The organism is Erwinia wuhanensis, from assembly GCF_030484085.1.
Classification (GTDB): domain Bacteria; phylum Pseudomonadota; class Gammaproteobacteria; order Enterobacterales; family Enterobacteriaceae; genus Erwinia; species Erwinia aeris.
The window spans coordinates 173,015-288,357 of the sequence record NZ_JAUJUH010000006.1 but is presented as its reverse complement, the minus strand read 5'-3'; the positions used below and the strand labels follow the sequence as shown (position 1 = coordinate 288,357).

Here is a 115,343-nt window from a genome sequence, read left to right as displayed (position 1 = left end):
GGCCGTGGCCCTTCTTTGTGCTGGGGGTTATCGGCATCGGGGCCTTCTTCGTCTGGCTTTGGTATATGCAGGAGCCGCGCGCGCACCGCAGCGTGTCGCCGCAGGAGCTGGACCATATTGTCGCGGGCGGCGGCCTGATCGATATCGACTCGGTACAGGAGCGTAAGGAGAAAACCCCCGTTTCCCGCGAGACCTTCCGCAGGCTGCTGACTAACCGGATGCTGTGGTGCGCCTATATCGGTCAGTACTGCATCATCGCGCTGAGCTATTTCTTTATTACCTGGTTCCCTGTCTATCTGGTGCAGGCGCGCGGCATGGATATTCTGCACGCCGGTTTCGCCACCGTGGCGCCAGCGCTGTTCGGCTTTGCGGGCGGGATTTCCGGCGGCATTATTTCCGATTACCTGATCCGCATCGGCTGGTCGGTCTCCTGGGCGCGCAAAACGCCTTACATTGTCGGGATGCTGATGGCCGCGACGCTGATGGCCGCCGCCGTCGCCAACAGCAACTTTTGGGTCATCGCCATTATGTCCTTTGCTTTTTACGGCAAGGGCGTGGCGGCCGGAGCGGGTACCTGGGCGGTGATCAGCGACACCGCGCCGAAGGAAGCGGTTGGCCTGGCGGGCGCTATTTTTAACTGCGTCGGTAATATCGCCGGCATTATCACGCCGATCATGTTCGGTTACCTGGTTGCGCTGACCGGCAGCTACAGCCTGGGCCTGGTGTTTGTCGGCGCGCACTGTATCGTTGCCGCCTGCTGCTTCCTGTTTGTGATGGGGCCGATTGAACGCGTCGGTGGCGAAACGCCGGAAGACAACACTTATCCGACCGGCGCTGCTCCCGTGGTGCGCAGGCTTTAGCGGCCCGTGCGGGAAGACGTTGATCTTCGCACGCAAAACCTTCACTTTAGCGTCATGGTTAATCGGGCAGCGCACCTGCCCGCATCAAGACGGAGTGCCCCTATGTCGCTAACCCTTCTGACGCAGTTGGCCGATCTTCCCGCCAGTCAGTGGGATGCCTTACTGCCGGACGATCAGCCTTTTCTCCGTCACGCCTTTCTCAGCACGCTGGAAGAGAGCGGCAGCCTGGGAAAAGGCACCGGCTGGCAGCCGGAGCACCTGGTGTGGGAAGAACAGGGCGTAATCCGCGCCGCGCTGCCGGGCTACCGCAAAAGCCATTCAATGGGCGAATACGTTTTCGATCACGCCTGGGCGGACGCCTGCCAGCGCGCCGGTCTGCCCTACTACCCTAAGTGGCTGGCCGCCGTGCCGTTCAGCCCCGTGACCGGCGCAAGACTGTTAGGCGACAGCGCCTTTGCCGCAAAGCTGCTGCATCACGTGCCCGATTTCCTGCATCAGCGCCAGTTGCACAGCGCCCATATCAACTTTGGCGATGCGCAAACCCGCGAGCTGGTGGCGGCGGAAGCACGCTGGCTGCCGCGTCTTGGCTGCCAGTATCACTGGCGCAACCCCGGCTACCGCGATTTCCAGGACTTTCTGGATACGCTGATGTCGCGCAAGCGCAAGCAGATACGCAAAGAGCGCGAGCTGGTCGCCAGCCAGGGGTTTACGTTCGAGTGGCTGGCCGGTCATCAGCTCAGCGAAGCGCACTGGGACTTTGTCTACGCCTGCTACGCCAACACCTACGCGGTGCGCGGCCAGCGACCCTATCTCACCCGCCTTTTCTTCAGCATGCTGGCGGAGAAAATGCCGCAGGCCATTCGCGTGGTGCTGGCAACGCAAAACGGCCTGGCCGTCGCGATGGCTTTCAGCCTGATGGACGGCGAAACGCTTTACGGTCGCTACTGGGGCTGCCTGGAAGAGTTTAACCGGCTGCATTTTGAAACCTGTTTTTATCAGGGGATGGATTACGCCATCGCGCACGGGCTGAAGCGCTTTGACGCGGGCGCGCAGGGCGAACACAAGCTGGTGCGGGGTTTTGAGCCGGTGATCACCGAATCCTGGCACTATCTACGGCATGAAGGCTTATTCGAGGCGGTAGCGGACTACCTGAATCAGGAAAGGCCCGGCGTGCAGGCGTGGGCGTTGGAAGCCCGCGCATCGCTGCCTTATCGCCGCGACGGAGAATAACGGGCAGCCTGGACGCTGCCCGCTGATTGATTAATCCTCGCCGACGAAGCCGCCCGTCTGATGTCGCCACAGGCGGGCATACAGCCCATCCAGCGCCAGCAGCTCGCTGTGGCTGCCCATCTCGGCGATGCGCCCTTCCTGCAATACCACCAGCCTGTCCATTTTGGCGATAGTGGAAAGACGGTGCGCGATTGCAATCACCGTTTTGCCGCCCATCAGCGTCTCCAGACTCTCCTGGATCGCCGCTTCCACTTCGGAATCCAGCGCGGAGGTCGCCTCATCCATAATCAGGATCGGCGCGTCCTTCAGCAAGACCCTGGCGATAGCGATACGCTGGCGCTGGCCACCGGAAAGCTTCACGCCGCGCTCGCCGACCTGCGCATCCAGTCCGACGCGGCCCTGCGGATCGGAGAGCAGCGGGATAAACTCGTCGGCCTTCGCACGATGGATCGCCTGCTGCAACTGTTCTTCTGTCGCATCGGGTCGGCCGTACAGCAAGTTATCGCGAATTGAACGGTGCAGCAGCGAGGTATCCTGCGTAATCATGCCGATCTGCGCCCGCAGGCTTTCCTGGCTGACGTGCGCGATATCCTGGCCGTCAATCACAATGCGGCCGCCGTCCAGGTCATACAGACGCAGCAGCAGGTTCACCAGCGTCGATTTCCCCGCGCCCGACGGGCCGATCAGGCCAATCTTTTCGCCCGGACGAATAGTCAGCTGTAGCTTGTCGATCACCCGGCGCGCGCTGCCATAGTTGAAATCGACGTTCTCATAGCGGATTTCACCCCGATCGACCTTCAGCCTCGGCGCCTGCGGCTTGTCGGCCACGCTGACCGGCTGCGCAATAGTTTGCAGGCCATCCTGCACCATACCGATGTTTTCAAAAATGCCGTTGACTACCCACATGATCCAGCCGGACATATTGACGATACGGATCACCAGCCCGGTAGCCAGCGCGATAGCACCCACGCTAATCAGCGACTGGGTCCACAGCCACAGCGCCAGGCCCGTGGTACTGACTATCAGCAGGCCATTGAGCGTGGTCACCACCACATCCATATTAGTGACCATCCGGCCCTGCTGACGCGTTTTAGCCGTTTGATCGCCGATAGCCTCACGCGCGTAGGCTCTTTCCAAATCGCTGTGCGCAAAGAGCTTTAGCGTGGTGATATTGGTGTAGCCGTCCACAATGGTGCCCATCAGCTTCGAACGCGCGTCGGATGAGGCAACGGAGCGGGATTTCACGCGCGGCACGAAATACCTCATGCTGACGACATAGCCCACAATCCACACCAGCAGCGGGATCATCAGCCGCCAGTCCGCCTCGGCGAACAGCACCAGCGAGGTAATGGCGTAAATCAGCACGTGCCAGAGCGCATCCACGGCCTGGACTGCCGAATCGCGCAGCGCGTTGCCGGTTTGCATAATGCGCTGGGCGATGCGCCCGGAAAAGTCGCTCTGGAAAAAATTCAGGCTCTGGCGCAGCACGTAGTTGTGGTTTTGCCAGCGGATCATGCTGGTCATGCCGGGGTTGATCGTCTGGTGCACCAGCAGATCGTGCAGGCCGATAAAGATAGGTCTGAAAACCAGCGCCACCGCCGCCATCCAGATCAGCTCGCTGGCGTGTTCGCTAAAGAAGCTGGCGGCGGGCGTCGTGTTCACCATATCAATAATGGTGCTCAAAAAGCGGAACAGCGCGACCTCAATCAGCGAAGCGATCAGCCCGATCGCCAGCAGTAAGGCAAAGCTCTGCCACACCTGGCGCAGATAGTAGACGTAAAAAGCCCAGACGCGGTTGGGCGGCGTGTCGCTGGGGGCGTCCTGAAAAATATCGATCAGTTTCTCAAAGCGGCGATACAGCATAGCTAGCTCACTTTTACAGCCAAAAAACTGATAGTAGTGCATTTTCTTCTGTTATGACGAACGCGGCGCAGGTTGCGGCTTGATTAGGAAACGATCGTTCTCTATTATGAAGTGATGAAAACCTCTTCTTTACGTCAGCCGGGACGCCCGCGCGAATTCGATGCCGATCTTGCTCTGGACGGCGCTATAGCGCTGTTCAGCGAGCAGGGCTACGCCGGGACTTCCATCAGCGAGCTGGCCCGTGCGATGCAGGTCACGCCCGGCAGCCTGTATAAAGCTTTCGCCGACAAGCAGGCGATTTTCCTGGCCGCGCTGACCCGCTACCAGCAGCTGCGCGGCGAGGCGCTGAACCGTCGCCTTGCGGACGCGCCCAACGGGCGGGCCAGAGTGGAGGCGCTGTTGCGCCACTACAGCGAAAGCAGCGTGGGCGAAACCGGGCGGCGCGGCTGTCTGGTGGTGAGCTGCGCCGTCGAGCTGGCGACGCGCAACGACGAGCTGGCGCGCCGTATCACGCAATCGCTGGGGGCCAACGAGGCGCGCTTTGAGGTGTTTCTGCGCCAGGGTCAGCAGGATGGCTCTGTTTCTCCCGATCTTAACGTACCGGCTACGGCAGCCATGCTGCTGTGCCTGACGCAGGGAATGCGCGTGCTGGGAAAAACCGGCCGTACCACAGAAGAGATGGCGCAGCTGGTCGATAACGCCCTGACGCTGCTCGGCTGATATTTCGCTTTTGCGCGCGGCCTGGCGCCGCGCGCCCAACAGACCAAATTACATTCAATTTGGAAACGATCATACCCAAACCGCAGAGGCAACCATGCTTATCTCTACCAACACTGAGGCCGACCGTCAGGCCATTGCCGCCTTTCAAACCGCAACTTTCTGGCAGCAGTTCCGCCAGGAGTACGTTGAGGTCAACGGTATTCGTCTTCATTACGTCACGGGCGGCTGCGGCGAACCCGTGCTGCTGCTGCCCGGCTGGCCGCAAAGCTGGTACGCCTGGCGCTACGTGATGCCGCTGCTGGTCGCTGCGGGCCGCCGCGTGATTGCGGTCGATCCGCGTGGTCTGGGCGACTCGGCCCATCCCGCCGACGGCTATGATATGACCACCACCGCTAACGATATTCATCAGCTGATCGCCACGCTGAAGCTGAACGAGTCTGGCCCGATAGATGTAGTCTGCCACGATATCGGCAGCTGGATAGGCTATGCGCTGGCGGCCGACTGGCCGGAAGATGTGAAACGGCTGGCGCTGTTCGACGCCGCGCTGCCGGGCATCTCGCCGCCGCCGCCGTCCGGCATTCCCACTGACGAAGCCAATGTGAAGAGCTGGCACTTTGCTTTCAATCGACTGAACGATTTGCCGGAAATCCTGTTTACGGGCCGCGAACGCGAGCTGATTAGCTGGCTGTTTGCGGCCAAATCCCTGAAGAGCTGGAGTATCACGCCAGCCGATCTGGAAGAGTATGTCCGCGTTAACCAGCTTCCCGGCGCGCTGCGTTCGGCGCTGAGCTACTACCGCACCGGCTTTTCACCGGCCTCGCTGGCGGCCGCACGGCAGCGGGCGGAGAAAAAATTATTGATGCCGGTTTTGGCCGTTGGGGCGGAAGGCAGCGTGGGCGATACCCTGCTGACGACGCTGCAACAGCTGGCGGTTGAGGTAAAAGGCGGCGTTATCGCCGGCGTGGGTCATTACATTCCGGAAGAGGCGCCCGCAACGCTGGCTGGCCTGCTGGCCGATTTTTTTATACCCTCTGGTAGCCCGACAGACGGTCGGTAGCAGGCCCGCACAGGAAGCGGCAGGCGACGCGCGCATAAGGACAATAACGACCGAGGCAGAGGGGCGGAGATGGAACGGCTTGATTGTGATCGTATGCTGGTGGCGGTAATGGAGCTGGGAAGCTTCGCCGCTGCCGCGGAACGCATGGGCACCAGCAGCGGGCAGGCGTCGAAACTGGTTTCCCGCCTGGAGAGCGAGCTGGGCGTCCAGCTGCTGAAACGCAGCACCCGTGCGCTTTTTCCGACAGAGATAGGCCAGGCCTATTTTGACCGCATCAAAAGCATTCTGGACGACTTCGACGCGCTGGACGCCTCGGTACGTCACGCTTCCGGCAAACCTTCAGGCCGCCTGAAGCTGACCGCGCCGCTGACTTTCGGCACCAGCAGCCTGGCGCCGGTGCTGATAGCCTTTGCCAAAGAGTACCCGGAAATTGAGCTGGACGTCAGCTTCGCCGACCGCATGGTCAATATCGTGGATGAGGGTTTCGACCTTGCGCTGCGTATTGGCAGGCTCAGCGACAGCAGCCTGATTGCACGAAGGCTGAGCGATATCCGTATTATCGTGGCGGCAAGCGAAAGCTACCTGCGCGCGCACGGCACGCCAGAGGATTTGCGTCAGCTGGCGCAGCATGACTGCATCATCGATACCAATTTTCGCGAGCCGCTGAACTGGCAGTTTCGCGACGGCAGCGAACGTATTCTGTCGGTGGCGGTAAAAGGCAGGCTGCGCTTTTCCAATGCTGAAGCCTGCCTGAGCGCCGCCGCCGCGGGGCTGGGCATTGCGCGGATGCCGACGTTTATCGCCGGAAACCAGCTGCGCAGCGGCGCGATCGTGCCGCTGTTTCGCCAGTATGAGATGCCGCCGCTCGGCCTTTACGCTGTCTATCCACCAGCGCGCCATCTGGCGCACAAGGTGCGTGCATTAACGGAATTCCTTGAAGCGCATTACGCAGGCGAGGCCGAGTGGGATCGCGGCTGGTAATTCTTTCCATTTCGGAAGGAATATCCGCGCTGAGCAAGGGATTATCATCCTCATGGGATCCGTGTAGCCTTGAGTGAAACCGTTTCCACAGTGGAGAGCGGCTCAACAGGAGAAGTCCCGTGACGAAAGGATTGATTATTTTACTGCACGGCGTCGGCAGCAACGGTAAGGATCTGGCCGGACTGGGCGCGCATTGGGCAGAAGGTTTGCCTCGGGTGGCTTTCACCAGTCCCAATGCGCCCTTTCCTTTTGAACACGGCGCCGGCTATCAGTGGTTTAGCCTGAGCGGCGTCACGTCTGCTAATCGGGCGGAGCGGGTTTATCACGCGCGGGAGGCTTTCGATCGCCAACTTAGCGCTATTCTGGCAATCCACCAGATGCAGGATCGTCTGGAGAACGTGATGCTGGTCGGCTTTTCCCAGGGCAGCATTATGGCGCTGGACGCCGTAGTTTCCGGGCGCTGGCCGGTAGCGGGCGTGGTGGCGTTTTCAGGCAGGCTGGCGTCGCCGCTGCCTTATGACATGCCGGCGAAAACGCCGGTCATGCTGATCCACGGCATGGCAGACAGCGTTATTCCCTGTGCGGAAAGCGAAGCGGCAGCCAGGCAGCTACGCGAGCTGGGCGCGGTCGTCAGCACCCAATTTGACGCGTCGGTTGGCCATACTATTTCCGCCCAGGGCGCACGCAGCGCCAGCGAATTTATCGCGACGTGCCTGGCGTAGCCGCGCCGTCGTTCAGCCGTTTCTGATAAAACGCCAGGTTCAGCCAGCGGTCGAACTTCCAGGCGACCTCGTTCAGCGTTCCGGCCAGCGTAAAGCCTTTTTTCTCATGCAGAACAATGCTGGCGCGGTTATCCGCGTCAATACTGCCGATCATCAGATGCATCCCTTTTTCCCGCCCCTGCTCAACGATCGCGTCCAGCAGCGTTTTACCCAGTCCCTGCCCGCGAAAATCGGGGTGGATATAAATTGAATGCTCAACGGTAAACTGGCAGGCGGCGTGCACGCGAAAAGTGCCGTAGCTGGCAAAGCCCATTAGCCTGCCCGCCTCATCCTCAACGCCGATAACCGGGAAATCATGCTGCCTTTTAACGGCGAACCAGCTCTGCATACTTTCCGGCTGGCGCGGCTCGTAGTCATAGAGCGCGGTAGAATTAACAATAGCGTCGTTGAAAATGGCCAGAATAGCGGCGCTGTGGCGGTCTTCGGTGCAGGTAACGATCTTCATTGCTGGCTGACGTCCTTAATGAGTGGCGATGCGCATAAACAACGGCGGCAGATGGGCCGCTTCGGGCAAAACAGATCGGCGCGGCGGCTCAGGTGGTCAGCAGCGTATGCAGCCTCTGTAAATCTTGCTGGACCGTCGCGATCTCTTCGGCAAATTTTTCCTCGGAGGTAAAGGGCTGCCGGAAGATCGTCATCAGCACTTCCGATCCCTCTTCGTTGCCAACCACCCGCATCGGCACCACTGTCTCCTTGCCAAAACCGGTATCCACGTAGCGATCCATTACGCCATAAGGGTTGTGATCGGTGAAACGGATTTTTTTCGCGCTTTCCGCCCCGACGATTTTCCACCAGGTGCCGTCCTGCTCCAGCGTCGTTTCGCTAAGGGCGCCGATCCATTTCGGAAAATAGTCGGGTTTCCAGATGGTCTCGTAAAGATCAACCCAGTTACGGGGGATGGTCAGACTGATGGTTTGCGATGGCAGCATAGGGCCTCCTGAATTTTTATCGTCAGGGGATTTAACCATCGGCAGGTAAGGATGAAAAGGGGCGGCGGCCCGCCCTTAAAAAGATTTTAACGCTACCTTCGCCGTTTCCGCATCATAAGCGCCTTTCAGGCTGAGATCGACAGGCTGCGGCTGCCAGTTAATCAAGCCGCCTATCTCAAACAGCACCTGACCGTTTTGTCCCGGCGCCCTCTCTGTCACCGGCCGTACCAGCAGCGTTTCCGGAATAATTCTTGGCTCGAAGCGCAGCAGCGCGTTGCGGATGTTTTTCTCAATAATGTGCCAGCTATGGTGGCTGGCATATTTGCCCGTCAGCGGCGCTACGCCATAGTTAAACACGGAGACCATTAACGCGCCGTGCCGGGCTTCATCCAGCTGTTCTTCAAGGTTCGTGCTGTTAAGCAGGCAGGAGATATCTTTTTGCACGATGGCGCGCAACTCTTTAGCGCTCACATAGCAGGCATCGTAGCTTTCACGCTGTTTTTTCGGCTCGTCGTCCAGCAGCCTTTCCAGCAGCGTAGGCGAAAAACTCTGTTTTCTTTCCATTGCCTACACCTGGCCAAAGCGGATTTCGGCCACTTCCAGCAGGGAAAATTCCCCACTGTCGGTAATCAGCACCTTTCTGCCTGCTCCCGTCGCCAGCATAGCGGAAACCTGCTGCCATTCGCTAAGCAGCCCCAGCTTCTCGCTCTGTTCCGCTTCAGCGGTAAGCGGATAGCGGGCAGGCACGTAGCCATAGTGAAACTCGCCGTCTGTTTTGATATGGGCGGGCGTCCAAATCAGATCGAGCAGATCTTCAGGTCGACGAACGTGCAGCAGCTGCAGCGAGGAAAAAGGCACCTGACGATAGCCGCCAGCGCTGATAAATTCGCAGGCTGGCCCGATACGCCCGTCGCTGTCCGCTATCCAGGCGAACCTTCCCGTTATCTCCCCGCTGCCGGCGCTTTCCGGGGCCAGAGAAAAGGCCTGCTGACGAAGCGTCTCGGCCCGTTCCGGCTCGTTTTCCGCCTGGGCTTTGTTCGCCTGATGCAGCAGCGTCATCCATTCCGGTGCGGCGGCGGTAAACAGGCCAGGGCTGCGTTTACCCGCCAGCACGTCTTCCCGCATCAGCTCGCTGAGGATCAGGTTCTTGCCCAGCTCGCACTGCTTTGGCTCGACGTCATCCAGCAGGGCCAGCGTTTGCAGCTGCATCAGCGCTTTTTCCCATCGTCCATCAAGGCAGTACAGGCCGAACAGCGCGTTGCGGCACGCGCTATCGTCAGGACGCGCTTTGACGTTCGCGGCCGCCTCCGCAATCAGATCGCTTAACGAGGTGGTTTTCAGCAGTGCGGTTAAAGATTTTGCATCATGCATAATGGGTCCATCCTGGGTTAATAAGGGCTGTCCAGCCCGGGCTTATAAAGATCGTGAAAAACCAGTTCCGGTATGGTCTGCTTCTCTTTTGAAGCGATATTCTCCGGAGCCAGCAGTTTTAAAATATCCGTTTTTTCATCATCGAAAATCAGCGGGCCGGTTGTCCCTTCAACGTTCAGCTCCGTCCAGACCTTATCAATCAGCGAAGGCGTCTGGATCAGGCATTCCGTCAACGTTTTCGCCTTCATCTCCTCCCGGACGGCCTCAAAGTAATCATCGCAGTCGGGAAGCCGGGTCAGCGTAGGGCGTTCCTGGGCTACGTGGCGGTGCTGCTCGCCCCAGATAAGAAACTTTTTGTATTCTTCCTCCAGCGCTTCAAGAATGTCCGCGGCGGCTTCTGTCTCCGCCGCCGCGGCCTCGTTAAGGTAGCGATAATCGCCCATATAGTGCCCGCCGCTGGGCAAAATATCGTCCACTTCGGGTAGCGGCCTTTTCTGCAGGGGATCGCCGTCAAGCAGCATATGGCACAGCGCCTCTCCCGGCACGTCTTCATCATCCACTACGGTAAAGCCATAGTGACCCAGCTGGATCGCCGCATTAAGGCGGAGCACGCGGCGCTCGCCCTCTGCCACTCTGCCGTTATCAACCAGACAAAGCAGATCCTTACAGGTATTGAAGATGACTGGCCCGCCAGGCGAGCGGTAAAACCACAGGGCATCCGACGAACCGGCCTCGCTAAATTGCCCGTTTTGCGGATTGAAGCAGACCGGGCGTTCGACGGTATAACTTTCGCCAAGCGGAAAAGCGGGCTGATTATCGGGCCAGGTCATTAGCAGCTGCACGAGTTAACCGCCGATAGTCACGTTGCCGGAACCGGAGACAACGGCTGCGCCGCAGCCGGTGACGTCACCCAGCCGTGCTGCATTGCAGTTGTTGATAAATACGCTGCCCGATCCTGACGCGACGGGCGCGCCGCCATGAAAAGCGCACACTGCGGCGCTGATGCCTGCTGCTGCAGCACAACAGCCGTTAGTGTGTACATTTCCCGATCCGCTTACTATTGCTCCGCCATGTGCGATTGCATCGCCAAGTCTGGCTGCGCAGCTTCCCATTTTTCACCTCATCTTGCTGTTGGGCTGATGCCAGCCCGGTTACTGATAAAACGCCTGGAACAACGACGGGCTGGCTATAACGCCGCCGGCTGCTATCCCATGCGCGGTTAAACCACTGGCTCAGGGCACGGTCGGCACAGGCGTGGTCCTGCCGCCCGGGGGAACGGTAGGCACCGGCGTGGGTATAGTCGGGGCTGGCGTGGGTATAGTCGGCGACGGTGCCGGGGAAGTCGGCGTTGGTACAGGCAGTGGGGGCAGCGGGAAGGGAAGAGCGGCAAACCCAAAAACGCTCAGGCTGGGCACGCCCGCGACAAAGCCGCCGCCGCCGCCGCCGCCGCCACAGCTACAGCAGCTACAGCAATCGCCAGGATTTAAATCGACCTGTCCTCCCTGAAGCACGATATGGTTAGCGCACAGGATAATTTTACCCGCGCAAAGTGAAAGCACGCCGCCTGCCGTTAATGACATAGCGCCACCTGCAACCATGCCGATGTAGCCACCGACGGCAAGCGAGTAATACCCGCCCACGTTATTCATAAAAGCGCCGCCGACGTTAATCCCTTTCGCACCGCCTATCGACTCGGACTGCGCGCCGCCAACCGTAAAGCCCAGCGCGCCGCCGACCATTAACGAGCTGCTGCCATTTACCGTGGTGGATTCATTAACGCCAACCACTCTGTTGCTGTTAACACCGATGCTGACAGAGCGCGTCGCGCCGACGGCAAGATCGGAGTTCAGCCCGATGGTTTGCGTTTCATTACGCTTGGTCAGGCGGGACATATCGCGCTCGGCCTGTTCCCAGTACTGCTCCAGCCCTGGTTTATCCTCAAACTGGATGCCGTTAAAGTTGGTGCGTCCGCCACCTACCGTGCGGCTCACTAATCCGCTTTGCGTGGCGTTGGCAGGCAGATCCCACGGCGGCATGGTGACGTTGTTATAAAGGCTGCCGATCACCAGCGGACGATCCGGATCGCCGTTAATGAAGTCCACGATCACTTCATGGCCGACGCGTGGGATATAGATCCCGCCAAAATTGTTGCCGGCCCACGCCTGGCTGACGCGGATCCAGCAGGAATCCGTTTCGCGGTTGTGCCCGTAGCGATCCCATAAAAAGCGCACTTTTATGCGGCCCCAGGTATCGGTCCAGATATCTTCGCCCGGTGGCCCTACCACTACAGCCGTCTGCGGCCCGCTGGTTTTTGGGCGCAGCGCCAGCTGAGGATGGCGATAAATCTTGGTGGTAGGCTGAACGGTGAAATGGCTTTGATAACTGAAATCCCCCATCCCCGTCACCTGGCTGACATCGCTAACGATCAGCTCGCTGGAGATGACCATATATTCCCGGTTCGCTTTCTCCAGCGGGTAATTTTGCAGCTCGAAGTTGGTGCCGCATACCACGCCCCGCAGTTCGCCGGAGCCGGATGCTCTTGATCCGATCGCGCCCCGCTCTTCCATACGGACTTTCGCCAGCTGTTCGCCGATATCTGGCCGATCGTAATCGCCGGGCCAGTGGTAAAGCTCCATGTCGTTAAAGGTGGTTTGACGAGGCTTGCTGTCGGCAGCCGATATATCCGCTCGGGATTTTGTAAAGTCGTAATCGTTGGTATACCACCGGCCGGAGGTAATGGTTTCCTGAAATTTAAAACGGGTAATATATTCCTGCCCGGCTTTGGGTTCGCTCGGCATATATTGCAGCACATGCCAGGCCTCGCTGGAAAAACGCTTGTGCGCGCCAACGTGATCCACCAGCACCAGCTTATGCTTCTGGTCTTCATGCTCAAAAAACCAATAAATCCCCCACTCCTCCATCAGGCGCTCGATAAAATTAAAATCCGTTTCACCGTATTGCACCTGAAAATCCAGCTGGGGATAAGAACCGGTTAGCCGTTTTTCCAGCGGAAAATTATATTCCTCCAGCACCTCGTCAATAATCTCCACCACCGTTTTTTGCTGGAAGATCTTGAAGTCAGAGGTCAGTTCCGTCAGGTAAAGCCAGGGGCGAAGGATAATTTCAAAGATGGCCTGATTCGCATCCCGCCCCAGAAACCTGGCACGCTGCACCAGGCCGGAGATTTCCCGGCTGCCCGCGCCGATGCCCGTCAATTCATCCAGCCCGTTGCCGTCCAGCTCTATCGACACGGTCATCTCTTTACCAATCAGCGCTTTAATATCCACGTTCGCCGCTGACTGCCAGGGAATAAGATCGCTGGCTGGCGTTTTGGCAGTTAGCTTGTAGGTATATAAAGAAGAGAACGACTCCTTGCCTTCCAGCTTCGTTAATACCAGCGCGGTTTCACCCAGCAAAAGCGGCATTGCTGAGCTGCTTAACGTTATGGTTCTTGCCATATCAACACCTAATCCTTGGTTTATATTGCACCCTAAGGGAGCGCCTCTCCCTCTCCTTTTCAGCAGATAATGTGCTGCGAATCGATAATTTTGCCGTAGCGGCTTTGCCGCCAGAGCCACGCTTTGCGATCCGTCTGGATAATTTCCGGCCAGTCCGGCCAGGGCATGCTGCCAACGCCTTTTTCCTCCGTGATGCTTCTGTCGTACTCGCTCAGCTCCGCCAACAGCAAATCCGCATGGTAACTGAAGCGATAGCGCTCATTAAGCAGCCGTTCGCGAAACGGGGAGTAGCGAGACCGTAATAAATTAACCCAGTTTTTCAAATAGATATCTTGATTAACCACGCCATCCTGATTTTGCTGCGCCATCATAATTCTCGCCAGCCAGAAGGCGATATGAAAGTCAGACGCCAGTTCCTTTTGCAGCCATTGCACGCTGACGGCGGCGTAAATGGCCGAAAGCCCCGCCGCGCGGCTGTTGACCAATGCCCCCACGTAACAGCGGCCTTTTTTCCGCAACGGCGGCAGAATAAAGCACCACGGGTAATGCGCCGGTAAAAGCTGTCCTGGCAGCGTCATCTGCATCGCCGGCACCACTTTTTCGGCCAGTACGGCGGCGACTTTTTTCCGCTCTCTGCCTGGCAATAACGTTCGCGCCTCTTTGCCAATAATACCGGTACGAATGGCCATATGCCGCTCCGTGCCCCACGGCTTAAAATGCGCCGGGACAGTTAAAATTTTTCAGTAAATCGACGATAAGCTCATCGTTCCAGGTCAGGCCGGTGACCTCGATTTTGACGGGCCGCTGATGCAGATTAAACAGCAGCACTGGCTGGCCGCCAGGCGAAGTCGCAATATCGTTGACGGTATCCAGCCAGCGCATCAGCGCCCAGGGACCGGTGAAGGTCAGGCCGTTTTCCTGCCCCAGAATGCGCGGCTTGGTGCTCATATTGACGACGGATTCCGCACGCGCACCCGGCCAGTGAAAAAGTTTTGGCGTAACCGGGCCGTGCGAATACCCCATTACGCTGCCGTCAAAGTTGAGGTTAAGCTGGGTAACCGAAGGATCCAGGTAGGGAATGGAAACGGAGAAATCGATACCCGGCGTGCGGCCGCCGTTCTGGAAGAAAGCGCTGCGGATCGCAGCGGCCTGCTCAAAAACATCCAGCGCGTCTGAATCCTGGCTATTAATATCGCCGCGATAGCGCCAGGGCCTTGCTGCCGTATCAACTTTGTCGGCCAGTTTTTTTTGAAAATAGTCATCCAGCACGCCGCCCGTGGCGAAAAAGCGCTCAAAGTCACGCAGGCTGACTTCCTCACTGTTATCCGCAAAAGGATAGCGGCCCTGCAAAGTGTTGCGGCACACTTCGCCCGGCCCTGAGGCGATGGTTTTATTGCTGCTGTAGACGATCTGATGATTGACCCGTCGGTAAGCGCCGTTCAGCAGCGGCGCGATAATATATTTAAAAGGGTCGGGCCAGACGGCGGACTCCGCGCTCAGCCGCTGTCCTGCGTCGGACACCGACGGCAGATTGCCGTTTTTGATCGCGCTGTCGGAGATGACCAGCAGCGTGTACTGATCGTTCAGCACGCCCATAATCTGGTGCAGCTTAGTGCCGGAAGCCGCGCCCATGCCTTTTTCGCCGCCGCCCACGAATTCACGCAGCGGCACAAAATAGTTATCCACTCCCTGACGCAGCGCTTTTTTCTCCTGAGCGGCCAGCGCCAGATTAAGCTTTGAGGCGGCATCCACCAGTCGACTGTTGGATAATCCTGAGCTGCTGACACGCTGGTTTTTTAGCAGGTTATCCTGCTGATCCACGGCAAGCGTGGTTTCCCTGACGGCGCGCCTCGCCAGATTTACCAGCGGCGAGTGGGTAGAAACCAGCGTGCGCAGCATGTAGATATCAAAAGAAAGCCCGGTATTGTTCTGGTCTGCATCCTCGCTTTTCAGCCGGATGCTTTGCAAAAAAGCCTGCCATCGCCGCGTATACTCCTTCAGATAAAGCGTCATCAGGGCTTCGCGCGTCGGATCGACAATGCCCGATCCTCTGTCCACCTTCAGCGCTTTCAGGGCGCTTTGCGCCTCGCTATTGCCCATTACCCAGCTATCTTCAGCCTGTAACGCCCGCACGCTGTCGCCCAGCTTTTTTTTAAATACGTGGTGATAGCCTTCCCAGGTAAACAGTCCAGGCATCCCTTTTTCCGCCAGCGCCTCATCGGTAAGGGTAAAAATCTGACCGGCGTCCTCATCGGTCATTTTGCTTAAGGTCAGATTCTCCGGCGCTTCCGCCTGCATCTGCGCTATCACGCGTGCATAAAGTCGATTAACCGGCGTGTTGCGATTAAGTATTTCGCGCGCTTCCGCCACCAGGTTTTTATCCGGTTGCTGGCCATACTGCCGCCAGTCCGGGCGGCTGAATAACGCCTCAAGATGGGCGATAAACAGGCTCCTTTCTTCATAAGGCTGGAGCTTTCCGGCATTGTCCCACTGCCGGGCAATCTCGCTGACCAGCCATGCCCGATCGAACTGGCCCTGTCCTGCCAGCATCAGATAACGTTTAAGCGCGTTGTAAAGTGTCGCAGGATCGCGTTCATAAACGGCGCTCTGCAAAGCCTCATGCGCCTGTTGTTCGATTTGCGGAAACAGCAGCCGCTGCAGAAAATAGTGGTAAAGGCCGTCGGCATCGTGGGTTAAACGCTTGCCGACATAAAGGCCATAGCGGAAAGGAAGATCGGGATGCAACACGTCAAGGCCGTTAAATTCAGGCAGATAGTGCGCCAGATTCAGCAGCAGCGGCAGCTTGCCGGGATCCGCCGCCTGTTGATAGCTTTTGACCTCTGCTTCCAGCCTGGTCGCTTTTTCCCCGGCCGCGACAAGGTAGCCGCCGTTATGATGATAGCTGTGGTAGATCCCGCTAAGTAACCAGCAGCAGGCCGCGATGCAAAGCATATGACCAAAGAAGTTCTGGAAGCGATATTTTGACTCTACCCGTAAATTGCGCCGCACCAGATCGCCATCTTTCAGGATGATGTCGGAAAACAGGGATTTCAGAAAATAGTGCCTGCCCCAGGCAACATCCCTGACCAGAGCCTCGCTCTCACCAGTCAGCGAAGCTGGATAAGCCAACGGCACCGTCTGTCGGTTAGCAATATAGTTGCGCCACTTCTGCATCAGCGTCCCGTTATTGACCATAACGGTATCCTCAGGCTGGTGGCTGCTGACAAAGTAGATACCGCGCAGCGAGGTATAGCCCTGATTTTCATCATAGCGTGAGGCGAAGAAAATCGTCTGCGCCACTTCCGTTACGCTGTCCAGCAGCATGCGGAAATCCTGCGGCAGCACGTACATGCGCTTTCTGTCCGTATTGCTGTATTCCTCCTGTTGGCGCACCGTCATTGCCTTTTCCAGACGATTTTCCAGCAGCGCAAATTCCGCTCCGACCCGTTCGCGCAGATCGCCAATGCCGGTTTTCACCTCTTCCCCCCAGGGGAAAGTCACGCCCCATACCTGCTCGCGCTCCTGCTCGGTCAGGCTGCGGAAATATTCGGCGAACCCCATCAGCCGATCCAGTTTGGTAATCAGCATATAAACCGGAAAGCGTACCCCCAGTCTGCTGCGCATCGCCTCCAGCCTGGCGCGAACTTTCGCGGCCAGATCGTAGAGCTCCGTTTTATTTTTACCCATTACGTCGGTCACGCCGATCGCCACAATCACGCCGTTAATCGCCTCTATCGGACGATATTTTTTAATGGCCTTGATAATACCGTCCCACTCCGGCTGCTCGTCCGACGAATCAAGATATTTTCCGGCCGTGTCGATAAACAGCGCGTCATTCGCAAACCAGCACTCACAGTTACGGGTAGGCGCGCTCTCTTTGCAGACCCTGCTCAGCTGTTCCGGCAGCGGGAAATGCTGGCCCGACGATAAGATCGCCGTGGTTTTTCCCGCGCCCTGCGTCCCGATAGTCATGTACCAGGGAAGCTCGCCGTGCATTTTTCCAAATGAAAAAAACCGCTTAAGCCAGGTACCGTTTTTACGCAGCTGTCTTATATATGCCGCTGCATCACGGATAGCCGCATTAACCTCGCTGACGTCGCCATCGCTTTTAACCTCTTTGCTGCCGAAAAAAGCGTCAAGCAGCTTAGGATTGTTTTTCAGCGCCAGCAGCAGCTTCCAGCCGCCATACAGCAGCGTGACCAGCAGGATAGCGCCAATCAGGCTGGCCCTGGTGGCGATACCGCTTAGCGGATAGCTTTCACCGATCAGCAGGTAAGGCCCAATCGTCCAGACGACAACGCAGGCCGTTGCGGCCAGCAGAAGAAACGACGGTACGTTAAACCACAGCCCAATCAGACAAAGCAGCGCCAGAACAACATAAATCACGCGCGCCTCAACGCCTGCCAGCGGACGCGTGTCGCCAAAGCCCAGTAAAGGGCCGAGAAACCAAACCGCAGCGATAATCAGCATAAAAAAGGCTATGACCATCACTACTTTAAAAACGCGAAGCGAGAACATCCTGTTCAGATTAAACATGGCTAACTCATTAATAGGTCACAAAAAATTCCACGCGCCGGTTCTGCGCACGTCCTTGTGCATGGTTATTACTGCTGACGGGCTGACTCTCTCCGGCGCCCTGAATGCGGATTTTGTCAGGCGCTATCCCTTCGGTAAGAAAATAGCGCGCCACGTCCGTCGCTCGTTTTTCCGACAGCACCTGATTATTGGGAAAAGCTTTTGTCCTGATGGGCGTGGCGTCCGTATGCCCTACGATCACTACCCTGCCATTCACGCGATGAACTTCCTTCGCGACGCGTTTGATAATAGGCTCCATATCGGCGATGACTTTGTCCGATCCTGAAAGGAACACGGAATCGCCACGAAAAACGACCTTGCTCTGACTTTGCGTTTCGTCAACGCTGACCAGCCCCTGCCTGATCTCTTCTTTCAGCAAAATAGCCAGCCGTAGCTTCATTGCCGCTACGGGGCGGCTTATCTTCAGCTGCTGCATTGCGTGGATCCGCTGCTGAAGCGCTATCTGATGCGTACCCAGCCAGTATTTGCACCAAATCCACAGGCTACCGACCAGCAGACAGCTCAGCAGCAGCGTGACGCGCACGGGCACAATGCGCCTTTTAGATTTTTTCTGGCCGCGTATGGCCGCGCCATGCGGCGACAGCGCTGGCGAGAGCGAGTCGCGCGTGCTTTGAATAAGGGTCAGAAGCCGCTGACGGATTTTCATCAGCTGTCGGTCGCCATCTTCCAGAATGCTGTAGCGGCCCTCAAAACCCAGCCCGAGGATACGCAGCAGCACTTCAAGCACGTCTCCGTACTCGTGGGGATCTATAGAAAGACGGCCAACCAGCAGGAAAAATTTGTTGCCGCCGTCGTTGTCGCCTTCGAAATGGTTAAGGATGTTGCTTTGCGACCAGCCGGTCTGCATTCCCCACGTTGTGGTATGTGCCGCTTCATCCAGCGCGGTACAAAGGCAATAGCGAACGATAGCCATCTTTTTCCAGGCGATATTGACCTCGTCACATACCACGCTAAACAGATTGATGTCGTGTTTCAGGCTTTGTTTCAGCAGCTCGACATGTTCGGGATACGGGATGGTTTCCGGCATCTCGCTAAGCGCGCGCAGCAGTGGCTGGGCGGCTTCGAGCAGCGGATTTTCAGCCGCCCTTACCTTTTGCACCCGCAGCTGTACGCCTTCGCTTTGCAGCAAAACCTCACTTTTCTGGCTGGACCAGCCCTGGATAAACGCATCAGGATCGCCTCGTTCCGGCGTTCCTGGGTTTCCCGGATCGTCATCCAGCAGAAACTTGCCCAGCGCCTGCGGCGTCAACGTTTCTTCGGGCGCGGCATCCGGCGCGGCAGATTGGCTCTCGTCGCGCATCAGCTTCTGACTCCCCAAAGCTCCATATTCAGGTCAGGGAAATCACCTGCAATATGTAACGCCAGCGCGCCGGTTGCGGCAATTTTGTCCCAGAACGGCCCGCTTTGCAGCAGGTCGAAATAGACATAGCCGGCGTGATAAGGGATCTGACGCGGCGGCACCGGCAGCGCCTGTAACACCAGCCCCGGCAGGTGTGAACGAACCAGCTCATGCAGCTGCTGCGGCGCGCTGATTTTCGCCTGCGCCGAAAACTGCTGTTGCAGTACGTCCATCGGCAGCTGAGCGTGTACGGCCAGCACCAGATTAGAAAACTCGCGCAGCTCGCCCGGCAGCATGGCGGCCGTCCAGACGCCATTGCCTTTCGCATGGAGGTCGATCATTTGACCGGCACGGATCAAAATCTGATTCAGCAAATAATGCAGCTCTTCAACCAGCGGACGAACAGAAGGATAAAGCCTGGCGTGATCGTAGCCCGGCGCGCTCACCGGCCGTCGCGTCTGCGTACGGATAAAGGTCGACAGCTCGCCCGAGAATTTCGCCAGCTCCTGATAAAGCACAATTGGCGGCAGCTCGGGCACGTGCCGCAGATGATCCAACACCGGCTCATATTTATTGAAAATTTGCAGCAGCAGATAGTCGACCACTTCGGCGCTGGCGCTGGCTTTGCCGTCGCTATTAGCCAGTCGGCCCGCCAACATATCGGCGCGCATCCTGACCAGACCGTTAAGATGCGTCAGCCATTCGGCTAACAGTGTGCTGGCCGCATAGCCGGTGACCGGCGGAATATAGTCTTCGGTATGCAGCAGCACGCTGCCATCGGGCTGAATGGCCCTGATGCGGGTCAGCGGCAGACCAATCCAGGATTCCGTCATTTCTTTTTCAGAAACCAGATTCAGGCGCAGCCTTGCCAGCTGGACAGGTTTTGGCCCCTGACGGATCGCATTGGTATCGCTCAGCTCCGTTTCAAAAGCGGCGAAGCGCGCCAGCGAACCGCTGTCGCTGAGATCGAAGATGGTTTCGTCGCTGTTATCCAGCCGCAGCGGCACGGCCAGGAAAATCAGCTGCCCCAGATGATCCGGCGTAATGGTCAGCGGTTCAGGCAGTTCGGCATGGCCTGGTATATCAAAAGGCGTGCCGTCCGGCAGCACGCCGCGCCCGGCGCGCAGCACCAGTTTGCCGTAAGAGAGCGCCTCCAGATCGATATCGTATTGCGCAAACCCCCAAAAAAAAGGCGATATCGTTGCCGCTCGCTTGTGGGCGTAATATTCAAAATAGCGTTCTTGCTGCTGAAACAGCTGCGGACGTAAAAACAGTCCTTCGCTCCAGATAACTTTATTTGTTCTCACTGGCTATTCCCTTTTATCAAGCGCGATGGCTAAGGCATCAAAATGTACCGTCAGCACGACCGCTTCTCCGGGCAACACTTTTCGCCACCAGGATCGTTTTTTATTTTTTTTATAAAGCTCCCACGTTTCACTCCATCCCGCGCGGTCGATATCCCGATAGGCGGCGACGATACCTAATGCAACGGTATCCTTTTCCGGCGTCAGGCTGATTATTCTGTTTTCGCCAGGCTGTAATATGCCTTCATAGACTTTTTTCGCCTCCGCCTGTAAAGCCGGGTCCGCGCCATCGGTAAGCGTAAAGAAATCGCTGTTTTCAAAGTTATCCAACGATTTTAAAAGATAAAAAGTAATATCCAGCGGCGCAGGCTCTCCCTTTTCATTGGGATTAATTTCTTTTGACGCTTCCAGCCTGATAGTTAACTCCGGCCTGGGAGAGTCGCTGAAAGGAGAACGGCAGCCCGCTGACGTTAAAACCGCCAGAATAATAAGCAAACGACTAATGAATCGGGCTATGTTGATTAACTGCATGGTAAATATCACCTTAAAATCCCGAAGCCAGGCCGAAAAGCTTGTCACCCAGGGATGACAAGCTTTTGTATCGCTTAACGTATTAGCTGCTCAGGTTCGCTTTGACGTCATAGCTTGCGGAGATAACGCCAGATTTGCTGCCTTCAGAGTTCTGCATGACGTAATCCTGCGTCACTTTAGTGAAGGAGAATTTAACCAGCTCACGAGGACGGGTTTCATCCTCTGAAGATCCTGACATATCGACACGGGTAATAATGGTGTCGGTAAAGTTAATGGTTAAATATTCCAGCGGATTGCCGCCCGCTTTACGCACCACGAAGACAATGTTTTTAATATGCTTGCCCGTCAGACAGTGGCTTAATAAATTAGGGCTGGCCTTATCGGTGTAATGGGTAAAGCAGAAATCGGCCACGCTTGCCTTGCCTGAGCCGCCGCCGGATCCGCTGTGCATATTGGAATGCTGTGAAACATCCCAATGCCATTCCAGTACCTCAATTTCATTGGTATGTGCGGCATCCAGCGATTCACCTTCAATGCCGTCGATCTTAATAAACATATCTTGTGCCATGATCATTCCCTTATTCAGCACTATTAAAATCGCTACGCCTGCGCGCAGCGTATGTAGTTAAAGCAGCCTTGCGAACAATGCTGCTGTTAACAATATTAAAATCTGCGATCGTTATGCTGCGCCTTTCAACGACGGTAATTTCGCTACCATACGCAGCGAAACAGTCAGGCCTTCCAGCTGGAAATGCGGACGCAGGAAAAATTTCGCCTGGTAATAGCCTGGATTGCCTTCCACATCCTCAACCACCACTTCCGCTGCGGCCAGCGGACGACGCGCTTTGGTTTCAAAAGTGGAATTAACCGGGTCGCCGTCGACATAATTCATTATCCAGTCGTTCAGCCATTTCTGCATTTCATCGCGTTCTTTAAATGTACCGATTTTGTCGCGCACGATGCACTTCAGATAGTGGGCAAAGCGAGAACAGGCAAACATGTAAGGCAGCCGCGCGGAAAGGTTGGCGTTTGCCGTGGCGTCCGGATCGTAATATTCCGCCGGTTTTTGTAACGACTGCGCGCCGATAAAGGCGGCATAATCGGTGTTTTTACGATGAATAAGCGGGATAAAGCCGTTTTTAGCCAGTTCCGCTTCGCGACGATCGGAGATAGCGATCTCCGTTGGGCATTTCATATCAATGCCGCCATCGTCGGTCGGAAAGGTATGGCACGGCAGGCCTTCGACCACGCCGCCGCTTTCCACGCCTCGGATCAGCGTGCACCAGCCATAGTGTTTGAACGAGCGGTTGATATTGACCGCCATCGCATAGGCCGCGTTGGACCAGGCGTACTTGCTGTGATCGGCGCCGTCGGTGGTTTCTTCAAAATTGAAGTCGTCGACGGGATTGGTATGAATGCCATACGGCAAACGCGACAGAAAACGCGGCATTGCCAGGCCGATATAGCGTGAATCTTCCGACTGCCGCAGCGAGTTCCACGCCGCATATTCCAGATTCTGGGTAAAGATCTTGGTCAGATCGCGCGGATTAGCCAGCTCCTGCCAGGAGTCCATCTGCAGCACGGACGGTGCCGCACCGGTAATAAACGGCACGTGCGCAGACGCGGCGATTTTGCCAATGGAGGCCAGCAGATCCACGTCTGGCGCGGTGTGATCGAAATAATAGTCGGCGACCAGGCAGCCGTAAGGTTCTCCCCCCAGCTGGCCATATTCCTCTTCATATACCTGCTTAAAGAGCGGGCTTTGATCCCAGGCGATCCCTTTAAAGCGCCGCATATTGCGCCTCAGCTCATCTTTGGAAATATCCATAAACCGCAGCTTCAGCTTTTCGTCGGTTTCGGTGTTGTAGACTAAATAATGCAGTCCGCGCCAGGCGCTTTCCAGGGACTGGAACTGTGGATGATGCAGGATCAAATTGATCTGTTCGGACAACTTGCGATCGATCTCGGCAATAAAAGCGGCAATATTTTTATAGGCGTCGTCGGCCATGGTGACCGAGCTGCTCAGCGCCTGCTCGGCCAGCGTTTTGACCGCGCTCTCTACGGCGGTTTTCGCCTGCTCCGATTTCGGTTTGAACTCCTTGCTTAACAGCGTATTAAAATCGCTGTAGCCTGCGTTGGTCGCCTGGTTCTTTTTCTCAGCTTGCATCGACATGATATCCCTCTCTCGCCTTATTCGTTCCCTAATGGGTTGCCGTCTGTTTTCACTGGTTTCGGTGCGGAAGCCAGCGCGGTCAGCAGCGATTTATCCTGTAGCACTTTCATCAGCAGACTTTCCGCGCCGGCTTTGCCGTCCATATAGGTTTGCAGATTAGCCAGCTGGGTGCGGGCATCCAGCAGCTGAGAAAGCGAATCCACTTTTTTGGCGATTTCGTCCGGTGAAAAGTCATGAATGCTTTCAAACGTCATATCGATCATCAGCTGCCCTTCCCCGGTCAGGGTATTGGGTACGGCGAAAGCCACGCGCGGTTTCATGGCTTTCATCCGCTCGTCGAAATTATCGATATCAATGCTGAGAAATTTGCGATCGGCAACCGGCGGCAAAGGCTCAATCGCCTTCCCGGACAGATCGGCTAATACGCCCATAACAAAGGGCAATTCTATTTTTTTCTCGCTGCCATAGATCTCCACGTCATATTCAATTTGTACGCGCGGCGCCCTGTTTCTGGCGATAAATTTTTGAGCACTGCCATTTCTTGAAATCATGATATCCCTTTCATCGTGCTTTATTAAAAATAACCTTTATTCACATTAATAGCGGCCTGTTATGCAGCGCTATTACCCGTTAAAAATCCGTCCTGCCTTGCCGGATTTTCTCGCTTCTCGCCTGTTTTATCATTTATCGCGTTTTCTTCTTCCCCTTTCGGCTGAAAACGGATAACGATATTATCTCCTGCCGTTATGTAGAGACATTGTTCGCTTAGTGATGCCTGGCTGTTTAATATCTGGCGTGCTATTTCCGGCGCGATATTTTGCTCGATAAATCGGATCAACATTCGTGCGCCCGTTTCAGCCACGGGACACTGCCCGATAATATGCTTCACCAAATCTTCGCCATAATGCAGCGAAGCGCCATGCTGTTCGCGTAAACGCAAAGCCAGTCTGTCAAGCTGCTGCCGGACAATACGTTGTAGTGATGCTTCCTGAAGCGGCAGATAAGGCACCACGGCCAGGCGCCCTAAAAAGGCTGCCGGGAAAACTTTCAGTAGTTCAGGCTGCACCATTTTTCTGACGCTTTCGGCATCGGGCGCCGTCTCTGCATCGGCAAACAGGCTGGCGATCGTTTCGCTGCCGACGTTGCTGGTCAGCAGCAGCACCGTATTTTTAAAGTCGATTTGCCGCCCTTCGCCATCTTCCATACTGCCCTTGTCGAAGACCTGAAAAAACAGTTCATGCACGTCGGGATGCGCTTTCTCAATCTCATCCAGCAGCACTACGCTGTAGGGCTTGCGACGTACCGCTTCCGTCAGCACGCCGCCTTCGCCATAGCCCACGTAGCCCGGTGGCGATCCCTTCAGCGAGGAAACGGTATGGGCCTCCTGATACTCGCTCATATTGATGGTGATCAGATTCTGCTCGCCGCCGTAAAGCTGCCCGGCGATCGCCAGCGCGGTTTCCGTTTTCCCCACGCCGGACGGGCCAACCAGCATAAAGACGCCGACCGGCTTACGCGGATCCGCCAGCCCCGCGCGAGCCGTCTGGATGCTTTCGCTGACCTGACGCAGCGCATAGTCCTGGCCGATGACGCGCCCGGCCAGCCGCTGCGGCAGTTCCAGCACGGCGCGAAGATCGTCTTTTAACATCTGTCCGACCGGGATCCCCGTCCAGTCGGCCACTATCGCGCCGATGACATCCGCATTGACCTCCGCCTGCACCAGCGGCTGCTCGTTCCGGGCCGCCTGCAGGCGCGCTTCCAGCTCCGCCAGCTCATTTTGCAGCGGCACCATCTCTTCCTCAGCCGTAGAGGCCTCGTCCTGTAGTTTTTCACGTACCGCGACGATGGCGGCGACCAGCTCTTTTTCCCGCGTCCAGCGCTGCTCCAGCTGAAGGGAGGCCTCGGTCCGCTCGGCGATCTCCTGTCTCAGGCGTTCGCCGCTGTTGGGCTGCAGTTTGCCAAATCGGCTGGCCTTTTCAACCAGGCCCAGCTCTGCGCGGGCGGCGTCCGTCCGACAGTGGAGACGTTGCAGCATGACCGGCGCCGCATGTTGCGCGACGGCCACGCGCGCGCAGGCCGTATCAAGAAGGCCTATCGCCTTATCTGGCAGCTGCCGGGCCGGAATGTAACGGTGCGACAGCCGCACGGCGGCCTGCAAAGCCTCTTCCATAATCCAGACGCCGTGATGCTTTTCCAGCACCGGCAGCAGCCCCCGCAGCATAGCGACGGCGGCTTCCTCATCCGGCTCTGCAATTTGCAGCACCTGAAAACGCCGAGTCAGCGCCGGATCCTTCTCAATATGGCGTTTAAATTCGCTCCAGGTCGTGGCGCCAATAGTGCGCAGCTGGCCCCGCGCCAGCGCAGGCTTCAACAAGTTAGCCGCGTCGCCCGTCCCGGCATTGCCCCCGGCGCCAATCAGCGTATGAACTTCATCGATAAACAGGATAACGGGCTGGGGCGAAGCGATAGCCTCATCCAGCACGGCTTTAAGCCGCGCCTCAAACTCGCCTTTCATGCTGGCGCCGGCGGCCAGGGCGACGACATCCAGCGCCAGCAGCCTGACTTTTGCCAGCGCTGGCGGCACATTACCCGCCACGATGGCCTGCGCCAGCCCCTCCACGACGGCCGTTTTCCCGACGCCAGCTTCGCCGGTCAGCAGCGGGTTGTTCTGACGGCGACGCAGCAGGATATCGGTCATGGTGCTGATTTCATGCTCGCGTCCCGTTACCGGATCGATTTTGCCTTCGCGCGCTAACGCGGTCAGATCGGTGGCATACTGCGCCAGCCCGCCGCTTTTTGTCTGGCCGCCGATAGCCGCGTTAATTTCGCCGGGCATGACGCCGGCCTCCGTCGTCGCCTCGCTGACTTCCGGGGAAGCCTGAGTGATATAGCCGAAATCGGCGGTCAAATGTTCCAGAGAGATCCGTTCAAAAGCGGAAGAGATAGCAAACAGGGCACGCCGCAGCTCCATGGTGGTCAACATGGCGATCAGCAAATGTCCGCTGCGAATACGGCTTTCGAAACATTCCAGGCTGGCATAAATCCAGGCGCGTTCGATAGCGAGTTCAATATGATATGAAAAGTCCGAAATAGTGCTGGCGCCTGCCGGCAATCGGGCCAGCGCCTGAGCGAAGCCCTGTTCCAGCGCCTGCGCGTCGACCTCAAAATGGCGGGCTATCAGACGTAAATCATTTTGCTCCTGCTGCCAGATCTGATTTAGCCAATGCACCAGTTCAACATAGGGGTTGCCGCGCAGCTTACAAAGCGTGGTTGCACTTTCAATCGTTCTGAATAATGTCTCATCCAGCTTGCCGAATAAATTTTGCCTTGTAATCGCCACGTATCATTCCTCCGGGTACATTTTTCACAGGCATAAAATCACACAGACCAGAGTCTTCCGGGGAAGGAAAACAAAATATAATACCCTTGTCCACGCCGTAAAAATAAATTAAGAATACCGCCCGAACGCTATTCCTGAATAACAGACCCGCTACGATTATAACCCCTTATTTAAAAAGATCTTTCCTGTCAAATAACCTGGTGACCCGGTGAAATCCCTGGCATTTCCTCACAATGGCATTGAGACTGTTTTTTTCACATGTTATAAAATCTGAAAAAAGCATAAAAACCGCTGCGTGTATTTAACGCGCTTATTAATTAATAACACCCTGTTGTTTTTCAAAAAATAACAGTTAGCTTACTAAAAAACCCTGTTCAGACGGCCAAATTAATAAAAGACAAAGCCTACGTTTAAAAACAAGGATAACGGGAGCAATTGTGAATCATAAATTCCTCGATTATTACAATCAGGAACTCACTTTTATGAAAGAGTCAGCGCGTGAGTTTGCTGAAAAACATCCCAAAATTGCCGGGCGTCTGGGGATGAGAGGCATCGAAACGGCCGATCCTTATGTTGAAAGACTGATTGAAGCATTTTGCTTTTTATCTGCACGTACGCATTTAAAACTGGATGCGGAGTTCCCAAAGTTTACGCAGCGGCTTCTGGACATCGTCTACCCTAATTATAATTCGCCCACGCCCTCCATTGGCGTGGTTCAACTTGCGCCTGACCTGAAAGAAGGAGAGCTAGGCCACGGCTATCTTGTTCCCAAAAACAGTGCGTTTTATACCCGCATATTGCCAGGCGAAAATACACGCTGCGAGTTTCGCAACGGTCAGGATGTTACGCTGTGGCCAATAGAAATCGTTGAGGCTCGCCTGACTTCCGTTCCGCCGGATATTCCCAATCTGGAAAAGTACCGTATTCCTTACGCCAGGCTGAAAGGCGCTCTGCGGATCAAATTGCGTGCGCAGGGGGAACGGGTATTCTCGCAGCTGACCGGCTTCGATCGGCTGCCGCTCTATATCGACGGCGATGAGCGCATTGTTTCCCATCTTTTTGAACTTTTGCATACCAGCAATGTGGCTATGCTGGTACGGGCCGGCAACAGCAAAGCGGAAGACGTGGTCATCGCCCAGCGCCCGCTGACTTTTGAAGGGCTGCATCCCGATCAGACGCTGCTGCCGCTCTCCTGGAACATGTTTCATGGACATAACCTGATCCATGAATATTTCGCCTGTCGTCAGCGCTTTTATTTTTTTACGCTGACCCAGCTGGCCGCCGGTTTGTCCCGCAACCACAGCAACGAGGCCGAGCTGATAGTGCTGCTGGATCGGCTTCCCCAGCAGCTGATTGGCCATGTTAACGCGTCAAAGTTTTTACCGTTTTGTACGCCGGTGATTAACCTGTTTCCCAAAGTGGTGGACAGGATCGAAGTCAACCGGGCGCTAAACGCTTTCCATGTGGTTCCCGATCGCAGCCGTCCCCTTGATTACGAGGTTTTTTCCGTGCATAAGGTGCGCGGCCAGCAGGCGGAAAGCAGCGAGGAAGTGGTGTTTCAACCGCTTTATCAAACGCGTCACTGCGACTATGGCAATTTTGGCCGTTACTTCTCGCTCAATCGCGAAGCCAGAGTAAAAAGCGAGAGCAAGAGAAAATATGACACCCGCACGCCTTATCCCGGAACAGAGGTCTTCGTCTCGCTGGTCGATCAGCAGGAAGCGCCCTATGCCGACCATATTCGCTATCTTACGGTCGAAGCGATGGTCACCAACCGGGATCTGCCACGCCTGATTGCCAGAAGCGGCAGCTTTGATTTAACCCTGTCCGACGCGGTTCCTGTTCTGGGCGCGGCCTTTGTTTGCCAGCCCAGCGCGCCACGCGAGCCTTTTGCGCTGGGGGAGTCGGCCTGGCGTTTGATCCGCCAGCTTAGCTTTAATTATCTGCCGCTCTCCGATCTGGAGCACGGGCCGGGCGGGGAATCGCTGCGCAATATGCTGCGCCTGTTTTTACACAATGCCGATCGCGAGTCCAATACTCAGGTAGATAGCCTGATCGGCTGTAAAACGTTTCCGGTCACCCGGCGTCTTCCCGGTGACGGCCTGTTGATTTACGGCAGAGGCGTGCGCTGCGTGCTGACGGTAGATGAAGAAGGCTTTTCCGGCGTCAGTCCTTACCTGTTCGGTCTGGTGATGGAGAATTACCTTTCTCGCCACGCCGCTATCAACGTGTTTACCGAAACGGAGCTGCACTCGATGCAGAGGGGCGTCATCGCCAGCTGGCAGGCCCGCCCCGGCAAACGAGGCTCGTTCTGATGCGCGCTTCCTCCGTCGATATGCTGGCCGCCTGGTTTAATAACGAGCGGCCCTGGGAAGCCGGTTTTATCAGTATCATGCGCGCAATTACGGCTAAAACGCCGACGCTGCCGGTGCCCGGTACAGCGGTGCTGCCTGGCCAGGAGACGTTCCGCATAGGCCAAAAAGCCTCTCTGATTTTTGCGCCGCGCGAAATCGCTTCTCTCGGCCTGGAGAATGGCCGCATCGGGATAAAACTCTTCGGCCCCGGCGTATGGGGCCCGCAGGGCGCGATGCCGCTGCATTTTTCCGAACTGGCGTACTCGCGAACGGAGGCCCAGGACAATACGCTGACCGACTTTCTCGATGTTTTTCATCATCGCGCCCTGTCGCTGTTTTATCGCGCCTGGTTTGTCGCGCAGGATACCGCCTCGCTGGACAGACCGAATGAGGAACAGTTCTCTTTTTATATTGCCAGTCTGGCAGGCATGGATCTGGCCGAGCTACACGATAAACCGCTGCCGACCCACGCCCGACTGGCTTCTTCTGCCCATTTGATCCGCGAGGCGCGCAATCCGGAAGGACTGGCGGGCGCCATCGAATATTACTTCCAGATAAAAGCCCGGCTGGAAGAGTTTGTGACCCAGTGGATCTTTCTGGATCCCGCTGATTGCTCCGTGCTGGGCAACGATGCGGCCATGCTGCTGGGCGATGGCGCAATATTAGGCAATAACGTGCGGGACAGGCAGCACAAATTCAAGCTGCTGCTCGGCCCCTTAACGCTGGATAACTATATGCGCTTCAGCCCGTGGGGATCGGATCTACCCGTACTGCGGGAGTGGGTGCGCAATTTTACGGGGTTCGAATATGCCTGGGATGTCCAGCTGGTGCTGGCTGCCAGCGAGGTGCCGCAGGCGACGCTGGACGGCAGTCATCAGCTTGGCTACGCCGTCTGGCTGGAGAGAAAAGAGGACGTTACGCCGGTTTACGGCATGAGCTTTGAGCCGGAGCGCTATCACCCGTAGCGCCTGGACGCGATATAAAGGACAACATCGTGACGGAAAGCAACAAGCATCATTACTATCAGGATCTGTTACAGCCGGTGCCCGGCGATCGGCCCTGTGGTGAAAACCTGGAATATGACGCCGCTTTTATTATGCTGCAGGCCAGGCTTCAGCCAAGGCTGGACGCGGAGTACGGCAGCTTCGTCGAGGCTGCCGAACCGGTGAACTGGGCGGAGATTGAGCGCGACTGTCAGGCGCTGCTGCAACGAAGCCGCGATATCCGGCTGGTGGTGGCGCTGATGCGCTGCCGTATCAGGCAAATCGGCATGGCGGCGCTGCATGAAGGGCTACTGATATTACGTGACTTACTGACCACTTTCCCCACGGATCTTTATCCGCAGCTGACGGAAGAAGGCGAGTTCGATCCGGTTATGCGGGCTAACGCCCTGTCCGAGCTGGATGATATCAACGGGCTGCTTGCCGATTTTCGTCAGCTGCCTCTGCCGAAAGCGGCAGGTCTGCAAATTGCCATAAAAGATTTTGAAAAAGCGCACGCCACGCCGCGTGAAGAGGGCGCGCTGCCCGAAGCGACGGCGGCGGCTTTGCTACTCGAATGGGAAGCCCGTCAGGATCAAACCCTCCTCTCACTGCAAAAAGCGCACGCCTGCCTGATGGAACTCCGCGCCATCCTGACAACCTCGCTGGGCGATGAAGCGCCGGATTTTGCGCGGTTAGGCGCCATTCTGCGGCTATTTATCAGTCAGGAAGCTACGGTTTCGCCGCTGTTGCCAGCCGTTTCTTTTGTCGCAGAAGAAACGGTAGAACAGCCGGTTCAGGCAGAAACGGCGGCAGAAAACGAAGCCGTCAGCGTCCCCCTGATTACGCCCCGCCAGACCGGTATTGCCAGCCGCGCCGATGCGCTGCTCAGGCTACAGGAGCTGCGGCTATGGTTTACCCGAATGGAACCCGGCAGCCCGGCTATCCTGCTGCTTCAGTATGCGGAGAAGACGGTGGGAAAAAGCTTTTCTCAGCTGGTAAAAATGCTGCCGCCGGAAATTATCGACAGGCTCGATAGCGACAAAGAATAGCGTAGCCTGCCGATTGCGGCAGCCAGCCGCGCCCGGCAACTCTGGCAGCACTGTTCGATCAAGGGATTTATCAACGTCAAATCACAAGGCGGCTCTATGGAAAGGAAACCAGCCATTTTTATCAGCATCGCCAGCTATCGCGATCCGGAACTGATCCCGACGCTCCGGGATTTAATTGAGAAGGCCTCCGGATGCTACAGGCTTGCCGTGGCCGTCTGCTGGCAGGATGAGGGCGACCGCCAGCGCTTTCAGCAGGCCGGCATGACGCTCTGCGCGGCAGAATCAACAGCAGAGTATGACCTCCTGACCTGGCGTTATCTGGAGACGGAAATCCGGATGATTTCCCTGCACTATTTCTTCAGTAAAGGCGCCTGCTGGGCCAGAAACCAGTGTGAAACGCTTTACCGCGAGGAAGAGTATGTGCTGCAAATCGATTCCCACTGCCGCTTTGTAGAGGGCTGGGACAGAGAAATGGTTGCCATGCTGGAAGCGCTGAAGGTGCAAAGTGAAAAGCCGGTGCTCTCCTCTTATCCGCCGGGCTATGTACCCGGCAAAGAAGAGGAAAAAACCCAGGCGATATTTCGCCTGGTTTTCAGAGGCTTTTCCAGTGAAAAAATAGTGCAGCTCACTTCGGTTGATTTTCAACAAGCGGCGCCAGTCAGAGGGAGTTATCTGGCGGGCGGCTTTATTTTCGCCGAAGGCCGTTTCGTAAAGGAGGTGCCGAACGATCCGCAAATCTTCTTCGAGGGCGAAGAGATAGCGATGGCGGCCCGGGCCTTTACCCACGGTTATGACGTCTGGCATCCGCATAAAATAGTGCTGTGGCATTTTTACGGCAGGGAAGAGGCCAGTCGAATTTGGGGCGATCATGATGACGAGGCGAAAAAATCCGGTTCCGTAGACCGTGCCTGGCACGAAAGAGACAGCCTGTCGAAAAAAAGAGTCAGAACCCTGCTGGGTATGGAGCAGGCTGAACCGGCCGACATGGGTCGCTATGGGCTGGGCAGCAGGCGCACGCTGGCTGAGTTCGAGGCCGCGCTGGGCATCTCCTTTACCAAATTTGCCGTGCTGCCAGAAGTGCTGGGAACGGAACGTGTCGCCTGGTTTCCACCGCCCTATGGCAACTGGCGGGAAAGATTAAGCAGCCATCAGCAAAAAACTATTGGGTTGACGCAGGAAGAGTTTACCTCGCCGCTGGCTGATATCACCTGCCTGCATATTGGTGTTTATAGCAACGCCAACGATCTGCTTTATAAAAAAATCCTGTCGGGAGAGGAAATAAATGAATGCCTGGCCGGGCATGACGGCGGAGAAATCGCAATCGATCTGGACGTGACATTTCCGATCATGTTCACGCCCGCCGCGATACGTTTTAGCGCTTATGACGATAGCGACGGGTGGAGTAAGGTTGTGGAGAAAGCCTGGTGAAAAGCACAACGCTCTACCATCGCCTGATCTGCATTGATGCCCTGCTCTCTTTTGACGGCATTATTCCTTCCCTGCCGGAATTGCAGTTAATGCTGATCGCGCTTATTGAGCGGTTCAGCAAAGCGCTGATTGCTGAAGGTGAATGCGAACAACTTAGCGATGAGCTGTGCCACGCGCTCTGCTGCTATCTGGATCGGCGAGTCGCGTTACGCCTTCGCGCCGACAATATTGCCTGGGACCGCTATGCGCTGACGCACTATTTTTACGGCTATACGGACGGCCCAATGACGTTGGGCGACAGGCTTGAACCGCTGCTGGCCGACGGCCAGGGCCAGATCTTCACCTACGCCCAGAAATTGTTTCTTGTTTCGGCCTTTACCGGCAGGAACAGTGCTCCCCTGCTGTCACTGTCTGTCACTCAGCCAGCCGCCGCCTGCCAGACAGAAACAGAGGAGGCGGCTCCGGACACCATGCCGCCACGATGGCCGGCATATTTTATGCTGCCGTTGCAACTCATTCTGCTGAGCCTGCTGCTGATCGTGCTCTGGCTGTTTTGTTCTGCCTGGCTGGAGGCGCTTTAACCATGCCAGCTTCGTTGTTAAAAAATCAGCCCGCTGCCGCCGCGCCCGCCATCCTTATTATCGGCCCCTATGCCGCAAAATGGTTTTCTGAACGGCAGCCGGAACAGGAAGACGAGCCGATAAGTTGGATCGTGGTACCGGAAGCGGAAGCGCTGCCGGAAATAGTAAAGCGGATGAGAAAGAAGAAGCATCGCCTCTATGCTTTTTTCCCCTTTTTCCCGGACGGCGAGGAAACCGACGCTCAGGCGCTGGCGAAAATCGCAGCATGGCGCTTATATGAGCAGGAGGCGCTGCCGTGCGTGCTGGGTCTCTATGCCCGTCTGAGCCATGAAAGCCAGGCCGGACAGGCAAAATGGTCCGGTAAGTTTGACCTCCGCAAGGTCGGTGAAACCACCCTCGCGCGCGAGCTGGCAAAACTACTCGCCGTCTCTGAGCCGCTCAGCTGCCACTCAATCTACCGTTACGCCATGACGGACGCGCTGCGCCTGTGGTTGGAAAGTTCGGGGATAGCCAAAGCGCTACAGGCGCTGTTCTCCGGTTCTTCGCTACGGTTAAGCGCCGTTCTGCTGGCCGATAATGGCAACGGCTTTACCCGTCATGGCGCCTGGGCGCAGTGGCTACAGCAGAAATTCGGGCTCTGTCCGGGTCTTTCTCCGGGCGTTATGCTGCCCAGCTTACCTGACGTCATCGACCCGGGCGTGCCTTATCAGCCCGACAGGCAACGCTCGGGGTTTTCATGGCGCTGGCTGCCGGTTTGCGCTGCGCTGCTGCTGGCGATGCTGCTGATCGGCTCCACCTGGTTTGAGGCTAAAAATATCGCTGCGGCGACCCGTACGCTGGCCGATTTCCGGCAAACGGAAGAGACACAGCTGCAGAAAAAAAGAGCGGTTTATCAACGACTGCGCGACCAGAAACAGCAGCTGCTGTACTGCCGCGACGCCTGGTTTAGTCGGCTATGGCGATTTTCGCGCTGTGGGGAAATGGCGGCGCGCGTCAGTGACGCCCTGCAAAATTACAATCCGTCGCCGGTTTTTATGGCGTCAGGCTCCGTCGCGCTGTTTGCCAGAGGAAGCGCCACGCTCGGGCCTGACAGCAGTAAAAATCTGGCCTGGCTGCTGCCGTTAATGCAAAACAATGCCCAAACAACTTTTGCCATCGTTGGGCATTCCGACAATACCGGCAGCCCGGAAGCCAACTACCAGCTCTCGATACGCAGGGCGAAGGCGGTTCGTGACTGGCTGGTCAGCCATGCCAACGTCCCGCCGGACAAACTTGTGATTAAAGGGATGGGCGACAGCCTGCCCGTTGCCAGTAATCAGACCGGAGAAGGCCGGGAAAGAAACAGGCGTGTGGAAATCATCCCATTGGCGGATGCAACAAATAAAACAGGTGAACCATGAGTAAAAAAAAGAGCTACATCATGTACGAAGGCACTTTTCTGACCGAGGCGCCCTTTTATGATCAGAGCATTAACGTCCTGCGTTTTCGCGATCCGGAAGCGAACGAATATACCATCCTGATTAATCGATCATTTAAAAATGAGGGGCAAACGCTGGAAGAATTTTGCGAAACGCAAACTAATTTTATGGCCAACAGCCTGCCCGGCTATAAAAGCGAGGGCAAAATGCTGAAGAATGAAATCGGCCCGGCTAAGTTGCCGGTGATCCAGACGGCCAACTCTTTTCTGGAGAATGGACAGCCGGTTAAGCAGGTGCAGTCTACCGTCGAGCTTCCCTGGCATCCGGTAATCAATCCTGCCAGGCTAAATCTGATTGTATTTACGCTGGCTTCCTCAGCGGAATTTAATGACTTCCAGCGTAAGCATTATGTGCAAATCATCAACAGCTTTAATCCTGAAACCGTGTCGATAGTCGACAGTTAAGCTACCGCTTTATATGGCCCGCTTAAAGGCGGGCCGTAAGATAATGTTACAGGCAGAGCGTATTACCTTTTTTATTACCATATTTCGCTACAAAAGAGGCATATTTGTAAAATTCGACCCGGTTAAGCATCCCCATTTTTCTGATGGCGTTGCGGCAATGCGTACTGACGGTTTTTTTTGAACGCCCTAACATCCTGGATATATTTTCCGTATCGTAGCCCTGGCCAACCATCAGCATAACCTTGCTTTCTGTAGAAGAGAGCTGCATAAAGTCTTTTAGCCCGGTTAACTTATAATTTTCACGGCTGGCAAAGCTGGCCGCGTTAGTAGTGGCTATCAGCATGATTTTTCTAATCTTTCCGGTAATTTGCGGTATATTATCTCCACGACAGATAAAGGGAATGTGTAGCGCTGACAGGTGAGGTTCCGCCTGGCCCTTGCCGGCAATCGTTTCGCGCTTATAGAAAAAAACGCTGATCATAATGTCTCTGAACACAATATCGGCTTCTTTCGTTACCGGGCTACTTGTTTCTGAAACCACTTCAAATAACCCATCCCTGAGGGTTTTCCCTGCACTTGTAATCAGCGATTCAACGCCTTTCCGGTAATATACGTTATCGCTGGAAACGATTATCTTTAGCATAATATTTCATCCTGAATATAAATTACGCAATGAGTTTCTGTTTTATGCAGTCGCGCAGGTTTTTCACAACATTAATATGCTGTGACGGCGGAGATAAACGCCGGTATCGATTTTAAAGGCACAGGAAAAGTAAAAGACGATTTACCCGCCGATGCCGTGCGCCCATCCTTACGCAAGCTTTTTCCACCTTAAAAAGTGAGTGAAATATGAACAACCCTAAAATAATAATCGATAGCAATGGCTAAAATAGCCTATAAGATCCTGATACTTTCCACTCCGGCGGTAAAACCGGGAAGAAATAACTTGCCGAAACACATCCTTTTCTATTCCGACAGACCTGCATGGATTACGTTATCTTATTGATCCCATAATAAACAGATATAGCAGTATTTTATACAAAAATAATCCGATACCGTGAATAACAAATATTCCTCAAGGAACAGGCTCAACCTTTCTGTGTGCCTTTTATGCCGTATTACTGAAGGTTACCAACAAGTCGCTATTTTATCAAAATTCAGATCAGGCACAACAAATACGGACGGCATTTGCCTGGCGGTAAAATACCTGATGGCATATTGGCATCAAATACAGGCGAAAAAACCGTCCTTACAGGCCTGCCGCTTATCACAAAAATTTTCTACCCATCTGATAATGTTCCCGCTTTACGCAAAATAATATGATGCAGAAAATCTGTAGGCATCATTAATTATTGTTGATGGGCCGTTATCCAGCAGCATATTCCAGGCTCCTGCGGATAGCACTCGCTATATAATTTATCATATAACGATATGCTATCTTTCGCGTGAACTTTACAGGCATCTGCATTCAGGCAGCCCGAAGGCTGCTTTTCGATCGGCAAGGTATAAAATGACAATAGCCTCACCGCCGCGCATGATGAAGCGCGCGCTTTACGTACTGATTTTGACAGGTATTCAGGCTCAGGCCGCTACCCAGGAAGAAACCCTCACTGTAGCCGCCGCGCCGGATAGCGAAGCGGCTGCGCCCGACAGGCAGGTCACGCTGGGTAACCTGGGCAAGCAGGAAATCCGCAATACGCCCTGGTCCGTGCAGCAAGTCTCCCCAACGCTGATGAAGCACCAGCAGTTAAAAAGCATCACGGATATCTATCGCTATATGCCTTCCGTGCAGGGTGACGGCGCCCGCCCGCAAACGCGTGGAATGCAGGGCAGCGTGGTACAGAACTCTATGATTGACGGCCTGAATGTCGTCTCGACTACCGATTACGCTGCCGAGCAGTTTGACCATCTGGAAGTGCTGAACGGTTTGGGTGGATCGCTTTACGGGCCGGCAAATCCGGCCGGGCTGTTTAACTTTGTGGCGAAGCGCCCCACCGATATCGCACAGCACAGCCTTACTTTTGGCGCTGGCACCGGCCTCAGCCGCCTGGTTTCCGGCGACTTCAGCGGCCCGCTGGACGACAATGACCGCCTGCGCTATCGCGCTAATTTTCTGGATGATGAGGGTGACGGCTTTGCACACGGCAGTAAAAAGCGCCGTCAGCTGTTCAGCCTGGGGCTGGACGCAACGCTAACCGATCGCACGACGTTAGAAAGCAATTTCAGTTATTACCACTATTATGAAAAAGGGCTGCCGGGCAAATTTGCGCTGGGCAATGGCCTCTCTTTCCCCGCCGCGCCGGATCCCAAAAAGACGTATCTCGGACAATACTATGCCGGTAGCGATAACCATACGCTGACCGCCAGCGTACATCTGAAGCACGATTTTGACGGGAACTGGCAGGGCGAACTGGGCGTGCTGCGGCAGATTGCCGATCGTGAATCCACGGCGGTCACGAATACTTTTACCGACCGCGCCGGTCATTATACAACCACCACCTCCTCTTCTACAGCCAGCCGCTTTACCATTAACAGCTATATGGCGAACCTGAACGGCGAGCTGGAAACGGGCTGGCTGCATCATCAGCTTTCCACCGGCCTGCGCGGCTTTGTCTGGAAAAATTATAATCCGCTGAACGGCACCACCAGCACGCTGGGTAGCGCCTCGCTCGACGAGCCGCAATCCTTTGCCGAACCGGACTACCCGGATTTCACCCATCGCTACCACTCGGCTACCGCCACGCAGCAGGCCTTTTTGCTTAGCGATACGCTGACCTTCTCACCGCAGTGGAGCCTGCTGCTGGCCGGTAGCGAAAGCTTCCTGACTTCCGCTAACTATGCAAAAACCGGCAGCCGCAGCAGCCATTCAGATAACAGCGGCTTTAGCGGTTCGGCCAGCCTGATGTTCAAGCCTGTCGAACCGCTGACGCTCTATATGAGCTGGGCAGACAGCCTGCAACAGGGCGATACCGCGCCGAGCGGCTCCACGAACGCGGGCAGCATCCTGGCGCCTTATCGCAGCAAACAGCTGGAAGTGGGCAGCAAGCTGGCGATTGATAAGCTGTTGCTGACCGCCGCGCTGTTCCGGATTGACCGCCCTTTCGCTTATGCCACCGCCAGCGGCGACTATGCCGTGGACGGCAGCCAGCGCAACCGGGGGCTGGAGCTGATGGCCGACGGCGACGTTACCGACAGGCTGCATCTGTATGGCGGCATGACATGGCTCGATCCACGCCTGCGCGATACTGCCAGTCCCGCCACGAGCGGCAGGCAGATAGTGGGCCTGGCTCGCTATACGGCCAGCCTGTTCGCCGCTTACGATTTACCTTTTTTACGCGGTACGGATATTCATGGCGGCATGCACTACGTAGGACGCCGCAGTACCGATAACGCCAACGACAGCTGGACAGGAAGCTATACGACTTTCGATATCGGCAGCAGCTACACAACGCGGCTCTTCAATACGGAAACCATTTTTCGCCTGGATGTCACCAACCTGACTAATCGCCATTACTGGACGAATATCGTGCCCGGCGGCCTGAACGGCTACAGCGGCGCGGGCTATGCCAGCGCCCAGCTGGGCGAACCGCGCATGGCGCAGCTTTCTCTACAGCTGAGGTTCTGATGATAAAACCCCTGATTACGCCGCTGCTGGCGGCTCTCTTCCTGCTTTTTGCTACACCTGGCTTTGCCCGGAGCGTTATTGACGACGCCGGCAACAAGGTCGAGGTACCGCAGCAGGCCCGACGGATCGCCGACGGCTGGTATGCGCATCATTCGCTGCTGATGACGCTGGGCGCGGGCGACCGCATCGTGGCGACCGTTAATCACGCCAGCGATCGCCCCTGGATGTTTAAAGTAGCGCCGTCGCTGCATCAGGCGCTGTCGGTTCATGGCCGCACGTTTAACAGCGAGGCGCTGCTGGCCGCAAAGGTCGATACAGTATTTGTAGCGGCAGAAGATGCGGATGCTGACGCTTACCGGCGGGCCGGGCTGCCGACGCTGGTCATGCACTTTGACGATTTTCCCTCTATGCAGCGCTCGCTGCTGACGACGGCCGGGGTGGTCGGCACGGCGCAGGCGCGACGGCGAGCACAAGCCTATAACGCCTGGCTCGATGCCCGGATTGCCGCTATACAGGCGAAAACCGCAGGGCTAAGCAATAGCCAGCGGCCTGGCGTTTTACATATTCAGTCCCTGCATCCGCTGAAGGTTGACGGACGCAACACGCTGATCGATACCTGGATCCGTCTGGCTGGCGGCCGCAATGTGGCGGCGGAAGTAAACGGCAATATGAAAGAAACCTCGCCGGAAAACGTGCTTTTCTGGCAGCCGGCTATCATCATTATCGGCGCGGGAGCCGGAAAGCTGGCCGATTCAGACTATGCGGCGCTGTTTGCCAATCTGCAGGCGGTAAAATGCCATCAGGTCTGGCAAAATCCGGCGGGCGTGTTTCCCTGGGATCGCTACGGCACGGAAGCCGGGCTGCAAATTCAGTGGGCGGCAAAGCTTCTGCATCCCGAGCTTTTCCCGCAGCTTGATATGGTCAAGGCGACGCAGGATTTTTACCGCCGCTTTTTCGATTACGCGCTAACGGTGGGCCAGGCGCAGCGCATATTGCACGCGCAGGGGCCGGCATAAGCGCGGCCGTTACGGCCTGTCGGGCACGTTCCAGCTACAGTCGATTTCATCGTCGTGGCTGGAACAGTCTGCAACCGGATTATGTTGCTGAGCATGACGGTGCCCCATGCAGCCACACAGCAGTAAAAAACAGACCAGAACGCTATATTTTTTCATATTATCTTCAGAGAAAATTGCCTGAAGAAAGAATAAAAACGATAGCGTCAACGTAATGATAACGCGCCGAATAATAGCCAAAAATTAATAGTAAACTTACAACTTTGAAGGAAATAATATTATTAATATGACGCGAATAGCTATTAATTTAATCCACTATTAATACCTGAAACCTTCCCGTTAATTATTATTTATTTCGCAAGCAACACGCTATCGTTTCGGTTTGGTTGATGCCGATAAATTTATGCTTTTTTCCGTATGGCGGATCCCCCTGAGCGGCGGGGCTAAGCCAGTCAGCTAACCATGTGGCAAATAGCGGGTCAGGTTATGGCTTTTCTGACTCACCGGGAGGCACCCGGCGTCATGCGGACGCGTGCACAGCGCAGGCTGGAAGCCTGCGCTGTGCTGTCATCAGAGCTTGTTCAGATCGTCAATCAGCGTACGGTTAAACATAGCGGGATCTTCCATCTGCGGCGCATGTCCCATTCCTGTGAATTCAATCAGCCTGGCATGGGGGATCAGTTTCGCCGCCTCTTTGCCCAGCTCGTTATAGTGCCCTATTTTCGCTTTTACCTCCGGCGGCGCGATATCGCTGCCGATAGCGGTGGTGTCTGCCGTGCCAATCAGCAGCGTCGTCGGCACCGTCAGGTTGCCAAATTCATAATAAACCGGCTGGGTAAATATCATGTCGTAGAGCAGCGCGGAATTCCAGGCAACCAGCTTGTGGCCCGGCCCGTTATTCAGCCCCGCCAGCATAGTGACCCAGCGATCGTATTCCGGCTTCCACTGGCCGCTGTAATAGGTTTTCTGCTCATACGCCTTGATGCTTTCCGCGCTGGTTTTCAGCTCTCGCTGATACCAGTCGTCCACGCTGCGCCAGGGCACGCCCTTCGCCTTCCAGTCCTCCAGCCCGATCGGGTTAACCAGCGCCAGCTTTTCTACCTGCTGTGGGTACATTAACGCATAGCGTGTAGCCAGCATCCCGCCGGTTGAATGGCCGACCAGCGTGATCTTATCAATATGCAGGCTGGCGAGCAGCTGATGCGTGTTTAACGCCAGCTGCTGGAAACTGTATTGATAGTAAGCAGGCTTGGTTGAGGTGCAAAAGCCGATCTGATCCGGCGCAATTACCCGATAGCCCGCATGACGCAGCGCCTCTATGGCATCCTGCCAGGTCACGCCGCAGAAGTTTTTGCCGTGCATCAGCACTACCGTCCGCCCGTTCGCTTTCCCTGCCGGTCGCGCGTCAATGTAGCCCATAGAAAGCGGCTGCTGTTGTGATGAAAAATTAAACTTTTCAATTGGATAAGGGAAATCGAAGCCCTGTAGCTCTACGCCATACTGCGGCGTATTGTTGGCAGCCACTGCGCTAAAGGTCAGCAGCGCGGCTGCGAGCAGCCCTGTTTTAGCCTTTTTTAACACCTTAACTCTCCTCATTAACGTTCAAAGCGAAACGATGACTTCTGAGCTTAGCGGTTAATCGTCCCGATAAGGCGTGCAGCCCTTGCTGTACAACGCCACAGCGCTTAGCAAAAAGAGCTACGCCTGTGGCGAATTCTCCACGGGTGAGTAAAGTTAATTTGTTACCATGTGTTCAAAGGGAAAACAAATGTTAAACAATGCGGGTTGGCTGGTGTCACTGCTGTGGCTAAGCCTCTGTTGCCGACTGGAGCCGGAAGCGCCAGCACGGTCGAGCTTCTTTATGAGCGCGTGACAGGTTTTTTAAATATTTGCCTGTGGAAATAAGCGGTTAAGCCGTTTCCACAGGCAAGTCAGCTTTAGCCAGCGTGGGTGTCAGCAGTAAAATCAATCACCATACGGCCTTTGATTTTCCCTTCCAGCATTTCGTCGAAAATTTCATTAATCTCCTCAAGAGAACGTTTGGTGACTTTCGGCACCACTTTTCCCTCGGCCGCGAACTGAAAAGCCTCAGCCAGATCTTCACGCGTGCCCACCAGCGAGCCGACCACCTGAATACCGTCCAGAACGAGACGTGGGATATTCAGACTCATCGACTCCGGCGGCAGGCCAACGGCCACGATACGGCCACCGGCACGCATGGCGTCTACCGCCGAATTAAATGCCGCTTTGGCTACTGCCGTTACCACTGCCGCATGCGCGCCGCCCGTTTTTTCCTGAATGATCTTCGCCGCATCCTCCTTCAGCGAGTTGATAACTAAGTCGGCGCCCATTTCTTTGGCGAAAGCCAGCTGCGCATCGTTTACGTCCACGGCGATGACTTTGGCATTAAAAACATTTTTGGCATATTGCAGCGCCAGATTGCCCAGTCCGCCCAGGCCGTAAATTGCCAGCCACTTGCCTGGCTGAATGCCAGAAACCTTTACCGCTTTATAGGTGGTGACGCCCGCGCAGGTTACGCTGCTGGCCGCTGCCGGATCCAGCCCGTCCGGCACTTTCACCGCGTAGTCCGCTACCACGATACACTCTTCCGCCATGCCGCCGTCGGCGGTAAAACCGGCATTTAATACGTTGCGGCACAGGGTTTCATTGCCCGTCGTGCAGTATTCGCAGTGGCCGCAGCCTTTATAAAACCACGCCACGCTGGCCCTGTCGCCCACCTTCAATGAGGTCACGCCAGGCCCGACCTCGCTGACGACGCCGACGCCTTCATGGCCGAGCACCACGCCGGTACGATCGCCAAAATCCCCATTTTTAACGTGCAGATCCGTGTGGCAGACACCGCAGCATTCCATTTTTAACAGCGCTTCGCCATGCGCCAGCGCGCGCAGCTTTTTCTCAACGATATCGACAGTATGATTCTTGTTGACCACGGCAGCTTTCATTGTGCTTTCCTCTTCGGTTGGGTTTTTAACTATATAAACATTTTCACCGCTGACTTTGATTTAACGCCATAAAATCAACCACAGATCGCAACAAATCTTGCCTGGCAAAGCCTGAATGGCTAATTCAATAAAATTGAAACGCCATTTTATTAAATTAGTGAAGCCGCCCGCCGCTATCTTCTTTTCTTCGCCACCGCCTTATATCGGCTGGCAAAATCGCAAAGGTTTTCTGGACGTCATAACTCTAACGTACTTCCTCTCCCGACATACAGCCGGGCTGTGCATGTTGGTTACTCAGGATGAACATTATGACAATACGTAAACCAGGAACGCTTAATTATCTCGCCTATGGATCAGGGGATTTTCTGGGTGCCGGTACGATGGCATTAACATCTGCCTGGCTGCTTTACTTTTACACCACCTTCTGCGGCCTCAGCCCTATTGAAGCCACCTCTATTTTCGCCATGGCGCGCATTGTGGATGGCGTGGTCAGCCCGCTAATGGGCTACTTAACCGACCACTTCGGCTCTACCCGACTCGGCAAACGCTTCGGCCGCCGTAAATTCTTTATCCTTCTGGGCATTCCCCTTGTGTTCAGCTACAGCCTGATGTGGGTCGGCGACATGACCTACGTCTACTACCTGCTGACCTACCTCTTTTTTGAAGTGGTCTACACCTCGATTCTGGTGCCTTATGAAACCCTGGTGCCGGAGATGACCGACGACTTTAAAGAGAAAACCAAATTCTCCGGCGCACGCATCGCGCTGGCGCAGCTTTCCGCTATTCTGGCCGCTTTCCTGCCGGGTATCCTGCTGGCTTATTTCGGCAAGGATAATCCGCTCTCTTTCTTCTATTCCAGCCTGGTCTTTTCCGTGCTGTGCGCCATCGTGCTGACGCTGGTTTATCGCTATACCTGGGAGCGCCCGGCCGAGAAAAAATCCGCCGCCGCGCTGGCAGCCGAGCAACAGAAGCTGACGCTGGGGCAAAGCCTTGGCCGCCTGAAAACCGAGCTGTTATCTACGCTGCGCATCCGTATCTTCCGTCAGCATCTGGGCATGTATCTGGGCGGCTATATCGCGCAGGACGTTTTTAACGCCGTGTTTACCTACTACGTGGTATTTGTGCTGATGCAGCAGGCCACCGTGGCTTCCAACCTGATGGGCACGATGGCGATCCTCCAGTTTGTTGCCGTGATCGGCATGATCCCGCTCTGTATCCGTATTGGGCCGGCGCCCGCCTACCGCATCGTGGTGGCGCTGTTTGCGCTCAGTACGCTTTCCTACGGCGTGCTTTATTACAGCGGCATGAGCGATGTCTTCTCGCTGCTGCTGCTGATCTCCGCTATCGCTGGCCTGGGCCGCGGCGGCATTAACTACGTGCCGTGGAATATCTATACCTACATTGCGGACGTGGACGAGGTGATTACCGGTCAGCGTCGCGAAGGCATTTTCGCCGGGATCATGACCCTGACGCGTAAGGCTTCGCAGGCTGGTGCCGTCATGCTGGTCGGCATCCTGATGCAGCTTTCCGGTTTTGTGGCGGGCAGCACCGAGCAGGCCGAAAACGTCAGTCATGCGATCCTGATGATCATGTGCGGCGGCACGATCCTGGTCCTGTGCATGGGCTTCCTGATCTCCCTGCGCTTCAAGCTGAATTTGACCACGCACAAAATCCTGCGTGACGAAACCGAGAAAATGCGCATAGCGGGCGGCGTCGTCCCTGACAGCATCACGCCGCAGGCTCGCGCTACCGTCGAGATGCTGGCCGGAATGCCTTACGAATCGCTGTGGGGCAATAACAACATTGGTTACCTGAATCGGCACAAGCCAGCGGCCGGCACTCTGCCCGCTCAGACCACAAAAGCGGCGCCCGGCGACAATTTAACGCATTCATAGTCAACTTAAGATCCACGAGGACAGAGCAATTATGGTCGTATACCCAGTAAAACACAGCCCACTCCTGCGCCAGCCGGAAAGGTTTATCTCCAGCCAGGAGCTGCATCAGCTGATCAACAAACTGGTGGACAATTTGGTGAATATTACCGACGAAACCGGCGAGTTTTTACTGAGGCTTGACGATGGCCGGGTGATTGACACCAAAGGCTGGGCAGGATGGGAATGGACGCACGGCATCGGCCTGTACGGCATTCATCAGTATTACCGCCAAACCGGGGACGATCGGCTGCGAGCCATCATTGATAACTGGTTCAACGACCGTTTTGCTGAAGGTTCCACCACCCGTAACGTGAACACGGTTTGCCCGTTTCTGACGCTGGCATACCGCTATGAGGAAACCCGCGATCCACGCTGGCTGCCCTACCTGGAAAGCTGGGCAGACTGGATTATGCATGATATGCCGCGTACCGATATGAGGGGTTTGCAGCACATCACGCTGGCGGAAGAGAACCATCAGCAGCTGTGGGATGACACGCTGATGATGACCGTGCTGCCGCTGGCAAAAATCGGCAAGCTGCTGAACCGCGCGGACTATATCGAAGAAGCCAAGTATCAGTTTATGTTGCATATCCAGCATCTGATGGATAAGGAAACCGGGCTGTGGTTCCACGGCTGGACGTTCGATGGTCACCATAATTTTGCTAACGCTCGCTGGGCGCGCGGCAACAGCTGGCTGACCATCGTTATTCCGGAATTCGTTGAGCTGCTTGAGCTGCCGGAAGGTGATGCGACCCGGCGCTATCTGCAACAGGTGCTTTCCCGCCAGCTGGAGGCGCTGGAAAAATGTCAGGACGAAAGCGGCCTGTGGCATACGCTGCTGGACGATCCCAACTCCTATCTTGAAGCCTCCGCAACGGCTGGCTTCGCCTTCGGCATGTTAAAAGCCGCGCGTCGCCGCTGTGCCGATCCTCGCTATATAGCGGTGGCGGAAAAGGCGATTAAAGGATTGATCTCCCGCATCAATAAGGACGGAGAGCTGACACAGGTTTCCTTTGGCACCGGCATGGGTAAAGACCTCGATTTCTACCGCCAGATACCGCTGACCTCCATGCCTTATGGCCAGGCGATGGCGATCCTGTGTCTGGTGGAATACCTGCACGTCTATCTATAAATAAGGAAACTGCATGATTCTTGACGATTTTTCTCTACAGAGAAAGGTGGCTGTGGTCACCGGTTGTAATACCGGCTTAGGGAAAAGTATGGCAGTGGCTCTGGCACAGGCGGGCTGTGACATCGTGGCGATTAATCGCCGCGATCCCGCCGATACCGCGGCGGAAGTCGGCGCAACGGGAAGACGCTTTCTCAGCTTGCAAGCCGATCTCGGCCGTCAGGATCGGCTGTCATCACTGTTGGAACGTGCGGTAGAAGAGATGGGGCATATCGATATCCTGGTCAACAACGCGGGTTTGATCCGCCGCGAAGACGCGCTGAACTTCAGCGAACAGGATTGGGATGACGTGATGAACGTCAATATCAAGACGCTGTTCTTTTTATCGCAGCTGGCCGCCCGTCAGTTCATTAAGCAAGGGAGCGGCGGCAAGATTATCAATATTGCCTCGATGCTCTCTTTCCAGGGTGGCGTGCGCGTGCCTTCCTATACCGCGTCGAAAAGCGCGGTGATGGGGCTGACGCGTCAGCTGGCCAACGAGTGGGCGAAATACGGCATCAACGTTAACGCGCTGGCGCCGGGTTATATGGTCACTAACAACACGGAGCAGCTACGCAGCGATGAAGAGCGCAGTGCGGAAATTCTGGCGCGTATCCCGGCAGGCCGCTGGGGTACGCCGCAGGATTTAATGGGTCCGGTGATTTTTCTGGCATCAAAAGCCGCTGACTACATCAACGGCTATACCCTTGCGGTAGATGGCGGCTGGCTGGCGCGCTGATGCGCCATCGGCCTCTCAATGACTGAATACTGGAGAACAAAGATGAATATTGCACTGATGATGGAAAACAGCCAGGCGGCGAAAAACGCCGTGGTGCTGGAGCAGTTACAGGCCGTAGCGGCGCAGAATAAAGACGCGGTGTTTAACGTCGGCATGAGCGACGAGAACGATCATCATCTGACCTATATCCACTTAGGCATTATGGCCAGCATTCTGCTGAACGCAAAGGCGGTAGATTTCGTGGTCACCGGCTGCGGCACCGGTCAGGGCGCGCTGATGTCGTTAAATATCCATCCTGGCGTGGTTTGCGGCTACTGCCTCGATCCGGCGGATGCGTTTCTGTTTGCGCAAATCAATAACGGCAACGCGCTGTCGCTGGCCTTTGCCAAAGGCTTTGGCTGGGGCGCCGAGCTGAACGTGCGCTATATGTTTGAAAAGGCCTTTGCCGGCCGCCGGGGCGAAGGCTATCCCGTCGAGCGTAAAGAGCCGCAGGTACGCAACGCCGGTATCCTCAATCAGGTAAAAAGCGCGGTAATCAAAGATAACTATCTGGATACGCTGCGCGCAATTGACCCGGAACTGGTGAAAACCGCCGTCGGCGGCGAACGCTTCCAGAAATGCCTGTTTGAACAGGGCAAAGATGCAGAAATCATTGCCTGGGTTAAGCAGCTATTACAGAAATAAAAACGTTGGTGGTCGGCTTCGGCTGACCATCTTTTTTTACCCGCCCGGCTCCTGTCGTTTGCAATGCTCTGCTTATCCACACGGCGCATTTTCGCTATAAAAACCCTGCCTTTATCTCATCTTATTAAAAAAACACCCGGATAATATAAATCATGTTATTCATCTTTATTAATGCCGTTAATAATAAATAAATAAATAATTAACGCAGTGCTTACAATAAAGAATGCTTATTGACGTGATCTATATCAACCCTCTGGCATAGCCTTTTTCCATCGCTGCGAACGTTTAATATGCGTTTATTAGCTTCTGGTATTTTAGCTTTATTAAAAACACAGATACTACGGAGATAATTAATGAAGGCTGGATTAATTGGTTTGATGATTGCCGGCGTGCTTACCAGCTCGGCGGCTTTTGCTCAGGAAAGTACTTCCTGCGTTAAAATGACCGAGCAGGAAGTTGCCTCTATGTTCGATCGCTGGAACGATTCGCTAAAAACAGGCGATGCCAACACCGTTTCGCAGAACTATCTGTCAGATGCCGTTCTGCTGCCAACGCTGTCGAACAAAGCTCGCCTGACGGACGAAGAGCGCGTTGATTATTTTAAAAAATTCCTGGCGAAGAAGCCGGTTGGCCATATCGACAGCCGCACCGTTCGCATCGGCTGTAATAAAGCTATCGATACCGGCACCTATACCTTTACCTTTGGCGATGGTTCTAAAGCCGCCGCGCGTTATACCTTTACCTATGCCTGGGACGGACAGAAATGGCTTATTTCAAGCCATCACTCCTCCGCCATGCCCGAAGGTTAAGATTGCCGTCTCCACGGTTGAGATCGTGGAGACTTTTGCACCTCCTTCTTATTCCTCCCGCTAAAACTATTCAGGCGCCATAAAACACCGTTCCCGGTGATGGTTACTAAAATCGCCTTTCTGACCATGTAGAAGACGCTGCACTACCAGCCAGCTTTCCTGCCCGGGACTGGTGATAGCGGGCGACGATCGCGTCAATCCGCCGCCGCAGGGCATTGCGCTGTTTGATATCGTGGCGGCGGCAGAGAAAAAGCTGCATGTAGAAGCGGAGGCAAAACGTTACGCTCGCTACAGCGGCCCGCGCTTCGATCACCTCATCGCGCAGCAGATCGACTGGTACAGAGCCTGGCTCTGAATTAAAGTATTTACTCTTCAGGCGTACGGTGCCGGCCCGCTACGGAAGCGCTATCCTTAACGGGCCATGCCGAACCGGCCGAACGTAAATCCTTGTTAAGGAGCAAATATGAAAAAAATAATGCTGCTGCTTGCCGCTCTGGCGGTAACTGGCGCAGCGCAGGCTGCAGACTCAGACGATCCGGCCCAGGGCTATATCGCTAACCTTTGTACGCTGGTGACGCAGGATAAAGCAGCCGACTCGGCGGATGGCTATATCACCAAGCTGAAAGCGCTGCACATGCGCGGCCAGTCGCCTTCCGCGCAGGAAAAACCGGACTTTGACGAAGACGAAGCCCGAACCGTGGTTGCTGCCTGGATGAATCTGAGCGAAGACCAGAAGAAGCAGGCCAGCCAGAATATGGAAGCCTGTCAGAGCGCTACGCTGGACGAGTACCAGAGCCAGGATTAATGGCCTTTCGCCCTGCTGGCTGTGACGCAGTCAGCAGCGGCGGCTTCTTTTTGACTGCGTGGCGTCATCAAAACCGGCGGGCGGCAGAGAACGCAGGCGTAGCAAGCCAAAGCGGTCATTGTCATCAGCAGACCGGAAGCGATTGAAAAGCGAAGAGCGTGTTAGCGAGCTGAAAACGATTGAAACGTGGGATAAGCGAAGACGGGTTTAGCGAGTCGAAAGCGGGATAAGTGAAGAAGCTTTTAGCGAGTCAAAAACGGGATAAGCGAAGAAGGTTTTAGCGAGTCGAAAACGGGATAAGCGAAGAAAATTTTAGCGGGGTAACAGGTGATAACCATCGGTCTTTCCCTGACCGCGGCTATCGAGGGTTTCGGGCCGGAGCCATTAATACATAGCGCCTGGCGGTACGTGTTTAAATGTTTCAACATAGCTACGGAACACGTAATTGATAACTTTTTTCATTTTTTGCACCTGAAATTCAACTTTTATTGATAGAACGCAAAAAAAGTATACAAGAAGCGCACTTTCCAGGCAAATAAATTTGAAGCAGATCACATAATTCGCAAGATTATGCGAAAGCGAACCTAAACAAAAGCTAAACGAGACGGGTAAACCCGGTCTTTTGTCTGCACCTTTACAGGATGCCCAGGTGCTCAACCAGGATACTGGTGCCAATGCCAATCAGCACCACGCCGCCGAAAATCTCCGCCCACTTGCCCATCACCGGGCCAAGAAAACGGCCTAACAGGATGCCCGCCGAAGCCATTACCAGCGTCGAAGCGCCAATCGCCAGCGCGGTCGTCACAATATTCACCTGCAGGAAAGCCAGGCCGACGCCGACGGCCATGGCATCCAGACTGGTCGCAACGGCGGTCATCGCCAGCAGCCAGAATCCGTGACGCTGGGGCGCTTCGCACTCTTCATCCTTTTTACGGAAACCTTCCAGAATCATGCGGCCGCCAAGCACCAGCAGCAGCGTAAAAGCGACCCAGTGATCCCATGCCATTACGTAGCGGCTGGCTGCAATGCCTACGCCCCAACCAATCAGTGGCGTCAGCGCTTCAATCGCGCCGAAAATCAGGCCGATGCGCAGCGCTTCTCTCAGACCCGGACGCTGCAGGCTTGCGCCTTTGCCAATCGCGGCGGCAAAAGCATCCATCGACATGCCGAAGGCCAGAATAAGGGTTGCATATAGGTTCATTGTGGTTATACCGGTCTGGCGGTTATCTTCTCGCCCAGACATCAAAAGAACGGTTCTTGTTGAAGAAACAAGCCCCTCAGGCTTAATGTGCGTGCATCCTACCACGCGATTGCGCGTATAAAAAGACAATAAAATCAGTTGTTTAAGTATAGCCTTGGCTATACTTTTTAACGAATGCTAATTTCACGCAAAAAAGAGGCGCAAAAACACTAAAGGAATTACCGGGTTATGATGAGCGACCTTTCAGCCGGTGGGGAATTACGCGCGATAAAAATCGCCAAAAAGCGCCGAAAAAATTCCCTGCGCGTGCAAGGTTGAACCCGCCAGCCGTTTACCGGAAAATGGCCGTCACTGACCGAGACGGAACCGCTATGAACAATCCTTTTCTGACCTTTTTAATGCCGATGAGCACGCTGATGCTGGGCTTTCTCTCCGCGCTGCTGCTGCCCGCGCCCTGGTTTGGCGTGGAGCTGACGCGCCGCCTGACCACGCTGTTTCATCTCAGCGATGTCGGCCAGCTCTATACGCTGGTGTTCTGCCTGTGGTTTTTACTATTAGGCGCGCTGGAATACTATGTGATTCGCTTTATTTATCTGCGGTTTATCAAGGTATAAACAAACTTTTGCCGGCCCTCCACGCGGGTTCCGGATCAGGTTAACGACGGCGCGGCGGGCTTCGTTTACAGCTTCTGCCAACCGCGCCCGGCTCTATACCTGCTCCTTTTCAGTGGCCGAAGATCATCAGCAGGCCGCTGGACAGGATAACTAACGCAACAAAGAACAGCACGATAGCAGTGATGGCGTTGTTATATTTCATCTTTCCTCCTCAGAACCACTGGCCGAAACGGCGGATATAAAGGCGCTTCATTCCCTGCGTCACCAGGCAATAACCCAGCAGCGTCGCCACCAGCCACGGGAAGTAAGTCCAGGGCAGCGGCGTCAGCCCAACCGCTTCGCCCAGCGGTGAAAAGGGGATGGCGATCCCCAGCGCCATCACCAGCCCCGTCATCAGCATCACCGGCAGCGCCGCGCGGCTCTGGATAAAAGGGATCTTCTGCGTGCGCAGCATATGCACCACCAGCGTTTGCGACAGCAGACCTTCGACAAACCAGCCTGACTGGAACAGCGCCTGATGCTCCACGCTGTTGGCGGCAAAAACGTTCCACATCAGCAGAAAGGTGGTGACGTCAAACAGCGAAGACGTCGGGCCCATCCACAGCATAAAGCGGCCGATATTCCTTGCGTCCCACTTACGCGGCTTGCGCAGGAACGCCTTATCCATTTTGTCCCAGGGCAGCGCCAGCTGGGAAAGGTCATACATCAGGTTCTGGATCAGCAATTGGATAGCCAGCATGGGCAAAAAAGGCAGGAATGCGCTGGCGATCAGCACGGAAAAAACGTTGCCGAAGTTGGAGCTGGCGGTCATATTCAGGTACTTAATAATGTTGCCGAAAGTCTCGCGGCCTTTGATAACACCCTGCTCCAGCACCATCAGGTTTTTTTCCAGCAGAATAATATCGGCAGACTCTTTCGCAATATCCGTAGCGCTGTCGACGGAAATCCCGACATCCGCCTCCCGTAACGCTGGCGCATCGTTGATGCCGTCGCCCAGGAAGCCGACCGTATGGCCGTTTTGTTGCAGCATATTCAGCACGCGGGATTTTTGCAGCGGCGTCAGGCGGCAAAAAATGGTGCGTGAGTCCGCCAGCGTCGCCAGTTCGCGGTCATCCAGCCGCTCGATTTCGCTGCCACACAGCGGCTCTCCTGGCTCCAGCCCGACATCGCGGCAAATCTTACTGGTGATAATGGCGTTATCGCCGGTCAGCACTTTTACCGTTACGCCGTGCTCGTGCAGGGCGGCAATCGCTTCTCTGGCGCTCTCTTTGGGCGGATCAAGGAAGGTCAGCAGGCCGCAAAGCGTCAAATCCCGCTCATCATCCTTGTGCAGCGGCAGCGTTAGCGGCATATCGCTCAGATCGCGCTCGCCGATAAGCAGTACGCGAAAACCCTGCTGATTCCAGCGCGCCGCCTGTTGGCTCCACTGCTGACGCGCGGCCTCATCCAGCGGACGCCGTTCGCGTCCGTCCTGCCAGTGCGTGGCGACAGACAGCATTTCGCCCGCCGCGCCCTTGCAGATCAGTTTCTGCCGATCGTGTTCGTCCGCCACCACAATGGACAAACGGCGGCGTTCAAAATCAAACGGCAGCTCGTCGATTTTGCGATAGCGATGCAGCCCGCTAACCACCCATTTTCCCTGGCTGAAGCTCAGGATCGCCCTGTCCATCAGGTTTTTTACGCCGGTCTGATGGCGGCTGTTCAGCCAGGCCAGCTGCAAAACCCGATCGCTGCTGTGCCCGTGCGCGTCAAGATGCTGCGCCAGGATAATGCGATCCTGGGTCAGCGTGCCGGTTTTATCAGTACACAGCACGTCCATCGCGCTAAAATTCTGAATAGCGTTAAGCCGCTTCACCACCACTTTGCGCCGCGACAGGGCAATGGCGCCTTTCGCCAGATTAGAGCTGACAATCATCGGCAGCATCTCCGGCGTCAGGCCAACCGCCACGGCCAGCGCGAACAGCGTGGCGTCTGCCCAGTCGCCTTTGGTAAAGCCGTTGATAAACAACACCACGGGCACCATCGCCAGCATAAAGCGCACCAGCAGCCAGCTGACGCTGTTTACGCCGCGATCGAAAGCGGTTTGTGGCCGGCTGCCGGTCACGGATTTTGCCAGCGAGCCAAACCAGGTACGGTTGCCTGTCGTGACTACGACGGCGGTAGCCGTACCGCTGGCGACGCTGGTGCCCATCAGGCAGATATCGGGCCTGTTCAGCAGATCGTCATCTGGCTGGCACCGATCTGACGCGGCATGTTTTTCTACCGGCACCGCTTCGCCGCTTAGCGAAGCCTGGCTGATAAACAAATCTTTAGCGGTCAGCAGGCGCACATCTGCCGGCACCATGTCGCCAGCCGACAGAAAGATCACGTCGCCGGGCACCACGTCCTGTAGCGCAACTTCCATTCTGACCGGCGCGGCGTTTTCGCTACTGCGGCGAATAGCGGTTGCCGTCGTGCGTACCAGCGATTTCAGCGCTTCCGCCGCTTTATTGGTGCGGTACTCCTGCCAGAAACGCAGCAGGCCGCTGAGCGCCACCATGGTCAGCATGATGATAATGCCGGTAAGATCGGTCTCTTCGCCCTGCCGCAGCGGCAGCAGGTAATCCGTGAAAAAGCTGATGGCGGCCAGCACGATCAGGATCCAGATAAAGGGGTTATTAAAGGCCTGGATCAGCTGGATCAGCGCGTGCGGCGCCTGAGCCGTGGCGACCTCATTTTTGCCATATTCCAACAGGCGCTCGCTGGCATCAGCGGCGGTCAAACCATTGCGTTGGGTGTGCAGACGAGCCAGCGTGCTGTCCAGGCTCAGTTTTATTTCTTGTGCGATAGCCAGATCGCGGGAGCGGGATTTTTTCATGTGCCTAATCCTTTATTTTTATTCAGGCGCAGAGAAGCGACCCTGCGCATGAGGATTTGATTTTTGGGGTCAGGATTGGGCGAGGCGGGGAAGAGGAAAAGAGGACGTTACGGGAAGCGTGTACGCTTAACTCTGCCTGTTTGCCATCGCCCGTCGCTGGTCGGAGGTTCTTTCATCGTTAATCCTTGCCCGGCGGCTGCGCGGGAGAAAAAAGTTATGACGGGGACGTAATGCTCAGGAGAGAGAAAAACAGTGCCCACCGGTTATCGGCAAGCAAACGGCGTAGCCTGCCTTATGAGTTAAAACGTAAAGGATGACTGTCCAATTATTGGCTCCGTTAAGGAAATCGCCGCCACTATAATCCCGCTTACCGGGGAAGTAAACCCAGACGGCGGCGAGCGAATTTTTCAGCGTAAACAATTATTTTTCATTTATAATCAATAGATTAAACTAATTTATAACCGTAACTAACCGCTGAGTTAATCTAAACCCTGACTCAACGAGTGCGATTTAATGGGTCACTTGGTGGGTACGGCACACCAGCGCGAATGATGACGATCAACGCTATCGTCCTGATTTCCTCTATACTTCCTGCGCAAATTTGCCAACGGGAACAGCCATGCTACAACGCACACGATTCTGGATAAGACGCCTGGTGTTACTGGTTGTCCTGCTGGCCTTCCTGCTGCTGGCGCTGCGTGTTGCCGTTACCGAGCGCGGGCCAGCCCTGGAGCCGTGGCATACCTGGCTGCCTGCCGAAATGAGCGACCGTCAGATGGACCGCAGCGACTGGTCCGCCTATTTGCGCAATGAGCAGCAGATCTTTGCCCGGATGAAAATCGACGTCAGACCGTCGGAAGACAGCGCGGATAGCTATAACCGTTATGCGGAGAAAAGCCCGGTTTATCCGGCGCGTTTCGCCACGGACTGGAACCGTTCTTATCAGCTATTGCCGCAGGGAAAGCCTCGCGGCGCGGTGGTGCTTTTGCACGGGCTGACGGATTCGCCCTATAGCCTGCGACATTTCGCCGCAGATTATCAGCAGCATGGTTATGTGGTGGTCGCCATCCGGCTACCGGGTCACGGCACCGTCCCGGCGGCGCTGACCCAAACCGAATGGGAAGACTGGCTGGCGGCCACCAGGCTGGCGGTGCGGGAAGCCCATCGGCGCATTCCGGCGGGCGCGCCGCTGCAAATAATGGGCTTTTCCAACGGCGGCGCGCTGGCGATGAAATATACGCTGGACGCGCTGGAGGATCCCTCGCTGCCCGTGCCGAACCGGCTAATTTTGATTTCGCCGATGATTGGCGTCAGCAGCTATGCGCGCTACGCGGGCCTGGCCGGATTGCCTTCTCTGCTGCCCGCGTTTGCCCGTTCGGCCTGGCTGAGCATCCTGCCGGAGTTCAATCCCTTTAAATACAACTCCTTTCCAGTAAAAGCGGCACGGCAGTCGTGGCTGCTGACCAGCGCGCTGCAAAGTCAGCTGCACCGCGATCGCGCCAGCCGTTTGCTGGACAAGCTGCCGCCGGTGCTGACCTTCCAGTCGGTGGCCGATGCGACGGTCAGCACGCCCGCCGTGGTGCGCGGCCTCTATAATCTGTTGCCCGCTAACGGCAGCGAGCTGGTGCTTTTCGACGTTAATCGTTCGGTGGCGCTTTCTCCGCTGATGCGTCCCACGGCGCTGCACGCGGCGGATAATCTGCTGCCGGCGACGCCGCGCAATTACGCCGTTACGCTGGTGACCAACGCGGCGCCGACCAGCAACGATGCCGTTGCCCGCACCACGCCCGCGGGCAGCAAGGTGACCACCAGCGTGCCGCTGGGCGTCCGCTATCCGGCGGACGTCTATTCCCTCTCGCACGTGGCGCTGCCCTTTCCGTTCAGCGATTCGCTGTATGGCCGTCAGCCCGACCGGCCGAACGAGTTTGGCGTCAGCTTTGGCGTCCTGACGCCGCGCGGCGAGCGCAGCGTGCTGATGGTCAGCCTGGATATGCTGATGCGCCAGGCCTCCAATCCGTTCTGGTTCTGGATGCAGCAGCGCGTTAATCAGACGCTGTGAGGCCTGCCGTCGCCAGGAGGCCTGCCGTTCGCCGCCCGGCGTCTGCTCCAGCGCTATCTTCACCACGATGGTCAGCGGCACGGAGAGCAGCATCCCGACCAGCCCCAGCAGCCAGCCCCAAAAAATCAGCGACAGAAAAACCACCAGCGTGGACAGGCCCAGCCCGCGCCCCATCCAGCGCGGCTCCAGCATATTGCCAATCACCAGATTAATCAGCAGATAGCCGACGGCCACCACCACACTTTCCCAACTGCCATTAAAGATTAAGGCCTGGATCACAGGCGGAACGGCGGCGATAACCGAGCCGATATTGGGGATGTAGTTCAGCGCAAAGGCCAGCACGCTCCACAGCAGCGCAAAGCGCACGCCCATCAGCCACAGCAGCAGCCAGACCACCACGCCGGTCAGCAGGCTGATAGCGGTTTTCAGGATCAGGTAGCGGCTTACGCTGTCGAGCGCCTGCTGGATAGCCGCCATGCCATCGCCGGGTCGGCTGAGGATCCGCCGTAGCTTTCCCGGCAGCAGCGGCGCTTCGAACAGCATAAACACCACCGTCATCAGCAGCAGAAAGATGCCGCTGATGGCGCCGGAAAGCTGCGATACCAGGCGACTGACCAGGTTGATGGCCGCGTTAGGATCGGCCAGCGCCATCGCTTCGCCAAAAGAGAACGGCACGCCAAAACGCGCCATCAGCTGCCGCGTCTCTTCCAGACAGGCAAGCATCACCAGCCGGTATTGCGGCAGCGTGCGGGCAAAGTCGTTGAGCATTGCCGCCAGCGTGGTCAGCAGCAGAACGCTTGCCAGCACGATAATGCCGATAATCAGCGCAACGGCCAGCAGCCTCGGCAGGCCAATCCGCTGCAACAACATCACCAGCGGATTGAGGATGACCGCCACGAACAGCGCCAGAATAAAGGGCACCACGATATCGGCCCCCGCCCGGATGCCCGCAAAAATAATGACCAACATGCCCAGCATCACAACGGCTTTCAATGCCCTGTCATGGTGGGCCATTAACGCGTTCCCCGGGGCCGTTTGCGCCACTCCCGCAGGCGCTGAATATGCAGCCAGAGCGCGGGAATAAATAAAATGCCAAATAGCGTGGCCGCCAGCATGCCGCTAAAGACCGTGATGCCGATAATCCGGCGGCTGGCCGCGCCGGCGCCGCTGGCCATCACCAGCGGCAGCACGCCGACGATAAAGGAAATGGCGGTCATCATGACCGCACGAAAACGCTGGCTGGCGGCCTGCTTCGCGGCCTGACCGATCGGCACGCCGCTGGCGCGGCGATCGCGGGCAAACTCGACCAGCAGAATGGCGTTTTTGGCGGCCAGGCCCATCAGCAACACCAGCCCAATCTGCGCATAGACATCGTTGGTAAAGCCCATCAGATGCAGGCCGGCTACGGCGCCTGCGGCGGCGAAAACCACCGACAGCATTACCGCCAGCGGCACGCTCCAGCTTTCATACTGCGCCACCATAAACAGCCAGGCGAACAGCACCGCCGCCAGATAGATCAGCACGGCCTGATTGCCGGTTTGCTGCTCCTGATACGACATGCCGCTCCAGCTGTAGTCGTAGCCTTCCGGCAGATGCTGCGCCAGCACCTCGGTCATCGCCTGCATCGCCTGCCCTGAGCTGACGCCCTGCGCGCCGCCGCCGCCGATCGCCAGCGCCGGAAACTGGTTGTACTGCATGATGTAAGGTGCGCCGAGCGACGGCTTCAGCGTAACCAGCTGGTTCAGCCTGACCTGCGCGCCCGTGTCGCTACGCACGGTCAGCGCCAGCAGCTGCTCGCTGTGCTGACGAAAGCGCATCTCATTTTGCACCTGTACCCGAAACTGGCGGCCGTTCCGGGTAAAGTCGCCCGCCTCGCTGCCGCCGAACGCGGTTTGCAATACGGCAACAATTCGACTGACCGGCACCTGCATCAGCGCGGCCCGCTCGCGGTCGATGGTCAGGCTCATTTCCGGCACCGTCGCGCTGAACGTGGTAAATACCCGGCTAAGCTGAGGATGCTGGTTCGCCGCCGTAATCACGGCGTGGGCAGCCTGCGCCAGCGCCTGCGGCGACTGTCCTTCCAGCGCCTGAATACGCAGATCGAAACCGGCAGCGTTGCCCAGACCGCTGACCGGCGGCGGCACGAAAGCCATAATGGTGGCGGCAGGAATGGCGGCCAGCTGCTGCTGAAGCGGCGGCAAAAGCTGCGCGATGGATGGACGCTCGTGCCACGCTTTCAGCAGCACAATGCCGAAGCCGCTGTCGGGCGAATTACCGCCGCCCAGCAGGCTGAAACCGGTGATTTTGATCACGTCCGCCACCGCCGGATTTTTCTTCACGACCTGGTACATCTGCTCCATCACCTGCTGCGTTCTGGGCAGCGCCGCGCCTTCCGGCAGCTGAACGTTGATAAAAAGGTAGCCCTCATCTTCCTGCGGCAGAAAGCCATCGGGCAGCTGCTGATAGCTCATCCAGGTCACGACGCCTGCCGCCAGGATCACCGCAGCCGTGGTGATGGAGTAGCGATTAATTTTTTGCGTCAGCGCGACATAGCCGTCACGCGTCCGGTTGATAAAACGGTTGAGGCTCGCCAGCGGCCCTGTCGTCGGCACGACGCGCCGCCGCAGCAGACAGGCGCAAAGCGCGGGCGTCAGCGTCAGCGCGCAAACGCTGGACAGCACCATCGACGCCGACAGCGTGACGGCGAACTGCCGATAAAGTTCGCCCACGATGCCGGGCAGCACGGCAGTCGGCACAAACACCGCCAGCAGCACCAGCGTAGTGGCGATAACCGGCCCGGCAATCTGCCCAAGCGCCTTGCGCGTCGCCTCAGCGGGCGACAGCAGCGGCTCCTCCATCATCAGGCGCTCGACGTTTTCCACCACGACGATGGCGTCGTCCACCACGATAGTCAGCGCCAGGATAATGGCGAACAGGCTCAGCGTGTTGGCCGAGTAGCCTGCCGCCAGCAGCACGGCAAAGGTGCCCAGCAGCGAAACGGGAATGGTCAACGCCACGATAAATGTCGCGCGCAGGCTTTGTAAAAACAGCCAGACCACCGCCAGCACCACCACCAGCGTGACAAGCAGCGAAAACGCGATCTCATGCAGCGTGGCGGTCACGGGCGTAGTGGCGTCAAACTTGATCTGATACGCCATATCCTGTGGGAAAACCCGCGCCTGCTCCGCCATTTCGGCCCGCACCGCTTTCGCCACGCTAAGCGCATTGGCGGCCGGAGCGGGATAGACCATCAGAAAAACGCCCGGCGTATTGTTCAGCGCGGCGTTAATCTGATAATTCTGCGCGCCCAGCTCGGTGCTGGCGATATCGCCAATACGTACCATGCCGCCGCGTGCGTTGCTGCGCAGTACAATCTGCGCAAAGGCTTCTGGCGTCAGCAGCCTGCCCTGGCCGCTGACGGTCAGTACGGTTTGCTGGGTCGCAGGCGTTGGCGCGGCGCCAATTTGCCCGGCGGCGGCCTGCACGTTTTGCTGCCTTAGTGCCTGCATCACGTCATCGGTCGTGATGTTTAACGCCTCCATGCGGTGCGGATCGAGCCAGATACGCATACTGTAATCGCGCGCGCCAAAGACCTGCACGTCGCCTACGCCATGGATACGCGCCAGCGCGTCGCGCAGACGCACCGAGGCGTAGTTGCTGAGAGAGAGCGCATCAAGCCTGTTGCCCGGCGACAGCACGCTGATGCTCATCAGAATATTGCTGGCCCGTTTCCGCACGGCGATGCCGTTTTGATTGACCTCAGCGGGCAGGCGGGTGCTGATTTGCGACAGCCGATTCTGCACTTCCACCGCCGCCATATCGGGGTCGGTGCCGCTGGCGAAGGTAATGCTCAGCTGATAGCTGCCGTTATTGCTGCTGGTGGACTCCATGTAAAGCATATTGCTGACGCCGTTGAGCTGCGCCTCGACCGGCCCGCCCACCGCTTCGGCCACGTCGCGGGCGCTGGCGCCGGGATAGATCGCCGACACGCTAATCACAGGCGGCGTGATCTGCGGAAACTGTTCAACCGGGATCGCTTGCAATGCCATCGCGCCGGTCAGCGTGATAATCAGCGCAATCACCATGGCGAATTTAGGCCGCCTGATAAAAAAGTTCAGCATAGGCTTCCTTATAACGCTTCGCTGGCGGCGACCTGCATACCCGGCCTGACGCGCTGCGTGCCCGCAACGATAACCCGATCGCCTGCGGCAAGGCCGGCGGTGATGATATAGCGCTGTCCAATCTGCGCGCCGACTTCAACAGGGACTTGCTCTACGTGCTGCTGCCGATCCACCCGAAACACGAAGTAGCCGCCGCTGTCCTGCTGTAGCGCCGGCGCGGGCAGCAACAGCCGTTCCTGCGCCGGCGGCTGAAGCTGCACCTCCACCATGCCGCCCGGCAGCAGCAGGTGCTGCGGATTGGCGAAGGCCAGGCTTACGGCCACGGTGCCGGTTTGGTTATCAATATGATTATCCAGCGCAAAGAAACGGCCGCTGTAAGGGTAAGCAGCGCCATTGGCCAGCTGAATGCGGGCCGTTATCGCCTCGTTCGCCTGCTGCATATCGCCCTTCAGCGTTTTCTGCCAGTCGGCCAGATAGTCGCGCTCGTTGATGGCTATCACCACGTGCACGGGATCGAGCTGCTTCAGCCTGACCAGCGCGCCGCGGGCAGGATTAACCAATGCGCCTTCGTGAATAGCGCTGTGGCCTGCGCGTCCGCTAATCGGCGCGGCGATGCGGGTGAAAGCCACGTTCAGCCGCTGGGTCTGTAAAAGCGCTTCGGCCTCTTTCCGCGCGGCGCGCGCCCTGTCGCGCTCGGCCAGGGCGTTATCCAGCTCGGACTGACTGACCGCCGTCCCCACGCCCAGCCGCTGCAGGCGCGCAAGGTGTAGCTGTGCTTGCCGGGCCTGCGCCGCCGCCTGATTGACCTGTGCCTGGCTGCGCGCCAGCGCGGCGTGATGCTCTGCCGGATCGAGATCAAACAGCGGCTGCCCTTCGCGGATATTTTCACCGTTTTTGAAATAGCGTTTGACGATAACGCCTTCGGTTCTCGCCATCACGTCAACCTGCCGGAGCGCCTCAACGCGCCCCAGGTAGCGGCGAGGATGGGCAATTTTTTCGCGGGTAAGCGTGGTCACAGTCACGGCAGGCGGCGGCGCAGCGGTGACCGTAAAGGTAAACAGCAGCAGCGGTAAAAGGCGCGTCAGCGCGCGGGTGGGAGTCAGTGGCATCCGGGCAAAACCTTCCAGAAATTCAGCGGGGAAAAGTGTCAGGAAGTTTATTGACCAGGCCGTCTGACGAGCTGTTTTCGATCAGGAAAAAGCCGAATGACGGCAGAAAAGCGGGGTTGATTTAAGGTTGATTTAACCGGCGCCGACATGCTTCGTAACCGCCCGACGGCGCGTACCCTGAATGCCGCCCTCAGCCGAAAATGCCGCCGGGTGCGCAAAAAGCGGGCTGGCGCAGGCATTTTTGCCTGAAGAGATACTTTTTATCGCATCTTTGCTGGTGGATCTTGCCATGAAAAGGGCGTTTCGCCCGGCTATCAGCCAGCGCCGACGCTATCTTACGCACGATCCTCTTTTCCGCGCCTGCACCCCGGCTGGCCACCATTGAACGAACGGGATCCAGTGCGTAAGATTCCTTTTCACGTATTAAAAATAAGAAACAATTATGCAAGCCTCCATCGCACCATCGCTCGACGCCGAACAGGACACCCAGCCCGTCAATTCACGCGGCAAAGTGGTGATCGCTTCGCTGGTCGGCACCGCTATCGAATTTTTCGATTTCTATATTTACGCCACCGCGGCGGTAATCGTTTTCCCGCATATTTTCTTCCCGCAGGGCGATGCCACCGTCGCAACGCTACAGTCGCTGGCAACGTTCGCCATCGCCTTTATTGCGCGCCCCATCGGCTCCGCGCTTTTTGGTCACTTCGGCGACCGCGCGGGCCGTAAAGTCACGCTGGTCGCGTCGCTGCTGACGATGGGCATTTCCACCGTGGTTATCGGCCTGCTGCCGGGCTACGAAACTATCGGCGTCTTCGCGCCGCTGCTGCTGGCGCTGGCGCGTTTTGGACAGGGCCTGGGGCTGGGCGGCGAATGGGGCGGCGCGGCGCTGCTGGCGACCGAAAACGCCCCGGCGAAAAAACGTGCGCTGTACGGCTCCTTTCCGCAGCTTGGCGCGCCCATCGGTTTCTTTTTCGCTAACGGCACTTTCCTGCTGCTCTCGTGGCTGTTAACCGATGAGCAGTTTATGCAGTGGGGCTGGCGCGTGCCTTTTATTCTCTCTGCGGTGCTGGTGCTGATCGGGCTGTACGTGCGCGTTTCGCTCAATGAGTCGCCGGTTTTCGCTAAAGTTAAAAAAGAGAAAAAGCAGGTCAAAATCCCTATCGGCACGCTGCTGTCGAAGCATATGAAGGCGACCATTCTGGGCACCTTTATCATGCTGGCGACCTATACGCTGTTCTATATCATGACCGTCTATTCCATGACCTATGGCACCACGCCGGCGCCAAACGGCTTAGGCTTCCCGCGTAATACCATGCTGTGGATGCTGATGCTGGCGGTGATCGGCTTTGGCGTAATGGTGCCGATTGCGGGCCTGCTGGCCGACCGTTTTGGTCGCCGCAAGACGATGATTGTGATTACGCTGATGATTATCGCCTTTGCGCTGATTTTCCCTTCGATGCTGGGTTCCGGCAGCCAGTGGATGGTGATGGCTTTTCTGCTGTGCGGCTTAAGCGTGATGGGGCTGACCTTCGGCCCGATGGGCGCGCTGCTGCCGGAGCTGTTTCCGACCGAGGTGCGTTACACGGGCGCGTCGTTCTCTTACAACCTGTCGTCGATTCTGGGCGCTTCGGTCGCGCCTTATATCGCGACCTGGCTGGCACACAACTACGGCCTGTTCTACGTGGGACTCTACCTGGCGGCGATGGCCTGTCTGACGCTGTTCGCGCTGCTCGCCAGCCGGGAAACCCGCCACGAGTCGCTGTTCGACTAATCCGGCTCGTGATGCTGAACCGGCCCTCGGCAGTTTGGCAAAAAAAAGCCCGGCGCAATCGCCGGGCTTTTTTTATTTCTTTTTCATCTGCTGCAGGACGTTAACGCACTGGTTCTGCTCGTTATCGCTGGGCGAAATCAGCGCCAGCAGCGCGGCGGCAGGCGCCACTACCGCCCCCAAAGCCACGGCCGCAGCGCCACGGGCAATCAGCGGCCCGGCTTTTACGCCTGCGTCGGGATTTTTAAAGGTGCCCTTGACGTAAAGCGGTGAACGCAGCGTGACGATACGCATTCCTTTACTCTCTGGATTAATCGAGAGATCCAGCCGTTCGTTAGCAAAGTTCGTGGTGCCGGTGATGTTGATCACCGCGTTCTCCGTATCGAAGACAAAGAGTTTGGTCGAGGCCACCCCGTTCGCCACGTTCAGATCGGCCGCCGCGCAATTGATACGCACTTCGTCATCGCCGAACAGCTTGCCAACCACATAGTTACCTACGTTAAGACCGACGATTTCCATCAGGCCACGGCTGATCACGCCGTCATTCATCAACAGTTTTACGCTGCCGTCGCTGGTCGCCAGAATATCGGCAACGGAGTTGCCCGTACCGCTCAGCGTGGCGTCACCGTTGATCTGTCCCATGCTGCTTTGCATCGACTCTACGCTGGAAAACAGCTGCTTCAGCTTCAGATTACGCGCGTGAAGATCGGCGCGCGCCCGCATCGGCGAACGGTCGCCTTCCATGCGGATGGTTGAATTAAGGCTGCCGCCCGCCACGCCGAAACGCAGCGGATCCAGCAGCAGATTGCCGTTTTTCAGCACCAGATGCGTATAGAGATCGCTGATGGGCAGAGAATCGCTGTGTTCGATACGCTTGCCGCTAAACTTCACGTCGGCGTCCATTACGTCCCAGTTTTTGGTATCGAATCTGTCGTGCGGCAGCACCCGATCCGCAGGCTGATTAGGTGCCTCGCCTCTTTTCGCCTTCGCCTGCTCGGTTTTATCACTGCCCTTACCGGATTTAACGCCGATCAGCGGCCCCAGATCGGCCATGCGCAGCTGGCGTGATTCCAGCGAGCCTTCCAGTTTAGGGCGCGGCTTCACCTGGCTGTAGGTCAGCGAGCCGTGAATATCGCTGTCGCCGATATGGCCGTTAAAATCGTTGTAATGAAAGACCGGGCCGCCTTTCTGTTGAAAACGGGCAATCAGATGGCCGTCGGTTTCATAAGGAGGCGTATCCGGCAGCAGCACGCCGGTCAGGCCATACAGGTTCGCCAGCGTATCGCCGGAGAAGCGCAGGCGGATATTCAGCCCGCCCAGGTTCATTGGATCCTGCAGGCTGCCCGCCACCTGCACGCGCGTGGTGCCGTTACGCACATCGGCCTGAATGGGGAACGGATTGGTTTTGCTGCGCAGCGAGAGCATGCCGCCGAGTTTACCGTCGCCGGTTAGCTTCTCATCGTTATAGGTCCCGGCCGCTTTCCAGCCGAAAACAAAGTCTGATGCGCCCTTCTGACCCGCTTCATCCTTGCCGCCTGCAATCTGGGCGTAGGGAACGGGCTTGCCCAACGGATTAACCGTCACCTGCACGTCCGCCTTGTTGATGGCGTCACGGTAAGCGATTTTTGCCTGATCGAACAGGATGTTGTCCATGCGGAAAGTCCACGCGGAAGGCTGCGCATCGGACGAGGCGCTGTCGCTGGCGGCCAGGTCAAACGTCCAGTTATTTTTGCCCTTCGCCGTCTGGATCAGACGCGCATCGGGCTGCTCCAGCTTGATCCACGGGATAAAGATTTCTTTATGCAGCAGCGCCAGCGGAGAGAGCGTTGCGTCCACGCGCTGCAAATGCACCATCGTAATATCGTCAATAGCAGGCGGGTTGCCCAGCAGGATATCCTGCGCGTGCACGTGCGGCCACGGCACCCAGCTGCGCCAGCCCGGCTCGTCGCGATTACGCTCCCAGGCAACGCCCAGATCGCCGCGGATGGCGAAAGGACGATTCAGCTCTGTGGAGACTTTCTGGTTGATAGTTGGCTTCAGGCGGTTCCAGTTAAATGTCGCGATAACTACCACTACCACCACAACCAGCAACAAAAAAATCCCGACAATCCAGCTAATTACTTTTCCTGTGCGCGACACTGTTTATCTCCTTGTTCGCTTCGTCTCCTGTAAAGATAGACGAGCAGAGAGAAAACGGTATTACGCCAGCTTTAGCGGCAGCGTTTCCAGCCGATCAAATGGCATAGGGTGCGCGAAATAATAGCCCTGCGCCGCGCAGGCGAACGAGTTCTTTACCTGATGCCACTCCTCCAGCGTCTCGACGCCTTCTACAATCACGCCTTTGCAGTAGCGGTTGATCAGCGCCAGCAGCATATTGAACAGGCTGCGGCCCTCTTCCGATTTTCTCAGCAGGATAAACAGCTCACGTGCCAGCTTGATATAGTCATATTTCAGCTCCGATAGCGCAGAAAAATTCGCCATGCCCGAGCCGAAATCGTCCAGCCACAGCGGCCCCAGCTCCGGGATCTGTGCGACCAGCGCTTCCTGCGGCAGCACCTGATGTTCCACCAGTTCAAAACGCACCCACGGACAGCGCGCGATAAGCTGGCGAACCAGCGGATTGTGCTGGACGGCCTGTAGCGTCGGGCCATCAATATTGACCGAGGCCACCATGCCGCCTTCGATAAATTTTGTTTTCCACTTCTCCAGCAGTTCCAGCTGCTCGCGAACAATCAGCATCCGCTCCGTAGCGTCAAGCGCGGCAAAATAGGACTCCGGCGATACTCTCTGGCCCGGCGCGGAAGGATGAAACACCGCAGTGAGCAGCTCAATTGCCATCAGGCTGCCGGTTACCCGGTAGATCGGCTGAAACGTGTAGGTGCGCTGGCATTCTCGCCAGTAAAGACGCTCCTGCTGCTGCTGTTTCACGACAGTTGAGGGAGGAAGCCGGTGTCTGATGTTCTTCAGCACCATATTAAGATCCTTGTTATTTTTGAGGCCGTAATGGGTGGGGCTTCTGCAATCAGTATCGGCATTCGCCTGGATAACTTTATCGCGTTCTTTGCGGCTAAAGGGGCTCGTGAGGCCTGCGCTAAAAAAATAAAACAGCGTTTTAAAATATTGACTGCGGCGGTCAGCACGGCGAAACTGGGGCAAAAAAACGTAGCGAGCGGAATATCATGACCAGGAAAAATATCGCCGTTATCGGCGAATGTATGATTGAGCTGTCCCAAAAAGAACAGGGCCTGAGCCGCGGTTTTGGCGGCGATACGCTGAATACGGCGGTCTATCTTGCCCGTCAGACCAGCCAGCTGGCCGTCCATTACGTCACCGCGCTGGGCACGGATACGTTCAGTAGCGATATGCTGGCGGCCTGGCAACAGGAAAAAGTGCAGACCGGGCTTGTCCAGCGCATGGAGAACAAACTGCCCGGCCTTTACGTGATAGAAACCGACGCCCACGGCGAGCGGACTTTCTATTACTGGCGCAATGATGCGGCCGCGCGCTTCTGGCTGGAAGGCCCGCGCGCCGAGGAAATTTGTCAGCAGCTGGCGCAGTTCGACTATCTCTATCTGAGCGGCATCAGCCTGGCCATCCTGACGCCAGCGGGTCGCGAAAAGCTGATAACGCTGCTGGCGCGCTGCCGCAGCAACGGCGGCAAGGTTATTTTCGACAACAATTATCGTCCCCGGCTGTGGGCTTCCGTTGCAGAGGCGCAGGCCGCTTACCGGTCAATGCTGGCCGTGACCGACATCGCCTTCCTGACGCTGGACGACGAGCATTTGCTGTGGGGCGAAACCGGCGTGGAAGGCGTCATTGCCAGAACGCATGAAGCCGGGGTGTCAGAGGTCGTTATCAAGCGCGGGGCAGAAGCTTGTCTGGTTTCCGTAGCCGGCGAACCGATTGTGGAAGTGCCTGCGCAGGCGCTTCCCGCCAGCCGTATTGTGGACACCACCGCAGCCGGTGACTCGTTTAGCGCCGGCTATCTGGCGGTACGCCTGAACGGCGGCGACGCGGCAGAGGCAGCAAGAAGAGGCCATTTGACGGCCAGCACGGTGATCCAGCATCGCGGCGCGATTATCCCGCTCTCCGCCATGCCTGATGTACCTGCCTGACGCCTGTTCCCTCGCGCCGCAAAACGCGGCGCGGCGGATTTAACAGGCCGGATGCAGGAACGATATCGCGCTTGAATGCCTTAAGTATAAAGGCCCGCTGCCACACGGCAGATATCACATTGAACGTCCTGAAGCCGTACATCGTTCTGCAGGAAAATATGTTTTACGCCTCACCCCCTTGCCGGGGAACAGCATGTGTAACAGGGATGGGTTTCTTATTCAGGGTGATAATGGCAAAGGAACTGCATCCACAGGCTGTATTGTCTCACTTATAATCGGCAAAAAATTGCGGACAGCAGGGATCAGGAGCTAATCGTACAATGAGAAATAGTCTCTAACAGCGTTATTTATCTGTACACATGGGTTTGCGGGCGCCAGCCTGCCTTGATATAAACAGGAGCATTGGGATCAGTATGACCGATGCCCTGATTGAAGATTCAGGTATCAAGGAGAGCGATATTCTTTTGCAGCAAACTAAACTGACCCTCGTCAGTGCCAATAAAATGACGCCTGAGCTGACAGAGCTTCTGGCCAGAAAAAGCTATAATTCAGCAAGCGAGCACTTTACCCCGATTGAAAAATACAAGGAAATTTTTCTGCAGAGCAATGCTCAGAATATTATTGTCCAGTATGATTATATTAATCATAACAATAAACACAACATCACTTTAGCGTCACTTCTGATCGATGACGACGAATGCTCCGTGAAGTTTAACGGCTATATTATAGTAAAACGTGAGCTTTAACCGATCACAGCCAGCATCCGCCGGGGAAAAAGCTACACCCTATTATTTCAATTTCGCTCGCTAAACTTTAGCGTTATATTCACGCCTGCATAAGAACGAAATTAACCTCTAGGGATCGGGTGCTGTAGCTCCCTTTAACGCGCTGAGGCAACAGGCAGCAAAGAAGCAAACGGGTAACAGGTAACAGGTAACAGGTAACAGGTAACAGGTAACAGGTAACAGGTAACAGGTAACAGGTAACAGGTAACAGGTAACAGGTAACAGGTAACAGGTAACAGGTAACAGGCAGTAAGCACCAAATCAACAGATTACACAGCAGCTGTTTGCGCCTAACGGGCAAATTTAATGATATTTACCCTAAATTTTCCATCTTACCTAAGCCAAATAAAAAGTGGATTATCCAGAAAGCGATGCCAGGTAGCTTTTAAAAACTTAACGGTAATTATTTCCTCTCAATAAAAAACAAACTTCCAGCATTTAATACTACTTATTTCTGCTGTCTTATCGCGACCAGAATACCTGCTAAACTTCCTGGATAAATTCTGAAATAGATGAAATTAAGCGCTGAATAGTGGACGGCTTAGCCCAAAATCGGTGATGCTGAATTTATTACCATAAGGTATTTGAATTTTTAGCTTCGCCTGTATGACCAATAAGGCGGAGCGGGAGCGTTTATGAAAGCCGACATTATCACTATCTGGCCCCACGGCGATGCGCCAGGCGCCAGCGATTCACGCGTTAGCCCACAGATTGTGGATATGGCTAAAGAATATGAGCCTTTCGATCGTGCTGCTTCGGGCGTGCGTTGCCCGGAGCTGGCGTTCTGGTATCCCGAAACCTCCAACGGCGTAACGCTGCTGGTTGCGCCAGGCGGTGGTTTCGAGCGCATTATGATCGACAGAGAGGGCAGCGCGCTGGCGATGTTCTTTACCTCTATGGGCTATACGCTGGCGGTGATGACCTACCGTTTTCCGCAGGACGGCCACCATGAAGCGGCCGAAGCGCCGTTAGCAGACGCCCAGCGCGCCGTGCGCGTCTTGCGCCATCGCGCAGCGCGCGGCCTGAACGGCAAACGGATAGTGATGATGGGTTTTTCAGCCGGAGGCTATGTCGCGGCCAGCGTCGGCACGCGCTTTGACGAAAAGCTTTATCCTGTGCAGGATATCGCCGATTCACTGGCCGCCAGGCCCGATGCGCTGGTGCTGCTCTATCCGGTGATCAGTATGCGTGAAGGACTGGCGCACGCCGGTTCACGGCAGCAATTGCTGGGCGACTGCCCGACCCAGCGCGAAATCGAAGCCTACTCTCTGGAAACCCGCGTAACGGCGCAAACGCCGCAAACGCTGCTGATCCATGCCGTTAATGACGAATCGGTGCCGATTAATAACAGTATGGTGATGTTCAGCGCGCTGCGTGAGCACGGCGTGCCCAGCGAACTGCATTTCTATGAGAAAGGCGGTCACGGCTTCGGCATCCGCAACGTGGCGGATCTGCCGCTTGCCAGCTGGCCGATGCTGGTGAATGAGTGGCTGCGCGCGCGCAAGTGGTAGCGCGCGACCGCGGATAAGAGCGAATCTGGTCTACGCTACGCAGCCTTAATTAAGCGACTGCGCCGGGATTGCCAATCAGGCTTATGCAGCCTGACTGAAAGCGCCTGCGACGAGTGCTAATCTGGCCGCAGCCTGGATGAAAGCGCCTGCGACGAGTTCTAATCTGGCCGCAGCCTGACTGAAATCGCCTGCGGCCGATTGAGCTGAGCCGCAGGACGAAAAAAGAACGGCGCCCCGGGTCGATTAATTCTGCGTGGCGGGGATATCCGACACTTCAGGCCGGGTCTCGTCCACCGCTGACGGAGCGGCTTCAGCGGCAGGCGCAGGCTGCATAATTTTCTGCCAGCCGTCGTAAAGCGCCTGCACGTTGGTTTCCGCCTCGCCCTGCGGCTGCATCAGCAGCATGGTCAGCGGCTGCGAAAGCTGTTGGCGCAGCTCCTGGTTCATCATCTGCAGCGTCAGCTCTGACAGGAACTTCTGCCGCAGCTTCTGGTACTGCTCAGGGGCGATATCCACCACCGCATTCTGCTGCGAGCGCAGGCGCTGGCTCATCAGCACGTCCGTATTGGTGCGCGCGTAGGTCGCAAACAGCTTGTTCAGCTCGACGGTTTTCTGCGCCATCAGCGCGTCGAACTCTTCCTGCGGCAGACCGTTATCGCGAATATTCGCCATCTCATGCGCGATCAGGTTCAGATTAGGGGCCAGCGTGTTGTTGTCCGCGTCCAGATTAATCCCGCACTGAGCGCGCTGATAAAGTACCCGACAGTCAAAGCCGACCTGCACTTTCTGCGCTTTATTGTCGCTCAGTACGCGCTGTACGTGCCAGAAAAGCGCCTCGCGCGCCAGATCGCTCTGCCAGTAGCGCTGCAGATTTTGCGAATCGCGGATCGGCTGCCATGGGTTATCCCACACCAGCGACAGGCGATCCTGGTTCAGTTTAGCGTTGACCAGATTGACAGGCTCCTGCGGCAGGGAAGAGAGCGTCGGCACCGGCGCGGGCGTCTCACGTTTGCCCTGTAGCGGCGCAAAAGTGCGGTTAATCTGTTCCACCAGGCCACGGCTTTCCACGTTGCCGACCACGAACAGCGTCATGGCGTCCGGCGTATACCATTGTTTGTAGAAAGCGTTCAGCTTTGCCATATCCACCGGCGTGCTGACCGGCGAAGCGGGATCGTGGCCTAACAGCGCGGAGCCTTTCAGCCGGTAGCGCCACCAGGGATCCTGCGGGTCGGCAGGCCAGGTAGCGATAGGATCGTCGGCGTTCAGCGCGGTATTAACGGTCTGCTCGTTGACCGTCATATCGCTGACCGTAGCCGCCAGCCAGTTCATCGCTTCTTTCAGCACTTCAGGGCGGTTGTTAGGCAGGCTAAGCGAATAAAGCGTGAAGTCATACGAGGTCACTGCAGGCGGCTGAGGGCGATCCGGATTCATGCTTTGCTGCCACAGCGAGCGCTGCTGCGCGGTGTCCAGCCTGGCGTTATGCACCAGCGCCAGGCGCGGCAGCAGATGACTGTAGCCTGCCTGCTGGGTGCTTTCCACCAGCGACCCGGCATCAACCATCAGGCGGACTTCCACGCGGTCGCTGGGACGCTGCGGCGTGGTCAGCACCTGCCAACGAAAACCGTTCTCCAGTTTTCCCTGCTGCCAGGCGGGATCGGGTTGAAGAGTTTCAGCCTGCACCGAACTGCTGGCGAAGGCCAGCGCTATCCCACCCACTAAAAGACGAATTGTGGTGCCCTGCATGTGAACCCCTACTCAATCACAAACCAATAAAATCGCTGGTGGCCTACGGCTATCGGTGGAAAGGATAACTCAGGGAAGCCGACGAATAGCTTCTTAGACCACGCGACGGCGGGGATGTCCCACCGCAAAGTGAAAAATAGTCAAACAATGGGGGTTATTATGCAAATGCCCGACGTGAGGGCAAGTCACGTCGGGCATTTCGGCGGGATATTTATGTTATTAACTGCTTACAGGCGGGTTTCCGACAGTTTTTTCGACTTTTTCGGTGCGTTAAGCGTCGCTTTCAGCTGTTTTTCATCCAGCTGGTCAACCCACTTCGCGACCACCACCGTTGCCACGCCGTTGCCGATAAGGTTGGTCAGCGCGCGCGCTTCAGACATAAAGCGGTCGATGCCCAGAATCAGCGCCAGGCCCGCGACCGGCAGATGACCGACGGCGGAAAGCGTGGCGGCCAGCACGATAAAGCCGCTGCCCGTCACGCCAGCCGCGCCTTTTGAAGAGAGCAGCAGCACCACCAGCAGCGTGATTTGGTGGACAATATCCATATGCGCGTTGGTCGCCTGAGCGATAAACACGGCGGCCATCGTCAGGTAAATTGAGGTGCCGTCCAGGTTAAAGGAGTAGCCCGTTGGGATCACCAGGCCCACCACCGATTTTTTGCAGCCCAGCTTTTCCATCTTATCCAGCATCCGCGGCAGCGCAGATTCGGAAGAGGAGGTACCCAGCACGATCAGCAGTTCTTCTTTGATATAGGCGATAAACTTAAAGATGTTGAAGCCGGTCACCCGTGCGATCAGGCCCAGCACGATCACCACAAACAGCACGCAGGTAATATAGAAACAGATAATCAGCTGGCCGAGCTGCACCAGCGATCCCACGCCATATTTACCGATAGTAAAGGCCATTGCCCCGAAGGCACCGATCGGCGCAAGGCGCATAATCATATTGATAATGCCAAAAATAACCTTCGAGAAGCTGTCGATAAAGTTAAAGACCAGCGTGCCTTTGTCGCCCATGCGGTGCAGCGCAAAACCAAACAGAATGGCGAACAGCAGCACCTGCAGAATATTGCCGCTGGCGAAAGCGCCGATAACGCTGCCGGGGATAATATCCAGTAAAAAGGCCACGATGCCCTGCTGTTCCGCCTGCTGCGCATAAACGGCGACGGCTTTGGCATCCAGCGTGGCGGGATCGACGTTCATCCCTGCGCCCGGTTGCAGCACGTTCACCACGATCAGGCCGATAATCAGCGCGATGGTGCTGACCACTTCAAAATAAAGCAGCGCGACCGCACCCGTACGGCCGACGGCTTTCATGCTTTCCATCCCGGCGATCCCTGTCACCACGGTACAGAAAATCACCGGCGCGATAATCATCTTGATCAGCTTAACGAAAGCGTCGCCCAGCGGCTTCATCTGCGCGCCCAGCTCCGGATAAAAATGCCCCAGCAGTACGCCGACGGCGATGGCGGTTAGCACTTGAAAATAAAGGCTTTTAAACAGGGAAGTTTTCATAAAATATCCGTTAACGGCCTGGATGGCGGGTGACGTGGCTATGGTTATTTTGACAACAGGCCAAAAATAACACTGCGTTAACTGGATTGATATAATCTGATAAACATTGCGCGAACGGAGGCGTGATTTTAAGAGCTGAATCACTTCAGCTGCGGTGAAATGGGGTTTCAGCCAGGCGGTTTTCTCAAAAAAACACTGTGCATGTAATAATAATGTATCCATTCAGTCGTTCCTTAACGCTGCTGCAACGAAGATAGTGAACCCTACGGATACGCCATTCAGGGCAAGAAATTTTATTAAACACCTTGCTCACCTGTCTTATATAAAAGACAATTAACACACAAGGGAAAGCGTGGAGGATGCCGGGAGATGGCATACAAGATTAGTCGTTATCAGGACAGGAAAGGCAATGTTCCTTTTGCAACATGGATGACGACGCTACGTAAAAAACAGCGGGAAGCGGCCGCCAGGATCGATAATCAGATCGATCGCGCCGCTGCCGGGAATTTTGGTGACCATAAATTCGTGCGCGATGGGGTTTGGGAAATGCGCATTAACCACGGGCCGGGTTATCGTGTTTATTACGCTATAGAAGGAAAAACCGTCATTCTTCTTTTTTACGGTGGCGATAAAAACAGCCAACCTGCTGATATCGCTAAAGCCATTTCTTATTTACACGATTACAATGCGAGGAAAGATTGTGACAACCATTCATAAAACAGCTAAAAACTTTCCGCCTACGGTCGATCATGATGCCGCAACGATTGCAGAGCTGAAAGCCGATCCGACTTACGCCGAAACCTACCTGCAAATTGCGCTGGGAAATATTTATGAGGATGGCGGTATCGCTGCCTTTTTAACGGCGTTACGCCGCGTGGTAGAAGCTCGCGGAGGGATTAGCGAGATCGCGAAAAGATCAGGGCTTTCTCGCCAGCAGCTTTACAAAACGCTGTCGGCAACCGGAAACCCGACCCTGACCACGCTGACAGCAATCACCCGCGCTGCGGGCGTCAGGCTCAGCTAGTCCCGCAACAGATTGAGCAACCTGCGGCCCTTAAAAATAGAGGCGCTCGAACTCCGCGATCGGTAACGATTTAAACTGACTCAGCCTATGCCGAGATCATTCAGCAGTGAATACCGGCATAAAAGTACGTGAGGGCTTTGTTAAAACCTGAGTGACTATTTTTGCCAGCACCAGGGGTTAAGCAGCATCACGCCCAGCCCGGCAAAGTCTTTAACGTTACGGGTGACGAGCGTCATATTGTGGCAGTAAGCGATAGCGGCAATCATGGCATCATTGGCAGGACGTCGGTCGGGTATATGTAGCCCCGCGCAATAAACGGCGGCTGCCGTGTCAAAAGGCAAAATACGATCTTTAAATTCCGGCATCACCAGGCGTGTAAACCAGCCGCGCAATATCTTTTCCTGGCGAGGATCTTTACGGGCAAGATTAAGAATGCCCTTTTCAATTTCCATCACGGTAATAGCCGAGATAAACATATCTCCTGCATCGACAGTGTCAGTCCAACACGCCACCGCAGGATCTATTTTTGGCGTCCGTGCCTTACGAAGCTCAGAAACCACATTGGTATCAAGCAAATATCTCATGAGAAATCCACGTCCCTGAATACGATATTTTCACGTTCTGGCTCGAAGTCCATCTCCGCCGCCTCAGGCATGGCAAGCGCATCCTGAATATTACGGCTTGAGCCGGTCAATCTTTTATAGTCTTCAAAAGTCAGCAGTACGTGGGCAGGCTTACCGCGATCCGTAATGTAAACCGGCCCGGCTTCTGCGGCCCGTCTGGCGGCCGAAACGGCCTGATTGAACGCCCGGCTGGACATTGTGGTGACAGACATATTGCCTCCCATCGGCGGATGATGTAGAAACGTAACTACATTTTACGCCTGGCGTGCAATATTTCAACCATCGACTTTTGCTTCCGCCAGGCCGGGATCAAAGGCGTGCCGGTTGTTTCTTTCAGTCACAAAAGCCCGCCCTTAAAAATAGAGGCGCTCGAACTCCGCGATGGGTAACGCGCCAGCGTAGAGATAGCCCTGCCCGATATGAATGCCGCGCGCCAGCAGCCAGTCGCGCTGCTCAACGGTTTCCACGCCTTCGGCAATCACTTCCAGCTGCATGATCTCTGCGATAGCCGCCACGATACGCACCATGGCGTTCTCTTCCGGCAGCGGGCTGACGAAGCTGCGATCCATCTTCAGCTTGCTGACCGGCAGCGACTTAAACTGGCTCAGCCAGTTTAAATTGGCGTAGCCCATGCCAAAATCGTCCAGCGCGACAGCGACGCCCGCCTGCTGCAAATCGTTCAGCAGCCGCAGCGCCAACGCTGGTTCACCGACCTGTGCCGTTTCGGTAAGCTCCAGCATCAGGCTGCCTGGCGCAATCTGATACTGTTGGATCAGCGTTTGCAGATGCGCCACCCTGTCCGGTTCGCGCAGCTGCACGGCGGAAATATTCACGCTGAGCGGCAGCGTGATACCGCGTTTTTGCCAGCCAGCCAGCACGCGACAAGCCTCTTCAAATACCCAGCGGCCCAGCGCGTGGATCACGCCGGATTCTTCCGCGCTGACGATCAGGTCTTCCGGCAGGCTCCAGCTGCCGTCCGGCTGACGCATACGCAGCAGCACCTCTGCGCCGACCGGCTGGCCGCTGCGCATATCAATCTGCGGCTGCAGGAACAGCGCGAACTGCCCGTCGCTCAGCCCCTGCAAAATATCGTGCTCCTGCGTCAGCCGCTTATGCGCCCGTTCGGTCATGGTGGCATCGAAAAAGAGGATCTGATTTTTCCCTTCAAGGCGAGCCGACATCATGGCCGACGCCGCCCGGCTCAGCAGCTCCGTCGCGCTCAGATGAGCGTCTTCCCGCGTCGCCATACCGATGCTGAGGCTGGGCCGGATCTGCATCTCATGCAGCATAACAGGCTGGGTCAGGCGCAGCAGCAGCAGCCGGGCCATGCGCATGGCGCGGACAGGCGTAGCGCGTTTCATCAGCAGCACAAAATCGCTGTCCGACAGCTGGCCGGTCAGCGTCTGCCCGTCGATGCAGTTGCGAATTTTATCCAGCAGCGTCAGCGTCAGCGCGTCGCGCTGCTCGTCCGCCACCACGCCGTTCGCTTCCTGTAGCGTCTCGATGCGCAGCACCATCAGCGTGAAGCCGTCTTTATCCGCTATTGCGTTGATGTGCTGCTCAAGCAGCGCCAGGAACAGCGTCTGATTGGGCAGATTGGTCAGCGCAACGCGCGTAGTCAAACGACGCATCTCATCGTGCACCGTCTCGATAACTTGCTGATTGTGGTTATAACTGCGGATCAGCATGCCCAGCTCGTCGTCGCGATGGCGGGCGGGCAGCGCCAGCTGATGGCCGATCGCCTCCTGCGGCGGCAGATCGTGCAGCTCGGCGGCGATCCTGCGCAGCGGCCTGACGATCAGTTTATTAATGCACCAGCTGATAGCGACCGACAGGATCAGCGCCAGCAGCAGGTAGGTCGTCACCATGGTGGAGAGCGCGCTGAGGATAAACTGATAAACGCGCCAGGAGTCCGCCTGCAACACCAGCAGCGCCAGCGGCTTGGGGTTGGAAGGCCCCACCGAATAGAGCGGCACCGTGATTTGCACCGGCAGTTCAAAAATAGTGGCGATAAGCTTCGGCACCGGCTTCGTCGGTTCAAAATCGGTGTGCAGCGTCTGTAGCCCGTTGGGCAACACGACTTCGGCGCGCGCCAGAATACCGGCGGGCTTAAGGGAATTAAGAATACGTTCAGCCTGGCCGATATCCGCCTTCAGCACCGACTGCGACAGCGGCTGGCGCACGGTATGCGCGACGTTTTCCATCTGCTGGGCATAGTCAATCCTGCGCTGCTGCACAAAATGGAAAAGTTGAATGACGATAAAAATCAGGATGGTGACCACCGCGACGCCGGATACCGTCGCCATCTGTTTTATCGTTAACGAACGACTAACGCGCAAGCCTGTTCTCCGCAAAGCTGACTGCCGCCAAAGCGGGCGGCAAAAACAGCCCTGAGTATATCCTATGACAGGCGCTTGTTAAGTTATCCCTTGCAGCCAGGGGTCGATTAGGTGTTTTCCGACAGGAAATCGGCGCTCGGACAACACAGATCGCTATTTAAAGTCCGCATAAGGCGTCAGCGGCTGCGACGGCATATCGAGATCGCCTTCCCAACCCGCCATGGAATAGCGCAGATAAATCATGCCGTGGCTGGGCGTATAGTCCTCCGCCTGCTGAATATCCATTCCCAGGCCCAGCGTCCAGTGCGCGCTTAACCGACGCTCTACCGCCGCCTGCAGCGTATAGCCAAAGCCGCTGCTACTGCTGCTGGTGCCCTGCGGATTATCGCTGGTCAGCGCGCCGAAACTTAACGGATAGCGCGACTGCGCGTGGGTGCGGGAGTGGGACCAGGAAACCGAACCGCCCACGTCGAACGACCAGTTTTCCGTGCGCTGACGGTAATTGAGCGGCACCGACAGCGAGTTATAGGTTTGCGGGCTGTAGTAGCCGCCCTGGCCGAGCGAATAGTCGCTTAAGTCGCGGGTGTAGTGCCATAACATGCCGTTCAGGCCAATAGTTGCCCGTCGGTTGTCTTCGTTGAGCAGCTTATAGTAGTAGCCGACCATCAGTCGTTCACGGGCGTTGTCCTTGACGTTTTCACCGGTGATCTGATGGGCGCTGATATCGGCCCAGACGCCGTGCGCGCCGCCTTTGTCGTAGCTCAGGCCCACCGCGCCGCCGGTGGCGACCACGCCGCCCCAGGTTTTGCCGCTGGCGGTATTGGGATCGCGCGCGCCCGCGTAGGCCAGCAGCGAGCTGGAAATGGGACGGCGGGAGGCGGTGAGCGACACGCCAAGATCGCTCAGGCTGGTGTTCCAGGTGAAGCCGCCAACCCAGTTGGTTACCTCAAAGCCCAGCGGCGTGGTGCCGATATCCGCCGACCATTTGTCGCTGTTGTAGCCGACGCCAACGCTGGTGCCGTTCTGATGCTGGCGGAAATCCCGGTTGCAGGTTGCGTCAGCATTGGCGCAGGTGCCGAAATTTTCATCAATATTGCCGAGGCTGTTGGGCGAGAAGGTGCCCGCTGAAATATCCACGTTATCCAGCCGCAGCCAGCCTTTGCCCTGGCCGAACGGCGTTTCCGCCTGCGCCATAGTAGTGTGCGCGGTGAAATCGGAAACACCGCCGGTGCCTTTATTTCTGGCGTAATCCTCCGCCAGCGTCAGCGTGGTGTCCTGCTGGCGCGCCAGATCGGCCGCTTCGCTGCGGATGCCGCGCTTCAGCCAGTCATCCTGCTCGTTATTGCGCGTCAGCCGCGTATAGTCTTCGGTGCTTTGCGGCGCCGTCGTAGCGATGCCGCTGGCGACCATCGCCTGACGATAATCATACTGCGCGGCGGCAGGATCGTTCTGCGCCGCTTCCAGCCTTGCCGCATCGCGAAACACCAGCGCGCTGCTTTGCGAAGGCATCTCCTGCGCCGCCTTTGGCTTGAGCAGGCCATACAGCGTGGCGGCGCGGGCGGTATCGCCGACGCTTTGCGCCGCGTTCGCCACCCGCCGTCCGGTATTGACGCTGGCTTCCGCTACGGCCGACGGTAAAGCCTGCAACTGCTGTTTGGCGGCGGGCAGATCCCCTAACGCCACCAGCGCTTCGATTTCGCCCAGCCGCGCGTCGTTATTCTGCGGCTCTTTCTCGCCAACGTCGCGATAGCGCGTCAGCGCCTGCTGCGCATCGCCGCGCGCCAGCGCCCAGTCCGCCTCGGTCAGCGCAATGCGGCTGGAAGGCGGCAGCTGGCCCAGCAGGGCAACGGCCTGGCTTTCCTGGCCGTTGGCGCGCAGCTCTTCGGCGCGGGCAATAACCCTGTCCGTTTCCAGCCGATCGTTCAGCGCCTTAATGTTCGCGTCCCATTTTGCGGCGGGCAAAGCCTGAAGCTGCCGCATCGCCTCCTCTGCGCGATCGCTGCCGGAAAGATAGAGCGCGTAAGCATAGGCCTGCGTCGGCACGCCGGGCTGGCGCTGCGCCATTGCCGCCATCTGCCGATCCGCCGCCTGAGGCTGGCCCGCCTGACGCAGCGCGCCCGCCAGCCGATAGTTCAGCCAGATATCATCCGGTGCGCCCTGCTGCGCCTGGCGATACTGTTCCGCCGCCTCTGCCCAGCGCCCGGCCGCCGCCTGTTTATCGCCTTCCGCACTCAGCGTGCTGCTGCGCAGGCTGGCGAGCGTCGCGCCAAGCGAGCGCTTCTGCGCCGCAGGCAGGCCGTTGATAAAGGCCAGCGCCTTTTCCGGCGACTGCTGTTGATAGAGCGTGACCAGCCGCTGCGTCGCCGTGGCGTTGTCCGGATCAAGCTGGCGCGCGCGGCGGAAAAGCGCCTCGGCGGCGTCGGCATTTTTCTGCGCCACCGCCACATCGCCCAGGCCAATCAGCGCGTAGCCGTCGGTGTTGTCCAGAGCTTGCGCCTGCTGATAGCTCCGCGTCGCGCCGCGAACGTCGCCTGCCGCCAGCGCTTTGTCGCCTGCGGCAATCGCCAGCCAGTAGCGGTTGGATTGCAGCAGGCTTTGCCACTTACCGATGTCCGTGCCCTGCGCATCTGCCGCCACGGCGCGCTGAAAATAGCCGTCCGCTTCTTCACGTTTGTTAGCGCGCGACAGCGCCTGACCCATCGCGCCCAGCAGATCGGGATCGTTGGGGCTGGCCTGTAGCGCCGCCCGCAGCGCCGGGATCGCCGCCGTGCTCTCGCCTTTATCGATCAGGGCCAGTCCGCGCAGCCGCTGTTGATAGGCGGGATCCGCCAGCATTTGCTCCTGCCGCGCCAGCTCAAGCTGGCCGTCCGCCTGCGGTTTATCGCTGTTGAAGGTGCGCAGATAGGTTTGCAGCTGCGCCACGGTCTGCGAGGTAACCGGCTGCGACCTGATATCGTTCAGCCACAGCTCGGCGGCCTGCGTCCTTCCCGCCGGTTCGTTGGCGACCTCCTGTAGCTGCTTAATCGCGGCCGCGCGGTTGTCGCCAAGCTGCATCTGCGCAATCGCCATTTTGACATTGACGTTGCCCGGCGCGTCCCGATCCAGCGCCTCCAGCTGCGTTAAGGCCAGCGGCTGCTGCTCGGGCAGGCGAGCCACCAGCCGCCAGTATTCCAGCGCGAGATCGCTGGAAGGAAACACGCCGTGGAACAGCTTGTCCCAGGCCGCTCGCGCCTCGGGAAGATGGCCGGAAGCCGCCAGCAGTCTGGCCTGCTGCAGCTGCTGCCGTCCTTCTTCGGCAACCAGCAACAGGCTCGCTTCGGCCTGGCGAGTGGCTACCGCGTCGGGGGCGATTGTTTTCAGTCGCGTCAGCCTTTCCCGCGCCCGATCCTGCTGGCCCGAGCGCAAATCCTGACGGATCTGCGCCGCCAGCACCTGCGGATTGTCCGGCGCAATCTTTTCCAGCCGATAAAGCGACTGGCTGACCAGATCGAACTTGTTGGTCGCTTCGCCGACGCGCACCTGCTGTAGCAGCCAGTCAACGGGCGAAACTTGCGCCGTCTCGGCCGCCATGCCGCTCAGCGGCAGCAGCAGCGCGGGTGCCAGCCAGTGCGGGTTCATTACAGATCGTCCTCATCGCCTAAGCGACGGCGGCTGATGCTGCGCATTAAACGCCACAGCAGCAGCGCGAACAGGATCACCACCACGGCGGCAAACGCGGCCAGCATAATCGGGTGCGTGGCCAGCGCGTTCCAGACGCGCTCCCACCACGGCAGATGGCCGACATACCAGATGTCGCCCACGCGCAGGCTGTTCACGCCGGATTCCCGGATCACCGAAGCCGAACCGAAAATCGCCGCGCGTTTATCGCTGTCGATCAGCGCGCCGTTCAGCAGCTGCCAGGCGCGAGGACTGTCCGCCAGCAGCGCCACCACGCTTCGCTGGTCGTGGAAAGGCGATTTAAAGCTGACGATCGCCGCCATCGGCCCGCTGGAGCTGATGGTGGTCTGGCTTTCCGCGTACATGTCGTCAGTCGACAGAGGCCGCGTGGAAAAGTCGTTCTGGCGATTAGGCTTGTTGACCCAGCTTTTCGCCACATCCACCAGCAGGTTGATTTTGCTGTCATCCTTCAACGTCTGCGGGATTTCGCCAATCATCAGCAGATCGTCATCCTGCTCTTGCGCCTTGCTCCAGTCGTCGGTCATTTTCACTTTCAGCGCCGGATAGCCGGTCTGCGCAGAAATATTGCCCAGCGCGTTCAGCAGCGCGCTGACCTTGTCCGCCTCTGGCCGCGCGTTAACCAGCACCAGCGTTTGCGCCAGGTCGGCATTGCGGCTGAAAGGGAAACCCGCGTTGGCGAAGGCACGCAGCGACGGCATCTGTATATAGTGGCGGTAGCCGGAGAAATCGATAGTGGAGTTATCATCAATCACCACGTGATTGGACACCGGGGTAACGGTGGCGCAGCGGCTCTCTTTCGTGGCGCTGTTATAGGTGCCGCCGTAAAAGAGGCTGGCGTAATCGAAGTCGAAGCGCAGCTGGTTTACCACGCCCAGGCGCAGCGCCGGAATGGTCAACTGGGTGCTGCTGTCGGTCAGACCCTGCACCAGCGGGATGCGCAGCAGCTGTCTGCCGTTGTCGTGCTTGCCCGACAGCGGATAATCCTGCACGAACTGGTTGTTAAGGTTAACCGCCAGCCGGGAGCCGTCTTCCTGCATCGGCGTGGTGTAGCGATAGGTGATATTCATATCGATGCCGCGCGCGCGCACCAGGAAGAGATCCGGCGGCAGTTTCAGCGTCAGCGCAATGGGGTTCGGCTGTAGGCCGTCGCTTTGTAGCTGGTTGGCATACTGTTGCAGCTCGCCAAAGGTGGTCGGCCTGTCGGTGCGCACCCAGTTCGGCGCGTCATACGGCTTGCGGGGCATCAGCTCTTTCACCTCGTCCACCGTTGCGCTTTGCCCGCGCAGCAGCACCTCGCCCTGCGCAATCCCCTGCACCGCCTTCAGCAGATCGTTATCGTCGCGTCCCATCACCAGCAGCATTTTCTCCCAGGGGTTTTGCGGCTGATTGACGATGGCGATGGTCGGCTTATCCACCGGCGGCAGCGTTTTTAAAAAGTCCGGCCGCTGGTCGTTGGTGGCAAACACCACCGCGTGCTGCTGCTCCGGCAGCTGGTTATAGAGCACCGGAAACGACTGCCCGCGCCAGTCCGCTTTGGTGCCGAACCAGGAAGCCAGCACGGCGGCGGCTTTTTGCTGCCCCAGGCCCGGCGCGCCGGCAAAGACCATTGGCAGGATCAGCGGACGGTTATCGCGCGAATCAAAAAACGGCTCCGGGAAATGCGAAAGATCGTCCTGCAGCGGCAGCTTTTGCAGTGTCAGCGCCAGCGAGCTTTCCTTGCCGATATCCAGCCAGACGGCGCTGTTAGCGGGGTTTTCGCACATATTGGCGTAGTGGCCGACCAGCTCCAGCCGGACGCGGTTAAAGTCGCTGATAAAACGCGGATCCAGCGGCAGCTGGATCTGGCTGGTTTTGCCTGCCTGATCCTGCGCGATCGGCACCAGTCCGACCATTTCATCGTTCAGATAGACCTTAAGATGCGAAACCACAGGCAGCAGCGCAGGCGAAGGGCGATAGCTGAGCGTCAGCAGCGCTTTGGTCACCAGCTCGTCGCTGCGCACGCCGAATTCAATCTGCCCCTGGGTTCGGGTGCCGGTCAGCGTGAAAACGCCCGGCGGCGGCGCGATCTGGGCAAAAGTGCGCGTCACGTCGCGTACCGGCGCGGCGGGATCGACAGCGACCGGCGCGGCAGGATCGGCCGCGGCAGGCGCGTCCGTAGCGGTCATCGGCAGCGGCGCAGAGTCGGGCGCCGCCCAGGTCAGCGGCATAACGCCCATCAGAACAGCAGTGAACCAGCGTAGTTTTCTCGTCATCGTTTCATCATCAACTTTGCGTCAGTGGATCGTGGGATCGGGTCGCCCTGGGCCCCTCGGGAAAAAGGAAGCCAGCCAGCTGGTCAGACGCGTCAGCCCGGCAAACAGCCCGCGCAGCGGCTGCGGGCCGTACTCCGCCAGGCGCAGATAGCCTTTAAAGCCCAGCACCATAATGTCAGCGAAGCTCTGCATCGGTTTGTCTTCAGGAAAACTGTCCTGCCACAGCGCCCAGGTATCGGCGCGGGCGAAGGTGCACTGGATAAATTCCACGTGCTGTCCGGTAGTCAGCTCATGCAGGCGGATCCCGGCACGGCGGCCAAAGGTACGCTGCACCACACAGGGAAAACTGAATTCCTGCTGGCCTCGCCGCAGCAGCAGCCAGACCTTTTCATGTTCCTTCAGCTGGTTTTCCTCGCGCAGCTCCAGGCCGACGCCGCCGTCGGAGTAGTCGCGCAGCGTGCACGGCAGCATATGGCCATCTTCACGAGCCAGCGCCGCCGGCATGGCGATCTCTACCCTGTGCGCTTCACGCAGCTGGCGCGCCTCGACGGAAACCGCCACCGCGCCGCCCAGGATAATCATGTTGTAAATCACCCAGACCACGCTGACGAGCACCGTCAGGATTTCCGTGGGCGGGCCATAGTTCAGCCGCCAGCCGGCAGCTATCAGACCGGCGACGTTAATCAGCACCAGCAGCATATAGGGTCGGGTGATCACCCAGTCGAGATGCTGCTCTTCCACCAGGCCGCCCTTGGCCGTCACGTTGAATTTGCCCTTATGCGGATTGAACAGCGCCACCGTGGTCGGCCGCGCGATATACCAGGCCAGCACCGTTTCGTAGACCTCGCTCCAGAACGAGTGTCGCCAGCGGCCCTGAATACGCGAGTTGGTCAGGCTGGTGTGCAGCATATGCGGCAGCACGAAAATGGCGATAGCCAGCGCGGGGGCAAAAATGATGTAGGCGTGAAAAAGCAGAAAAGCCAGCGGCGCGAGCAGGAAGATCAGCCGGGGAATGCCGGAAAGGAAGTGCAGCATGGCGTTGGCGTAGCAGAGCCGCTGCACCAGCTTCAGCCCTTTGCCCGTCAGCGGATTATCCAGCCGGAAAATCTGCACCATGCCGCGCGCCCAGCGGATGCGCTGCCCGATATGGGCAGACAGGCTTTCTGTCGCCAGCCCGGCCGCCTGCGGAATACGAATATAGGCGGAGGTGTAGCCTTTGCGGTGCAGGCGCAGCGAGGTATGCGCATCCTCGGTCACGGTATCCACCGCGATGCCGCCGATTTCATCCAGCGCGGTACGTCGGATCACCGCGCAGGAACCGCAGAAAAACGCGGCGTCCCACACGTCGTTGCCGTCCTGCACCAGCCCGTAGAACAGCGTGCCTTCGTTCGGCGTCCGGCGGAAGCGGCCCAGATTGCGTTCAAAAGGATCGGGCGAGAAAAAGTGGTGCGGTGTTTGCAGCATCGCCAGTTTGGGGTCTTTCACAAACCAGCCCAGCGTCATTTGCAGGAACGAGCGCGTTGGCACGTGGTCGCAATCAAAAATCGACACGAACTCGCTGCGGCAATGGGTACGCAGTGCGTGGTTGATATTGCCCGCTTTGGCATGTTCATGCGTTGGACGCGCCACGTAGTGCACGCCGATTTTCTCCGCAAAGGCGCGGAACTCCTCGCGATTGCCGTCATCCAGCACGTAAATATTGAGCTTGTCTTTAGGCCAGTCGATACCCAGCGCGGCGTACAGCGTGGGCTTCACCACGCTCAGCGGCTCGTTATAGGTCGGCACCAGCAGATCCACCGTCGGCCAGCTGCTGATATCTTCCGGCATGGACACCGGCGGACGATTAAGCGGCCACAGGGTCTGAAAATAGCCGAGGATCAGCACCACCCAGGCATAGGTTTCCGCCGCGATCAGCAGCACGCCGAAAGTCAGGCTCAGCGGATCGTCCCAGTTCAGCGTCGAGGTGTAGCGCCACCACAGATAGCGGCAGGAAATCGTCAGCGACAGCACGATCAGCATCATGGTCGACAGGCGGCCAGGGATGCGCCGTACCACCATCGCCACGCCCCACAGCAACGCGACAAAGATAAACTGCGTAAAGAGATCGAACGGCTGCGAGATGCAAAGCAGCGCCAGCGCCGTAGCGATCGCAATCGCCACGCCGAACAGCGCTTTACGCAGCGTTGGCGGCACGCGACGCAGCTGGCGTTCAACCCGCTTTTCCATGTCGCGCGCGGCCGCTTTTTCCGGCAGCTTGTCCAGCCAGTTATAGAAGCGCTGGCGCGGCGTTCTCAGGGTATAGCGGCCTGCACGCTCGCTGAGCGAGACGCCGTTAAAAGGAACCACCAGCAGCAGCCACAGCGTTTGCAGCAGATAGCGTAAAATATCCGCAGGATGCGGCCTTTCCGGCGAAATATGCGGATAAAGGCGGCGACGCTGCGCCTGAACCCGCTGCCAGGCTGGCGTTTCAAAGCGGAGGAAGGCCCAGCCGAGCGTGACCCAGAAGCACTGGAGCGCGGCGGTTGCCGCCGACGCGCCGTGTTGGCGATAGCCCGCATAGCGTTCGTGCAGCGCCGCCGTTGCGGCGGGCATCAACAGCCAGTGCAGCGGCCTCATGCGCGCGCCTGCAGATTAATCAGCGCCCAGCTGGCGAAGGTCATCATGCCTTCCGCTGCAAGGCTGTGCGGCCGGTATTCGCCCAGCGGCTGCTTGCTCATCAGCGCTTCCGCCACCGCTTCATCACGATGCAGGGTTAAAGGAATAAAGTTGTTCAGGCTGTTGACCCAAAGCTGATGCAGATCCTGCTGCGCCTTGCTGACCGGAGAAAACTGATTGAGCAGAAACAGCGTGTTGGTGGGGAAAGTTTGCTGAAACAAACGAATATGACAGTTAGCGTCCGGCGTCACCACGCTAAGGATATGGTCGGCCAGCGCCACCATGGCTCGCGTCCAGGGCGTATCGCCAGAGGGCACGTCAAGCAGGATCCAGGGGTAGAGCTTTCTTAACGCGTCGATTTGCGCCAGCCAGGGGTGGGCGTATTTTTCCGGATGGCGAATAAAATCCATGCGTTCATCGTCGTTAAGCCGCCCCGCAGGCACAAAATCCAGCCCCGGCGCGTAGCGCAGCGCGCTCTGCTGCCACGGCTGCCCGTCAATAGCCGCCCGCAGCCAGCCGCGCGACTGCCCCACCGGCATATTAAAGTGCATCCGCAGCAGATTATCGGCCGACAAATCGACGGTAATGACCTGTTCGCCCAGCTGATTGAGCGCCCAGGCAAAAGCAGCGGTCAACGATGTCGCCCCGGCGCCGCCTCTGACGCTCTGCAGCGCAATCACCGCCATTACTGCTCTCCGGACGGCGTAGGATCGGCCAGCTCGGCCAGCAGCGGCCAGCGGTCCAGGATCCCGGCCAGCCTTTCCTGGCGATCGATATCGATATAGCGCCAGTTCTGTAGCGAAAAAGCGCGTTCCAGTTGCGCAATATCGTCCTGGGTTCCACGCGCCAGCGGCCGCGTTTTGTCAGACTGTTGACTCATAGAGATAGCCCCAGAAGGCAGCAAAAAATTCCCCCCGAGCAAGAAAATTCTTAGGTCGGGTGCAGGTCGGTTTGCTATAAGTTGTAATGTATATTAGCCAGAATACAATGATGCTACTTCATTTTTTAACTGGACTACACTCTAGCCGTAGAACAAGCCGGGTTGCGAAATATCTTATGACACCTCCATTTACGTTAGGATTTGAACAGGTCAGAGATGAGTTGATGCTGATGCAGCCGTCGGGATGTTACTGGCTGACGGCCAACCGTCAGGAAGACGCCCGTTGTCTGGCCCGTCAGTGTATCGCCGCGCAGCATACCGTTACGCTGATAGCGTCAGGCCTGGCGCCGGATACGCTGCTTTCGCCCGCGCCCGTCGGCGGGCCTGCGGCCATCCCGCTTTTCTCTCTGCCGGAGACCCGTCGGGCGCTGCACGCTTTTACCGACGATCTGGCTCGCGTGTTGTCAGAAAAACCTCGTCTGGTCCTGTTTTTTGCCCCCGCTTCCCTGTGGGAAAAGTTAAGTCAGGACGAGCTGCGGCTGTGGACAAAAAAGATACAACACTTTCTTAATGCTAAACCCATCACGCTGCTAATCATTAGCTTTGGTTCAGTAATCAACGCGCTGCGCACCCGGCTGCAAAGTCTTTATCGTCATGTCGATGGCCTGGCGCAGCTGGACTGGCAGCAGGACTGCTGGGATTACCGCATCAACTGGTGGGCTAACAGCGGCGGAATGCTGGCCGATCGCGCATTACGTCTGGATCTGAATCTGGACCAGTTCAGGCTGTTGGAGGCAGAGCAAAGCACGCCGCTGACGCTGAACGACGAAGCGCTCTATCTGGCGGAGAAAACAGTACTGGAAGGCGCGCCGCCGCTGTCGAGCCAGTGGACGCTGTTTGACAGCAATGCGGAACTGCACAACCGCGCGCAGCAGGCCAGCGCGGCAACGGTGATTTTCAGCCTACAGCACAACGACCAGATCCCGGCGCTGGCGGAACAGATCCATAGCCTGCGCCGCACGCGCGGCAGCGGGTTGAAAATCGTGGTGCGGGAAATGCGGGCGTCGCTGCGCTACAGCGACGAGCGGCTGCTGCTGGCCTGCGGCGTCAACAGCATCGTGCCTATCAACGCCACCATGTCGCGCTTTCTGACCATGCTGGAAGGCATTCAGGGACAATCCTATAACCGCCACGTGCCGGGCGATCTCAGCGCGCTGATGAAGTCGATGCAGCCTTTGCAGGCGCGCGGCTATCTGCCGCTGGCGGACTTTTGCCAGTCGGTGACGCTGCTGGTGAACAATACGCTGCTGCCGGAAAACGGCAAAGGGCTGCTGGTGGCGCTGCGTCCCGTGCCGGAGCTGAAGCCGGAGCAGGCGCTGACGCTGTGCAAGCCGCGTCGCTACGGCGATCTGGTTACCCTGCTGGATGACCGGCTCTATCTGTTTCTCTCTTCCTGCCGCTTCAGCGATTTGAATACCGCGCTGAAATTTATTTTTCATCTGCCGCACGACGAGATTTTTACCAACCGGCTGGTCTGGCATGAAGACTTGCAGATCCTGTCGGAAGTCCGCCAGCTGACCAGCAAGGTGCCGACCGCCTGGCGGGATGCGCCCGCGCCTGTCGCCGCGCCGTCGGCGTCGGCCGCAACCGCTCCGCAGGCACGCCGTCAGCCGCACAATATCACCCTTGGCCAGGACACCACGACATGACATTAATGGATGGAGTGCAAATCCTGATCCTGGCGGTGCTGCTGCTGCTGTTACTGAAACCCTTTTACGCCCGCTGGCTGCCCAGGCAGTGGCGGGGACTGGTGCTGCGGGTCACGCCGCCTCGCGCGCTGAAGTACGAAGGCCTCTGGCGGCGTAACTCTTCAAAATCGGATAAGACATGAGTCAACCAAAGACCCGAAAGCCGACGCTCCTGCTGCACTGGCGCGGTCTCGGCGGCTGGAATTTCTATTTCCTGATCAAATTCGCGCTGCTGTGGTTTGGTTATCTGAATTTCCACGCCCTGACCAACCTGGTATTTCTGGCATGGCTGCTGCTGCCGCTGCCCAACGAGCGGCTGCACCGCTGGCGCAACTGGATCTCCGTTCCCATCGGCCTGGGCCTGTTCTGGCACGATACCTGGCTGCCCGGCCCGCAAAGTATTCTCAGCGAAGGCAGCCAGCTGGCCGGTTTCTCCGGCGCCTATCTGCTGGATCTGGTTAACCGTTTCGTTAACTGGCAGATGATTGGCGCCGGGTTCGTGATGCTGGTGATCTATCTGTTTGTCTCCCAGTGGGTGCGCGTGTCGGTGCTGGTGTCGCTGATGCTGCTGTGGATCAACGTGGTCAATATGGCCGGGCCTTCCTTCGCGCTGTTGCCGACCAAAGAGGCGACGCCGCCGGTGGCGCTGAATACCGCGGCGCAGCCGAACAAAGCCGCGGCCAACGCCAACGCGATGGATCAGTCGGCGCCGCCGACCAGCGCCAACCTGACCGCCTATCTGAATAAGTTTTACGCCAGCGAAAAACAGCGCGTAACGACTTTTCCCGACACGTTGCCTGCCGATTCAGCGCCGTTCGATATTCTAATCGTCAACATCTGCTCGCTCTCGTGGTCCGATGCGGAAGTGGCCCAGCTACGCGATCATCCGCTGTGGAAGCATTTCGATATCGTGCTGAACAACTATAACTCCGCCACCGGCTACAGCGGCCCGGCGGGGATCCGTCTGCTGCGCGCCAGCTGCGGCCAAACCTCGCACAGCGATCTTTATAAGCCGACCGATCGCCGCTGCTATCTGTTCGATAACCTGGCAAAGCTGGGCTTTAAAGAGCAGCTGATGATGGATCATACCGGCGTGTTCGGTAACTATTTGCAGGAGCTGCGCGACGATGGCGACCTACAGGCGCCGCTGATGTCGCAGGCCGGTATCAGCGCGTCCTGGACCTCGTTCGACAGCACGCCGGTCTTTAACGACGGCGAACTGATGCAGCGCTGGCTGGATGAACGGCAGAAGAGCGCGGACGCCCGCACCGCCACCTTCTATAACCTGATCCCACTGCACGACGGCACCCGCGAGCTGGGCAGCACCAAAACCGCCGCCTGGCAGCCGCGCGCTAAGCTGCTGTTCGATCAGCTTGATACCTTCCTGACCAATCTGGATAAATCGGGTCGTCGGGTAATGGTGATGATCGTGCCGGAGCACGGCGCGGCGCTACAGGGCGATAAAATGCAGATGTCCGGCCTGCGCGATATCCCCAGCCCGAACATCACGCACGTGCCCGTCGGCATTAAGTTTGCCGGGATGAAAGCGCCGCACCAGGCGCAGCCGATGACCGTGGAGGCGCCGACCAGCCTGCTGGCGCTCTCCGATCTGGTTTCCCGCGTGGTGGACGGCCAGGTGTTCAACGCCGCCAACGTCAATATGTCGGTGCTGACCGAAAACCTGCCGCAAACGCAGGTGGTGTCGGAAAACGACAACGCGGTGGTGATGATGTATCAGGGCAAGCCGTGGATCCGGCTGAACGGCGGCGACTGGGTGGCCTATCCGCAATAGCGGAAGGGGCATCGGCCGATGCCCCTTTTTGCTCAGGTCATTTTTTTGCCGTTAAGATCGTACACCGTGCGCCGCCAGCGGTTATCGGGACGATTAACGAAAGACCCCTGATCAACCGGCCTGACGGCATGAATAATGTTGCCGTCAGCATTGGTTTGCACCTCGTTCCAGTTGGCCGAACAGTGCAGATAGTCTGCCGCCAGTAAAGCGATTTCCTCCTCGCTGAAGCCGACCGCTTCCCGCCCGTGGCGAGCGGCATGGCTCAGCGCCAGCGCTTTGTCACACAGCGGCAGCAGCTTATCCGGTAGCGCCAGCGCCTGGTCGGCTTCATCAATAGCGGTAAATACCACGCCCGCCGCCCGGGCCGCCTCCATCATCACCCTCAGCGCCACTTTCGCCCAGTCGTTGCGCACGGTGCGCCGCAGTACCGCCGCCGCGCCGCTGCGTTTTTGCAGCATTCCGTAGCGATCGGCGGGCATCCTGTCGTCAAACCAGCTGCGTATTTCTACCTCGCCGTTATCAACGTAAGGCGCAATCGCCGGATAGCCGCGCAGGGCCTCCAGCGCTTTGCTGGCGGCGCGGTAGACCCTGGTCTCTTCGTCCGGGGTAGAGAGCGGCACGGTTTCAAACTGCGGGCGGGTCAGAAAACAGCTTTCCTGTTCGACAGCGTGATAGCCGCCGCCGATATCCGAATGGGCGCCCGGCAGCGCCACCTCAGGCCAGGCAGGCCGCACGCTGTTCAGCGCGAAGTTAAAGCGGCATTCGTGCTGCGCGGTAAGATGAAAGACTTTCTCCGCCACGCCGGGCCGCAGCGCCAGATTGACGTCGCCGCTGTCCGCGCTGTTAGGGTTCAGACCGTTCGCCAGCGTCGCCACGGCGGCTACCGTATCAAAGAGGCCCAGAAAACGGGTTTTCCCGGCTGGCGAACCGCGATATTCCACGCCCTCCAGCCCTCTTTCGATCGCTTCAATAAGGGCGCTGTCGCCATTAAACACGCGGTTGGCAAAATGGCGCGCGGCGGCGGCGCCCCGGCTGAAGCCGAAAAGATCGAATTGCAGCTCGTTGATAACCAGGTTCGGCTGGCGGATAGCGTAATTGCGCAGCGCCTCAACCAGCGCGGCAACGGCTTTGTTGGTTTTCGCCACGATGCCCCGGCTGCCCGTGCCGAACGCCATATTCAGCGCCCTGTCCGCCGCGCCCGCTTCCGTGCCGATGCCGTCGATATAAAGACGCTGCTGGCTCTGCCCACCCGCAAGGTCGGTAGCGTACAGCGAATGCAGCCGATGGATGTTGGTGTAGTGACCAATATGGCTGCCGAGGGCGCTATCGCGAAAGCCCAGCGTCTGCTTTGCGGCCTGCCGCCAGGCCGCCAGCGCTTCGCTGTCCTCCGGCGCAGGGCCGCCCGTCTCCAGACTGCTGCGGGCGTTCAGCGCGTTATTGCCCGTGCCGTCAAAAAAGATGCCGAGGGTAAGAGTGACGACGGCTTGCTGCTGTGCGCTCTGGTCGTCCGCAGAGGCGCGCAGTAGCAGGCTCATCTGGGTATCCGGTCAGTTTCAGGGGCGGCCAGTAAGCCGCTATAGCCGGATCAATACAAGGGGTTACCGTCGCCAATTTTGCCGGGCACGCGGTAAAAATTAGTAGGGTATTCAAATCGTTAATTATTTCAGGCGGGGAAGGAGGTGGGCGGTATCGCCGAAGAGAACGCGCACGACGGCAGACGGGAAACCTTCCGCAACAGACGGGCCTTTGCGGAAGGTCTATCGTCACGGAAAGGATATTACTGGCTCTTATAAGCCAGCCAGGCCAGCAGCTGCAGGCTGGCAGAGTAATAATCCTGATCCTCCGTCAGCTGGTCGCTGAGGTAGCCGGTCTGATTCAGGGTTAAATCACGCACCGCCAGCAGGCCGCCAGCCATATTGTAAGGCGCCTTATTACCGTTGCTGACGTCGATCCACGCGGGCGTTTTATCACGCGCGAAGCCCGTCCAGAAATGCTGGAAAGGCACCAGCTGCAGGCTCTGCGCATCGTACCAGTAGAGATAAAGCGGCACGCGGATAGCATCGTAAGAGAAGCGCGGCGGCCAGCCAATGCCGGGCGCGACGCTGCCGTCAGCGTTCAGCGCTACCCAGTCGGTTGGCAGCGCGGCGTCGCCGAAACGCATTTTCGGCAGCAGATCCATCCCGCTGTCGATCAGGTTCGTCCACACCTTAAGATGGCTGCGCGCGGCAAAATCCCGCCAGGCCGGGAACAGGAAATAAGAAGGATTCAGCACCACGTAGCTGGTTTTATTAAACCCCCGATCGCCCGGCAGCATCACGGTGTGGCCCGCGTAGGTAATCACTTCTTTGGCGACAATGGCGCGCTGAATAGCATCGGACGCCTGCAGCCAGGCGTTGTTCTGCCATTTCTGGCCCGCTTGCAGCAACGCCCAGGCGATCAGCACATCGCCGTCGGAGGCGCTGTTCTTATCCGCTACGGGATCGGTCGCGTCAGGCACGTATTTCCAGTAGAACAGCCCATTTTGCGGGTTTTTCAGGTGCTTTTGCGTCCAGTTCCACAGGTTAGCGAAGCTTTCGCGATCGTTATTGGCGACCGCCAGCAGCATGCCGTAGCCCTGGCCTTCGGTGTGGCTGATATTTTTGTTGCCGGTATCCTGAATACGGCCTTCACTGGTTAAAAAGCGGCTTTTAAAGGTGCTCCAGCCGTCGGCGGCGCTGGCCTGCATACAGCCCAGCACCATTACAATCATCAATACGCTCGCCCTGAGCAGAGTCATGGATAGATTCCTTACAGCTGATAGCGAAAAGTAGCAGTCGTGCTGCCGGTATCGAGGCAGGTCAGCGAAACGGTCGGGCTGCCGCCCTGCTCGCCCAGCCAGCGGGCGTAGAGGCCGCTCAGCACCGCGCCCAGCGCCTGCCGCCACTGTCGGTCATCCATCTGACCGCCTGCCGACGGCAGGGCCATATGGTGGATCAGCATCGCGGTTTCATGCGGCTGCACGTCGACAAAACCCCAGTTAAAGCGCGCCAGCGCCAGATTGATCTGCTGTTCCAGCTCGCCAACGGTGCGCGCCGCGCCCAGCGGATAACGACCGGCCAGGCTGTCGCCCATCTGCCGTAAAAACGCGTGGCTTTCCTGCTCGCCCGCGTTGTTCAGCATGCCGTTAATCATCAGGCTCAGCAGATCGAACCAGCCGGGCTGATACTGCTGCTGGCGGTAGTAGTTCAGGGTACGTTCCTGAAATTCACTCATTATTTGTCTCCGAGCCTGTAGCGGAAGTAAAGTTGAGCCGTGCTCTCGTTGTAGTCACCAAAGGTGTCGTAACCCAGCTGACCGCCAACGGTGACGTCCTTGCTGACCTTATAATCCGCGCCCGCATGAAGATTATAGCCAATGCCGTTTTTACTGCCGCCCGCGTAGTAAGCCTCGGTGGCGTAACCGGCGTCATAGTAGCTTTGCAGCTCTGCCTGTTTGACCGGATCGGTCGGGAAGTAGGCGCTGCGATCCTGGGAGTAAGACTGATAGCCCACGGAACCGCCCACTTTCACCTTCAGATCGTCGTAGTTTTTGCTCCAGTCCACCGGGAACGACACGGCTACGAAATCCTGCGGGCTGAAGTAGCCGCCCTGGCCGTAGCTGTAGTAGCTGAGGTTCTTTGAGAAATCCATCCAGCTCATGCTGATGCCGGTTTTCAGCTCGCTGTTACCGTCGTGATAAGGACGTACGTAGGCGCCGGCCGTGCCGTTCAGGCTCTGGTTGCTGGCAACGTTCTCACCGATATAGCTGTAGCCGCCTGCGCCAACATAAAAACCGGCGTCGCCGTTGTCATAGCTCAGCAGCGCGTTGCCGCCGTTTTTGGTGACGGCGCCCCATTTTTTACCGCTCAGCTTGTCTTCGGTGCCGACATAAGAGAGCAGGCTGTCGGTGACGGCGCGCCGTTCGCCGGTCAGGATCAGCGTCAGATAGTCGGTGAGCTTCGGCGACCACTGGATGCCACCCACCAGCGTGCTGAGATCCTGACCCAGCGGCGTCGATCCCAGGTCGATCTTAAAGTTGTCGTTGGTCAGGCCCAGGTTGACCTCTACGCCGGAGGCGGTCTGCGATCCTGGCGAGTTGAGCAGCACGGCCGAAGGCGCGCTGTTATTCGCCTGGGCGATGCGGCCCTGCTCCAGCGCCTGGGTGCCGACGCGAGCGAGCGACGTGCCCGACGCGCTGCCCGCGTTCAGCGTCACCGGCGTCAGCGTAAAGTTGAAGCGCGTATCGCCGTAAGGCACGCTTGACCAGCTCAGCGGCGCTTTAGCCTCGGTCAGCTTGCTCAGGCCCGTTTCGCCGTCGCGTCCTCTGACCTGCACACCGCCCTGCGCCCAGCTGCCGGTACGTTCCTGTAAGCCGTCTATCATGGTATCGATCTGGTGCAGCGTTCGCGCCTGCTGCGAGGCTGCTTCGGTGTCGGCGCCATTACCCGTCGGCGCCTGCTGCCACGGCATTACGCCGCCGTAGGCGGAAGGCGATTTGCGCGCTATCAGCGTGGTGCGATCCACAAACGGGTTATCCGCCAGCGCCATGCCACCAATCACCGGCGTCGGGCCGCCCTGCAAACCAATCATCCCGCCGCGCGCGCTGCGCAGATAAGCCAGCGCCTGCTGGTGGTCGCCGTCGGCTTCGGCCACGCGCGCCATCAACAGCAGGCGCTCCGGCGTCTGTTCGCCCTGTAATCCCGCCATCAGCGCTTTGGCTTTCGCCAGGTCGTGCGTCGCCAGCGCCACGTCGATAGCGCCCACGCGCGCATCCTGCGTTGGCGTGTCGCGGGTCATCAGGTAGTCATAAACCACGCCCGCTTCTTTGTTCATTTTGCCGGACTGATAAAGGCGGCCCATCGCAAACATCAGATCGCTGTTCTGCGGATCGCGCTGCAGCGCGCCGATCAGCTTGTCGTAGGCCGCCGCATATTTGCCCTGAGTGCGCAGACGGTCGGCTTCGTTGATCAGATAGCCGTTCTGGATACCGGCCAGCTGGTCTGGCGTACTGTTAGCCTGAAGCGTCGGGCTGCTCAGGAAGCTTTGCGCTTCGCCGCTCAGTCCGGCCTGGTTCAGCACCGCGACCTGAAGCGCGTAATCGCCCGCGTTGCCCTGCACGCCGCGCTGCATATTGCCGCGCACCACGGCGACGGCCGCGTTAAGGTCGCCCGCGTCGGCCAGCCCTTTCGCCAGGCTGCCCGCATCCGCCGGGTTGGTTGGCGGATTCACCGTCAGCGCCCGCAGCGTGTTGGCCGCGGCGGCCGTCGATCCCTGCGCCAGATACTGCTGCGCGACCGCCATTTGCAGATTGAAGTTCACGCGGCGAGAAAGTTCACGCATGTCGCCGTTCTGCTGATGAACGCGCGCCAGCAGCGACTGCGCCTGCTGCCAGGCACCGCTTTCGCTGGCGAACAGCGCGGCGGCATAGATTTCACTGCTGCCGGCGCTGGCGCGGAAAGCGGGCTGCATCACGCCAGCCGCCTGCGCGGTGTCGCCCTGCTGCTGATAAAGGCGAGCCAGGTCAAGCCGCAGCCAGGCATCGTTCGGAAAACGCTGCATCCCGGCGGACAGCAGCGCAATAGCCCGCTGAGGATGGCCGGACTGCGCCGCCTGTTTGGCTTCGCGGCGCAGCGGATCGCTGGTAACACCGGGACGCGGCGCGACGCTGGCCCGCACGCTTTCCGGCAGCGCGGCGAGCAGCGCGTTGGCCTCGCTGCCCCGGTTCTGCTGGCGCAGCACGTAAAACAGGCCTTCCTTCGCCGGACGGTTATCCGCATCGCTTTGCAGAATGGCGCGATAGGTTTGTTCGGCGGCGTCCAACTGATTGTTGCGGCGCTGCACGTCCGCGCGGAACAGCTTCGCCGCCATGCCTTTTTCGCCTTCCGCCTGGCTCAGCGGCTCGCTCAGGCTCAGCGCCTGCGCGACGTCGCCCGTCTTCAGCGCCTGCTGCGCGGCGGCCAGCTGGCCGTAGAAACGGGCATCGGCAGCCTGCTGCTGGCGCTGCTGGCCGTTATCGCCGCCCTGCTTCGCCGCGCGTTCGAGGTAGTCGGCGGCCGCCGCATAGTTGCCGCTGCGCTGCGCCACATAGCCCAGCCCCGCCAGCGCGTCGGCGTCTTCGGGATTGGCCTGCAAGACATGATCGAAGGCGTTCTGTGCGCCGGACACGTCGCCGCTGTTCAGCGCAGTAAAGCCTTCGCCTTTTTCCGCACCGCCCGCGTTTTTACGGAAATAGTCCATTACCGCGCTGTCCTGCGGATGGCGTTGCTGCCACGCCTGGTAGAGCGGCGCATCTTCCGGCTTCGCGGCCAGCCACAGCATCGCCTGGCGCAGCGAGCGATCGGCATCGTCATTGCCCTCTGCCATGCCGCTTAACGTCTCCATGCCTTCGCGTCGGGTGGCGGCGTCGTAGGTCAGCGCCTTGCCCAGCGCCAGCCTGGCACCGGTATCCTGCGGATGGGCAGCGGCGAACTGGCGCAGCGCGTCAACCGCCTGCGGCAGCAGCGTGCGGTCGCCCGCCATCGTCAGATAGTATTCGGCGGCCACGCTGGCCGGCGGCTCGTTGCCGCTGAAGGTGTTGCGCCAGGTTTGCAGCGAGGCGGCGATATTGCCGCTGCGGGCCTGCTGACGCGCCAGCGCCAGCTGCGCCGCAGGGATGGACTGAAGCTGACGGGCGTTATCCAGCTCGCTCAGCCGTGTATCCTCTGGCGACGCTTTGCTGAGCCGCTCGCGGAAGGCGGACGCCGTTGTTTTATCGCCGCTCTGCTGTGCCCACAGCGCCATCAGATACAGAGCCTGGACGTTATTGCCGTCCACCATCAGCACCTTATTCAGCGCGTCACGCGCCAGCTCGTCATGCGCCTTCTGATGCCAGTAGTTAGCCTGGTCGAACAGCGCCTGCAGGGCCGGATTAGCGCCGGTGGAAGCCGCGCCCGCCGCCAGCGTAATGCACGGCAGGCCCAGCGCGATAAGCGTTTTGATCGTCATAGTCATTTTTTCTCGCCCGGCGTCTGCCGCTCGTGCTGCGGATTCAGCCGTTTCCAGGCGTGCCGCTTCAGCAAAATAAAGGTGCTCAATCCCACTATGGTGGAGAGCAGCAGCGCTATCAGCGCCAGCACGACCGCGTGCTGGCTGGCATACCACACCACCATCATGTACCACGGCATTTCCCCGCTCGGGAACTGCGCGCCGACGCGGAAACTGCGGATGCCGTTTTCGCCGGTGATTATCGCGGTATCGCCCCGGATCCCGGCGTTAATGCGCTGCAATTTCAGGTCATTATGCAGGCTCGCCAGCTGCGCATCGTCGGTCGCTACGGTCGCCACCACCACGTGTGAAGGGCTCCACGGCGAGCGATAGCTGATAAAACCGCGCCAGTCTTCGTTAGAAGAGAAATAGCGATCCGCATCCACCGCCTGGCGACTCCAGTCGCCGGCCAGCCAGCCGCGCAGGTTATCCAGCAGCGTCGGCTCTTTCACGCCCAGGGTGTGGCCGTTTACTTCAAACGGCGAATGCCGCAGCAGCGCCTGGTTGAAGTCGCTTTGCGCCAGCGTGGAGAACGCCAGCACGTCGCTGTTGCGCAGCCAGTCAGGCTTGCCGGCGGGCACGCCGAACAGCACGCGGTTGCCGCTCAGCGCCACGCCGGTAGCGCTACCGGCACGTCCCGCCATATCCAGCAGCGCGCCGATCTCCGCATCGCTGGGCGAGGCAGGCAGCAGCAGCACGGTTTGCGAATAGTCAGCAAAGCGCGTAAACGGAAAAGCGGCGCCGACAAAATAGGAAAGATTCGGCAGCAGAGTGAAGTGGCGCGTATGGCTCAAATCGATCCAGGCGTCATCCTCGATGCGGCTTTTGATGTTGTTATTGGTCAGTACGCTGCACGGCGCGCTGGCCTTCGGCTTGATGTTGAAATAGAGCTGGAGCTGATTGTCGCCGTAAATCAGATAAGGGTCGAACTTCAGGGTGTATTTCTCCTGACGCGCGTCGCCGCCCAGCCGGTGCCAGATGTTTTCCAGCAGCCCGACTTTATTTACGGTCAGATTGCGCAGGAAGGTGCCGTTCAGACTGACGTTGAGGAAGGAGTTATCTTCATCAATCCAGCTTTCCGACGGGAAACGATAGTTCAGCTGCACCGGCACCGTTTCGCCATCCCACAGAAATAAATCAGGCGCGGCGCGGAAGTTTACCTTCAGGGCATCGTGCCAGATGCCGGTAGTGGTCAGGCTTTGATCCTTGCGCAACAGCTCGCTCAGGCGCACCGGCCGATCGGTGTTGATCCAGCGCGGCGCGTCATAGGCCTTGCTCGCGGGAATAGCCTGGCGACCGACCGCCAGCGAGTCGCTGTCGACGCTCAGCGGCTGGGTAAGTCGCCACGCGGCCTGACGCAGATCGTCATCATTATTGCCGATCACCAGCATCAGCTTGTAAACCGGGTTAATCGGGTTATCGACCATCTGCAACGTCGGCCCGTTCACCTGCGGCACGGTTAAGCCTGCGATGGTTTCGCCTGGCTTCGCGAAGACAATGCCGTTTTTCTCCGGCATATCGTTACGCAGTACCGGGAAGTTGACGCCGCGATAGTCGGTCTGGATCCCCAGCCAGGAGGAGACGGTCGCCGCCGCGCTGACTTTGCCCGGCGTGACGGCCGCGCCAAACACCATCGCTATGCTGGCGGGCGTCATGCGCTGCGCATCAATAAACGGGCGCGGGAAATTACGCAGTTTATTGCCGATATTCAGCTGCTGTCCTTCAAGCGCCAGCGTGGTGGCAGGCAGAATAGTCACCTGATAGCGATCGTTATCACGCTCGCACAGCAGCCGATCCGCGTCGTTGATCTTAAAGCTCAGGTTGTTGCTGGACACCACCATCGCGGCCGGAATATCCAGCTGATACTCTTCGCTGGCGCTGTCGGAAGCGCTCAGCGGCAGCGTGCCCAGCGGCTGACCGTTCAGCATCAGCTGCATGGAAGCGTTGCGCGCCGCCAGCGCTTTGGAGACCCTGAGCGACAGATTCAGCCGCGCATTGGTGATCACCTCATCAGCGGGCAGCGTAAAGACGATGCCGGACTGCAGCTGGCTGCCGGTCAGCAGAATGCCGTTGGCCTGGCCCATCTGCGCCACGGAGATGGTGCTGGTCAGCGGCTGATTCAGCAACGCCACCGGCGCGGCGTTATCGGCGATGGGCGGCAGCGGCGGCAGATCTTCTGCCGCTCCGGTTCCAGCCGGCGGCGGGATCTGCGACAGCGCGCTGCTGTCCTGCGTCACGCTGTCGGCGGCATACGCCTGTCCCAGCGTCATTACGCCAAGACAAAGGATGGCTAAAAGCTTTTTCATGCCGCGCTATCCTCATTGGCCTTGAGTGCCTGACGTTTGGCGCGCCGGTCTTTCCAGGTGAGCCAGAACAGTTCGAAGACGGTGCGGACGATGGTCAACAGCGAACGCAGCGGCTTGTCCTTCGGCCCTTCCGGCTTGATCCACGCATCGGCGCGAGCGAGCACCACGCGCACCAGCTCACGACGGCGCGACAGCGGGATTTCAGCAAATTGCAGGCGGATCACGCCGTCATCTGCGCCAATCGTGCTGACAGGAAGCGAGATCGCGCCAGAGTGCAGCATCAAATCGATCGCCTCGATATCGTCCGTTTCATGACGGCTGTCCGGCGCCGTGACCTGCACGCCGCCCATAGAAAGGTTCACCGTGGTGGAGCGCGACGAAATGCCGCTGGCGTAATGCATGATCACCGGAATATCGACGTCGATACGAATGGTTTTGCGCGTCTGTTTGGTTTCACGCGCCACGGCAATCGCGGCCATCAGAATAATCAGGCTGAACAGCGCCCAGCCGACGTTAAGCGCGATAACGTAAGGATCGACGCCAAAATAGTTATGCGCTGCGGCGCGCACGACGCCGCTGACCACGCCCGCCAGCAGCAGGGCGGCGCAGATTACGTGCGGACGCACGATGTTAAAGTCGAAAAAGCCGGTATTCAGCAGGCCGCCTTTGTCGGTGACGTTGAATTTGCCGTGCTTCGGCGAAATCATGGTCAGCAGCGTGGGGATAACCAGATGGAAAGCCATCACCGTTTCGTAGATCTCGCCCCAGAAGGTGGCGCGGAAACGCCCGTTCATCCTGGAGTTGACGTACAGCGACATCACCAGATGCGGCAGCACGTAGGCGAAAATCAGGCTGGCGGAAGAGTGAATAATATTCAGGTCAAACAGCAGGTAAGCCAGCGGCGCGGTCAGAAAGATCACGCGCGGCAGGCCAAACTGGAAGTGCAGCATGGCGTTCAGGTAGCACAGACGCTGCTGCCACTTCAGACCGCGCCCCAGCAGCGGATTATCGACGCGGAAAATCTGCGTCATGCCGCGCGCCCAGCGGGTACGCTGAATAATATGCAGGCCCAGACGTTCGGTCGCCAGACCGGCGGCCAGCGGCAGCGCCAGGAAAGCGGATTTCCAGCCGCGACGCTGCATTTTCAGGGCGGTATGCGCATCTTCGGTCACGGTTTCGGTGGCGAAGCCGCCGATCTCTTCCAGCGCGCTGCGGCGGATAACCGCACAGGAGCCGCAAAAGAAGGTCGCGTTCCAGTTATCGTTGCCCTGCTGAACCGGGCCATAGAACAGCGCGCCTTCGTTCGGGATTTCACGCGCGGCCTTCAGGTTACGCTCGAAGGGATCCGGCGAATAGAAATAGTGCGGCGTTTGCAGCAGCGCCAGCTCGGGATCTTTCAGGAAAGGCGCGACGGTGGCCTGCAGGAACGTTCGGGTCGCCACGTGGTCGCAGTCAAAAACGGTAATCAGCTCGCCTTTGGTGATGGTCATCGCGTGATTCAGGTTGCCCGCCTTGGCGTGGCGGTTGTCGTCGCGCGTGATGTAGCCCACGCCGACATCGGCGGCGAAAACCGCGAACTCGCTGCGCTTGCCGTCGTCCAGCAGATAAATTTTGAGCTTGTCGCGAGGGTAATCGATGCACTGCGCGGCCAGCACGGTATCACGCACCACGTCCAGGCTTTCGTTATAGCTCGGCACGTAAATATCGACGGTCGGCCACAGGCTGATATCATCCGGCATCGGCTCAATGGTTCTTTTTAACGGCCATGACGTTTGCAGATAGCCTAAAAGCAAAATTACCCAGACATATACCTCGGCAATAAATAAGCCGACGCCCAATATAGCTTCGATTTCGGAATTAAAAGCCAGGGTCTCCGTCGCGCGCCAGTATATATAGCGCGTTGACATTAAGGCCGAAAGAAACACCATTACCATGGTAATTTTACGGCTTTTGCTGAGGCCCAGCACGAAAAGAAGGGCGATGGCGATCAGGCCGAAAATATATTGTTTCTGGCTGTCCATCGGCGTGATAACAATCACTGCGGCCAGCGGAAATAATATCAGCAGCTGCAGGTAATACAGGACTTTTTTCATAAGTCATCCTGAAAACAAAACGAGAACTTGCGGAGCGCAGCAGCGCCCCGGCATGGAAGCTATCTTTACGGGCGGTTTAGCGCGAGGTCAGCGGCGCCTGCAGCTCGCCGTCGCCGACTTTAATATCCAGCAGCGCGGCAACCCTTTTGCCGACCAGCTCAATATCGAAAGCGGCTGCGGAAACCTGGCTGAAATCGAATATCGACTGCTGTGACGCGTTCGCTTCCGCCACGCTTTCGTCGCGGTTAACCACGCCAAGCAGCCTGTCGCCCAGCCGCTGCTGCATAAAGGCCGTCACGTCGCGGCTGATATTGCGGCGGCTGTCGCTCTGGTTAAGCACGAAGAAATGGCCGGCTTTGTGATTGAGCGCGCCGCCGATCATCTTTTCGTTTTCGATTTGCGGCAGCAGCGACAGCGAAGCGGTATCCGCCAGCATCACCACCAGGTGTAAATCGGCCAGATCGGTCATCGCCTTCAGGGCCGGGCCGGGGCCGGGCGGAAAATCCGCCACGATAATCAGGCCGGGATAGTTGAGCACCGTTTGCAGTCCACGGGCGAGAAAGTGGGCATCGTTGGCCAGATTGCTTTCAAATTCAATGCGCTGCGCTTCCGACACGTCGCCGTACGGCAGCACGAAAATATTGCCGCCGGTGGTCAGGATCGCCTGGCTCCAGTCCGGCGATTCCGCCGACCTGGCCACGAAACCGCGCCCGTCGGAGAGCGGCACGCCAAAGTGCAGGCGCAGGGCGTTCTGCACGTCGAAATCGATCGCCAGCACCTTGCTGCCGCCGCGTGCCAGCGTATAGGCCAGGTTGGCGGCCAGGGTGGTTTTCCCTACGCCGCCCTTTGGAGAACAAACACAAACTAACGGCATAGGGCGATTTTCTCCAGCAGGGGTTGTAGCAGAGTCTCTTTCGGTAAGGCTTTTTCTTCCGCCGCGCGGACGCCGGAAACGCTGAACAGCGGCTTAAAACGCGCTGCCTGACCAGCTTCTGGCGGGACGGACGAGGACGCCGGGCGGGCGATGTCTGACGGCACAGGCTGGGCGCGCACCGCATCCAGCAGCGAAGCGCCTGGCAGACATGGGGCTATCGGCGACGATGCGCGAGCGGTTTCCGGCATCCGCGCGCGGATAGTTTCCGACGGCAAAGCGGATCCCTGCGGACGAACCGCTTCCGCCAGCGAAACCGTATCCTGCACGCGAGCGGTTTCCAGCGGGGAAGCTGTTATTTGCGTGCCGACAGTTTCCGACGGCGAAGCAGATCCCTGCGGATAAGCGATTGCCGACAGCGAAGCCGTTTCCTGCACGCGAGCGGCTTCCGGCAGCGAAGCCAACCCAGGCTGGGCCGCAGGCTTCAGCGAAGCGGAAATGCTCTCCAGCAGCGATCCACTCTGCGCCGCCGGTTTAGCCGCCACAAACGCGGCCACGCGGGAGGAAAGCGGCGCTGAAGCTTGCGCCGGGATTTTCACCGGCGCGGGCTGGCTAAAGAGATCGGCGGCGGCAGGCTGCGGTGCGGCAACATCCGTACGCTGACCGTTCCCCAGCGCTGGCTCTGCGCCCTCGTTCATCAGCTGCCTGATGATGGCCCAGTTGGTCTGATCGGCATTCCGTGTCTGTTCAGACATATCTTTGAATTCGATATGGTTTGTTAGCGTTTTTTCTTTAAAACGCTGCAGGTCGTCATAGCTTTTCATGGGAACGATCGCGGGATAATAAGAAAACTGGCGGCAATATATCATACAATTTTTAACTACATCAGATTATTCTTACCGCTGATAAAAAAAGCTGTTGGCCTGTAATTATATTAACCGCTTGCGGCACAATAATAATTACGCAGGCTATCAATCAGGTCAGTTATTATTTGACTTAATTAAATAATCACGGGCCGTTAATTCAATAATATCCTGTTTTAATAGCGTGCCGTCGTCTTTTGGAATATCAATGCCGCGCCTGCTGCCTGACAGATAAGCCAGGTTTATTAAATAGTATACTGGCGGCAGGGTTAATTTGGCATAAAACGCTTTTAACGCGCTTTGCCACACGGTTTTATATTGCTTGCCTGCCAAACGCTACAGCGGTGATAAAATAAGCTAATTAAGCCAAACGGGCGTAACGGCTAATGGAATTTGCTGTCCCTGTTTATCTACAGAGCAGCCTCAACTATCCCCAGGCGTGGCGATAGCGGTAGCCGGAAGAAAGCCCGGCAGTCTGCCCGCTCTGACGGCTTAAAATTTGTTAGTCTGAATAAATTGAACAGGCCCCTTACAATGGATTATGGTGGTTTTATGTGCAATTTAGGTAGTGTCCTCATCATGGAAAAATTAACATCTACGATGCAAAAACCAATCTGTCGAAGCTGCTCCAGGAAGTAGCCCGAACCAGCGAACCCGTAGTTATCGCAAAGAACGGCCATGCTCGGGTAAAAGTCGTGACGTACAGAGAAGAGAAACCGAAAAGGAAGTTGGGTTTTCTACAAGGAAGGGGACGCGCCCTTACCGTAGCCGATCTGCCTGACAATCTGCATAAAGACCCTTACGATGTTAAAGTTCTGAAAGGCTTTGGCGGTGCTGGCGTTCCGGAAGTCGTAGAGAACGATATTGGCGGCACCTGTCGTGCTGTGTATACCGTCAAATTTGAAATGGCCGCTTTATCGGAATTTTTATTATGAGAGGGTTCGAGTAATCCTACTGAATTTTTTCGATAATTTCAATCTGGACAGCGTTTGGGTTATTTTCAACACTCACCAATACGCTTTCATTCAATTTCTTCCCAGACCAACAACTCCCTGCTAAGTTACACATACTTTCTTTTATGTATCCTTTTTTTTTAGATAAGTAGAAATTTGTTTTGTATCCGTAGTGCCGAAAAACTTTGCCCGATAAATCAATGCAGGGTTAGGTCCGGACACATTACTATAACTAAATTTATGAAACCCACTTATCCTTGGCACATTCTTTAATAAATCATGAGTGTAGAGTTTATATTCTATGATATCTTTCTCCGTATACTCCGCACTATCCGAAAACTCAAGGGTAAAATATTTAAACGCAACAAACAGACAAACTATGAAACCTGTTATTAAGAGGGCGTTAATTGTTGTTAACTTTTTCATATTCGTTATTCCCTTGTCAGGAAATGGACAAATCCTCGATTAGGGTCAATTAAATCTACATCTCCAGAACTCAATCCATTATAAGGAGTAACTGTTTTCATGAAATCAGGCAATTCCCCAAAGTATGGCTTTCCGTTGGGGAAGCGTTCCGGGTCAGGGAAAAGTAACGGTTTAAAATTCTCATTTTTCCAGGAGCCTGATTTCCCGTAATGATCCCACCGTCTTAAAGCTTCTTTTTTACTTACGGGCTTAAGATAGCCGAAGACGTTGTTCATGCATGCAATTACCCGATAAAAGCCGAGAAGATCAGACACCAGATCTTCAGCGCTAAAGCCACTATCTGTAGCCCAGCTGAAAGGTACCGTCCCCTGAAGCCTCTCAAATCTTTGAGCAACTGTTAGCATCATGGCAAGAGCAATGCTTTTCTTTTTATAATATGGCAGGCCTTTTTTTAAACGCCAGGTTATTGACTTACCTACCGTCAGACGACGTCCAGGGCTGACCATAGATTGTTTATATGTAACATTATAAGTTGATCCGCTTTGACATTCACCACGCAGCATTTGCGCCCATAAATTCCGGATATCGGTGCCCTGCGCATGTCCGAGATCTATCCAACCTAATATTTCTGTATAAACTAATCCATACGCGCTTTTATCTGCCATATTACCATCAATGATTTCGCTTCTTTTACTCATCTTTTATCCTTCCCTGTTTGGTAACAGCCATTAAAAATGGTCCGTTATTTCCTTTAAATTTCTAAAAGATAAATTTACTTTATCATGAATAAATATATTCAAAAATGACTATTGTAAGAAATGATGCCTTTGTAAGTATTGATCTTATTCGCAAGCCCAGTTCTTACAAAACCCGGCTAGTCACATGAACGCTGCCGGTGGATAGTCTGAAAGGAGATCTTCGAAAATTAAAAATTAACATAAACAATCAATCATCCCCTTAGCGTGATTTTTTACATGATTGACCTTCACGCTGTATATACCGCGGAGAGGCCTTACCTGTAGATCCTTTTGACCGGCTCATCGTGGCACAGGCAAAACACGGTAAAAATACCTTTGATCACCCATGACAGTAAGCTAATTGAGCTTGTGGATGATTATATCAATCTGATTTCTGAAAGGTAATTTAGCCAAACTTCAAGACTATGCCCACTTCTCCTGGCATAAAAGGGTTAACAAGCGCCGCCAGCTTTAAAGGCAAAGCGCAGATCAATCCCGCGGCTCGCTCGCGGCTAAAAAGCGAACAACCCGCCAGGCTGAAACAGTCAGGCGGGTCGAGCATCGTTTACGGCTGCGCCTGGGCCTGAGCGTGCTGGCCGCCCGGCACCGGCTGTCCCTCATCCTGATCGACAGCGAAGCAGGCGATCTGCTGCTCGCCATACTGTTTCAGCTGCGGCTGGATCTGCGGACAGGGCGCAAAGCGACGGCGGCAGCGCGCGTTAAACGCGCAGCCCGGCGGCGGATTCAGCGGGCTTGGCAGCTCGCCGGTCAGCTTGATACGCTCGCGGCGCTCGTCCGGGTTCAGGCGCGGCGTGGCGGAAAGCAGCGCCTGGGTGTACGGATGGCGCGGATTGGCAAAAATCGCCTCTTTGCTGCCCCGCTCCACGCAGCGTCCCAGATACATCACCATCACCTCGTCCGCGATATGTTCGACCACCGACAGATCGTGCGAAATAAAAACGTACGAGAGGCCCAGCTCCTGCTGCAAATCCATCATCAGGTTCAGCACCTGCGCGCGTACCGACACGTCGAGCGCGGAAACCGGCTCGTCGGCGATCAGCACGTCGGGATCGAGCATCAGCCCGCGCGCGATGGCGATACGCTGACGCTGACCGCCGGAAAACATATGCGGATAGCGATCGTAATGCTCCGTTTTCAGCCCCACTTTCGCCATCATCGCCAGCGTTTTTTCGCGGCGCTCTGCCTTGCTCAGGCTGGTGTTAATCAGCAACGGTTCTTCCAGGATCTGACTGACCTTTTTGCGCGGGTTCAGCGAGCCGTAGGGGTTCTGAAACACAATCTGGATCTTTTGCCGGCGCAGCTTTTGCGCCGCCGGGTCATGCTTTAACAGATCCTGGCCCTGATAAAACAGCTGCCCTTCCGTTGGCGTTTCGATCATGGTCAGCAGGCGGCCCAGCGTCGATTTGCCGCAGCCCGACTCGCCTACCACCGCCAGCGTTTTGCCGCGCTCCAGGTTAAACGAGACGCCGTCCAGCGCCTTCACCAGGCGCTCCTGACCAAACAGTCCTTTCTTCACCGGGTAGTGCTTTTTCAGGTCGATCGCCTGCATCAGCAGGGTGGAATCAGATGGCTTCATAGGTTGGTCTCCCGGCATCATCCAGAGGGTAATGACATTTGGACTGGCGTCCCGGAATATCACGGAGTTCAGGTTCTTCAATCCGACAGCGATCGGTGGCGTACGGGCAGCGCGGGTTCAGCAGACAGCCGTTTGGCCGATCGTACTTGCCCGGCACCACGCCCGGCAGCGAGGCCAGCCGCGCCTTGTCGGCCGCAAACTCCGGCAGCGCGCGCAGCAGCGCCTGGGTGTACGGATGGCGCGGCGCCTTAAAGATATCGACCGCCTTACCGGTTTCCACCACCTGGCCCGCATACATCACGATGATGTGCTGGGCCGCTTCGGCTACCAGCGCCAGATCGTGCGTGATCAGGATCAGCGCCATGTTTTCCTGCCGCTGAAGATCCAGCAGCAGCTCGATGATCTGCGCCTGGATAGTCACGTCCAGCGCCGTGGTCGGCTCATCGGCAATCAGCAGCTTTGGCCGACAGGCGATAGCCATGGCGATCATCACGCGCTGGCTCATCCCGCCGGAAAGCTGATGCGGATACACGTCCAGCCGCGAGGCCGGATCGGGAATGCCGACCTGGTTCAGCAGATCGATAGCCCGCTGACGACGCGTGCTTTTGTTGCCGCCCTGATGCACCTTGATCGCTTCCATAATCTGGTAGCCCACTGTGTAGCAGGGGTTCAGGCTGGTCATCGGATCCTGGAAAATCATCGCCACTTCCGATCCCACCAGCTGACGGCGCTCTTTTTCAGAAATGCGCCTCAGATCGCGCTGGTTAAAAAGCAGGTTGTCGGCCATCACTTTGCCGGGGAAATCGATCAGCCCCATAATCGCCAGCGAACTTACCGATTTGCCGGAGCCGGATTCGCCGACGATGCCGACCACCTGGCCCTGCTCAACCTGATAGCTGATGCGGTCTACCGCACGGAACGGCGCTTTTTCGTCGCCGAAATGCACCGACAGTTTGTCTACAGTTAATAACGCCATCGCTGCCTCTTACTGCTTGAGTTTCGGGTCAAGGGCATCGCGTAAGCCATCGCCCATCAGGTTAAACGCCAGCACGGTCAGCAGGATCGCCAACCCCGGGAAGGTCACGACCCACCAGGCGCTCTGCGCATACTGCAACACGTCGGAGAGCATGGTGCCCCACTCCGGCGTCGGCGGTTGCGCCCCCATTCCCAGAAAACCCAGCGCGGCCATATCAAGGATGGCGTTGGAGAAGCCCAGCGAAGCCTGCACGATCAGCGGCGCCAGACAGTTGGGCAGGATATTGACGAACATCTGCCGAATAGCGCCCGCGCCCGCCACGTTGGAAGCGGTGACGTAGTCGCGGCTGACCTCGACCAGCACCGCCGCGCGCGTCAGGCGGATATAGTGCGGCAGCGCCACAAAGGTCAGCGCGATAGAGGCGTTGACGATCGACGGCCCGAAAATCGCCACCAGCACCAGCGCCAGCAGCAGGCTCGGCAGCGCCAGCATGATATCGACCAGCCGCATAATGACGGCGTCGGTGGTGCCGCCGACGTAGCCGGCGATCAGCCCGAAAATCACGCCCAGGATCAGCGACAGCACCACCACCAGGCAGCCGACCAGCAGCGACAGGCGCGCGCCGTACATCAGACGCGACAACACGTCGCGACCGACATCGTCGGTACCAAGGATATAGTGCCAGCTGCCGCCTTCCTGCCAGACCGGCGGATGCAGCAGCGCGTCGCGGAACTGCTCGGCCGGCGCATGCGGCGCGATAAAATTGGCGAAAATAGCGATAAAAAACACGATGACCACGTAAGCCAGACCGACAACGGCGCCTTTGTTACGCTTAAAGTAGTGCCAGAACTCCTGTAAAGGGGTCATCGGCTTGGGTGCGGCGGGCACGCTGCCCGGATCGACTAAAGACATACGAAGCCCCCTATTTCTTGTGGCGAATGCGCGGGTTAACCACGCCGTAAAGCACGTCAACCAGCAGGTTGACCAGAATGATCAGGATGGCCACCATCAGCACGCCGCCCTGCACTACCGGGTAGTCGCGACGCTGGAGGGCATCGATCAGCCAGCGGCCCAGGCCGGGCCAGGAGAAAATCGTTTCGGTCAGGATCGCGCCGGCCAGCATGGTGCCAACCTGGAGACCGATAACCGTGACCACCGGCAGCATCGCGTTACGCAGCGCGTGCACCACGATCACGCGCATCCGCGTCAGCCCTTTAGCGCGCGCGGTGCGGATATAGTCCTCACCCAACACTTCCAGCATGGCCGAGCGCGTCATACGCACAATCACCGCCAGTGGGATAGTACCGAGCACGATAGCGGGCAGGATCATATGCATCACGGCGTCTTTAAAGTCGCCCTCTTCGCCCCAGAACAGGGTATCGATCAGCATAAAACCGGTCAGCGGCTGGCTGTCGTCCAGAAACACCGTGTCGCCGATACGTCCAGCGACGGGCGTCAGGTTGAGCTGCACTGAAACCAGCATGATCAGCATCATGCCCCACCAGAAAATCGGCATGGAGTAGCCGGTCAGCGAGATGCCGACGGCGGTGTGATCGAAAATGGAACCGCGCTTTACCGCAGCCAGCACGCCGACCGGGATACCTACCGCGACGGCAAAAATCATCGCGCAGATGCCCAGCTCCAGCGTCGCCTTAAAGCGCGGCACGAACTCCTGCCAGACAGGAATACGGCTTTTCAGGGAGATGCCCAGATCGCCGTGCAGCACGCCCCAGACGTAGGAGGCATACTGTTGCCACAGCGGCTTATCCAGCCCCATCTGCGCCAGCAGCTGGGCGTGACGTTCGGCGGACATGCCGCGCTCGCCCGCCATAATCAGTACCGGATCGCCTGGGATCATATGGACAAAAGCAAAGGTTAACAGGGTGATACCAATAAACGTCGGGATAACAAGCCCCAGACGTCGGAGTATGAACTGCAGCATAATCCGGATTCTCTTTAAGTTCCCGCAGACCGTAGCCTGGGGGATTATAATTGCTCACATCTTACGGTCGGGCAGCCCGTCCGCGACGCCGTTAACGGCGCCTTGACCAGATTGACTTAAGCCTTGCGACGGGCCGTCGAACACGACCCACAGGGATGGGTAAAGCAGCCGGCGAACCGGCCGCTCTCTTTACTCCTGGATATCGACGTTTTCGAAGTGATGCTTACCTAACGGATCGACCACGTAGCCGGAGACTTTTTTGCTGACCGGCTCAAACACGGTGGAGTGAGCGATAATCAGCGCAGGCGCCTGGTCGTGCATCATGACCTGAGCCTGCTTGTAGTACTCGATACGCTTGTTGTGGTCGGCTTCACCGCGCGCAGGCTGGATCAGATCCTCGAATGGCTTGTAGCACCAGCGAGAGTAGTTAGAGCCATCCTTCGCCGCGGTGCAGCTGAACAGCGTGGCGAAGAAGTTATCCGGGTCGCCATTGTCGCCCGTCCAGCCCATCATCACGGTCTGGTGCTCGCCAGCTTTCGCGCGTTTCAGGTATTCGCCCCACTCGTAGGTGACGATTTTGGCCTTCACGCCAATTTTCGCCCAGTCGGCCTGGATCATCTCTGCCATACGGCGAGCGTTCGGGTTATAAGGACGCTGTACCGGCATCGCCCACAGATCGATAGCGAAGCCGTCCGCCATGCCCGCTTCCTTCAGCAGTGCTTTGGCTTTGGCCGGATCGTAGGCGTCATCCTGCACCGCGTCGTTGTAGCTCCACATGGTCGGCGGGATCAGGTTTTTCGCCGCCTGGCCCGCGCCCTGGTAAACCGCGTCGATAATCGCTTTCTTGTTCACCGCCATGGTCAGCGCCTGGCGAACCTTGACGTTATCCAGCGGCTTTTTCTCGGTGTTATAGGAGAGATAGCCGACGTTCAGGCCCGGCATCTGCATCAGGTTGATATTCTTGTCTTCCTTCATCCGCGCGAGATCGGCCGGATTCGGATAAGGCATGATCTGGCACTCGCCCTTCTGCAACTTGGCGTAGCGCACCGAGGCATCCGGCGTGATGGAGAAGACCAGGCGATCGATTTTCGGTTTGGTGCCCCAGAACTGGTCAAAGGCTTTATAGAGAATGCGGGAATCTTTCTGATATTGCAGCAGCTGGAACGGGCCGGTGCCGACCGGATTCAAATCGACTTTTTCCGGCGTGCCCGCTTGCAGCATCTTGTCGGCATATTCCGCAGAGAGAATAGACGCGAAATCCATCCCCAGATCGGCCATGAACGGCGCTTCCGCACGGGTCAGCACAAAGCGTACCGTGTGGTCGTCCACCTTCTCAATTTTGCTGATGAGCTTCGGCATGTCCATGCCTTCAAAGTATTCGTAGCTGCCGCCGGAAACGCCATGATACTTGTTGTTTTTATCCAGCTGACGCTCGAAGGAGAACACCACGTCGTCGGCATTAAAGTCACGCGTAGGTTTGAAATCTTTAGTGGTTTGCCACTTCACGCCTTTGCGCAGGTGGAAAGTATAGGTTTTGCCGTCTTCGCTCACGTCCCACTTTTCCGCCAGGCCGGGCTGTAGCTCGGTGGTGCCGACTTTGAACTCCACCAGGCGGTTATAGATCGGTACGGAGCTGGCATCGTAAGTGGTGCCGGAAGTGAAAAGCTGTGGGTTAAAGCCTTCAGGCGATCCTTCGGAACAATAAACGAGGGTTTTGGCCTGGACGCTGGCGGCCACGGTCAGGGCGACCAGGCTCAAACCGACCTTCAGCATCCTGTTTTTAGCCAGGGAATTACGCATGCTTCTGCTCCAGTTGTGATGTTGTATTAGGCAGTTCGTCAGGCCTGTATTTTTTTATAGTGGCCCGTACGTATCAGAAGGTTTGGGTAGAAGACGCGGCGAGGCTGATGCCATCAGACAAATCCTTATCCTTTCTCTTCTGAGCGATCAATTTGTCAACAGTTGCAGAAAACGTCAATACGGCCGTTGGCTATTTACACAGAGGATGAGAGGCGACAGACAAATATAAAAAATAACCAAAAGCGACCTTTTCCAGCGCATATAATGCGCCGTTAACTTTTAATGCCGCTTAAAATAGCGCCAGAAAATCAGCAGCCAGTGAAACGCGTTGCAAAAAAACCCTTGAAAATAGTCGCCTGTATCCCATTTTTTTAACAATACGCTTTGCTTATACCTGCCATTCCAGGCAAAAATTCTGCAACGGCAGGATAAAAAACGGCCAATAACGCGTTTTTTTGGTCATGTACAGCGCAGCGCGAATTAACGCGGCGGTAGCGGGCGGGAAAGGCTTTTTTACGGATAGTAAGGGCATAAAGCGAGACGGGTATTTTTACACCACAGCACGATCGGCTGCCGGTGTCGGCGGCGCTTCAGGGCCGCCGATAACGGATAATCAGTGCGAAACGGCGCGGGAAAGCGTGTTGATAATAACCACGCCGACGATGATAAATGCCATGCCGATTAGCGCGGGCAGATCCAGCCGCTGGCCGTGCCACAGCCAGGCGACCAGCGAGATCAACACGATACCCACGCCCGACCAAATGGCATAGGCGATGCCGGTCGGCAGATGCTGCAGCGTCAGGGACAGACAGTAAAAAGCGATGCCGTAGCAAAATACGGTACCCAGAGTTGGCCACAGCCGCGTAAAACCTTCCGACGTTTTCAGCAAGGTGGTACCAATCACTTCCGCCACAATGGCGATAAATAAAATGAGATACATCATTATGACCGTTTTCCTGGGTTACCCGTTCAGTTAGAGGAAGAAGCGCACAGCGCTTCCGCGGCTTATCTTGCAAGAATCTGCCCCGGTTTTTTTGATCCCACGCATGACTCTCTGCGCCAACCTTAATACGGCCTTAACGGCAGGCAATAAAAAACCCCCGGCCGCTACGGCTCCGGGGGCTGGGGTGTGACGCGGCGCGTCAGATTTTGTCGCCAGAAGCTTTACGCTTTGTCGGATCCGCACACCAGTCGTTCGTCTCTTTGATGCCGCCATCCGGAGAGGTGTAGCCCAGGCAGCCCAGCACCGAGTCGAACAGCTCAACGTGACGATGCGTCGCGCCCACGCGCTGCTGCGCCTGCAGGCGTTCAAAGCGGCTCTGGTTAGCCGGGTCTGCCAGATACTTATCGGAAGCCCACACGATCATCGGCACGCGGAACTGCTCCGGCGGCGCCATATGACGCGGCGTGCCGTGCAGGTGCATGTTATCGCTGATCGATTCGCCGTGGTCGGCCGCGTAGAAGACAATCGCTTTCTTATCGCGCAGCTGATCGAACACGCTTTCCAGCACCGTATCCGTATAAAGTACCGAGTTATCAAAGGCGTTGATCAGCATCGCTTTGCTGCATTTATCGTCCACGCCCATACATTCAGGCTGATAACGGGCAAACTCGCGCGGATAGCGCTGCGAGTAAAGGTAGTGCGAGCCTTTGGTATGCAGCACCACCAGATGCTTGCCTTCAGGATGGCGATCGAGCGACTTTTTCAACTCCGGCACCAGCAGCATATCGTCCACCGACTTGCCCTGGTTCTGCTTTTCCGAACCAATCTGCTCGCGGAACGCGAAGTTATCCGCATCGGTATTGTTATAGAACCAGACTTCACTTTGCATAGCGAAAAGCTCCGAGCTAAAGCCCAGCGACTTCATCACCGCAAAAACGTTCTGTTCTTTCAGCGTGCGGCCTGGCCCTTCATCGGTGCCGCCTTCACGCACGAACATACAGCGCAGCGAAAGCTTGGTTGCGGTGTCGCAGGATTCCCCCCGGAACGCCACCAGGTTTTTCTCGTGGGAAAGCTTTGGCGTGGTATCGCGGTTATAGCCCAGCAGGCCCATATGATCCCAGCGGGTGGTTTCGCCAATCACGAATACCACATAGGTGTCGTCCAGCCCGGCCGGTGCGTTATAGGTAAACTGCTTTGCCGGATCGAACAGGTCTTTACCGTCCATCGTCTCGTCGTAGCTGGTGTAGGCAAACAGCCCCAGCGCCGACAGCCAGTTGGAAGGCAGATAAGAGTGCGCCACCACGCCGCCATAGCTCGGCAGATCGACATTGGTCAGCTTCTCGTTGATGTTCTGCTGCTTGTCGAAATAGCGGATAGGCAGCCAGACCAGCGCCACGGCCAGCAGCAGCACGCCCAGCGGCTTCAGGCGCTGTCCCGGCGTTTTCAGCTGCTCAATCAGCGTCAGGCGCAGCGAGTTGCGCCAGATCAGCAGCAGCGGCAGCGCGCTGACCAGCACCATCCACAGCACAAAATGGTAGCCAATCACCTCTTTCGACAAATCGGTATCCGTGGTCATCACCGACGCGACGATGCCGTAGCCGATCACCACGTTAAAGAAACTCATGTAGTAGCTGGCGGCTACCGAAATCAGCACCAGCGCGGTAGCGGTCACGCGCCAGAAAATTTTGCCGCCCAGCGACAGCAGCCGCATCAGGAAAAAGGTCAGCAGAACGATGGCGACGACTTCCGCCACGGCGGAAAGCCATTCCGCCACGCTGAAGTGGGCCAGAAAGGGATCGAAACGACGATAAAAAACGGGAATATTCAGAAAGATACCGATGTAAAACGCTAGCAAAAACGAGAGCTTTTGCTGCGTCAGTGTTTTAATGTAATTCATGCAACCTTTATCCCGGCGTAGCTTTAGAGTAAACGCTAATCAGACCATACCGTTTCGCCAGAGTTCGGTTATAGGGTCGATTATCACCCTGAGAAACTTTTCCCGGACGATTCTGAAGGGAAAAAATTCACCTCCACGCGCAAGCGGCGTAGTTAACCACATTATCGGGGATTTATCAGTTCAATCGCGGGAATAAGCAGAGAAACGCGGCGGGTCGCAGGGTTACAGACAGCCGGAGCGCCATAGCGGCTCCGGCCAGCGCCGTTATCAGTTGATGATATTCAGCGTTACGTCGATATTGTCGCGGGTTGCGTTAGAGTAAGGGCAGACGATATGGGCCGCGTCCACCAGCTTTTTCGCTTCCGCCGCGTCCATTCCTTCCAGATGGATATTCAATTTAGCTTCGATACCAAAACCGGTCGGCAGCGGCCCGATGCCCACTTCCCCTTCGATAAAGGCTTCTTTTGGCATAGTGATTTTGTCGCGGTTGGCGACAAACTTCATCGCGCCCAGGAAGCAGGCCGAGTAGCCAGCGGCAAACAGCTGTTCAGGGTTGGTGGCTTCGCCGCCCGCGCCGCCCATTTCTTTCGGTACGCCCAGCTTTACGTCCAGCACGCCGTCTGAAGAGGTAGCACGACCGTCACGACCACCGGTGGCTTTTGCTTTGGCACGGTAAACGACTTTTTCTAAAGACATCAGGCAACTCCTTTCATTGGGTTTTATATGCGCTATTAAATCGCGAGCGACTTAATGAGGCGTCTGTAATCAGTATAGACTTTCCGGAGCGAGACTACGGTCTAGCCGTTGAGGCTGTCGCGCAGGCTTTCCAGTTCGGCTTTCAGCACGCGCATTTTTTCCGCATCACAGGCGGCGGCGCAGCTGACGGCCTGAGGTAAATCGACCGCTTTATGGCGCAGCTCGCGACCCTGTTCGGTCAGCGTTACCACGACCTGGCGCTCGTCTTTGCGCGAGCGCTGACGATCCAACAGACCCGCCGCCTCCAGCCTTTTCAGCAGCGGCGTCAGCGTGGCGGAGTCCAGAAACAGCCGTTCGCCGATTTCGGAAACCGTCACGTCATCGCGCTCCCACAGCACCAGCATCACCAGATATTGCGGATAGGTGATATCAAGCGGTGCCAGCAGCTGGCGGTAAAGCTTGTGCAGCGCCAGGTTGGTGGAATAGAGCGCGAAGCAAAGCTGTTGATCAAGCAACAGTGGCGAGGCTTCCGCTTTTTTGTCATCTTTATCTGTGGTCATGGCAAAAAATATAAATAGTGCGCTATATAATTGCAAGCGAATCTTAATGTTCAGGGGAGAAAACCGATGTATTCACTGGAAGAAAAGGCCCGACGCTACGCCAGCAAGGCTCATGCTGACACGGGTCAGCGTCGCAAATATACCGATGAGCCTTATATCGTACATCCGGCTGCGGTAGTGGAGCTGGTGCGCAGCGTAACCGATAACGAAATCATGCTGGCCGCCGCATGGCTACACGACACGGTCGAAGATACGTCCAACACGCTGGCGGATATCGAGAGCCATTTTGGCGCGGAGGTCGCCTCGCTGGTGGCGATGCTGACCGACAGCAAGCAGCCCGACGCAAAAAATCGCGCAGCGCGTAAAGTGGCCCATTTTCGCCATACGGCACAGGCCTCGGGCGACGCCCAGACCATCAAGCTGGCCGATATCATTGATAACACCCGCTCGATTATTCATTACGATCCGCATTTTGCCCGCGTTTATCTGACAGAAAAACGCGTGCAGATCGCCTTGCTGAAAGACGGAAATGAAGCGCTGTGGCGGCAGGCTTCCACTATTATCGAAAGCGGCATTGAGCAGCTGACGCAGGCGCCCTATTACGTGCCGCTTGCCTGGTTCACCCGCCAGCAGCAAAGATATCAGCTGCCGAATTAATCCTTAACCGGGATTTTCGGCGCTTTTCTGCATTAATTAACTCAAAT

At 57.2% G+C, this 115,343-nt stretch carries 93 protein-coding genes and 5 pseudogenes (1 of these 98 cut by a window edge); 39 read left to right on the top strand and 59 right to left on the bottom strand.

From position 1 onward, the window contains the following. Together QZH36_RS15985 and QZH36_RS15980 are read left to right on the top strand one after the other, a co-directional pair. Positions 1-860 carry the 3' portion of an MFS transporter gene (locus QZH36_RS15985; RefSeq protein ID WP_301730637.1) on the top strand. The gene continues 517 nt to the left of window position 1, outside the view, so 860 of the gene's 1,377 nt are visible here — the last part of the coding sequence; the start codon falls outside the window, past its left edge; its stop codon occupies positions 858-860. 102 nt (positions 861-962) lie between these two features. Further along, complete coding sequence (locus QZH36_RS15980) at positions 963-2,090, top strand: GNAT family N-acetyltransferase (protein WP_301730636.1); 1,128 nt, start codon at positions 963-965, stop codon at positions 2,088-2,090. Positions 2,091-2,120: 30 nt separating this feature from the next. Here the strand turns inward: QZH36_RS15980 and QZH36_RS15975 are convergent, their stop codons facing one another. Continuing rightward, positions 2,121-3,953 carry an ABC transporter ATP-binding protein gene (locus tag QZH36_RS15975; RefSeq protein WP_253456315.1) on the bottom strand — a complete coding sequence of 611 codons (1,833 nt, stop codon included), beginning with the start codon at positions 3,951-3,953 and terminating at the stop codon, positions 2,121-2,123. A gap of 114 nt (positions 3,954-4,067) precedes the next feature. Between QZH36_RS15975 and QZH36_RS15970 the strand changes: the two genes are divergently transcribed. From QZH36_RS15970 to QZH36_RS15955, 4 genes are all read left to right on the top strand, one after another. Then, positions 4,068-4,673 carry a TetR/AcrR family transcriptional regulator gene (locus QZH36_RS15970; RefSeq protein WP_253456318.1) on the top strand — a complete coding sequence of 202 codons (606 nt, stop codon included), beginning with the start codon at positions 4,068-4,070 and terminating at the stop codon, positions 4,671-4,673. 94 nt (positions 4,674-4,767) lie between these two features. Continuing rightward, positions 4,768-5,730, top strand: coding sequence for an alpha/beta fold hydrolase (locus QZH36_RS15965; protein WP_301730635.1), 963 nt, complete (start codon positions 4,768-4,770; stop codon positions 5,728-5,730). Positions 5,731-5,799: 69 nt separating this feature from the next. Beyond that, positions 5,800-6,711 carry a LysR family transcriptional regulator gene (locus QZH36_RS15960; protein ID WP_301252810.1) on the top strand — a complete coding sequence of 304 codons (912 nt, stop codon included), beginning with the start codon at positions 5,800-5,802 and terminating at the stop codon, positions 6,709-6,711. Between the two features lie 119 nt (positions 6,712-6,830). After that, complete coding sequence (locus QZH36_RS15955) at positions 6,831-7,433, top strand: alpha/beta hydrolase (RefSeq protein WP_301730634.1); 603 nt, start codon at positions 6,831-6,833, stop codon at positions 7,431-7,433. Here QZH36_RS15955 and QZH36_RS15950 read toward each other — a convergent pair. The 16 genes and pseudogenes from QZH36_RS15950 to tssH all read right to left on the bottom strand — a co-directional run bounded on the left by QZH36_RS15950 (position 7,411) and on the right by tssH (position 26,534). Beyond that, on the bottom strand, positions 7,411-7,938 hold the full coding sequence (locus tag QZH36_RS15950; protein ID WP_253456330.1) for a GNAT family N-acetyltransferase: 528 nt from the start codon (positions 7,936-7,938) through the stop codon (positions 7,411-7,413). The two genes, QZH36_RS15955 and QZH36_RS15950, sit on opposite strands and share 23 nt — an antisense overlap. 88 nt (positions 7,939-8,026) lie before the next feature. Then, the gene (locus QZH36_RS15945; protein ID WP_253456333.1) at positions 8,027-8,422 is read right to left on the bottom strand and encodes a polyketide cyclase; all 396 of its coding nucleotides are present in this window, start codon (positions 8,420-8,422) and stop codon (positions 8,027-8,029) included. Between the two features lie 75 nt (positions 8,423-8,497). After that, positions 8,498-8,986 (bottom strand): type VI secretion system baseplate subunit TssE, encoded by a 489-nt coding sequence (gene tssE / locus QZH36_RS15940; RefSeq protein ID WP_301730633.1) that lies wholly within the window; start codon positions 8,984-8,986, stop codon positions 8,498-8,500. Between the two features lie 3 nt (positions 8,987-8,989). After that, positions 8,990-9,793, bottom strand: a complete 804-nt coding sequence (locus QZH36_RS15935; RefSeq protein WP_253456339.1) for a type VI secretion system accessory protein TagJ — start codon at positions 9,791-9,793, stop codon at positions 8,990-8,992. A gap of 17 nt (positions 9,794-9,810) precedes the next feature. Beyond that, the gene (locus tag QZH36_RS15930) at positions 9,811-10,623 is read right to left on the bottom strand and encodes a TagK domain-containing protein (RefSeq protein WP_301730632.1); all 813 of its coding nucleotides are present in this window, start codon (positions 10,621-10,623) and stop codon (positions 9,811-9,813) included. 15 nt (positions 10,624-10,638) lie between these two features. Further along, complete coding sequence (locus QZH36_RS15925) at positions 10,639-10,905, bottom strand: PAAR domain-containing protein (RefSeq protein WP_253456345.1); 267 nt, start codon at positions 10,903-10,905, stop codon at positions 10,639-10,641. Between the two features lie 126 nt (positions 10,906-11,031). Further along, a pseudogene (locus QZH36_RS15920) lies at positions 11,032-13,218 on the bottom strand (type VI secretion system Vgr family protein); the annotation flags it as partial. Positions 13,219-13,310: 92 nt separating this feature from the next. Next, positions 13,311-13,940: a hypothetical protein gene (locus QZH36_RS15915; RefSeq protein ID WP_301730631.1), complete on the bottom strand. Its 630-nt coding sequence runs from the start codon at positions 13,938-13,940 to the stop codon at positions 13,311-13,313. Positions 13,941-13,962: 22 nt separating this feature from the next. Continuing rightward, positions 13,963-17,787 (bottom strand): type VI secretion system membrane subunit TssM, encoded by a 3,825-nt coding sequence (gene tssM, locus QZH36_RS15910; protein ID WP_301730630.1) that lies wholly within the window; start codon positions 17,785-17,787, stop codon positions 13,963-13,965. Positions 17,788-17,797: 10 nt separating this feature from the next. Beyond that, positions 17,798-19,147, bottom strand: coding sequence for a type VI secretion system protein TssL, long form (tssL, locus tag QZH36_RS15905; protein ID WP_301252822.1), 1,350 nt, complete (start codon positions 19,145-19,147; stop codon positions 17,798-17,800). Beyond that, positions 19,147-20,493, bottom strand: a complete 1,347-nt coding sequence (gene tssK, locus QZH36_RS15900) for a type VI secretion system baseplate subunit TssK (protein ID WP_301252824.1) — start codon at positions 20,491-20,493, stop codon at positions 19,147-19,149. Before tssK ends, tssL begins: the two co-directional genes overlap by 1 nt. Positions 20,494-20,496: 3 nt before the next feature. After that, positions 20,497-21,021: a type VI secretion system lipoprotein TssJ gene (gene tssJ, locus QZH36_RS15895; RefSeq protein ID WP_301730629.1), complete on the bottom strand. Its 525-nt coding sequence runs from the start codon at positions 21,019-21,021 to the stop codon at positions 20,497-20,499. A gap of 82 nt (positions 21,022-21,103) precedes the next feature. Beyond that, positions 21,104-21,589, bottom strand: a complete 486-nt coding sequence (locus tag QZH36_RS15890; RefSeq protein WP_253456364.1) for an Hcp family type VI secretion system effector — start codon at positions 21,587-21,589, stop codon at positions 21,104-21,106. A gap of 111 nt (positions 21,590-21,700) precedes the next feature. Next, positions 21,701-23,188 carry a type VI secretion system contractile sheath large subunit gene (gene tssC / locus QZH36_RS15885; RefSeq protein ID WP_369895430.1) on the bottom strand — a complete coding sequence of 496 codons (1,488 nt, stop codon included), beginning with the start codon at positions 23,186-23,188 and terminating at the stop codon, positions 21,701-21,703. Between the two features lie 23 nt (positions 23,189-23,211). Then, positions 23,212-23,745: a type VI secretion system contractile sheath small subunit gene (gene tssB, locus QZH36_RS15880; protein ID WP_253456366.1), complete on the bottom strand. Its 534-nt coding sequence runs from the start codon at positions 23,743-23,745 to the stop codon at positions 23,212-23,214. Between the two features lie 59 nt (positions 23,746-23,804). Beyond that, positions 23,805-26,534, bottom strand: a complete 2,730-nt coding sequence (gene tssH, locus QZH36_RS15875; protein WP_510167101.1) for a type VI secretion system ATPase TssH — start codon at positions 26,532-26,534, stop codon at positions 23,805-23,807. Positions 26,535-26,971: 437 nt separating this feature from the next. Between tssH and tssF the strand changes: the two genes are divergently transcribed. The 7 genes from tssF (at position 26,972) to QZH36_RS15840 (ending at position 34,811) form a co-directional block, all read left to right on the top strand. Then, positions 26,972-28,849, top strand: coding sequence for a type VI secretion system baseplate subunit TssF (gene tssF, locus QZH36_RS15870; RefSeq protein WP_301730628.1), 1,878 nt, complete (start codon positions 26,972-26,974; stop codon positions 28,847-28,849). Further along, on the top strand, positions 28,849-29,853 hold the full coding sequence (gene tssG / locus QZH36_RS15865) for a type VI secretion system baseplate subunit TssG (RefSeq protein ID WP_301730627.1): 1,005 nt from the start codon (positions 28,849-28,851) through the stop codon (positions 29,851-29,853). The genes tssF and tssG overlap by 1 nt, the downstream gene beginning before the upstream one ends. A gap of 29 nt (positions 29,854-29,882) precedes the next feature. Beyond that, positions 29,883-30,920 (top strand): type VI secretion system protein TssA, encoded by a 1,038-nt coding sequence (locus QZH36_RS15860; protein WP_301730626.1) that lies wholly within the window; start codon positions 29,883-29,885, stop codon positions 30,918-30,920. A 96-nt stretch (positions 30,921-31,016) separates the two neighbouring features. Continuing rightward, positions 31,017-32,348: a GlcNAc-transferase family protein gene (locus QZH36_RS15855; protein ID WP_301730625.1), complete on the top strand. Its 1,332-nt coding sequence runs from the start codon at positions 31,017-31,019 to the stop codon at positions 32,346-32,348. Next, the gene (locus tag QZH36_RS15850; RefSeq protein WP_301730624.1) at positions 32,345-32,929 is read left to right on the top strand and encodes a DotU family type IV/VI secretion system protein; all 585 of its coding nucleotides are present in this window, start codon (positions 32,345-32,347) and stop codon (positions 32,927-32,929) included. Before QZH36_RS15855 ends, QZH36_RS15850 begins: the two co-directional genes overlap by 4 nt. A gap of 2 nt (positions 32,930-32,931) precedes the next feature. Then, positions 32,932-34,329: an OmpA family protein gene (locus tag QZH36_RS15845; RefSeq protein ID WP_301252833.1), complete on the top strand. Its 1,398-nt coding sequence runs from the start codon at positions 32,932-32,934 to the stop codon at positions 34,327-34,329. Continuing rightward, positions 34,326-34,811, top strand: coding sequence for a DcrB-related protein (locus tag QZH36_RS15840; RefSeq protein ID WP_253456389.1), 486 nt, complete (start codon positions 34,326-34,328; stop codon positions 34,809-34,811). Before QZH36_RS15845 ends, QZH36_RS15840 begins: the two co-directional genes overlap by 4 nt. Positions 34,812-34,857: 46 nt before the next feature. On the opposite strand, the gene QZH36_RS15835 is transcribed toward QZH36_RS15840, so the two are convergent. Further along, entirely contained in the window at positions 34,858-35,454 is a 597-nt protein-coding gene (locus tag QZH36_RS15835) for a helix-turn-helix domain-containing protein (RefSeq protein WP_301730623.1), read from the bottom strand. Between the two features lie 867 nt (positions 35,455-36,321). Between QZH36_RS15835 and QZH36_RS15830 the strand changes: the two genes are divergently transcribed. Together QZH36_RS15830 and QZH36_RS15825 are read left to right on the top strand one after the other, a co-directional pair. Further along, complete coding sequence (locus QZH36_RS15830) at positions 36,322-38,436, top strand: TonB-dependent receptor (protein ID WP_301730622.1); 2,115 nt, start codon at positions 36,322-36,324, stop codon at positions 38,434-38,436. Further along, entirely contained in the window at positions 38,436-39,452 is a 1,017-nt protein-coding gene (locus QZH36_RS15825; RefSeq protein ID WP_301730621.1) for an ABC transporter substrate-binding protein, read from the top strand. Before QZH36_RS15830 ends, QZH36_RS15825 begins: the two co-directional genes overlap by 1 nt. A 9-nt stretch (positions 39,453-39,461) precedes the next feature. On the opposite strand, the gene QZH36_RS15820 is transcribed toward QZH36_RS15825, so the two are convergent. The 3 genes from QZH36_RS15820 to adhP all read right to left on the bottom strand — a co-directional run bounded on the left by QZH36_RS15820 (position 39,462) and on the right by adhP (position 42,412). Beyond that, entirely contained in the window at positions 39,462-39,608 is a 147-nt protein-coding gene (locus QZH36_RS15820) for a hypothetical protein (protein ID WP_253456401.1), read from the bottom strand. Between the two features lie 411 nt (positions 39,609-40,019). Further along, positions 40,020-41,030 carry an alpha/beta fold hydrolase gene (locus QZH36_RS15815; RefSeq protein ID WP_301730620.1) on the bottom strand — a complete coding sequence of 337 codons (1,011 nt, stop codon included), beginning with the start codon at positions 41,028-41,030 and terminating at the stop codon, positions 40,020-40,022. Positions 41,031-41,386: 356 nt separating this feature from the next. Next, positions 41,387-42,412 (bottom strand): alcohol dehydrogenase AdhP, encoded by a 1,026-nt coding sequence (gene adhP / locus QZH36_RS15810; protein WP_253456406.1) that lies wholly within the window; start codon positions 42,410-42,412, stop codon positions 41,387-41,389. 308 nt (positions 42,413-42,720) lie between these two features. Between adhP and QZH36_RS15805 the strand changes: the two genes are divergently transcribed. The 7 genes from QZH36_RS15805 to QZH36_RS15775 all read left to right on the top strand — a co-directional run bounded on the left by QZH36_RS15805 (position 42,721) and on the right by QZH36_RS15775 (position 48,551). Next, the gene (locus tag QZH36_RS15805; RefSeq protein WP_301252841.1) at positions 42,721-44,307 is read left to right on the top strand and encodes an MFS transporter; all 1,587 of its coding nucleotides are present in this window, start codon (positions 42,721-42,723) and stop codon (positions 44,305-44,307) included. Positions 44,308-44,338: 31 nt separating this feature from the next. Next, positions 44,339-45,478 carry a beta-galactosidase BglB gene (gene bglB, locus QZH36_RS15800; protein ID WP_253456411.1) on the top strand — a complete coding sequence of 380 codons (1,140 nt, stop codon included), beginning with the start codon at positions 44,339-44,341 and terminating at the stop codon, positions 45,476-45,478. Positions 45,479-45,491: 13 nt separating this feature from the next. Further along, positions 45,492-46,253 (top strand): 2-dehydro-3-deoxy-D-gluconate 5-dehydrogenase KduD, encoded by a 762-nt coding sequence (kduD, locus tag QZH36_RS15795; RefSeq protein ID WP_301730619.1) that lies wholly within the window; start codon positions 45,492-45,494, stop codon positions 46,251-46,253. A 42-nt stretch (positions 46,254-46,295) separates the two neighbouring features. Continuing rightward, positions 46,296-46,937 carry an RpiB/LacA/LacB family sugar-phosphate isomerase gene (locus tag QZH36_RS15790; RefSeq protein ID WP_301730618.1) on the top strand — a complete coding sequence of 214 codons (642 nt, stop codon included), beginning with the start codon at positions 46,296-46,298 and terminating at the stop codon, positions 46,935-46,937. Between the two features lie 353 nt (positions 46,938-47,290). Further along, positions 47,291-47,746 carry an SgcJ/EcaC family oxidoreductase gene (locus tag QZH36_RS15785; protein ID WP_253456419.1) on the top strand — a complete coding sequence of 152 codons (456 nt, stop codon included), beginning with the start codon at positions 47,291-47,293 and terminating at the stop codon, positions 47,744-47,746. A gap of 172 nt (positions 47,747-47,918) precedes the next feature. Beyond that, positions 47,919-48,101 carry a hypothetical protein gene (locus tag QZH36_RS15780; RefSeq protein WP_253456422.1) on the top strand — a complete coding sequence of 61 codons (183 nt, stop codon included), beginning with the start codon at positions 47,919-47,921 and terminating at the stop codon, positions 48,099-48,101. Positions 48,102-48,209: 108 nt separating this feature from the next. Next, positions 48,210-48,551 carry a hypothetical protein gene (locus QZH36_RS15775; protein ID WP_253456425.1) on the top strand — a complete coding sequence of 114 codons (342 nt, stop codon included), beginning with the start codon at positions 48,210-48,212 and terminating at the stop codon, positions 48,549-48,551. Between the two features lie 384 nt (positions 48,552-48,935). Here the strand turns inward: QZH36_RS15775 and azuC are convergent, their stop codons facing one another. Further along, complete coding sequence (gene azuC, locus QZH36_RS21425) at positions 48,936-49,013, bottom strand: stress response protein AzuC (protein WP_367317866.1); 78 nt, start codon at positions 49,011-49,013, stop codon at positions 48,936-48,938. 172 nt (positions 49,014-49,185) lie between these two features. Beyond that, a complete protein-coding gene (gene mntP, locus QZH36_RS15770) occupies positions 49,186-49,752 on the bottom strand; it encodes a manganese efflux pump MntP (protein ID WP_253456428.1) in 567 nt (188 codons plus the stop codon). 371 nt (positions 49,753-50,123) lie between these two features. Between mntP and QZH36_RS15765 the strand changes: the two genes are divergently transcribed. Further along, positions 50,124-50,366, top strand: a complete 243-nt coding sequence (locus QZH36_RS15765; protein ID WP_125289315.1) for a DUF1158 family protein — start codon at positions 50,124-50,126, stop codon at positions 50,364-50,366. Between the two features lie 211 nt (positions 50,367-50,577). Here the strand turns inward: QZH36_RS15765 and mgtA are convergent, their stop codons facing one another. After that, positions 50,578-53,223: a magnesium-translocating P-type ATPase gene (mgtA, locus tag QZH36_RS15760; RefSeq protein WP_301730617.1), complete on the bottom strand. Its 2,646-nt coding sequence runs from the start codon at positions 53,221-53,223 to the stop codon at positions 50,578-50,580. 619 nt (positions 53,224-53,842) lie between these two features. Here mgtA and QZH36_RS15755 point away from each other — a divergent pair. Continuing rightward, positions 53,843-55,282, top strand: coding sequence for an alpha/beta hydrolase (locus tag QZH36_RS15755; protein ID WP_253456434.1), 1,440 nt, complete (start codon positions 53,843-53,845; stop codon positions 55,280-55,282). A gap of 27 nt (positions 55,283-55,309) precedes the next feature. Here the strand turns inward: QZH36_RS15755 and QZH36_RS15750 are convergent. The 3 genes and pseudogenes from QZH36_RS15750 to QZH36_RS15740 all read right to left on the bottom strand — a co-directional run. Further along, a pseudogene (locus QZH36_RS15750) lies at positions 55,310-56,296 on the bottom strand (AI-2E family transporter); the annotation flags it as partial. Beyond that, positions 56,296-59,403 carry an efflux RND transporter permease subunit gene (locus tag QZH36_RS15745; protein WP_301730616.1) on the bottom strand — a complete coding sequence of 1,036 codons (3,108 nt, stop codon included), beginning with the start codon at positions 59,401-59,403 and terminating at the stop codon, positions 56,296-56,298. The gene QZH36_RS15745 and the pseudogene QZH36_RS15750, both read right to left, overlap by 1 nt. An 8-nt stretch (positions 59,404-59,411) precedes the next feature. Next, entirely contained in the window at positions 59,412-60,512 is a 1,101-nt protein-coding gene (locus QZH36_RS15740) for an efflux RND transporter periplasmic adaptor subunit (protein WP_253456444.1), read from the bottom strand. Between the two features lie 181 nt (positions 60,513-60,693). Between QZH36_RS15740 and QZH36_RS15735 the strand changes: the two genes are divergently transcribed. Beyond that, positions 60,694-60,897: a hypothetical protein gene (locus QZH36_RS15735; RefSeq protein WP_301730615.1), complete on the top strand. Its 204-nt coding sequence runs from the start codon at positions 60,694-60,696 to the stop codon at positions 60,895-60,897. Between the two features lie 57 nt (positions 60,898-60,954). After that, positions 60,955-62,283, top strand: coding sequence for an MFS transporter (locus tag QZH36_RS15730; RefSeq protein WP_253456447.1), 1,329 nt, complete (start codon positions 60,955-60,957; stop codon positions 62,281-62,283). 72 nt (positions 62,284-62,355) lie between these two features. Here the strand turns inward: QZH36_RS15730 and QZH36_RS15725 are convergent, their stop codons facing one another. After that, entirely contained in the window at positions 62,356-64,419 is a 2,064-nt protein-coding gene (locus QZH36_RS15725; protein ID WP_253456449.1) for an AsmA family protein, read from the bottom strand. Positions 64,420-64,479: 60 nt separating this feature from the next. Next, a complete protein-coding gene (gene pdeH, locus QZH36_RS15720) occupies positions 64,480-65,253 on the bottom strand; it encodes a cyclic-guanylate-specific phosphodiesterase (protein ID WP_125289307.1) in 774 nt (257 codons plus the stop codon). Here pdeH and QZH36_RS15715 point away from each other — a divergent pair. The 5 genes and pseudogenes from QZH36_RS15715 to QZH36_RS15700 all read left to right on the top strand — a co-directional run bounded on the left by QZH36_RS15715 (position 65,230) and on the right by QZH36_RS15700 (position 68,691). Continuing rightward, positions 65,230-65,463 (top strand): hypothetical protein, encoded by a 234-nt coding sequence (locus QZH36_RS15715; protein WP_301730614.1) that lies wholly within the window; start codon positions 65,230-65,232, stop codon positions 65,461-65,463. The genes pdeH and QZH36_RS15715 overlap by 24 nt on opposite strands. Continuing rightward, positions 65,460-66,395: a 2-dehydro-3-deoxygluconokinase gene (gene kdgK / locus QZH36_RS15710; protein ID WP_301730613.1), complete on the top strand. Its 936-nt coding sequence runs from the start codon at positions 65,460-65,462 to the stop codon at positions 66,393-66,395. The genes QZH36_RS15715 and kdgK overlap by 4 nt, the downstream gene beginning before the upstream one ends. 61 nt (positions 66,396-66,456) lie before the next feature. Beyond that, positions 66,457-66,708: pseudogene (locus tag QZH36_RS21420) on the top strand (tlde1 domain-containing protein); the annotation flags it as partial. Positions 66,709-66,808: 100 nt separating this feature from the next. Next, positions 66,809-67,141, top strand: a complete 333-nt coding sequence (locus QZH36_RS15705; RefSeq protein WP_301730612.1) for a hypothetical protein — start codon at positions 66,809-66,811, stop codon at positions 67,139-67,141. Between the two features lie 674 nt (positions 67,142-67,815). Next, positions 67,816-68,691: an alpha/beta hydrolase gene (locus tag QZH36_RS15700; protein ID WP_253456460.1), complete on the top strand. Its 876-nt coding sequence runs from the start codon at positions 67,816-67,818 to the stop codon at positions 68,689-68,691. A 243-nt stretch (positions 68,692-68,934) separates the two neighbouring features. Here QZH36_RS15700 and QZH36_RS15695 read toward each other — a convergent pair whose 3' ends face one another. After that, entirely contained in the window at positions 68,935-70,434 is a 1,500-nt protein-coding gene (locus QZH36_RS15695; RefSeq protein ID WP_253456463.1) for a M16 family metallopeptidase, read from the bottom strand. Positions 70,435-70,661: 227 nt separating this feature from the next. After that, positions 70,662-71,948: a dicarboxylate/amino acid:cation symporter gene (locus tag QZH36_RS15690; RefSeq protein ID WP_253456466.1), complete on the bottom strand. Its 1,287-nt coding sequence runs from the start codon at positions 71,946-71,948 to the stop codon at positions 70,662-70,664. Positions 71,949-72,317: 369 nt separating this feature from the next. Here QZH36_RS15690 and QZH36_RS15685 point away from each other — a divergent pair, with 369 nt between their 5' ends. Together QZH36_RS15685 and QZH36_RS15680 are read left to right on the top strand one after the other, a co-directional pair. Continuing rightward, the gene (locus QZH36_RS15685; RefSeq protein WP_301251494.1) at positions 72,318-72,665 is read left to right on the top strand and encodes a type II toxin-antitoxin system RelE/ParE family toxin; all 348 of its coding nucleotides are present in this window, start codon (positions 72,318-72,320) and stop codon (positions 72,663-72,665) included. Further along, positions 72,658-72,972, top strand: coding sequence for an addiction module antidote protein (locus QZH36_RS15680; protein WP_445235132.1), 315 nt, complete (start codon positions 72,658-72,660; stop codon positions 72,970-72,972). Before QZH36_RS15685 ends, QZH36_RS15680 begins: the two co-directional genes overlap by 8 nt. Positions 72,973-73,127: 155 nt before the next feature. Here QZH36_RS15680 and QZH36_RS15675 read toward each other — a convergent pair whose 3' ends face one another. The 8 genes from QZH36_RS15675 to bcsR all read right to left on the bottom strand — a co-directional run bounded on the left by QZH36_RS15675 (position 73,128) and on the right by bcsR (position 85,399). After that, positions 73,128-73,556 carry a type II toxin-antitoxin system VapC family toxin gene (locus QZH36_RS15675; protein ID WP_301730610.1) on the bottom strand — a complete coding sequence of 143 codons (429 nt, stop codon included), beginning with the start codon at positions 73,554-73,556 and terminating at the stop codon, positions 73,128-73,130. Next, entirely contained in the window at positions 73,553-73,807 is a 255-nt protein-coding gene (locus QZH36_RS15670) for a type II toxin-antitoxin system prevent-host-death family antitoxin (RefSeq protein ID WP_253456475.1), read from the bottom strand. The genes QZH36_RS15675 and QZH36_RS15670 overlap by 4 nt, the downstream gene beginning before the upstream one ends. A 141-nt stretch (positions 73,808-73,948) precedes the next feature. Next, complete coding sequence (gene hmsP / locus QZH36_RS15665) at positions 73,949-75,934, bottom strand: biofilm formation regulator HmsP (protein WP_253456478.1); 1,986 nt, start codon at positions 75,932-75,934, stop codon at positions 73,949-73,951. A 153-nt stretch (positions 75,935-76,087) separates the two neighbouring features. Then, positions 76,088-79,552 (bottom strand): cellulose synthase complex outer membrane protein BcsC, encoded by a 3,465-nt coding sequence (gene bcsC / locus QZH36_RS15660; protein ID WP_301730609.1) that lies wholly within the window; start codon positions 79,550-79,552, stop codon positions 76,088-76,090. After that, complete coding sequence (gene bcsB / locus QZH36_RS15655) at positions 79,552-81,864, bottom strand: cellulose biosynthesis cyclic di-GMP-binding regulatory protein BcsB (RefSeq protein WP_301730608.1); 2,313 nt, start codon at positions 81,862-81,864, stop codon at positions 79,552-79,554. The genes bcsC and bcsB (QZH36_RS15655) overlap by 1 nt, the downstream gene beginning before the upstream one ends. Positions 81,865-81,885: 21 nt before the next feature. Then, entirely contained in the window at positions 81,886-84,480 is a 2,595-nt protein-coding gene (bcsA, locus tag QZH36_RS15650) for a UDP-forming cellulose synthase catalytic subunit (protein WP_301730607.1), read from the bottom strand. Further along, the gene (gene bcsQ, locus QZH36_RS15645; RefSeq protein ID WP_301730606.1) at positions 84,477-85,205 is read right to left on the bottom strand and encodes a cellulose biosynthesis protein BcsQ; all 729 of its coding nucleotides are present in this window, start codon (positions 85,203-85,205) and stop codon (positions 84,477-84,479) included. Before bcsQ (QZH36_RS15645) ends, bcsA (QZH36_RS15650) begins: the two co-directional genes overlap by 4 nt. Next, positions 85,205-85,399 carry a cellulose biosynthesis protein BcsR gene (gene bcsR, locus QZH36_RS15640; RefSeq protein WP_301251500.1) on the bottom strand — a complete coding sequence of 65 codons (195 nt, stop codon included), beginning with the start codon at positions 85,397-85,399 and terminating at the stop codon, positions 85,205-85,207. Before bcsR ends, bcsQ (QZH36_RS15645) begins: the two co-directional genes overlap by 1 nt. Before the next feature lie 176 nt (positions 85,400-85,575). On the opposite strand from bcsR, the gene bcsE reads away from it, so the two are divergent. Genes bcsE through bcsG form a run of 3 tightly spaced genes read left to right on the top strand, consistent with a single transcriptional unit; the run spans position 85,576 to position 88,939 of the window. Then, positions 85,576-87,108 carry a cellulose biosynthesis protein BcsE gene (gene bcsE, locus QZH36_RS15635; protein ID WP_301730605.1) on the top strand — a complete coding sequence of 511 codons (1,533 nt, stop codon included), beginning with the start codon at positions 85,576-85,578 and terminating at the stop codon, positions 87,106-87,108. After that, on the top strand, positions 87,105-87,290 hold the full coding sequence (gene bcsF, locus QZH36_RS15630; protein ID WP_253456500.1) for a cellulose biosynthesis protein BcsF: 186 nt from the start codon (positions 87,105-87,107) through the stop codon (positions 87,288-87,290). The genes bcsE and bcsF overlap by 4 nt, the downstream gene beginning before the upstream one ends. Further along, positions 87,287-88,939, top strand: a complete 1,653-nt coding sequence (gene bcsG, locus QZH36_RS15625; RefSeq protein WP_301251502.1) for a cellulose biosynthesis protein BcsG — start codon at positions 87,287-87,289, stop codon at positions 88,937-88,939. Before bcsF ends, bcsG begins: the two co-directional genes overlap by 4 nt. 32 nt (positions 88,940-88,971) lie before the next feature. Here bcsG and QZH36_RS15620 read toward each other — a convergent pair whose 3' ends face one another. The 9 genes from QZH36_RS15620 to QZH36_RS15580 all read right to left on the bottom strand — a co-directional run bounded on the left by QZH36_RS15620 (position 88,972) and on the right by QZH36_RS15580 (position 102,445). Next, positions 88,972-90,474 (bottom strand): T6SS phospholipase effector Tle1-like catalytic domain-containing protein, encoded by a 1,503-nt coding sequence (locus QZH36_RS15620; protein WP_301730604.1) that lies wholly within the window; start codon positions 90,472-90,474, stop codon positions 88,972-88,974. Between the two features lie 242 nt (positions 90,475-90,716). Continuing rightward, the gene (locus tag QZH36_RS15615; RefSeq protein WP_301251504.1) at positions 90,717-91,715 is read right to left on the bottom strand and encodes a family 8 glycosyl hydrolase; all 999 of its coding nucleotides are present in this window, start codon (positions 91,713-91,715) and stop codon (positions 90,717-90,719) included. Between the two features lie 11 nt (positions 91,716-91,726). After that, a complete protein-coding gene (bcsD, locus tag QZH36_RS15610; protein ID WP_253456512.1) occupies positions 91,727-92,191 on the bottom strand; it encodes a cellulose biosynthesis protein BcsD in 465 nt (154 codons plus the stop codon). Further along, complete coding sequence (locus tag QZH36_RS15605) at positions 92,191-95,940, bottom strand: cellulose biosynthesis protein BcsC (protein ID WP_301730647.1); 3,750 nt, start codon at positions 95,938-95,940, stop codon at positions 92,191-92,193. Before QZH36_RS15605 ends, bcsD begins: the two co-directional genes overlap by 1 nt. Before the next feature lie 2 nt (positions 95,941-95,942). Further along, positions 95,943-98,285 (bottom strand): cellulose biosynthesis cyclic di-GMP-binding regulatory protein BcsB, encoded by a 2,343-nt coding sequence (bcsB, locus tag QZH36_RS15600; RefSeq protein ID WP_301251506.1) that lies wholly within the window; start codon positions 98,283-98,285, stop codon positions 95,943-95,945. Continuing rightward, positions 98,282-100,378, bottom strand: a complete 2,097-nt coding sequence (gene bcsA, locus QZH36_RS15595; RefSeq protein ID WP_301730603.1) for a UDP-forming cellulose synthase catalytic subunit — start codon at positions 100,376-100,378, stop codon at positions 98,282-98,284. The genes bcsB (QZH36_RS15600) and bcsA (QZH36_RS15595) overlap by 4 nt, the downstream gene beginning before the upstream one ends. Positions 100,379-100,454: 76 nt before the next feature. Then, the gene (gene bcsQ / locus QZH36_RS15590) at positions 100,455-101,252 is read right to left on the bottom strand and encodes a cellulose biosynthesis protein BcsQ (RefSeq protein ID WP_253456521.1); all 798 of its coding nucleotides are present in this window, start codon (positions 101,250-101,252) and stop codon (positions 100,455-100,457) included. After that, positions 101,243-102,073, bottom strand: a complete 831-nt coding sequence (gene bcsO / locus QZH36_RS15585; protein ID WP_301730602.1) for a cellulose biosynthesis protein BcsO — start codon at positions 102,071-102,073, stop codon at positions 101,243-101,245. The genes bcsQ (QZH36_RS15590) and bcsO overlap by 10 nt, the downstream gene beginning before the upstream one ends. Before the next feature lie 156 nt (positions 102,074-102,229). Then, the gene (locus QZH36_RS15580) at positions 102,230-102,445 is read right to left on the bottom strand and encodes a hypothetical protein (RefSeq protein ID WP_301730601.1); all 216 of its coding nucleotides are present in this window, start codon (positions 102,443-102,445) and stop codon (positions 102,230-102,232) included. 254 nt (positions 102,446-102,699) lie between these two features. Here QZH36_RS15580 and QZH36_RS15575 point away from each other — a divergent pair. After that, positions 102,700-102,810 (top strand): annotated as a pseudogene (locus QZH36_RS15575) (type II toxin-antitoxin system Phd/YefM family antitoxin); the annotation flags it as partial. Positions 102,811-102,927: 117 nt separating this feature from the next. Next, a pseudogene (locus QZH36_RS15570) lies at positions 102,928-103,011 on the top strand (type II toxin-antitoxin system RelE/ParE family toxin); the annotation flags it as partial. 177 nt (positions 103,012-103,188) lie between these two features. On the opposite strand, the gene QZH36_RS15565 reads toward QZH36_RS15570, so the two are convergent. The 11 genes from QZH36_RS15565 to QZH36_RS15515 all read right to left on the bottom strand — a co-directional run bounded on the left by QZH36_RS15565 (position 103,189) and on the right by QZH36_RS15515 (position 114,639). Further along, a complete protein-coding gene (locus tag QZH36_RS15565; RefSeq protein ID WP_301730600.1) occupies positions 103,189-103,491 on the bottom strand; it encodes a hypothetical protein in 303 nt (100 codons plus the stop codon). 5 nt (positions 103,492-103,496) lie between these two features. Next, positions 103,497-104,189: a hypothetical protein gene (locus QZH36_RS15560; protein WP_301730599.1), complete on the bottom strand. Its 693-nt coding sequence runs from the start codon at positions 104,187-104,189 to the stop codon at positions 103,497-103,499. Positions 104,190-104,793: 604 nt separating this feature from the next. After that, complete coding sequence (gene dppF / locus QZH36_RS15555; protein ID WP_125289283.1) at positions 104,794-105,825, bottom strand: dipeptide ABC transporter ATP-binding subunit DppF; 1,032 nt, start codon at positions 105,823-105,825, stop codon at positions 104,794-104,796. Beyond that, the gene (dppD, locus tag QZH36_RS15550) at positions 105,812-106,801 is read right to left on the bottom strand and encodes a dipeptide ABC transporter ATP-binding protein (RefSeq protein ID WP_125289282.1); all 990 of its coding nucleotides are present in this window, start codon (positions 106,799-106,801) and stop codon (positions 105,812-105,814) included. The genes dppF and dppD overlap by 14 nt, the downstream gene beginning before the upstream one ends. 9 nt (positions 106,802-106,810) lie before the next feature. Further along, positions 106,811-107,713 (bottom strand): dipeptide ABC transporter permease DppC, encoded by a 903-nt coding sequence (gene dppC / locus QZH36_RS15545; RefSeq protein WP_253456542.1) that lies wholly within the window; start codon positions 107,711-107,713, stop codon positions 106,811-106,813. Positions 107,714-107,723: 10 nt separating this feature from the next. Continuing rightward, the gene (dppB, locus tag QZH36_RS15540) at positions 107,724-108,743 is read right to left on the bottom strand and encodes a dipeptide ABC transporter permease DppB (protein WP_253456545.1); all 1,020 of its coding nucleotides are present in this window, start codon (positions 108,741-108,743) and stop codon (positions 107,724-107,726) included. A gap of 189 nt (positions 108,744-108,932) precedes the next feature. Next, complete coding sequence (gene dppA, locus QZH36_RS15535) at positions 108,933-110,543, bottom strand: dipeptide ABC transporter periplasmic-binding protein DppA (RefSeq protein ID WP_301730598.1); 1,611 nt, start codon at positions 110,541-110,543, stop codon at positions 108,933-108,935. 613 nt (positions 110,544-111,156) lie between these two features. Next, the gene (locus QZH36_RS15530; protein ID WP_301251515.1) at positions 111,157-111,486 is read right to left on the bottom strand and encodes an SMR family transporter; all 330 of its coding nucleotides are present in this window, start codon (positions 111,484-111,486) and stop codon (positions 111,157-111,159) included. A 199-nt stretch (positions 111,487-111,685) separates the two neighbouring features. After that, positions 111,686-113,383 carry a kdo(2)-lipid A phosphoethanolamine 7''-transferase gene (gene eptB, locus QZH36_RS15525; protein WP_301730597.1) on the bottom strand — a complete coding sequence of 566 codons (1,698 nt, stop codon included), beginning with the start codon at positions 113,381-113,383 and terminating at the stop codon, positions 111,686-111,688. Between the two features lie 267 nt (positions 113,384-113,650). Further along, the gene (locus QZH36_RS15520) at positions 113,651-114,079 is read right to left on the bottom strand and encodes an organic hydroperoxide resistance protein (RefSeq protein ID WP_125289275.1); all 429 of its coding nucleotides are present in this window, start codon (positions 114,077-114,079) and stop codon (positions 113,651-113,653) included. 101 nt (positions 114,080-114,180) lie between these two features. Next, positions 114,181-114,639, bottom strand: a complete 459-nt coding sequence (locus QZH36_RS15515) for a MarR family winged helix-turn-helix transcriptional regulator (protein ID WP_125289274.1) — start codon at positions 114,637-114,639, stop codon at positions 114,181-114,183. 66 nt (positions 114,640-114,705) lie between these two features. On the opposite strand from QZH36_RS15515, the gene QZH36_RS15510 reads away from it, so the two are divergent. Further along, positions 114,706-115,296, top strand: coding sequence for an HD domain-containing protein (locus QZH36_RS15510; RefSeq protein ID WP_253456552.1), 591 nt, complete (start codon positions 114,706-114,708; stop codon positions 115,294-115,296). Positions 115,297-115,343: the final 47 nt, after the last annotated feature.

What these genes read in the sequence shown, in the direction of transcription:
- tssM (WP_301730630.1), bottom strand. Translation starts at nt 17,787, where the DNA reads ATGTTTAATCTGAACAGGATGTTCTCGCTTCGCGTTTTTAAAGTAGTG.
- QZH36_RS15970 (WP_253456318.1), top strand. Translation starts at nt 4,068, where the DNA reads ATGAAAACCTCTTCTTTACGTCAGCCGGGACGCCCGCGCGAATTCGAT.
- QZH36_RS15705 (WP_301730612.1), top strand. Translation starts at nt 66,809, where the DNA reads ATGACCGATGCCCTGATTGAAGATTCAGGTATCAAGGAGAGCGATATT.
- QZH36_RS15845 (WP_301252833.1), top strand. Translation starts at nt 32,932, where the DNA reads ATGCCAGCTTCGTTGTTAAAAAATCAGCCCGCTGCCGCCGCGCCCGCC.
- QZH36_RS15560 (WP_301730599.1), bottom strand. Translation starts at nt 104,189, where the DNA reads ATGAGTAAAAGAAGCGAAATCATTGATGGTAATATGGCAGATAAAAGC.
- bcsE (WP_301730605.1), top strand. Translation starts at nt 85,576, where the DNA reads ATGACACCTCCATTTACGTTAGGATTTGAACAGGTCAGAGATGAGTTG.
- QZH36_RS15890 (WP_253456364.1), bottom strand. Translation starts at nt 21,589, where the DNA reads ATGGCACAAGATATGTTTATTAAGATCGACGGCATTGAAGGTGAATCG.
- QZH36_RS15675 (WP_301730610.1), bottom strand. Translation starts at nt 73,556, where the DNA reads ATGAGATATTTGCTTGATACCAATGTGGTTTCTGAGCTTCGTAAGGCA.
- QZH36_RS15950 (WP_253456330.1), bottom strand. Translation starts at nt 7,938, where the DNA reads ATGAAGATCGTTACCTGCACCGAAGACCGCCACAGCGCCGCTATTCTG.
- adhP (WP_253456406.1), bottom strand. Translation starts at nt 42,412, where the DNA reads ATGAAAGCTGCCGTGGTCAACAAGAATCATACTGTCGATATCGTTGAG.
- QZH36_RS15775 (WP_253456425.1), top strand. Translation starts at nt 48,210, where the DNA reads ATGAAAAAAATAATGCTGCTGCTTGCCGCTCTGGCGGTAACTGGCGCA.
- QZH36_RS15740 (WP_253456444.1), bottom strand. Translation starts at nt 60,512, where the DNA reads ATGCCACTGACTCCCACCCGCGCGCTGACGCGCCTTTTACCGCTGCTG.
- dppA (WP_301730598.1), bottom strand. Translation starts at nt 110,543, where the DNA reads ATGCGTAATTCCCTGGCTAAAAACAGGATGCTGAAGGTCGGTTTGAGC.
- bcsG (WP_301251502.1), top strand. Translation starts at nt 87,287, where the DNA reads ATGAGTCAACCAAAGACCCGAAAGCCGACGCTCCTGCTGCACTGGCGC.
- QZH36_RS15685 (WP_301251494.1), top strand. Translation starts at nt 72,318, where the DNA reads ATGGCATACAAGATTAGTCGTTATCAGGACAGGAAAGGCAATGTTCCT.
- bglB (WP_253456411.1), top strand. Translation starts at nt 44,339, where the DNA reads ATGGTCGTATACCCAGTAAAACACAGCCCACTCCTGCGCCAGCCGGAA.
- QZH36_RS15695 (WP_253456463.1), bottom strand. Translation starts at nt 70,434, where the DNA reads ATGCAGGGCACCACAATTCGTCTTTTAGTGGGTGGGATAGCGCTGGCC.
- QZH36_RS15735 (WP_301730615.1), top strand. Translation starts at nt 60,694, where the DNA reads ATGCCGCCCTCAGCCGAAAATGCCGCCGGGTGCGCAAAAAGCGGGCTG.
- dppF (WP_125289283.1), bottom strand. Translation starts at nt 105,825, where the DNA reads ATGAAGCCATCTGATTCCACCCTGCTGATGCAGGCGATCGACCTGAAA.
- azuC (WP_367317866.1), bottom strand. Translation starts at nt 49,013, where the DNA reads ATGAAAAAAGTTATCAATTACGTGTTCCGTAGCTATGTTGAAACATTT.
- QZH36_RS15930 (WP_301730632.1), bottom strand. Translation starts at nt 10,623, where the DNA reads ATGACCTGGCCCGATAATCAGCCCGCTTTTCCGCTTGGCGAAAGTTAT.
- bcsB (WP_301730608.1), bottom strand. Translation starts at nt 81,864, where the DNA reads ATGACGAGAAAACTACGCTGGTTCACTGCTGTTCTGATGGGCGTTATG.
- QZH36_RS15530 (WP_301251515.1), bottom strand. Translation starts at nt 111,486, where the DNA reads ATGATGTATCTCATTTTATTTATCGCCATTGTGGCGGAAGTGATTGGT.
- tssE (WP_301730633.1), bottom strand. Translation starts at nt 8,986, where the DNA reads ATGGAAAGAAAACAGAGTTTTTCGCCTACGCTGCTGGAAAGGCTGCTG.
- QZH36_RS15755 (WP_253456434.1), top strand. Translation starts at nt 53,843, where the DNA reads ATGCTACAACGCACACGATTCTGGATAAGACGCCTGGTGTTACTGGTT.
- QZH36_RS15790 (WP_301730618.1), top strand. Translation starts at nt 46,296, where the DNA reads ATGAATATTGCACTGATGATGGAAAACAGCCAGGCGGCGAAAAACGCC.
- bcsA (WP_301730607.1), bottom strand. Translation starts at nt 84,480, where the DNA reads ATGAGGCCGCTGCACTGGCTGTTGATGCCCGCCGCAACGGCGGCGCTG.
- QZH36_RS15925 (WP_253456345.1), bottom strand. Translation starts at nt 10,905, where the DNA reads ATGGGAAGCTGCGCAGCCAGACTTGGCGATGCAATCGCACATGGCGGA.
- QZH36_RS15565 (WP_301730600.1), bottom strand. Translation starts at nt 103,491, where the DNA reads ATGAAAAAGTTAACAACAATTAACGCCCTCTTAATAACAGGTTTCATA.
- QZH36_RS15825 (WP_301730621.1), top strand. Translation starts at nt 38,436, where the DNA reads ATGATAAAACCCCTGATTACGCCGCTGCTGGCGGCTCTCTTCCTGCTT.
- QZH36_RS15690 (WP_253456466.1), bottom strand. Translation starts at nt 71,948, where the DNA reads ATGAAAACTTCCCTGTTTAAAAGCCTTTATTTTCAAGTGCTAACCGCC.
- bcsQ (WP_301730606.1), bottom strand. Translation starts at nt 85,205, where the DNA reads ATGGCGGTGATTGCGCTGCAGAGCGTCAGAGGCGGCGCCGGGGCGACA.
- kduD (WP_301730619.1), top strand. Translation starts at nt 45,492, where the DNA reads ATGATTCTTGACGATTTTTCTCTACAGAGAAAGGTGGCTGTGGTCACC.
- tssJ (WP_301730629.1), bottom strand. Translation starts at nt 21,021, where the DNA reads ATGCAGTTAATCAACATAGCCCGATTCATTAGTCGTTTGCTTATTATT.
- QZH36_RS15945 (WP_253456333.1), bottom strand. Translation starts at nt 8,422, where the DNA reads ATGCTGCCATCGCAAACCATCAGTCTGACCATCCCCCGTAACTGGGTT.
- QZH36_RS15515 (WP_125289274.1), bottom strand. Translation starts at nt 114,639, where the DNA reads ATGACCACAGATAAAGATGACAAAAAAGCGGAAGCCTCGCCACTGTTG.
- QZH36_RS15785 (WP_253456419.1), top strand. Translation starts at nt 47,291, where the DNA reads ATGAAGGCTGGATTAATTGGTTTGATGATTGCCGGCGTGCTTACCAGC.
- bcsR (WP_301251500.1), bottom strand. Translation starts at nt 85,399, where the DNA reads ATGAGTCAACAGTCTGACAAAACGCGGCCGCTGGCGCGTGGAACCCAG.
- dppB (WP_253456545.1), bottom strand. Translation starts at nt 108,743, where the DNA reads ATGCTGCAGTTCATACTCCGACGTCTGGGGCTTGTTATCCCGACGTTT.
- bcsD (WP_253456512.1), bottom strand. Translation starts at nt 92,191, where the DNA reads ATGAGTGAATTTCAGGAACGTACCCTGAACTACTACCGCCAGCAGCAG.
- QZH36_RS15765 (WP_125289315.1), top strand. Translation starts at nt 50,124, where the DNA reads ATGAACAATCCTTTTCTGACCTTTTTAATGCCGATGAGCACGCTGATG.
- pdeH (WP_125289307.1), bottom strand. Translation starts at nt 65,253, where the DNA reads ATGGTGCTGAAGAACATCAGACACCGGCTTCCTCCCTCAACTGTCGTG.
- QZH36_RS15520 (WP_125289275.1), bottom strand. Translation starts at nt 114,079, where the DNA reads ATGTCTTTAGAAAAAGTCGTTTACCGTGCCAAAGCAAAAGCCACCGGT.
- QZH36_RS15745 (WP_301730616.1), bottom strand. Translation starts at nt 59,403, where the DNA reads ATGCTGAACTTTTTTATCAGGCGGCCTAAATTCGCCATGGTGATTGCG.
- QZH36_RS15915 (WP_301730631.1), bottom strand. Translation starts at nt 13,940, where the DNA reads ATGGCCATTCGTACCGGTATTATTGGCAAAGAGGCGCGAACGTTATTG.
- QZH36_RS15820 (WP_253456401.1), bottom strand. Translation starts at nt 39,608, where the DNA reads ATGAAAAAATATAGCGTTCTGGTCTGTTTTTTACTGCTGTGTGGCTGC.
- QZH36_RS15975 (WP_253456315.1), bottom strand. Translation starts at nt 3,953, where the DNA reads ATGCTGTATCGCCGCTTTGAGAAACTGATCGATATTTTTCAGGACGCC.
- dppC (WP_253456542.1), bottom strand. Translation starts at nt 107,713, where the DNA reads ATGTCTTTAGTCGATCCGGGCAGCGTGCCCGCCGCACCCAAGCCGATG.
- QZH36_RS15620 (WP_301730604.1), bottom strand. Translation starts at nt 90,474, where the DNA reads ATGAGCCTGCTACTGCGCGCCTCTGCGGACGACCAGAGCGCACAGCAG.
- bcsB (WP_301251506.1), bottom strand. Translation starts at nt 98,285, where the DNA reads ATGAAAAAGCTTTTAGCCATCCTTTGTCTTGGCGTAATGACGCTGGGA.
- QZH36_RS15935 (WP_253456339.1), bottom strand. Translation starts at nt 9,793, where the DNA reads ATGCATGATGCAAAATCTTTAACCGCACTGCTGAAAACCACCTCGTTA.
- QZH36_RS15840 (WP_253456389.1), top strand. Translation starts at nt 34,326, where the DNA reads ATGAGTAAAAAAAAGAGCTACATCATGTACGAAGGCACTTTTCTGACC.
- tssC (WP_369895430.1), bottom strand. Translation starts at nt 23,188, where the DNA reads ATGCAAGCTGAGAAAAAGAACCAGGCGACCAACGCAGGCTACAGCGAT.
- mgtA (WP_301730617.1), bottom strand. Translation starts at nt 53,223, where the DNA reads ATGAAAAAATCCCGCTCCCGCGATCTGGCTATCGCACAAGAAATAAAA.
- bcsF (WP_253456500.1), top strand. Translation starts at nt 87,105, where the DNA reads ATGACATTAATGGATGGAGTGCAAATCCTGATCCTGGCGGTGCTGCTG.
- bcsQ (WP_253456521.1), bottom strand. Translation starts at nt 101,252, where the DNA reads ATGCCGTTAGTTTGTGTTTGTTCTCCAAAGGGCGGCGTAGGGAAAACC.
- QZH36_RS15700 (WP_253456460.1), top strand. Translation starts at nt 67,816, where the DNA reads ATGAAAGCCGACATTATCACTATCTGGCCCCACGGCGATGCGCCAGGC.
- QZH36_RS15835 (WP_301730623.1), bottom strand. Translation starts at nt 35,454, where the DNA reads ATGCTAAAGATAATCGTTTCCAGCGATAACGTATATTACCGGAAAGGC.
- tssL (WP_301252822.1), bottom strand. Translation starts at nt 19,147, where the DNA reads ATGCGCGACGAGAGCCAATCTGCCGCGCCGGATGCCGCGCCCGAAGAA.
- kdgK (WP_301730613.1), top strand. Translation starts at nt 65,460, where the DNA reads ATGACCAGGAAAAATATCGCCGTTATCGGCGAATGTATGATTGAGCTG.
- QZH36_RS15960 (WP_301252810.1), top strand. Translation starts at nt 5,800, where the DNA reads ATGGAACGGCTTGATTGTGATCGTATGCTGGTGGCGGTAATGGAGCTG.
- QZH36_RS15830 (WP_301730622.1), top strand. Translation starts at nt 36,322, where the DNA reads ATGACAATAGCCTCACCGCCGCGCATGATGAAGCGCGCGCTTTACGTA.
- tssB (WP_253456366.1), bottom strand. Translation starts at nt 23,745, where the DNA reads ATGATTTCAAGAAATGGCAGTGCTCAAAAATTTATCGCCAGAAACAGG.
- tssG (WP_301730627.1), top strand. Translation starts at nt 28,849, where the DNA reads ATGCGCGCTTCCTCCGTCGATATGCTGGCCGCCTGGTTTAATAACGAG.
- dppD (WP_125289282.1), bottom strand. Translation starts at nt 106,801, where the DNA reads ATGGCGTTATTAACTGTAGACAAACTGTCGGTGCATTTCGGCGACGAA.
- QZH36_RS15730 (WP_253456447.1), top strand. Translation starts at nt 60,955, where the DNA reads ATGCAAGCCTCCATCGCACCATCGCTCGACGCCGAACAGGACACCCAG.
- bcsC (WP_301730609.1), bottom strand. Translation starts at nt 79,552, where the DNA reads ATGAACCCGCACTGGCTGGCACCCGCGCTGCTGCTGCCGCTGAGCGGC.
- QZH36_RS15605 (WP_301730647.1), bottom strand. Translation starts at nt 95,940, where the DNA reads ATGACGATCAAAACGCTTATCGCGCTGGGCCTGCCGTGCATTACGCTG.
- QZH36_RS15855 (WP_301730625.1), top strand. Translation starts at nt 31,017, where the DNA reads ATGGAAAGGAAACCAGCCATTTTTATCAGCATCGCCAGCTATCGCGAT.
- QZH36_RS15965 (WP_301730635.1), top strand. Translation starts at nt 4,768, where the DNA reads ATGCTTATCTCTACCAACACTGAGGCCGACCGTCAGGCCATTGCCGCC.
- QZH36_RS15980 (WP_301730636.1), top strand. Translation starts at nt 963, where the DNA reads ATGTCGCTAACCCTTCTGACGCAGTTGGCCGATCTTCCCGCCAGTCAG.
- bcsO (WP_301730602.1), bottom strand. Translation starts at nt 102,073, where the DNA reads ATGAAAAGCTATGACGACCTGCAGCGTTTTAAAGAAAAAACGCTAACA.
- QZH36_RS15510 (WP_253456552.1), top strand. Translation starts at nt 114,706, where the DNA reads ATGTATTCACTGGAAGAAAAGGCCCGACGCTACGCCAGCAAGGCTCAT.
- mntP (WP_253456428.1), bottom strand. Translation starts at nt 49,752, where the DNA reads ATGAACCTATATGCAACCCTTATTCTGGCCTTCGGCATGTCGATGGAT.
- bcsA (WP_301730603.1), bottom strand. Translation starts at nt 100,378, where the DNA reads ATGAAAAAAGTCCTGTATTACCTGCAGCTGCTGATATTATTTCCGCTG.
- QZH36_RS15615 (WP_301251504.1), bottom strand. Translation starts at nt 91,715, where the DNA reads ATGACTCTGCTCAGGGCGAGCGTATTGATGATTGTAATGGTGCTGGGC.
- QZH36_RS15670 (WP_253456475.1), bottom strand. Translation starts at nt 73,807, where the DNA reads ATGTCTGTCACCACAATGTCCAGCCGGGCGTTCAATCAGGCCGTTTCG.
- eptB (WP_301730597.1), bottom strand. Translation starts at nt 113,383, where the DNA reads ATGAATTACATTAAAACACTGACGCAGCAAAAGCTCTCGTTTTTGCTA.
- QZH36_RS15805 (WP_301252841.1), top strand. Translation starts at nt 42,721, where the DNA reads ATGACAATACGTAAACCAGGAACGCTTAATTATCTCGCCTATGGATCA.